The sequence below is a fragment of the Janibacter sp. LM genome, assembly GCF_039631275.1.
GTDB lineage: Bacteria > Actinomycetota > Actinomycetes > Actinomycetales > Dermatophilaceae > Janibacter > Janibacter terrae.
Genome location: NZ_JBDIVG010000014.1, coordinates 1 through 111183, shown reverse-complemented (window position 1 = coordinate 111183; position 111183 = coordinate 1). Strand labels below are relative to the sequence as shown.

Annotated in this window: 108 protein-coding genes, 1 tRNA gene and 2 pseudogenes (1 of these 111 only partly in view); 45 read left to right on the top strand and 66 right to left on the bottom strand. The window is 72.9% G+C overall.

The window, feature by feature from the left end; all coding sequences use genetic code 11:
* A protein-coding gene (locus ABC138_RS08920; RefSeq protein ID WP_068327553.1) for an alpha/beta hydrolase crosses the window boundary here: on the top strand, positions 1-99 show its 3' portion. 732 nt of this gene lie to the left of the window's left edge; only the last 99 of its 831 coding nucleotides appear in the window; its start codon lies off the left edge, out of view; the stop codon is at positions 97-99.
* Between the two features lie 63 nt (positions 100-162).
* Here the strand turns inward: ABC138_RS08920 and ABC138_RS08915 are convergent, their stop codons facing one another.
* The gene (locus tag ABC138_RS08915; RefSeq protein WP_068425338.1) at positions 163-1143 is read right to left on the bottom strand and encodes a hypothetical protein; all 981 of its coding nucleotides are present in this window, start codon (positions 1141-1143) and stop codon (positions 163-165) included.
* 117 nt (positions 1144-1260) lie between these two features.
* Here ABC138_RS08915 and ABC138_RS08910 point away from each other — a divergent pair, with 117 nt between their 5' ends.
* Complete coding sequence (locus ABC138_RS08910) at positions 1261-1782, top strand: peptidylprolyl isomerase (RefSeq protein WP_068329278.1); 522 nt, start codon at positions 1261-1263, stop codon at positions 1780-1782.
* 6 nt (positions 1783-1788) lie between these two features.
* Positions 1789-2691 (top strand): rhomboid family intramembrane serine protease, encoded by a 903-nt coding sequence (locus ABC138_RS08905; protein WP_068327547.1) that lies wholly within the window; start codon positions 1789-1791, stop codon positions 2689-2691.
* Between the two features lie 169 nt (positions 2692-2860).
* On the opposite strand, the gene ABC138_RS08900 is transcribed toward ABC138_RS08905, so the two are convergent.
* Positions 2861-3217, bottom strand: a complete 357-nt coding sequence (locus ABC138_RS08900; RefSeq protein WP_082807681.1) for a cell division protein CrgA — start codon at positions 3215-3217, stop codon at positions 2861-2863.
* Positions 3218-3300: 83 nt separating this feature from the next.
* Between ABC138_RS08900 and ABC138_RS08895 the strand changes: the two genes are divergently transcribed.
* From ABC138_RS08895 to ABC138_RS08885, 3 genes are read left to right on the top strand one after another with little or no spacing between them, the layout of a single operon-like run.
* On the top strand, positions 3301-4050 hold the full coding sequence (locus tag ABC138_RS08895) for a DUF881 domain-containing protein (RefSeq protein WP_338539073.1): 750 nt from the start codon (positions 3301-3303) through the stop codon (positions 4048-4050).
* Between the two features lie 16 nt (positions 4051-4066).
* Entirely contained in the window at positions 4067-4723 is a 657-nt protein-coding gene (locus tag ABC138_RS08890; RefSeq protein ID WP_068329276.1) for an aminodeoxychorismate/anthranilate synthase component II, read from the top strand.
* 14 nt (positions 4724-4737) lie between these two features.
* Positions 4738-5724 carry a YihY/virulence factor BrkB family protein gene (locus ABC138_RS08885; RefSeq protein WP_338539072.1) on the top strand — a complete coding sequence of 329 codons (987 nt, stop codon included), beginning with the start codon at positions 4738-4740 and terminating at the stop codon, positions 5722-5724.
* 11 nt (positions 5725-5735) lie between these two features.
* On the opposite strand, the gene pknB is transcribed toward ABC138_RS08885, so the two are convergent.
* From pknB to ABC138_RS08845, 8 genes are all read right to left on the bottom strand, one after another.
* The gene (gene pknB, locus ABC138_RS08880) at positions 5736-7658 is read right to left on the bottom strand and encodes a Stk1 family PASTA domain-containing Ser/Thr kinase (RefSeq protein ID WP_338539071.1); all 1923 of its coding nucleotides are present in this window, start codon (positions 7656-7658) and stop codon (positions 5736-5738) included.
* Between the two features lie 70 nt (positions 7659-7728).
* Entirely contained in the window at positions 7729-9183 is a 1455-nt protein-coding gene (locus ABC138_RS08875; protein WP_068425332.1) for a penicillin-binding transpeptidase domain-containing protein, read from the bottom strand.
* Positions 9180-10553, bottom strand: coding sequence for an FtsW/RodA/SpoVE family cell cycle protein (locus tag ABC138_RS08870; RefSeq protein ID WP_068329274.1), 1374 nt, complete (start codon positions 10551-10553; stop codon positions 9180-9182). Before ABC138_RS08870 ends, ABC138_RS08875 begins: the two co-directional genes overlap by 4 nt.
* On the bottom strand, positions 10553-11791 hold the full coding sequence (locus ABC138_RS08865; RefSeq protein WP_068327532.1) for a Stp1/IreP family PP2C-type Ser/Thr phosphatase: 1239 nt from the start codon (positions 11789-11791) through the stop codon (positions 10553-10555). Before ABC138_RS08865 ends, ABC138_RS08870 begins: the two co-directional genes overlap by 1 nt.
* Complete coding sequence (locus ABC138_RS08860; protein WP_068327529.1) at positions 11791-12291, bottom strand: FHA domain-containing protein; 501 nt, start codon at positions 12289-12291, stop codon at positions 11791-11793. The genes ABC138_RS08865 and ABC138_RS08860 overlap by 1 nt, the downstream gene beginning before the upstream one ends.
* Positions 12292-12325: 34 nt before the next feature.
* Complete coding sequence (locus ABC138_RS08855) at positions 12326-13240, bottom strand: FhaA domain-containing protein (protein ID WP_345913444.1); 915 nt, start codon at positions 13238-13240, stop codon at positions 12326-12328.
* A 116-nt stretch (positions 13241-13356) separates the two neighbouring features.
* Positions 13357-13905, bottom strand: a complete 549-nt coding sequence (locus ABC138_RS08850; RefSeq protein ID WP_345913443.1) for a DUF3253 domain-containing protein — start codon at positions 13903-13905, stop codon at positions 13357-13359.
* 33 nt (positions 13906-13938) lie between these two features.
* On the bottom strand, positions 13939-14436 hold the full coding sequence (locus tag ABC138_RS08845; RefSeq protein ID WP_068327522.1) for a DUF4188 domain-containing protein: 498 nt from the start codon (positions 14434-14436) through the stop codon (positions 13939-13941).
* Positions 14437-14513: 77 nt separating this feature from the next.
* On the opposite strand from ABC138_RS08845, the gene ABC138_RS08840 reads away from it, so the two are divergent.
* Together ABC138_RS08840 and ABC138_RS08835 are read left to right on the top strand one after the other, a co-directional pair.
* Complete coding sequence (locus tag ABC138_RS08840) at positions 14514-15137, top strand: MerR family transcriptional regulator (RefSeq protein WP_338539069.1); 624 nt, start codon at positions 14514-14516, stop codon at positions 15135-15137.
* Positions 15138-15393: 256 nt separating this feature from the next.
* Positions 15394-15476: transfer RNA gene (locus ABC138_RS08835), tRNA-Leu, on the top strand.
* A gap of 59 nt (positions 15477-15535) precedes the next feature.
* Here ABC138_RS08835 and ABC138_RS08830 read toward each other — a convergent pair.
* Positions 15536-15970 (bottom strand): hypothetical protein, encoded by a 435-nt coding sequence (locus ABC138_RS08830; protein WP_345913442.1) that lies wholly within the window; start codon positions 15968-15970, stop codon positions 15536-15538.
* 236 nt (positions 15971-16206) lie between these two features.
* On the opposite strand from ABC138_RS08830, the gene ABC138_RS08825 reads away from it, so the two are divergent.
* Both ABC138_RS08825 and ABC138_RS08820 read left to right on the top strand, forming a co-directional pair.
* The gene (locus ABC138_RS08825) at positions 16207-17433 is read left to right on the top strand and encodes a globin domain-containing protein (protein WP_345913441.1); all 1227 of its coding nucleotides are present in this window, start codon (positions 16207-16209) and stop codon (positions 17431-17433) included.
* A 74-nt stretch (positions 17434-17507) separates the two neighbouring features.
* Complete coding sequence (locus ABC138_RS08820) at positions 17508-18386, top strand: crotonase/enoyl-CoA hydratase family protein (RefSeq protein WP_345913440.1); 879 nt, start codon at positions 17508-17510, stop codon at positions 18384-18386.
* A gap of 39 nt (positions 18387-18425) precedes the next feature.
* On the opposite strand, the gene ABC138_RS08815 is transcribed toward ABC138_RS08820, so the two are convergent.
* From ABC138_RS08815 to ABC138_RS08805, 3 genes are all read right to left on the bottom strand, one after another.
* Positions 18426-19025 (bottom strand): dihydrofolate reductase family protein, encoded by a 600-nt coding sequence (locus tag ABC138_RS08815; protein ID WP_345913439.1) that lies wholly within the window; start codon positions 19023-19025, stop codon positions 18426-18428.
* Positions 19026-19043: 18 nt separating this feature from the next.
* Positions 19044-19592, bottom strand: a complete 549-nt coding sequence (locus tag ABC138_RS08810; RefSeq protein ID WP_068425319.1) for an NYN domain-containing protein — start codon at positions 19590-19592, stop codon at positions 19044-19046.
* Between the two features lie 206 nt (positions 19593-19798).
* Positions 19799-20362: a TetR/AcrR family transcriptional regulator gene (locus tag ABC138_RS08805; protein ID WP_068425314.1), complete on the bottom strand. Its 564-nt coding sequence runs from the start codon at positions 20360-20362 to the stop codon at positions 19799-19801.
* 112 nt (positions 20363-20474) lie between these two features.
* On the opposite strand from ABC138_RS08805, the gene ABC138_RS08800 reads away from it, so the two are divergent.
* From ABC138_RS08800 to ABC138_RS08775, 6 genes and pseudogenes are all read left to right on the top strand, one after another.
* Complete coding sequence (locus ABC138_RS08800; RefSeq protein WP_345913438.1) at positions 20475-21695, top strand: acetyl-CoA C-acetyltransferase; 1221 nt, start codon at positions 20475-20477, stop codon at positions 21693-21695.
* Between the two features lie 36 nt (positions 21696-21731).
* On the top strand, positions 21732-23906 hold the full coding sequence (locus ABC138_RS08795; RefSeq protein ID WP_345913437.1) for a 3-hydroxyacyl-CoA dehydrogenase NAD-binding domain-containing protein: 2175 nt from the start codon (positions 21732-21734) through the stop codon (positions 23904-23906).
* 2 nt (positions 23907-23908) lie between these two features.
* Positions 23909-24760, top strand: a complete 852-nt coding sequence (locus tag ABC138_RS08790) for a CoA transferase (protein WP_345913436.1) — start codon at positions 23909-23911, stop codon at positions 24758-24760.
* A 29-nt stretch (positions 24761-24789) separates the two neighbouring features.
* Positions 24790-24927 (top strand): annotated as a pseudogene (locus tag ABC138_RS08785) (acyl-CoA dehydrogenase family protein); the annotation flags it as partial.
* Between the two features lie 41 nt (positions 24928-24968).
* Positions 24969-25721 (top strand): histidine phosphatase family protein, encoded by a 753-nt coding sequence (locus ABC138_RS08780; RefSeq protein WP_068327485.1) that lies wholly within the window; start codon positions 24969-24971, stop codon positions 25719-25721.
* Positions 25714-26658, top strand: a complete 945-nt coding sequence (locus ABC138_RS08775) for an ADP/ATP-dependent (S)-NAD(P)H-hydrate dehydratase (protein WP_345913435.1) — start codon at positions 25714-25716, stop codon at positions 26656-26658. Before ABC138_RS08780 ends, ABC138_RS08775 begins: the two co-directional genes overlap by 8 nt.
* A gap of 165 nt (positions 26659-26823) precedes the next feature.
* On the opposite strand, the pseudogene ABC138_RS08770 reads toward ABC138_RS08775, so the two are convergent.
* Together ABC138_RS08770 and ABC138_RS08765 are read right to left on the bottom strand one after the other, a co-directional pair.
* A pseudogene (locus ABC138_RS08770) lies at positions 26824-27912 on the bottom strand (MFS transporter); the annotation flags it as partial.
* Positions 27905-28489: a helix-turn-helix domain-containing protein gene (locus ABC138_RS08765; RefSeq protein WP_345913434.1), complete on the bottom strand. Its 585-nt coding sequence runs from the start codon at positions 28487-28489 to the stop codon at positions 27905-27907. The pseudogene ABC138_RS08770 and the gene ABC138_RS08765, both read right to left, overlap by 8 nt.
* 105 nt (positions 28490-28594) lie before the next feature.
* Between ABC138_RS08765 and ABC138_RS08760 the strand changes: the two genes are divergently transcribed.
* The 9 genes from ABC138_RS08760 (at position 28595) to ABC138_RS08720 (ending at position 39480) form a co-directional block, all read left to right on the top strand.
* Complete coding sequence (locus ABC138_RS08760) at positions 28595-29812, top strand: endonuclease/exonuclease/phosphatase family protein (RefSeq protein WP_345913433.1); 1218 nt, start codon at positions 28595-28597, stop codon at positions 29810-29812.
* 145 nt (positions 29813-29957) lie between these two features.
* The gene (locus tag ABC138_RS08755) at positions 29958-32546 is read left to right on the top strand and encodes a circularly permuted type 2 ATP-grasp protein (protein WP_345913432.1); all 2589 of its coding nucleotides are present in this window, start codon (positions 29958-29960) and stop codon (positions 32544-32546) included.
* Positions 32543-33562, top strand: a complete 1020-nt coding sequence (locus ABC138_RS08750; protein WP_345913431.1) for a transglutaminase family protein — start codon at positions 32543-32545, stop codon at positions 33560-33562. Before ABC138_RS08755 ends, ABC138_RS08750 begins: the two co-directional genes overlap by 4 nt.
* 10 nt (positions 33563-33572) lie before the next feature.
* Positions 33573-34394 carry a patatin-like phospholipase family protein gene (locus tag ABC138_RS08745; protein ID WP_345913430.1) on the top strand — a complete coding sequence of 274 codons (822 nt, stop codon included), beginning with the start codon at positions 33573-33575 and terminating at the stop codon, positions 34392-34394.
* On the top strand, positions 34391-35419 hold the full coding sequence (locus ABC138_RS08740) for a 1-acyl-sn-glycerol-3-phosphate acyltransferase (RefSeq protein WP_345913429.1): 1029 nt from the start codon (positions 34391-34393) through the stop codon (positions 35417-35419). Before ABC138_RS08745 ends, ABC138_RS08740 begins: the two co-directional genes overlap by 4 nt.
* Before the next feature lie 29 nt (positions 35420-35448).
* Positions 35449-36375, top strand: a complete 927-nt coding sequence (locus ABC138_RS08735) for an alpha/beta hydrolase (RefSeq protein WP_345913428.1) — start codon at positions 35449-35451, stop codon at positions 36373-36375.
* A 9-nt stretch (positions 36376-36384) separates the two neighbouring features.
* Positions 36385-37209, top strand: a complete 825-nt coding sequence (locus ABC138_RS08730; RefSeq protein WP_345913427.1) for an N-formylglutamate amidohydrolase — start codon at positions 36385-36387, stop codon at positions 37207-37209.
* Positions 37206-38396, top strand: coding sequence for a tyrosine/phenylalanine carboxypeptidase domain-containing protein (locus ABC138_RS08725; RefSeq protein ID WP_345913426.1), 1191 nt, complete (start codon positions 37206-37208; stop codon positions 38394-38396). The genes ABC138_RS08730 and ABC138_RS08725 overlap by 4 nt, the downstream gene beginning before the upstream one ends.
* A gap of 43 nt (positions 38397-38439) precedes the next feature.
* The gene (locus ABC138_RS08720) at positions 38440-39480 is read left to right on the top strand and encodes a glutathione synthetase (RefSeq protein WP_345913425.1); all 1041 of its coding nucleotides are present in this window, start codon (positions 38440-38442) and stop codon (positions 39478-39480) included.
* A gap of 27 nt (positions 39481-39507) precedes the next feature.
* On the opposite strand, the gene pheA is transcribed toward ABC138_RS08720, so the two are convergent.
* The 3 genes from pheA to ABC138_RS08705 are packed head-to-tail and all read right to left on the bottom strand — an operon-like array spanning position 39508 to position 42118.
* Entirely contained in the window at positions 39508-40440 is a 933-nt protein-coding gene (pheA, locus tag ABC138_RS08715) for a prephenate dehydratase (RefSeq protein ID WP_345913424.1), read from the bottom strand.
* Positions 40441-40460: 20 nt separating this feature from the next.
* Positions 40461-40868 (bottom strand): DUF4446 family protein, encoded by a 408-nt coding sequence (locus ABC138_RS08710; protein ID WP_068425266.1) that lies wholly within the window; start codon positions 40866-40868, stop codon positions 40461-40463.
* Complete coding sequence (locus ABC138_RS08705) at positions 40865-42118, bottom strand: glycosyltransferase 87 family protein (RefSeq protein WP_345913423.1); 1254 nt, start codon at positions 42116-42118, stop codon at positions 40865-40867. Before ABC138_RS08705 ends, ABC138_RS08710 begins: the two co-directional genes overlap by 4 nt.
* Before the next feature lie 54 nt (positions 42119-42172).
* Between ABC138_RS08705 and ABC138_RS08700 the strand changes: the two genes are divergently transcribed.
* The gene (locus tag ABC138_RS08700) at positions 42173-44350 is read left to right on the top strand and encodes a hypothetical protein (protein WP_345913422.1); all 2178 of its coding nucleotides are present in this window, start codon (positions 42173-42175) and stop codon (positions 44348-44350) included.
* Position 44351: 1 nt separating this feature from the next.
* On the opposite strand, the gene ABC138_RS08695 is transcribed toward ABC138_RS08700, so the two are convergent.
* The 3 genes from ABC138_RS08695 to ABC138_RS08685 are packed head-to-tail and all read right to left on the bottom strand — an operon-like array spanning position 44352 to position 47397.
* On the bottom strand, positions 44352-45815 hold the full coding sequence (locus ABC138_RS08695; RefSeq protein WP_345913421.1) for a hypothetical protein: 1464 nt from the start codon (positions 45813-45815) through the stop codon (positions 44352-44354).
* Positions 45812-46501, bottom strand: a complete 690-nt coding sequence (locus tag ABC138_RS08690; protein ID WP_345913420.1) for a glycosyltransferase — start codon at positions 46499-46501, stop codon at positions 45812-45814. Before ABC138_RS08690 ends, ABC138_RS08695 begins: the two co-directional genes overlap by 4 nt.
* A 14-nt stretch (positions 46502-46515) precedes the next feature.
* The gene (locus tag ABC138_RS08685) at positions 46516-47397 is read right to left on the bottom strand and encodes a DUF5926 family protein (protein WP_345913419.1); all 882 of its coding nucleotides are present in this window, start codon (positions 47395-47397) and stop codon (positions 46516-46518) included.
* 101 nt (positions 47398-47498) lie between these two features.
* Between ABC138_RS08685 and ABC138_RS08680 the strand changes: the two genes are divergently transcribed.
* Positions 47499-47978: an ATP-binding protein gene (locus tag ABC138_RS08680; protein WP_068327432.1), complete on the top strand. Its 480-nt coding sequence runs from the start codon at positions 47499-47501 to the stop codon at positions 47976-47978.
* 1 nt (position 47979) lies between these two features.
* On the opposite strand, the gene ABC138_RS08675 is transcribed toward ABC138_RS08680, so the two are convergent.
* On the bottom strand, positions 47980-48657 hold the full coding sequence (locus ABC138_RS08675) for a thermonuclease family protein (RefSeq protein ID WP_068327429.1): 678 nt from the start codon (positions 48655-48657) through the stop codon (positions 47980-47982).
* A 192-nt stretch (positions 48658-48849) separates the two neighbouring features.
* Here ABC138_RS08675 and rsgA point away from each other — a divergent pair, with 192 nt between their 5' ends.
* Positions 48850-49935, top strand: a complete 1086-nt coding sequence (gene rsgA, locus ABC138_RS08670) for a ribosome small subunit-dependent GTPase A (RefSeq protein ID WP_345913418.1) — start codon at positions 48850-48852, stop codon at positions 49933-49935.
* A 7-nt stretch (positions 49936-49942) separates the two neighbouring features.
* On the opposite strand, the gene ABC138_RS08665 is transcribed toward rsgA, so the two are convergent.
* Both ABC138_RS08665 and ABC138_RS08660 read right to left on the bottom strand, forming a co-directional pair.
* Complete coding sequence (locus ABC138_RS08665) at positions 49943-51052, bottom strand: DUF2330 domain-containing protein (RefSeq protein ID WP_345913417.1); 1110 nt, start codon at positions 51050-51052, stop codon at positions 49943-49945.
* Between the two features lie 66 nt (positions 51053-51118).
* Positions 51119-52141 carry a pirin family protein gene (locus tag ABC138_RS08660; RefSeq protein ID WP_345913416.1) on the bottom strand — a complete coding sequence of 341 codons (1023 nt, stop codon included), beginning with the start codon at positions 52139-52141 and terminating at the stop codon, positions 51119-51121.
* A 192-nt stretch (positions 52142-52333) separates the two neighbouring features.
* On the opposite strand from ABC138_RS08660, the gene ABC138_RS08655 reads away from it, so the two are divergent.
* Both ABC138_RS08655 and ABC138_RS08650 read left to right on the top strand, forming a co-directional pair.
* Positions 52334-53257 (top strand): pseudouridine synthase, encoded by a 924-nt coding sequence (locus ABC138_RS08655; RefSeq protein ID WP_345913415.1) that lies wholly within the window; start codon positions 52334-52336, stop codon positions 53255-53257.
* Between the two features lie 171 nt (positions 53258-53428).
* The gene (locus ABC138_RS08650) at positions 53429-54538 is read left to right on the top strand and encodes a hypothetical protein (RefSeq protein WP_345913414.1); all 1110 of its coding nucleotides are present in this window, start codon (positions 53429-53431) and stop codon (positions 54536-54538) included.
* A 72-nt stretch (positions 54539-54610) separates the two neighbouring features.
* On the opposite strand, the gene ABC138_RS08645 is transcribed toward ABC138_RS08650, so the two are convergent.
* The 4 genes from ABC138_RS08645 to ABC138_RS08630 all read right to left on the bottom strand — a co-directional run bounded on the left by ABC138_RS08645 (position 54611) and on the right by ABC138_RS08630 (position 58040).
* Positions 54611-56233, bottom strand: coding sequence for an MDR family MFS transporter (locus ABC138_RS08645; RefSeq protein WP_345913413.1), 1623 nt, complete (start codon positions 56231-56233; stop codon positions 54611-54613).
* Positions 56230-56742, bottom strand: a complete 513-nt coding sequence (locus tag ABC138_RS08640; protein ID WP_068327410.1) for a MarR family winged helix-turn-helix transcriptional regulator — start codon at positions 56740-56742, stop codon at positions 56230-56232. The genes ABC138_RS08645 and ABC138_RS08640 overlap by 4 nt, the downstream gene beginning before the upstream one ends.
* A gap of 70 nt (positions 56743-56812) precedes the next feature.
* Positions 56813-57442, bottom strand: a complete 630-nt coding sequence (locus ABC138_RS08635) for a VOC family protein (RefSeq protein WP_345913412.1) — start codon at positions 57440-57442, stop codon at positions 56813-56815.
* A gap of 7 nt (positions 57443-57449) precedes the next feature.
* Positions 57450-58040 carry a DUF664 domain-containing protein gene (locus ABC138_RS08630; protein ID WP_345913411.1) on the bottom strand — a complete coding sequence of 197 codons (591 nt, stop codon included), beginning with the start codon at positions 58038-58040 and terminating at the stop codon, positions 57450-57452.
* 112 nt (positions 58041-58152) lie between these two features.
* Here ABC138_RS08630 and ABC138_RS08625 point away from each other — a divergent pair, with 112 nt between their 5' ends.
* Positions 58153-59124 (top strand): WYL domain-containing protein, encoded by a 972-nt coding sequence (locus tag ABC138_RS08625; protein WP_345913410.1) that lies wholly within the window; start codon positions 58153-58155, stop codon positions 59122-59124.
* Here ABC138_RS08625 and ABC138_RS08620 read toward each other — a convergent pair.
* The 6 genes from ABC138_RS08620 to ABC138_RS08595 all read right to left on the bottom strand — a co-directional run bounded on the left by ABC138_RS08620 (position 59121) and on the right by ABC138_RS08595 (position 65390).
* Positions 59121-59879 carry an SDR family oxidoreductase gene (locus tag ABC138_RS08620; protein ID WP_338539042.1) on the bottom strand — a complete coding sequence of 253 codons (759 nt, stop codon included), beginning with the start codon at positions 59877-59879 and terminating at the stop codon, positions 59121-59123. The genes ABC138_RS08625 and ABC138_RS08620 overlap by 4 nt on opposite strands.
* 30 nt (positions 59880-59909) lie before the next feature.
* The gene (locus ABC138_RS08615) at positions 59910-60974 is read right to left on the bottom strand and encodes a phosphotransferase family protein (protein ID WP_345913408.1); all 1065 of its coding nucleotides are present in this window, start codon (positions 60972-60974) and stop codon (positions 59910-59912) included.
* Positions 60975-61016: 42 nt separating this feature from the next.
* Entirely contained in the window at positions 61017-61919 is a 903-nt protein-coding gene (locus ABC138_RS08610) for a diacylglycerol kinase family protein (protein ID WP_345913407.1), read from the bottom strand.
* Between the two features lie 209 nt (positions 61920-62128).
* Positions 62129-63718 carry a hypothetical protein gene (locus tag ABC138_RS08605; protein ID WP_345913406.1) on the bottom strand — a complete coding sequence of 530 codons (1590 nt, stop codon included), beginning with the start codon at positions 63716-63718 and terminating at the stop codon, positions 62129-62131.
* Positions 63715-64725 (bottom strand): ABC transporter ATP-binding protein, encoded by a 1011-nt coding sequence (locus ABC138_RS08600; protein ID WP_345913405.1) that lies wholly within the window; start codon positions 64723-64725, stop codon positions 63715-63717. The genes ABC138_RS08605 and ABC138_RS08600 overlap by 4 nt, the downstream gene beginning before the upstream one ends.
* Positions 64722-65390, bottom strand: a complete 669-nt coding sequence (locus ABC138_RS08595; RefSeq protein ID WP_345913404.1) for a helix-turn-helix domain-containing protein — start codon at positions 65388-65390, stop codon at positions 64722-64724. Before ABC138_RS08595 ends, ABC138_RS08600 begins: the two co-directional genes overlap by 4 nt.
* Positions 65391-65452: 62 nt before the next feature.
* On the opposite strand from ABC138_RS08595, the gene ABC138_RS08590 reads away from it, so the two are divergent.
* Together ABC138_RS08590 and ABC138_RS08585 are read left to right on the top strand one after the other, a co-directional pair.
* Positions 65453-66295, top strand: coding sequence for a hypothetical protein (locus ABC138_RS08590; protein WP_068327383.1), 843 nt, complete (start codon positions 65453-65455; stop codon positions 66293-66295).
* Between the two features lie 34 nt (positions 66296-66329).
* Entirely contained in the window at positions 66330-67847 is a 1518-nt protein-coding gene (locus ABC138_RS08585) for a DHA2 family efflux MFS transporter permease subunit (RefSeq protein WP_345913403.1), read from the top strand.
* A 101-nt stretch (positions 67848-67948) separates the two neighbouring features.
* Here ABC138_RS08585 and ABC138_RS08580 read toward each other — a convergent pair whose 3' ends face one another.
* Positions 67949-68284 carry an MGMT family protein gene (locus tag ABC138_RS08580; protein ID WP_068327375.1) on the bottom strand — a complete coding sequence of 112 codons (336 nt, stop codon included), beginning with the start codon at positions 68282-68284 and terminating at the stop codon, positions 67949-67951.
* A gap of 2 nt (positions 68285-68286) precedes the next feature.
* Complete coding sequence (locus ABC138_RS08575) at positions 68287-68952, bottom strand: peptidylprolyl isomerase (protein WP_345913402.1); 666 nt, start codon at positions 68950-68952, stop codon at positions 68287-68289.
* 46 nt (positions 68953-68998) lie between these two features.
* Here ABC138_RS08575 and ABC138_RS08570 point away from each other — a divergent pair, with 46 nt between their 5' ends.
* Together ABC138_RS08570 and ABC138_RS08565 are read left to right on the top strand one after the other, a co-directional pair.
* Positions 68999-69919 (top strand): nitronate monooxygenase, encoded by a 921-nt coding sequence (locus ABC138_RS08570; protein ID WP_345913401.1) that lies wholly within the window; start codon positions 68999-69001, stop codon positions 69917-69919.
* 31 nt (positions 69920-69950) lie between these two features.
* Positions 69951-71432: a hypothetical protein gene (locus tag ABC138_RS08565; protein ID WP_345913400.1), complete on the top strand. Its 1482-nt coding sequence runs from the start codon at positions 69951-69953 to the stop codon at positions 71430-71432.
* A gap of 124 nt (positions 71433-71556) precedes the next feature.
* Here the strand turns inward: ABC138_RS08565 and ABC138_RS08560 are convergent, their stop codons facing one another.
* The 5 genes from ABC138_RS08560 to ABC138_RS08540 form a co-directional block, all read right to left on the bottom strand.
* Positions 71557-72195, bottom strand: coding sequence for an FMN reductase (locus ABC138_RS08560; RefSeq protein WP_345913399.1), 639 nt, complete (start codon positions 72193-72195; stop codon positions 71557-71559).
* Positions 72192-73340, bottom strand: coding sequence for an LLM class flavin-dependent oxidoreductase (locus ABC138_RS08555; RefSeq protein WP_068327360.1), 1149 nt, complete (start codon positions 73338-73340; stop codon positions 72192-72194). Before ABC138_RS08555 ends, ABC138_RS08560 begins: the two co-directional genes overlap by 4 nt.
* A 69-nt stretch (positions 73341-73409) precedes the next feature.
* Positions 73410-74057, bottom strand: coding sequence for a hypothetical protein (locus ABC138_RS08550; protein ID WP_345913396.1), 648 nt, complete (start codon positions 74055-74057; stop codon positions 73410-73412).
* A gap of 9 nt (positions 74058-74066) precedes the next feature.
* Positions 74067-74909 carry an SMP-30/gluconolactonase/LRE family protein gene (locus tag ABC138_RS08545; RefSeq protein ID WP_345913394.1) on the bottom strand — a complete coding sequence of 281 codons (843 nt, stop codon included), beginning with the start codon at positions 74907-74909 and terminating at the stop codon, positions 74067-74069.
* Between the two features lie 33 nt (positions 74910-74942).
* Positions 74943-75899 carry a 5,10-methylenetetrahydrofolate reductase gene (locus tag ABC138_RS08540; protein ID WP_345913393.1) on the bottom strand — a complete coding sequence of 319 codons (957 nt, stop codon included), beginning with the start codon at positions 75897-75899 and terminating at the stop codon, positions 74943-74945.
* 92 nt (positions 75900-75991) lie between these two features.
* Between ABC138_RS08540 and ABC138_RS08535 the strand changes: the two genes are divergently transcribed.
* Positions 75992-76750 (top strand): SDR family NAD(P)-dependent oxidoreductase, encoded by a 759-nt coding sequence (locus ABC138_RS08535; RefSeq protein WP_068327353.1) that lies wholly within the window; start codon positions 75992-75994, stop codon positions 76748-76750.
* An 818-nt stretch (positions 76751-77568) separates the two neighbouring features.
* Here the strand turns inward: ABC138_RS08535 and ABC138_RS08530 are convergent.
* Entirely contained in the window at positions 77569-78033 is a 465-nt protein-coding gene (locus ABC138_RS08530) for a YbaK/EbsC family protein (RefSeq protein WP_068327350.1), read from the bottom strand.
* 87 nt (positions 78034-78120) lie between these two features.
* On the opposite strand from ABC138_RS08530, the gene ABC138_RS08525 reads away from it, so the two are divergent.
* Positions 78121-78618: a DUF4395 domain-containing protein gene (locus tag ABC138_RS08525; RefSeq protein ID WP_345913388.1), complete on the top strand. Its 498-nt coding sequence runs from the start codon at positions 78121-78123 to the stop codon at positions 78616-78618.
* 75 nt (positions 78619-78693) lie between these two features.
* Here the strand turns inward: ABC138_RS08525 and ABC138_RS08520 are convergent, their stop codons facing one another.
* Both ABC138_RS08520 and ABC138_RS08515 read right to left on the bottom strand, forming a co-directional pair.
* On the bottom strand, positions 78694-79440 hold the full coding sequence (locus ABC138_RS08520; protein WP_345913387.1) for an enoyl-CoA hydratase/isomerase family protein: 747 nt from the start codon (positions 79438-79440) through the stop codon (positions 78694-78696).
* Positions 79440-80618 carry a thiolase family protein gene (locus ABC138_RS08515; RefSeq protein ID WP_345913386.1) on the bottom strand — a complete coding sequence of 393 codons (1179 nt, stop codon included), beginning with the start codon at positions 80616-80618 and terminating at the stop codon, positions 79440-79442. The genes ABC138_RS08520 and ABC138_RS08515 overlap by 1 nt, the downstream gene beginning before the upstream one ends.
* Before the next feature lie 74 nt (positions 80619-80692).
* Between ABC138_RS08515 and ABC138_RS08510 the strand changes: the two genes are divergently transcribed.
* Both ABC138_RS08510 and ABC138_RS08505 read left to right on the top strand, forming a co-directional pair.
* Positions 80693-81007 (top strand): hypothetical protein, encoded by a 315-nt coding sequence (locus ABC138_RS08510; RefSeq protein ID WP_068327340.1) that lies wholly within the window; start codon positions 80693-80695, stop codon positions 81005-81007.
* Positions 81004-81837 carry an SDR family oxidoreductase gene (locus ABC138_RS08505; RefSeq protein WP_345913385.1) on the top strand — a complete coding sequence of 278 codons (834 nt, stop codon included), beginning with the start codon at positions 81004-81006 and terminating at the stop codon, positions 81835-81837. The genes ABC138_RS08510 and ABC138_RS08505 overlap by 4 nt, the downstream gene beginning before the upstream one ends.
* Here ABC138_RS08505 and ABC138_RS08500 read toward each other — a convergent pair whose 3' ends face one another.
* From ABC138_RS08500 to ABC138_RS08440, 13 genes are all read right to left on the bottom strand, one after another.
* Positions 81838-82350 carry a GyrI-like domain-containing protein gene (locus tag ABC138_RS08500; protein ID WP_345913384.1) on the bottom strand — a complete coding sequence of 171 codons (513 nt, stop codon included), beginning with the start codon at positions 82348-82350 and terminating at the stop codon, positions 81838-81840.
* Between the two features lie 28 nt (positions 82351-82378).
* Complete coding sequence (locus tag ABC138_RS08495; RefSeq protein ID WP_345913383.1) at positions 82379-83686, bottom strand: hypothetical protein; 1308 nt, start codon at positions 83684-83686, stop codon at positions 82379-82381.
* A 75-nt stretch (positions 83687-83761) separates the two neighbouring features.
* On the bottom strand, positions 83762-86116 hold the full coding sequence (locus ABC138_RS08490) for a GNAT family N-acetyltransferase (protein WP_345913382.1): 2355 nt from the start codon (positions 86114-86116) through the stop codon (positions 83762-83764).
* Positions 86113-87447, bottom strand: a complete 1335-nt coding sequence (locus ABC138_RS08485; RefSeq protein ID WP_068327325.1) for a SidA/IucD/PvdA family monooxygenase — start codon at positions 87445-87447, stop codon at positions 86113-86115. Before ABC138_RS08485 ends, ABC138_RS08490 begins: the two co-directional genes overlap by 4 nt.
* The gene (locus tag ABC138_RS08480) at positions 87444-88910 is read right to left on the bottom strand and encodes an aspartate aminotransferase family protein (RefSeq protein ID WP_345913380.1); all 1467 of its coding nucleotides are present in this window, start codon (positions 88908-88910) and stop codon (positions 87444-87446) included. Before ABC138_RS08480 ends, ABC138_RS08485 begins: the two co-directional genes overlap by 4 nt.
* A 35-nt stretch (positions 88911-88945) precedes the next feature.
* Positions 88946-90112, bottom strand: a complete 1167-nt coding sequence (locus ABC138_RS08475; RefSeq protein ID WP_345913379.1) for a hypothetical protein — start codon at positions 90110-90112, stop codon at positions 88946-88948.
* Between the two features lie 58 nt (positions 90113-90170).
* Positions 90171-91355, bottom strand: coding sequence for a zinc-dependent alcohol dehydrogenase (locus ABC138_RS08470; protein WP_345913378.1), 1185 nt, complete (start codon positions 91353-91355; stop codon positions 90171-90173).
* A 50-nt stretch (positions 91356-91405) separates the two neighbouring features.
* Entirely contained in the window at positions 91406-92197 is a 792-nt protein-coding gene (locus ABC138_RS08465; RefSeq protein ID WP_345913377.1) for a hypothetical protein, read from the bottom strand.
* A 1-nt stretch (position 92198) separates the two neighbouring features.
* A complete protein-coding gene (locus ABC138_RS08460; RefSeq protein ID WP_345913376.1) occupies positions 92199-93428 on the bottom strand; it encodes a divalent metal cation transporter in 1230 nt (409 codons plus the stop codon).
* Positions 93425-93871, bottom strand: a complete 447-nt coding sequence (locus ABC138_RS08455) for a hypothetical protein (protein WP_068327311.1) — start codon at positions 93869-93871, stop codon at positions 93425-93427. Before ABC138_RS08455 ends, ABC138_RS08460 begins: the two co-directional genes overlap by 4 nt.
* 174 nt (positions 93872-94045) lie before the next feature.
* Positions 94046-95032 carry a DNA topoisomerase IB gene (locus ABC138_RS08450; protein WP_338539022.1) on the bottom strand — a complete coding sequence of 329 codons (987 nt, stop codon included), beginning with the start codon at positions 95030-95032 and terminating at the stop codon, positions 94046-94048.
* 36 nt (positions 95033-95068) lie between these two features.
* Positions 95069-95200, bottom strand: a complete 132-nt coding sequence (locus ABC138_RS08445) for a putative transporter small subunit (RefSeq protein ID WP_211596828.1) — start codon at positions 95198-95200, stop codon at positions 95069-95071.
* A gap of 15 nt (positions 95201-95215) precedes the next feature.
* The gene (locus ABC138_RS08440) at positions 95216-96898 is read right to left on the bottom strand and encodes a sodium:solute symporter family protein (RefSeq protein ID WP_068425164.1); all 1683 of its coding nucleotides are present in this window, start codon (positions 96896-96898) and stop codon (positions 95216-95218) included.
* A gap of 254 nt (positions 96899-97152) precedes the next feature.
* Here ABC138_RS08440 and ABC138_RS08435 point away from each other — a divergent pair, with 254 nt between their 5' ends.
* The gene (locus ABC138_RS08435; RefSeq protein ID WP_345913374.1) at positions 97153-97998 is read left to right on the top strand and encodes a hypothetical protein; all 846 of its coding nucleotides are present in this window, start codon (positions 97153-97155) and stop codon (positions 97996-97998) included.
* Between the two features lie 2 nt (positions 97999-98000).
* A complete protein-coding gene (locus ABC138_RS08430; protein ID WP_068327299.1) occupies positions 98001-98615 on the top strand; it encodes a maleylpyruvate isomerase family mycothiol-dependent enzyme in 615 nt (204 codons plus the stop codon).
* On the opposite strand, the gene ABC138_RS08425 is transcribed toward ABC138_RS08430, so the two are convergent.
* The 4 genes from ABC138_RS08425 to ABC138_RS08410 are packed head-to-tail and all read right to left on the bottom strand — an operon-like array spanning position 98599 to position 100958.
* The gene (locus ABC138_RS08425) at positions 98599-99198 is read right to left on the bottom strand and encodes a class I SAM-dependent methyltransferase (protein ID WP_345913503.1); all 600 of its coding nucleotides are present in this window, start codon (positions 99196-99198) and stop codon (positions 98599-98601) included. The genes ABC138_RS08430 and ABC138_RS08425 overlap by 17 nt on opposite strands.
* Before the next feature lie 44 nt (positions 99199-99242).
* Complete coding sequence (gene ric / locus ABC138_RS08420; protein ID WP_345913371.1) at positions 99243-99941, bottom strand: iron-sulfur cluster repair di-iron protein; 699 nt, start codon at positions 99939-99941, stop codon at positions 99243-99245.
* A 43-nt stretch (positions 99942-99984) separates the two neighbouring features.
* On the bottom strand, positions 99985-100383 hold the full coding sequence (locus ABC138_RS08415) for an Rrf2 family transcriptional regulator (protein WP_338539018.1): 399 nt from the start codon (positions 100381-100383) through the stop codon (positions 99985-99987).
* A 17-nt stretch (positions 100384-100400) separates the two neighbouring features.
* Positions 100401-100958, bottom strand: coding sequence for a 2'-5' RNA ligase family protein (locus ABC138_RS08410; protein ID WP_338539017.1), 558 nt, complete (start codon positions 100956-100958; stop codon positions 100401-100403).
* Positions 100959-101384: 426 nt separating this feature from the next.
* On the opposite strand from ABC138_RS08410, the gene ABC138_RS08405 reads away from it, so the two are divergent.
* Together ABC138_RS08405 and ABC138_RS08400 are read left to right on the top strand one after the other, a co-directional pair.
* Positions 101385-102311 carry an oxidoreductase gene (locus ABC138_RS08405; protein ID WP_345913365.1) on the top strand — a complete coding sequence of 309 codons (927 nt, stop codon included), beginning with the start codon at positions 101385-101387 and terminating at the stop codon, positions 102309-102311.
* Between the two features lie 243 nt (positions 102312-102554).
* Positions 102555-103952: a DUF222 domain-containing protein gene (locus tag ABC138_RS08400; RefSeq protein ID WP_345913361.1), complete on the top strand. Its 1398-nt coding sequence runs from the start codon at positions 102555-102557 to the stop codon at positions 103950-103952.
* 48 nt (positions 103953-104000) lie between these two features.
* Here ABC138_RS08400 and bioB read toward each other — a convergent pair whose 3' ends face one another.
* Complete coding sequence (gene bioB / locus ABC138_RS08395; RefSeq protein WP_345913358.1) at positions 104001-105059, bottom strand: biotin synthase BioB; 1059 nt, start codon at positions 105057-105059, stop codon at positions 104001-104003.
* Positions 105060-105145: 86 nt separating this feature from the next.
* The gene (locus ABC138_RS08390) at positions 105146-106183 is read right to left on the bottom strand and encodes an alcohol dehydrogenase catalytic domain-containing protein (RefSeq protein WP_345913356.1); all 1038 of its coding nucleotides are present in this window, start codon (positions 106181-106183) and stop codon (positions 105146-105148) included.
* A 97-nt stretch (positions 106184-106280) separates the two neighbouring features.
* Here ABC138_RS08390 and ABC138_RS08385 point away from each other — a divergent pair, with 97 nt between their 5' ends.
* The gene (locus ABC138_RS08385) at positions 106281-107657 is read left to right on the top strand and encodes an MBL fold metallo-hydrolase (protein WP_345913352.1); all 1377 of its coding nucleotides are present in this window, start codon (positions 106281-106283) and stop codon (positions 107655-107657) included.
* Between the two features lie 19 nt (positions 107658-107676).
* Here the strand turns inward: ABC138_RS08385 and sulP are convergent, their stop codons facing one another.
* Together sulP and ABC138_RS08375 are read right to left on the bottom strand one after the other, a co-directional pair.
* Positions 107677-109428 carry a sulfate permease gene (gene sulP, locus ABC138_RS08380; protein WP_345913350.1) on the bottom strand — a complete coding sequence of 584 codons (1752 nt, stop codon included), beginning with the start codon at positions 109426-109428 and terminating at the stop codon, positions 107677-107679.
* On the bottom strand, positions 109425-110402 hold the full coding sequence (locus ABC138_RS08375) for a magnesium transporter (RefSeq protein ID WP_345913348.1): 978 nt from the start codon (positions 110400-110402) through the stop codon (positions 109425-109427). The genes sulP and ABC138_RS08375 overlap by 4 nt, the downstream gene beginning before the upstream one ends.
* A 124-nt stretch (positions 110403-110526) precedes the next feature.
* Between ABC138_RS08375 and ABC138_RS08370 the strand changes: the two genes are divergently transcribed.
* Entirely contained in the window at positions 110527-110916 is a 390-nt protein-coding gene (locus tag ABC138_RS08370; RefSeq protein ID WP_345913346.1) for a hypothetical protein, read from the top strand.
* The last annotated feature ends 267 nt before the right edge of the window (positions 110917-111183 follow it).

The following is a 111183-nucleotide window of genomic DNA, read 5'->3' as shown; positions in this document are numbered from 1 at the left end:
GAGCAGTCGGAGCTGCACAGCTTCGGCCAGTGCGGCCACTGGGTGCAGATCGAGCACGCCGAGGGGTTCAACCGGCTCGTCGGGGACTTCCTAGCGTAGGTCCGGGCACGACGAAGGGGAGGTCCCACCGCACGGTGGGACCTCCCCTTCGTCGTGCGGGGCTCAGGCCTTGGTGTCACCCTCGGCCGGCAGGTCGCCACCGAGGTGCTCGGTGGACAGGTCGGTGCCCTCGGAGGTCCCCGAGACGGACGGGATGGACGAGTTGTCCGCCCAGTCACGCGCGGAGCTCCAGGCGTCGCTGCCCTCGGCGGCGTCGGCGTCCGCGCTCTGGGCACGGGCCTCCGGGGTGTCGTCGACCGGGGCGGCCGGTGCCGCCAGCGGGTCCTGGTCGAGCGCCGTCGGCGCGGCCAGCGGGTCGCTCGCCGGGGCGGGCGCGCTGTCGGACTTCTCCGCGAGCGGAGCCGCGGCCGGGGCGGCGACGGTCGACTCCCGCCCAGTCGTCGGGGCCTTGTACGGGTCGCCGGCGGGGACCGCCCACGGGTCCTTCTTCGGCGCCTGCTTCTGCTTCGCGACGAAGGCGGCGATGCCACCGGCCACGAGGGCGAGGAGCAGGAACTTCAGGCCACGACGCTTCGTGCGGGGCCGCTCCCCCTTGGCGGCGGCGAGGGCCATGCGGGGGTCCTGCTCGTCACGCAGGGCGGCGACCACCTCGGGCGCGCGGGTGGCGGCCTCGTCGGCGGCCTTGCGGCCGGCGGCGACACCGGCCGCGGCCAGGGTCGTCGCGGTCGCGGTGACCTTGGGCAGCACGTCGTCCACGAGGGTGTCGCGCAGGTCGTGGACCTCCTTGCCGGCCTTCTTGCCCCGCTTGCGCGCGGCCTTCTTGCCCTTCTTGGCGTCCTTGACGGCCTGCTTGCGGGCCTCGTGAGCCTGCGCGCGCAGCTCGGCGGCGTGCGCGGCGGCGCTCTCGCGGGTGGCGGCGGCCTGCTCGGTGGCGGCAGCGCGCAGCACGTGGGCCCGCTCGGCACCCGTCTCACCGTGCTCGGCCATCCTGTCGATGATCTCGTGGACCTTCAGGGATGCGGACTCGGCGGTCTCGTGGGCGCGTACGCGCCCGGTCTCGACCTTGTTGTTCTGCTTGAACACTCTTCCTCCTGCGCAGTCGGGTACCTCCCCCATCCTGCACCGGATCGGCGGACAGGGAAACCGAGGAGGCGTGGGTGGCGCCACATCCCCCCTTCGTCCGTGTCTACGATGGTCGTCATGAAGGCGATCCTGCACACCAACCACGGCGACATCTCCATCGAGCTGTTCCCCAACCACGCTCCCAAGACCGTCGACAACTTCGTCGGCCTCGCCACGGGCGAGAAGGAGTACACCGACGACGCCGGTCGCTCCAACCCCACGAAGTTCTACGACGGCCTGGGCTTCCACCGGATCATCCCCGGCTTCATGATCCAGGGCGGCTGCCCGCTGGGTCAGGGCGTCGGCGGCCCCGGCTACGCGTTCGACGACGAGATCCACCCGGACCTGACCTTCGCCAAGCCGTACCTGCTCGCCATGGCCAACGCCGGCAAGCAGATGGGCCGCGGCACCAACGGCTCCCAGTTCTTCGTCACGGTCGGTGAGACCCCGTGGCTCAACGGCAAGCACACGATCTTCGGCGAGGTGTCCGACGGCCCGAGCCGCGAGGTCGTCGACAAGATCGCCGCCGTCCCGACCGGTGCGATGGACAAGCCGGTCGAGCCGGTCGTCATCGAGTCCGTCGAGATCGTCAAGGACTGATCCACGATGTCGCAGCCGCCGTCCGGCGTGCCGGGCGGCGGCTCCGGCACCGACGTCCCCGTCTGCCCGCGTCATCCCGACCGGGTCACCTACATCCGGTGCCAGCGGTGCCGGCGCCCCGTCTGCTCGGAGTGCCAGCGCAGCGCCGCGGTCGGTGTCCAGTGCGTGGACTGCGTCCGCGAGCAGGCGAGGGCGGACCGCCCCCGGGTCACGGTCTTCGGTGGGCGCGCCGGCGCCTCCGCCGAGAAGCCGTACCTGACGATGGGCATCATCGCCGTCTGCGTCGTGGTCTGGGTCGGTGAGCTGGTCTCCCCGCGGGTCTTCCAGGAGGTGGCCTTCGCTCCGGCGATCGGCGCGAGCGAGCCGTGGCGGCTGCTCACCTCGGCCTTCGCGCACAGCCCCAACCAGCCGATGCACATCATCTTCAACATGCTGGCGCTGTGGCTGGTCGGCGGCTACCTCGAGCGGATGCTCGGCTGGGCCCGCTACCTCGCGATCTACCTCGTCACCGCCCTCGCCGGCTCGGTGACCTGGCTGCTCTTCCAGCCCGTCGACCCCTTCGACCCAGAGGCCTACGTGCCGGTCGTGGGTGCCTCGGGCGCGGTCTTCGGGCTCTTCGCGGCGGTCATCGTGCTCAACAGGCACCTCGGCCGGGACAGCTCGGCGATGGTGGCGACGATCGGCATCAACGCCGTCATCGGTTTCCTCGTGCCCAATGTCGCCTGGCAGGCGCACCTCGGCGGCCTCGTCGCCGGCGGCGTCATCGCCGCGGCCCTGGCGCTCTCGCGCACCCGACGGCAGCCGGTGATCGCCTGGGTGGGGATCATCGGCGTGCTCGTGGTCGTCCTGGCCCTGGGGATCGGCAGGTACGCGTTGTCCCCAGCCCCGGTGCTCGGTCCCTTCGCCTGAGGCCCCCGGTCGACGGACCCTGTGAAACGGGGAGTTACACCGATGTCATTTGTCCCCAGCTGTGAACAAGCCTGTGGATAACCCGGGTTGTCCACAGCACGTGTGGACGACGAGAGGCCGCACCCGCGGTGAGCGGGTGCGGCCTCTCGTCGTGAGCGAGGGCGGGCGGCTACTTCCAGCGCGTCGTCATCGCGAAGCCGGCGAGGATGAAGGCGAAGCCCGCGCCGAGGTTCCAGCGACCCCATGACTCGACGGGGTACTGCTCCTGCGAGATGTAGAAGGTCACGACCCAGACCAGGCCGATGAGCATCAGGCCGAGCATGACCGGGGTGAACCAGCCGGGGTTGCCCACGCGCTGCGCCTTGACCTTGTGCCGCGCCCTGGCCTCGGCGGCGTCGACCTCGCTCTGGGCGGTGGCCCGCTTGCGCGGGTCGCCGGAGCGCTCGGCGGCGCTGCGGGTGGTCTTCCTGGCGGAGGTGACCGCCTGGTCGGTCGTGTCCTTCGCGTCGTCGGCCGACTTCGCCACTGGGTGCTCCTCGAGGTTGTGCGGGTTCGTGGCCTAGCGTAGAGGTCGAGACCGTCGTCACCGATCGAAGGGGGGTCCCCGCCGTGCGGACCTGGCTCACGCACCGCCCGAGCCGGTGGTCGGCCCTGGTGCCGGTCATCGCCGTCGGCGCCGGCCTGCTCTTCGCGACCTCCAGCACGACCGCGCGGGGCACGGACCTGCGCAGCGAGGCGACCGGGCTGCCGGATGTCATCCGGGAGCGCACCATCGACAACGAGCGCTCCGGCCAACGGGTCGAGGCGCTGCGCTCCGACGTCGACCGGTTGACCTCCGACGCCGCCCCCGGCAGCTCCCGCCTGCGGCAGATCGAGCGCACCACCCGCGCCAACGCCGCCCCGGCGGGGCTCACTGCGGTCCAGGGCCCCGCCCTCACGGTGACCCTCGACGACGCTCACCTCAAGGCGAGCGAGGTCCCCGAGGGGTTCACCGTCGACGACGTCGTCGTGCACCAGCAGGACGTGCAGGGCGTGGTCAACGCGCTGTGGCGCGGCGGCGCCGAGGCGATGCAGATCATGGACCAGCGCGTCATCTCCACGAGCGCCGTGCGCTGCGTCGGCAACACCCTCATCCTCCAGGGTCGGGTGTACTCGCCGCCCTTCACCATCACCGCGATCGGCGACCCGGACGAGCTGCAGCAGGCACTGGACGACGATCCGGCCGTGAGCATCTACAAGCAGTACGTCGACGCGGTCGGCCTGGGCTACGAGGTCCAGCGCGATGACGACAAGGAGCTGCCCCCCTTCGCCGGTCGGACGAGCCTGGAGCACGCCCGGCCCGTCGCCGACAACGAGTGAGGGACATACTGTGCCGGTGAGCCAGATCCTCGTCGTCGACAACTACGACAGCTTCGTCTTCACGATCGTGGGCTACCTGCAGCAGCTCGGCGCGCAGACCACGGTCGTGCGCAATGACGCACTGGGCCCCGGTGACGGCGCGGACTTCGACGGGGTGCTCGTCTCTCCGGGCCCCGGCACACCGGAGGGTGCGGGCGTGTCCATGGCGATGATCGAGGCCTGCGCGGAGCGCGCCCAGCCGATGCTCGGTGTCTGCCTCGGCCACCAGGCCCTCGGCGTCGTCCTCGGCGCCACCGTCGGCCGCGCGCCCGAGCTGCTCCACGGCAAGACGAGCCGGGTGCTGCACGACGGGGCGGGGGTCCTCGCGGGCCTGCCGTCCCCCTTCACCGCGACGCGGTACCACTCGCTGACGATCGACCCGGCGACGGTGCCGGACGAGCTGGTGCCGACCGCCCACACGCAGTCCGGCGTCATCATGGCGGCGCGCCACCGGGACCTGCCGCTCCACGGGGTGCAGTTCCACCCCGAGTCGGTGCTCACCGAGGGCGGCCACCGCATTCTCGCCAACTGGCTCGCCCTGACCGGCGACGCCGACGCCGTGGGCCGCAGCGCCGGCATGTCCCCGCTCGTGCGTGACGTCGAGGGCGTCGCGCGCGCCGTCGCCGCCGGCTGAGCGGCAGGGCTGCTGTGGGCGAGCCCCGCGTCGGTCCGCTCGACCGGCTGCAGCGGCGCCACTCCGTGCTCGGGTTCCCGATCGGGGTCGTCTACAAGTTCTTCGACGACTTCGGCGGGTACCTGTGCGCCCTGCTCACGTACTACGGCTTCCTCTCGCTCTTCCCGGCCCTGCTGCTCCTGTCGACGGTCGTCGGATTCGTGCTCCGCGACCAGCCCGACTGGCAGCAGGCGATCCTCGACTCGGCCCTGTCGGAGTTCCCGATCGTCGGCGACGAGCTCGCCTCGACCGGCACTCTCGGGGGAGGGCCGCTCGGCCTGCTCATCGGTGGGTTGGCCGCCCTCTACGGCGGGCTCGGCGTCGGCCAGGCGCTGCAGTACGCCAGCAACACGGCGTGGATGATCCCGCGCAACTCTCGGCCCAACCCCTTCGCCAGCCGGGCGCGCGGGCTGCTCCTGCTCGTCGTGGCCGGCGTGACGATCGTCCTGACCACCGGCCTGACGATCTACCTCAAGCAGGTCGTCGCGGGCGGCTACGCCGGGTGGGCGATCACCATCGCCTCGGTCGTGCTCAACACGCTCGTCTTCGGGGTCGTCTTCGTCATCGCGACGACCAGGCCGCTGGACCTGTGGGACGTGCTCCCCGGCGCGGTCCTCGCGGCGCTCGCGTGGCAGGGGCTGCAGACCGTGGGGGCCTTCTACGTCAGCACGGTCATCGAGGGGGCGAGCAACCTCAACTCGGTCTTCGCCATCGTCCTGGGCCTGCTCGTCTTCCTCTACACGATGGCCGTGGTGACGATGCTCTGCGTCGAGGTCAACGTCGTGCGCAAGGAGCACCTGTGGCCGCGGGCGCTGCTCACGCCCTTCACCGACCAGGTCGTGCTCACCACCGCCGACCAGCGGTCCTACTCACGCCACGCGGAGGCGCAGCGTCTCAAGGGCTTCCAGCGGATCGACGTCTTCTTCGACGAGTCCCGCGGTCACGACGACCCCGCGGAGTGACCTCGTCGGGGTCATGGGCTCCGGTTGGGGCTCGCGGGGGACTGGGTCGTGCTGTTGGTCGGCGGGCCGGTCGGTCGCGGCGTCGTGGACGACGGCGTGAGCGGGTCGGACGTGGGGCTCGTGGACGTCGGGCTCGGCTCAGTCGTCGGTGAGTCGGTCGTCGTCGGCTCCGTGGTCGACGTGGTCGACGAGGGCGTGGTCGACGTGGGCGTGGGCGTCTCGGTGACCGTCGCCGTCGTCGTCTGCCCCGGGGGCCGCGCCACGACGAGCGTGACCGTGCTGCCCTGCTTGACCTTGCCGGGGCCGGGGCGCTGCGAGAGCACCGTGTCGGGCTCCTCGCCCGACTCCTGCGACTCGCGGACGACCTTGAGGTTGAGCCCGAAGATCTCGCGCGTCGCGTCGTCCACCTGCTGCCCGGTGTAGTCCCCGAGCTCGACGTTGCCGCTCGCGACGACGAGGTCGACCTCGCTGCCCGCGGCCACCGACTCGGCCGGCCCCGGCGAGCTGGAGATCACCCGGTTGGTCGTCTGGTCCGGGCTGTCCTCCTTGGTCACCGTCCCGAGCTCGAGCCCGGCGGCCTCGAGGTCGCGGGTCGCCTCGGCGAGGCCCTTGCCGGACAGGCTCGGCACCGGTACCTGGTCCGGGCCGCTCGAGGCCACGAGCGTCACGGTCTCGCCCTCGGGCAGGGTGGTCCCCCCCCGGGGGTCCTGCTCGAGCACCTCGCCCTTCGCGGCCTCGTCGGCACGCTGCTCGACGTCGACCTCGAGCCCGACCTTCTCGATCGCGGCCGTGGCCGCGTCCACGTCGCGGCCGACGACCCCGGGCACGGTGACCTGGACGACGTCGGGTCCCTGCGCGGCGTCCCAGGCGAACCACCCGAGCAGCGCGAGTGGGATGAGCAGGAGGGCCGCGAAGACCCACCCCAGCCGCCCGCTGCGCCGTCGCGGCTGGGTCGCGGGCATGGAGGCGGTGTCCGGGTCGGTGCGCGGCACGGGTACCGCTCGCGGCGCGGTGAGCGGGATCGTCGCGGTGGCCGCCTCGAGGCTGTCGGTCGCGACCGGGCTGATCGGCATGCCGCCGCGGTAGGCCTTGAGGTCCTCGGCCATCGACCGCGCGTCGGTGTAGCGCTCGTCGCGGTCCTTGGTGAGCGCGTGGTGGACGATCGCGTCCAGCTGCGGCGGGACGTCGGGGTTGATCGACGAAGGGAGCGGGATGTCGGCGTTGACGTGCTGGTAGGTCAGCGAGATCGGCTCACCGGTGTACGGGGTCCGTCCCGTGAGCAGCTCGAAGAGGAGGCAGCCGGTCGAGTAGACGTCGCTGCGCTGGTCGACCGTCTCGCCGCGGGCCTGCTCGGGGGAGATGTACTGGGCGGTGCCGATGACGGCCTGGGTCTGGGTCATCGTGGCCTGGGTGTCGGCGAGGGCGCGCGCGATGCCGAAGTCCATGACCTTGACGCTGCCGTCGTCGGTGACCATGACATTGCCCGGCTTGATGTCGCGGTGGACCATGCCCATCTCGTGGCTGTAGGCGAGTGCCTCGAGGACCGCCTGGACGATGCGCGCGGCCTCGTCGGGATCGAGGTAGCCGTGCTCGGAGTCGTTGAGCAGCTCGCGCAGCGTGTAGCCGTCGACGAGCTCCATGACGATGTAGGGGATGTCGAGGGCGGCCCCACCGGCCTCGGTGTGCCGGTCCTCGCCCGAGTCGTACACGGCGACGATCGAGCGGTGGTTGAGCCCGGCGACGGACTGGGCCTCGCGGCGGAACCGGCCGAGGAAGGCGGCATCCCGGGCGTGGTCGGTGCGCAGGATCTTGATCGCGACGGGTCGACCGAGCCGGGTGTCGTGACCGAGGTGGACCTCGGCCATGCCGCCACGGCCGATGAGCTCACCGACCTCGTAGCGCCCGCCGAGCAGGCGGGGTGCTGACGTGCTCATGCGCTCTCCCTCGGCGAGGTGCTCGGTGTGTCCGGGTGACCGGTGTGGTCGGGGTCGTCTGCTGGGCAGGTCACTGGAGGGCCGCCTTCATCACGGCCGCGCTGATCGGCCCGGCGACCGAGCCCCCGTAGCCCTCGTTGCCCGCCCGGCCGCCCTCCTCGACGACGACCGCGACGGCGATCTGCGGGTTGTCGGCCGGGGCGAAGGCGGTGAACCACGCGTGCGGCGCCTCGTCGTCCGCGTGCTCGGCGGTGCCGGTCTTGCCGGCGACGCTGTAGCCGGGCACGGCGCCCTGGGTGCCGGTGCCCTGCTCGACGACGAGCTTCATCATGTCGGTCAGCTGGTCGGAGGTCTCCGGCTCCATGGCCCTGGACAGCTGCTCGGGCTTGGTCTCGTCGATCTTCGACAGGTCCGAGCCGAGCACCGACTGCACGAGGTGCGGCTTCATGACGACGCCGTCGTTGGCCACCGCCGCGGTCACCATCGCGACCTGCATCGGGGTGACCCGCACGTCGTACTGGCCGATGCCGACCTGGGCCTCCTGCGGCGGGCTGAGCTCCTCGGGCACGGTCGACGGCGTGACGCTCATCGGGATGTCGAGGTCCTCGCCGAAGCCGAACTTGCCGGCCTGCTCGCGCACCGCGTCGCCGCCGAGCTCCATGCCGAGCCAGCCGAAGGCGGTGTTGCACGAGTCCTGCATGGCGACGGCCAGGGTCACCTTGTCGTCCGGCCCGCAGGCGCCGGGGTGCGAGTTGGGCAGACCGACGTCGGTCTGGGGCAGGTCGAGCACGGCGGGACCGGGGATCGAGGAGTCCTCGGACCAGCGACCGTCCTCGATGGCCGCGGCGGCGGTGACGATCTTGAAGACCGACCCCGGCGGGTAGAGGTTGCCGCCGATGGCCCGGTTGACGAGCGGGCGTGCCGGGTCGCTGTTCAGCGAGTCCCAGGCCTTCTTCTCCGTGGCGGGGTCATGGCTCACCAGGGGCGTCGGGTCGAAGTCGGGATGGGAGACCATCGCGAGCACCGCGCCGGTGCGCGGGTCGAGGGCCACGACGGCCCCCCGCTGGTCGCCGAGCGCCTCGTCGGCCGCCTGCTGCACCCTGGGGTTGATCGTCAGCTCGAGGCTGGCGCCCTTGGGCTCGCGCCCGGCGATCGTGCCGGTCACACGGTCGTAGAAGAGCTGGTCGTCCCGGCCGGAGAGCAGGCCGTCGGCGGCGCTCTCGATGCCACCACCGGGGCCGTAGGTGAAGGAGTTCCAGCCGGTGACGTGGCTGTACAGCTCGGGCTCGCTGTAGCGGCGCTGCCACTGCAGGTCGTCCTGCGTCGGGGTGGAGCGCGCGATCGGCCGGCCGCCGAGCAGGATCTGCCCGCGCTCGCGGGCATAGCTCTCGAGCTGGGTGCGCCGGTTGCCGGGGCGGTCGTTGATGTCCTGGGAGCCGAGGACCTGGATCCACGTGCTCGACCCGAGCAGCAGGACGAAGAGCATCGCGACGAGCATCGACAGGCGGCGGATGGGCTGGTTCACCGGGCCTTCACCACCTGGGTCGGCTCGTCCATCGACGCCGGGTCGAACTCCGGCTCGGGGCGGCGGGCGTGGTCGCTGATGCGCAGCAGGATGGCGACGAGGGTCCAGTTGGTGAGGAGCGAGGATCCGCCGTAGGCGACGAAGGGGAGGGTGAGGCCGGTCAGCGGGATGACCCGGGTGACGCCGCCGATGACGACGAAGACCTGGATCGCGAGGACGAAGGTCAGCCCGGTGGCCAGCAGCTTGCCGAAGCCGTCCCGCAGGCCGATGGCCGAGCGCAGCCCGCGCTCGACGAGCAGCGCGTAGAGCATGATCAGCGCGAAGACGCCGATGAGGCCGAGCTCCTCACCGAGGCTGGTGAAGATGAAGTCGGACTCCGGCAGCGGGGTGAGCCAGGGTCGGCCGCGGCCCAGGCCGGTGCCCGAGATCCCGCCGGCGGCCATGCCCATGATCCCGGTGGCCAGCTGGCCGCACTGCTGCATGCCCTCCTCGGAGAAGGTGTCGGTCCAGCACAGGACGCGGGTCTGCACGTGCGAGGCGAACTGGTAGACGACGAAGGCGCCGGCCGCGGCCATCGTCAGGCCGAGGACGATCCACGAGACCCGCTCGGTGGCGACGTAGAGCATCGCGACGAAGAGCCCGAAGATCAGCAGCGTGGTGCCGAAGTCGTTCTCCAGCACGAGGACGGCGGCCGCCGCGAGCCAGGCGATGGCGAGCGGCCCGAGGTCGCGTGCCCGCGGGAAGCTGATGCCGAGGAACTTGCGTCCGGCGAGGGCCAGCATGTCGCGGGTCTGCACGAGGTAGCCGGCGAAGAAGATCGCGAGCAGGATCTTGGCGACCTCGGCCGGCTGGAAGGTGAAGGCGCCGAGCTTGATCCAGATCTTCGCGCCGTAGACGGAGTGGCCGAAGGGGGTGAGCGGCAGCGTGATGAAGAGCAGCGCGAAGAACCCGGCGGTGTAGGTGTAGCGCCGCAGCACCCGGTGGTCACGCAGCATGATCAGCACGACGAGGGCGATGGCGACACCCAGTCCCGACCAGATGAGCTGGCGCAGCGCGAGCCCCTCGCTGAAGTCTCGCCCTGCGGCCAGGTCGAGCCGATGGATCATCACCAGCCCGATGCCGTTGAGCAGCGTGACGATCGGCAGGATGATCGGGTCGGCGTAGGAGGCCCGCCAGCGCAGCACGAGGTGCACGACGAGCGCGATGGCCGCGAGCAGGCCGGTGTGGCCGAGCAGGTCCGGCGGGACCTCGCCGGACTCGGCGACCGAGACGTTGACGTAGGCGAGGATCACGACGCCGATGGCGAGCGCGGTGAGCAGCAGCTCGACATTGCGGCCGCGGGCAGGGGTGATCGTCGTGATGGCGCGCATCATCGGCCGCAGGGCTCCCCTGTGGCCCGCAGCTGGCCGCACTTCTCCGCGGCGACGCGCAGGCTCTCGACCCGCTGGTCGGCGGCGGAGCGCGAGTCGACGGAGATCGTCGCCTCGACCTCGTCGCGGTAGAAGGTGGGCAGCTCGGACAGCTGGATGTCGGTCGGGTCGACGGCCGAGCTCAGCGAGATCGGGCCCAGGTCCTCGGCCACGCCCCGGTAGACCGTGACCTTGCCGTCCTGCGCCCCGACGAAGTACTGCTGCTGGGTCCACGCGTACCCGGCGTACAGGCCGGCGCCGAGGAGCAGCACGACGACGAGCAGGCCGCCGAGCCGACGGCCCCAGCGCCCCCGGCGACTGGTGGCGCCCTCCTCGTCGAGCTCCACCCCTTCGTCCTCGTCGTCGGTGCGGGTGAGGGCGGCGGCCTTGCCGGCCGGGGAGGTGTCGACGCGCTTGCGCGGGCGGCGCAGGGCGGCGCTGCCGACCACCTGGGGCTGGGTGGACGGCGCGGACCCGGCCTCGACGACGTCGGCGACGACGACCGTGACGTTGTCGGGCGCCCCGGCGCGGATGGCGAGGGAGACGAGGTCGTCGGCGGTCCGGCCGGGGGCCGCGCCGGCGGCGAGGATCTCCTCGATGGTGTCGCGGGCGACGAAGCCGGAGAGGCCGTCGCTGCACAGCAGGTAACGGTCGCCGAGGCGCGCCTCGCGGGCGCCGAGGTCGGGCTCGTCACCGTCGGCGCCGGTGAGCACGCGGGTGACGACCGAGCGCTGGGGGTGGGTGCTCGCCTCCTCCTCGGTGATGCGGCCCTCGTCGATGAGGGTCTGCACGAAGGAGTGGTCCTTGGTGATCTGCGTGACCCGCCCCTCGCGCAGGAGGTAGGCCCGGGAGTCGCCGATGTGGGCGAGGATCAGCTTGTTCCTCGCCCGCATGATCGCGGTGACCGTCGTGCCCATGCCCTCGAGCTCGCTGTGCTCCGCGGCGGTGCGGGCGATCTCGGTGTTGGCCGAGGTGATCGCACGGCTGAGCCGGGTCGAGGCCTCCGCGGCCGTCAGCGAGTCGTGGTCGATCTCGACGAGCTCGGTGATCGCGGTCGCCGAGGCGATGTCGCCACCGGCGTGCCCGCCCATGCCGTCGGCGACGACGAGCAGGTGCGGCCCGGCGTACCCCGAGTCCTGGTTGTCCTTGCGGACGAGACCGACGTCGGAGCGCGCGGCGAAGTGGAAGGTCAGCGCCATCAGTTCCTCAGCTCGATGACCGTGCGACCGATCCGGATCGCGGTCCCGGTCTCGACGGGCACGGGGTCACCGACGCGGTACTGGCCGAGGAAGGTGCCGTTGGTCGAGCCGAGGTCCTCGACGTACCACCCGTCCTCGGCCCGGATGATGCGCGCGTGGCGGCCCGAGGCGAACTCGTCGTCGAGGACCAGGGCGCACTCGGGGTTGCGGCCGATGAGCACGCCGGAGTCGCGCAGCGGCAGGGAGGTGCCGGTGAGCGGGCCGGTCGTCAGGACGAGGTGGGTGGGCGTGCGCGGGTTGCGCGGCGCCCGGCGCGGCGCCTCGGCGCCGGCCTCGGAGCGGCTGGCGCGGCGCCCCTCCTTCTTGGGTGGGGCGGGGCGGCGGTTGACCACCCGCGTGCCGAAGAGGTCGGTGCGCAGCACGGACGCGACGGACAGCACGAAGACCCACAGGAGCACGAGCAGGCCGAGGCGCAGCACGGTGACCGTCAACTCGCTCAACTCTGGGCTCCTTGTGTGTGGGTGGCGCGACGCGTCAGCGACGGCCGGCGTGGAAGGTGGCGTGGGTGCGACCGACGGTGATCCGGTCACCGTCACCCAGCCGGACGGCGTCCGTGGGCTCGCCGTTGACGAAGGTGCCGTTGGTCGAGCCCAGGTCGCGCAGGTGTGTCACGAGGTGCGGCCCGTCGTGGGTGACGCGCACCTCGCAGTGGCGACGGGAGATGCCGGGGTCGTCGAGGACGACGTCCGCGCTCTCGTCGCGGCCGAGCACGGTCATCGCTGAGACGAGCGGGTAGCGCTCGCCGTCGACCTCGAGCCACGGGCGGTCCTGGACGGAGACCGGTGGCGGGGTCTGGCGCGGTGGCTGGGGGCGCTGCACGGAGGTCGGCGCGTCCTCGGGCACGTGCCGCGGCGAAGGGGGTCGCGGCACCGCCCGCTGGACGGCGGCGGCCGGGGCCGGGGCGAGCTCGTCCGGCTCGTCGTCGAGGTCCCAGCCGCCGGAGTACTCGTCGTATGCGTCGTCGTCGCCGGCCTGCTCGTCGGAGTAGGCCCGCACCTGCTCGGCGCGGTCGACGCGCTGCCGGGCGGTGGCAGGGCGCACGCGGAAGACGCCGGTCTCGAGCTCCTCGTCCTCGTCGAAGAGGACCTGCAGCGGGCCTCCGGGCTGGTAGCGCTGAGACTCGGCGTGCTCCTGGGCGGCGGCGACGAGCTCGTCCTCGAGCTCCTCGTCGAACTCGGTGAGGCGCTCGTAGTCGCTCGGGGCGAGCTCGATGGTGAAGAGGTTGGGGACGATCGTGCGGCCGCGGCCGAGCATCGTGGCCCGGTCGTCCATGGCGCGGCGCAGCGCCGAGGCGAGCTCGAGCGGCTGGACCTCGGCGCGGAAGGCGCGCGCGAAGACACCGTTGACGGTGCGCTCCAGCTTGCGCTCCATGCGCTCGAAGAGGCTCACGGAAGCCCTCCTCCCTTCGCTCGGTCTGACCCTGCCCGCATGGACATGGGTGCGCCGATCCTAACTGCGGACGCTGGAGGATCGCTGGACCCGCGCCGACGGGGGAGCGACGCGGGTCAGGACCCTGACGGCGCACCCAGCCGGGGACCCGCGACGACACGGACGGGGCCGCGTGCCGTGCGGACGTCGACCGGCTGGCCGCCCTGGGTGACGACGAGGGTCCCGTCGGCGGCGAGGGCCGCGGCCACGGCACGGACCTCGTCCATGAGGTCGCGCCACCCCGGCCCGCCCACGGCGCGGGCGATGTCACTGGGGCACGCGCTGCGCGGGTCCCGGTGGCGCAGGAGGACCCTGAACGTGGCTGCGATGCGCTCGCGGCGCGCCTGCTCGTCGGCGTCCTCCCACCACGGGTGCCCGCGCTCACCGAGCGCGACCTTGGCGTCATGGACCCGCGGACGCGCCGTCCCGGGATCGGTGCGCACCGCCCGTCGCGCGGCCATGAGCTCGGAGACGAGCTCGGCGCGCAGCGCGTCGGGGATGGCGGGGTCGCTGGCCCGCCACCGCCGACCGTCGACGAGCACGTAGCGACCGTCGTCGACGTGCTCGACCCCGTCGCTCCCGTCGCCACGGTCCGAGCTCGACCCGTCCCGGGTGTGGTGCGGCATGCAGCCGACCCTAGTGCGGGTGGGCGGTCCGGGTCAGGCGACCGCCGAGCCCAGTCGCTCGCGGGCTCCCCGACCGCGTCGGGTCGCCTCGACGGTGCCCGTGAGCGCTCCGAGGCCGGTGCGGGCGCCGTTGCCGTAGAGCGTCTCGATCCCGCCGGCCGGCACGGCGAAGGTCTCGTGCCAGATGCCCACGGCCTCGGGGTGCCGGCGCGCGACGGCGTTGAACTTCTTCCACGCCGGCAGGTGCTTGGCGTCGGCCATGGAGGCGTAGCGGTAGAGCTGGTCGGTGCTGCGCCAGTACTGGACGACCCACGGGCCGCCGCGACCCATGAGCGTGTAGGCGCCCAGGAAGCCGAGGTCCTCGGCCTCCCCGCGCTCGGCGGCCGCCCGGTTGCGGGAGAGCTCGCCGATCATCTGCGGCATGGCGACGAAGGGGGCCCACCACAGGTCGGGCCGGTGCGGCTTGCGGATCGTCATGCCGATGTGGAAGACGACGACGTCGCCGTCGTGGGCGTGGGTCTCGTGGCGCATGGTCTCTCCCAAGAGGCCGGATAGTGATGGTATCCAGTATTGGGTACCGCTACTATCCAGCGCAAGAGGTGAGGCGCGTGAAGATCTCCGAGCTGGCTGCGGCCACCGACGTGCCGGTGGCGACCCTGAAGTACTACCTGCGTGAGGGGCTGCTCCCTCCCGGGGAGGCCCTGACGCGGACGAGTGCCGCCTACGGGCCGGAGCACGTCGAGCGCGTGCGACTGGTCCGCGCACTCATCGGCGTCGGCGGGCTGTCCGTCGCGACGACGAGGCGGGTGCTCACCGTCATCGACCAGCCCGGCACCGGCCGGGTCGACGTCCTCGGCGCGGCCCAGCGGGCGCTCCTGGGTGAGGAGTTCGTCGGTGAGCCGCCGCCCGCGGACGCGCCGGCGCCGGAGTCGCGGGCCCGCCGCTGGCTCGCGGACATGGGGTGGCAGGTCCACCCGCACGACCCGGTCATCGACGACCTCGACACGGCGTGGGCGGCCTGCGACGCCGCGGGCCTGGGCCTCGACGAGGAGCGGATGGCGGCGTACGCGGAGGGGGTTCTGCGGATCGCCCGGGCCGACGTCGACTCCGTCCCGGCGGACCCGGCCGGCGCCGTGCGCCAGGTCGTCCTCGGCACCGTCCTCGTCGACCCGGTCCTCGCCCCCCTTCGCCGCCTCGCCCAGCAGCACCTCGCGGTGAGCGAAGGGGAGTGACCCGCGGCCCGCGTCCACCGCACCCTGAGGAGCCCTCGTCCACCGCTCCCTGGGGAGCCCTCGTCCACCGCTCCCTGAGGAGCTTGCGCAGCAAGCGTCTCGAAGGGCCCGACTCGCGCCCCCACACCCACCGCTCCCTGAGGAGCTTGCGCAGCAAGCGTCTCGAAGGGACCGATCCCCCGCTTTGGGATTCCGCCAGGTCATGGGGCACAATGAGACGGCTCACGCGCCCATGGCGCGCGGGGCATCACTCATTGCGCGAGTGGCGGAACGGCAGACGCGCTGGCTTCAGGTGCCAGTGTCCGAAAGGGCGTGGGGGTTCAAATCCCCCCTCGCGCACAAGCAGTGGCTGGCCCCGGGTCCTCGGACCCGGGGCCTCGTCCGTTCCCGGGTCGGGATCAGGTCCCGGGGCCGAAGCGCGCGTCCCGGGTCACGGGGGCGTCGTCCTGCTCAGGGTCGACGCGGCGGTCGAGCACCAGGCTCAGCGCCAGCAGGGCGGCACCGAGCACGAGGCCCGCGTGCCACGTGCCGAGGAACCCGAGCATCCCGATGACCAGCAGCGCCAGGCGGTAGTAGCTGCGGTCCACGCGACCGAGAGGTCGCCGTCGTGCGGCCGACCAGGCCAGCCAGAGCAGGGTGGCCACGACCGCGACGCTGATGGCGGGACCGGGCCAGGCCTGCTCACGCCACGAGCCGTCGCGGGCCGCGGCGCCTGCCAGGACGTAGGCCAAGACGCCGAGCGGGATGCCGACCACGGTGACCAGGATCGGCCACGCGATCCACCGCGGAGCGTCTCCGTGCTGCGCACGCGGCCGCCCGGAGTCCCCGCTCACCACAGACGCCCTCCCCGCCGACGCCCCGCGCGTCCTTGACGGCACCCTACGCGGGCGCGTCGGCTCGAGTCCGCCGAGGCGTCCCCGAGGTCGAACGAATAAACACGGCTCGATTTGTGAATTAAATGCTCGGGGGAGAAGACTGACCGCGCCGGTGCAGGTGAGCGTGATCCGGCCGGGTCACGCCCTCCACCGAGGTGGCGCGAGAGCCGTGCCACCGCTCCAGGAGGTCGTCCGTGCTGTCACCCGAGTCCGCCGAGATCGTCCGGTCGACGTTGCCCGTCATCGGCGCCAAGATCGACGAGATCACCCCGATCTTCTACCGTCGGATGTTCGCCGCCCACCCCGAGCTGGAACGCGATCTCTTCAACCGCGGCAACCAGGCCCAGGGTGACCAGCAGCGGGCGCTCGCCGGTGCCATCGCCGCCTACGCGACGCTCCTCGTCAGCTCGCCGGAGAGCGAGGTCGACGGGCTCCTCTCGCGCATCGCGCACAAGCACGCCTCGCTCGGCATCGCCCCCGACCAGTACCCGATCGTCCACCGGCACCTCTTCGAGGCGATCGCCCAGGTGCTCGGCGACGCGGCGACGCCCGAGATCGTCGCGGCCTGGGAGGAGGTGTACTGGCACATGGCCCACGCGCTCATCCGGATCGAGCAGGGCCTCTACTCCCGCTTCGGCGTCGAGCCGCACGAGGTGTGGCAGGAGCTCATCGTCACCGCGCGCCACCACGAGTCGCCCGACACGGTCGCCTTCACCGTCGCCCGGCGCGACGGGACGCCACTGCCGCAGGCCCTGCCCGGCCAGTACGTCTCGGTGCAGGTCCCGCTGGCCGACGGTGCCCGCCAGATCCGCCAGTACAGCCTGACGGGAGCGCCCGACAGCCCGACGTGGGGCTTCACGGTCAAGGCGATCCGCGAGAGCGAGGCCGCCGGTCTCCCGGCCGGCGAGGTCTCGACGTACCTCCACGAGGAGGTCTTCGAGGGCGACACGCTGCGCGTCTCCCTCCCCTTCGGCGACCTCGTCCTCGAGGAGGGCAGCGACCCGGTCCTGCTCGTCTCCGCGGGCATCGGCTGCACACCGATCATCGGCATGCTCCACCACCTCGCCCGGGAGGGCGCCGACCGTCCCGTCACCGTCCTGCACGCCGACCGTTCGCCTGCGCGCCACGCCCACCGCCGCGAGCTCGCCGACCTCGTCGGCCGGATCGACGACGCGCGGCTGCACCACTGGTACGAGGACCTCGGGTCGCGTGCGGCGACCGAGACCGTGCGGCACGGTCGCATCGACCTCGCGTCGGACGACATCGACCCCTCCGCGGAGGTCTACCTCTGCGGTCCGCTGCCCTTCATGGAGTCCGTCCGCGGGCAGCTCGCCGAGCGCGGCGTCCCCGAGGAGCGGATCCACTACGAGGTCTTCGGACCGGACACCTGGATCCCGCACGTGGACACCGCCGGCGTCTGAGGACCACGACGACGAAGGGGGCCGCACCAGCGGGTGCGGCCCCCTTCGCCCTCGTCGTGCGGCAGAGTCGGGGCATGACGTACACGACGATCACGCACGACCTCGACGACGGGGTCCTCACCGTCACCCTCGACCGGCCGGACCAGCTCAACTCCTTCACGCCGCAGATGGCCGAGGAGCTCGAGCAGACCTTCCGGGAGGTCAACGACGACGACGCGGTACGCGCGGTGGTCGTCACCGGCGCCGGGCGCGCCTTCTGCGCCGGGATGGACCTGGGGGCGGAGGGCAATGTCTTCGGGCTCGACGAGACGATGAGCCCGTCGCTGGCGGACATGGACCGGCTCGAGGACCCCGCGCTCATCGCGGGCGTGCGCGACACGGGCGGCCGCGTGACGCTGGCGATCCACGACTGCCGCAAGCCGGTCATCGCGGCGATCAACGGCCCGGCCGTCGGCATCGGCGCCACGATGACCCTGGCGATGGACGCCCGCCTGGTGTCGAGCAAGGCCAGGGTCGGCTTCGTCTTCGGCCGCATCGGGATCGTGCCGGAGGCCGCGTCGAGCTGGTTCCTGCCGCGCATCGTCGGGCTGCCGACCGCCCTCGACCTCGTCCTCTCCGCCGACATCCTCGACGCGGACGCGACGGTCGCCGCGGGGCTGGCGGACGGCCCGCACGCGCCGGACGACCTGCTCACGGCGGCCCGCGCGCTCGCCGACCGGTGGACGAAGGGGAGGTCCCCCGTCGCCGTCGCCCTCGCGCGGCAGATGCTGCGGCGCAATGCAGCCCAGGACCACCCGGCCGAGGCGCACCGGATCGACTCGCTGGCGATGTTCCACACGAGCATCGGTGACGGCAAGGATGGCGTCGCGGCCTTCCTCGAGAAGCGGGACCCGCAGTTCACCGGGTGGGCGTCGCAGATGCCGGACTTCTACGACGAGTGGATCGGCGGGTGAGCCACGCGTGGCCGGGGCCCACCCGCGGGTGGCGACGGCTCAGGCGCGCGCCGGCCGGTAGGTCAGGTGCGTGACGAGCGACGTCGCGCGGACCGACACCCGCTCCATCCGCTGGGCCGGCACGCCCTCGAAGAGCCGCTCGCCCGCCCCGAGGATGCTCGAGGTGACGTGCAGGCGCAGCTCGTCGAGCAGGCCGGCGGCGAGGAACTGGTTGACCGTGCTCGCTCCGCCGGCGACGGAGATGTTGCCGTCGCCGGCCGCCGCACGGGCCCGCTCGAGCGCGACCTCGATGCCCTCGGTGACGAAGTGGAAGGTCGTCCCGCCCGCCATCTCGATCGGCTCGTGGGGGAAGTGCGTCAGGACGAAGACGGGGCCGTGGTACGGCGGCTCGTCACCCCACCAGCCGCGCCAGTCGCGGTCCCACTCACCGCGGACGGGACCGAACATGTTGCGACCCATGATCGTCGCGCCCGCGTCGAGGATCGCGTCGACCTCGGCCCGGTTGCCCTCGTAGTCCTCGAGCATCCACGCGTGGAGCGCGCCGTCCTCGATCTCGCCCATGGGCGCGGCCTCGCTCTGGTGCGGCCCCGCGGCGAAGCCGTCGGCGGAGACCGCGATGTCGGTGCAGACGATGCCCACGGCGCCGCCCCCTTCGTCTCAGATGAACTCGAGCGGGTCGAACTCGTCGATCTCGATGACCCGGACGCGCGGCAGCCGGCTCCTGAAGGCCGAGACGTCGTACTCCAGGTCGAAGAACTCCATGCCGTCGACCTGCCGCAGCCCGTTCGCCATGAACTCGCCGAAGCCGACGACGCCGATGCGGCGCTCCTCGTCCCGCGCGAGCGCCTCCATCTGCGGGGTGAAGTCGTTGTCGTGGCTGACGAGCATGACGTCCGCGTCGCGCTCCAGGAGCGCCTCGGCGGTGCGCTGGATCGCGATGTCGACGACCTTGCCCTCGCCGCGCAGCGGCACGGGCCGGTAGCCCATGGCGAGCAGCGCCTGGACGAAGGAGGCCGGCAGCTCACCGGCGACGGCGAGGAAGAACAGACCCTTGACCGGCTGGTCCCACGCGGTCTCGGTGTACTCCAGCAGCGTGTTCCACCGCGGGCGCTCCTGCGGCTCCGGACGGCGGCCGAGGACGGAGACCCCCAGGGTCGCGTCGATGTTTTCCCCGTCGACGAGGAGGTACGTGGTGCGCTCGGCCATGCTCGGACCTTACTGTGGGTCGGGTCGGCGCGTCTGCCGGCACGACGACGAAGGGGAGTGAGCCGCCCGTGTGCATGCCGGTCCGGTGCCCGAGATGTGGCAAGACGACGTGGAGCGGGTGCGGCGAGCACGTCGCCCAGGTGCGGGCGCAGGTGCCCGCCGACCAGTGGTGCCAGTGCCCGGAGAACGCCGATCCCGACGCCTAGCTAGTCGAGGGTGATGCGGACCTTCGGAGGCTCCCCCTCGGCGCCGGCGAGCTGCCACAGCCGCCCGAGGGTCGGCTGCAGGAGCCAGGCGCCGATCTGCCGCACGAGGACGGTCACGGCCTGCTCGGTCACGGGCACCCGGCTGCGGGTGACGCCGTGGTCGCGCAGGGTCTGGGTCTGGGCGACCGTCTCCTGGACGAGCTTGCGGGCCAGCCCGACGTCGCCCGGCTCGGGGGTGACGACGACGCGTCGCAGGTAGTCGACGACGTCGGGGTTGCCGGCGAACATCCGGGCGATGGCGCGGTCGCGGGCCGCCGCGATCTCGGCGGTGCTCCCTTCGAGCGGGACCGAGGCGAGGGCCTCGCGGAACCGCAGCACGACGAAGTCGTCCACGGCCTCCCGCAGCCCGTCCTTGCCCCCGAAGTGGTGCCCGACGAGACCGGGTGCGACCCCGGCGGAGCGGGCGACCTCACGCAGGCTCGTCGCCCCGACGCCACGCGCCGCGAAGAGCGCGAGGGCCGTCGCGCGGATCCGCTCGCGCGAGTCGGTCGCGGGTGAGGTCACGGGGCTCCCTTTTGCTCGTCGTGTGAACTGTCGGACACACCATTGCACAAGTGTTCAACGCGTGCGTAGGGTGCGCAGCAGATCATCCCCCCGTGACCCGAAGGAGCCGGCCATGCCCGAGCAGCCCCAGGCCGTCATCTACGACGCCGTCCGCACCCCCCGTGGGAAGGGGAAGTCGTCCGGCTCCCTCCACGAGGTCAAGCCGATCGACCTGACCGTCGGTCTCCTGCACGCGCTGCGGGAGCGCAACCCCGGGCTGGACGCCGCGCAGGTCGACGACCTCGTCATGGGCATCGTCTCGCCGGTCGGCGACCAGGGCGCGGTCCTCCCGCGCATCGCCGCGCTCAAGGCCGGCTACCCGGAGCCGGTCGCGGGCGTGCAGCTCAACCGCTTCTGCGGCTCCGGCCTGGAGGCCGTCAACCAGGCGGCCTCGCGCGTGCGCTCCGGCTTCGAGGACCTGCTCATCGCCGGTGGCGTCGAGTCGATGTCGCGCGTGCCCATGGGCAGCGACGGCGGCGCGTGGGCGCTGGACCCGCGGACCTCGCTCGAGACCGACTTCGTCCCGCAGGGCATCAGCGCCGACCTCATCGCGACGATCGAGGGCTACGACCGCGCCGAGGTCGACCGCTTCGCCGCGCAGTCCCACGAGCGCGCCGCGGCGGCGTGGGCGGGCGGGTACTTCGACCGGTCCGTCATCCCCGTCACGGACGCCAACGGCATCACGATCCTCGACCGCGACGAGACGATCCGCCCCGGCACGACCGCCGAGTCGCTCGGCGGGCTGCGCCCCTCCTTCGCCGCGATGGGCGAGCAGGGCGGCTTCGACTTCGTCGCCACGGAGAAGTACCCGCACGTCGACCAGATCAGGCACGTGCACCACGCCGGGAACTCCTCGGGCATCGTCGACGGCGCGGCCCTGCTGCTCGTCGGCAACGAGCGCGTCGGCGAGGAGATGGGCCTCACCCCCCGCGCCCGCATCATCTCGACCGCCGTCATCGGCTCCGAGCCGACGATCATGCTCACCGGTCCCGCGCCCTCGTGCCGCAAGGCGCTCGACCGCGTCGGCATGACCGCCGGGGACATCGACCTCGTCGAGATCAACGAGGCCTTCGCGGCCGTCGCCCTCAAGCTCATGCGCGACATGGGCTGGAGCGAGGAGCAGACCAATGTCAACGGCGGCGCGATCGCCATGGGCCACCCGCTCGGTGCCACGGGCGCGATGATCCTCGGCACGCTCGTCGACGAGCTCGAGCGCCGCGACCTCGAGCGCGGCATCGCCACCCTGTGCATCGGCGGCGGCATGGGTGTCGCGACCGTCGTCGAGCGCGTCTGACCCCCCTTCGTCACGGACAGGAATCGAAGAACAGCCATGAGCGAGAACATGATCCGGTACGAGCGCGACGACGAGGGCATCGTCACCCTGACGATGGACGACCCCGGCGCCGGCGCCAACACCATGAACGACACGTACACCGCGGCGATGGGGGAGACCGTCGACCGCCTCGAGGCCGAGCGCGACGAGATCACCGGCGTGGTCCTGACCTCCGCCAAGAAGACCTTCTTCGCCGGCGGCAACCTCACCGACCTGCAGTCGGTCACCCCCGAGAGGGCCGGCGAGTTCTTCGCCGGCATCGAGCGCATCAAGTCCCAGCTGCGCCGGCTGGAGCAGCTCGGCACGCCGGTCGTCGCCGCGATCAACGGCACCGCCCTCGGTGGCGGTCTCGAGCTCGCGCTCGCGACGCACCACCGCATCGCCGTCGACGACCCCAGGATCAAGCTCGGCCTGCCCGAGGTCACCCTCGGGCTGCTGCCGGGTGGCGGCGGCGTCACGCGCCTCGTAAGGATGCTCGGCATCCAGGAGGCCCTCATGGGCTGGCTGCTGCAGGGTCAGCAGTACGCCCCGGCGCAGGCGCAGGCGAAGGGGGTCGTCGACCAGCTCGTCGCCACCCGCGAGGAGCTCGTCCCGGCCGCCAAGCAGTGGATCCGCGAGCACCGCGACGACGAGAGCGCGGCCGTGAAGCCGTGGGACGTCAAGGGGTACAAGATCCCCGGTGGCACCCCGTCGGTCCCGAAGTTCGCGGCCAACCTGCCGGCCTTCCCCGCGAACCTGCGCAAGACGCTCAAGGGTGCCCCGACCAGGTCGCCCCGCGCGATCCTCGCGGCGGCCGTCGAGGGCGCCCAGGTCGACTTCGACACCGCGAGCCGCATCGAGTCGCGCTACATCACCGAGCTCGCCGCCGGTCGTGAGTCGACGGCGATGATCCAGGCCTTCTTCTTCGACCTGCAGGCGATCAACAGCGGCAAGCTGCGCCCGGCGGGCATCGAGAAGCGGACCGTCGGCAGGGTCGGCATCCTCGGCGCCGGGATGATGGGTGCCGGCATCGCCTACTCCGCCGCGATGGCGGGCATCGACGTGGTCCTCAAGGACGTCTCGGTCGAGGGCGCGGCCAGGGGCAAGGGTTACTCGGAGAAGCTCCTCGCCCGGCGCGTCGAGCGCGGCAAGCTCTCGGACGACGCCGCCAGCACCATCTTGGCGCGCATCACCCCGACGGCCGACGCGGCGGACCTCGCCGGCGTCGACGTCGTCATCGAGGCCGTCTTCGAGGACTACGAGCTGAAGAAGCAGGTCTTCACCGAGGTTGAATCAGTGGTCGAGTCCGATGTGCTGCTGTGCTCCAACACCTCGACGCTGCCGATCACCTCGCTGCAGGAGTTCGCGACCCGGCCCCGGGACTTCATCGGCCTGCACTTCTTCTCCCCGGTGGACAAGATGCAGCTCGTCGAGATCATCCGCGGTGAGCAGACCTCCGACGAGGCGGTCGCCCGCGCGGTCGACCTCGTCCAGCAGATCCGCAAGATCCCCGTGGTCGTCGGCGACGGCCGCGGCTTCTACACGAGCCGGGTCTTCGGCACGCTGATCCTCGAGGGTGCCGTCGCGGTGGCCGAGGGGATCGACCCGATGGTCGTCGAGCGGGCCGCGACGAGCGCCGGCTTCCCGGCGCCGCCGCTGGCGATGCTCGACGAGGTCTCGTTGACCCTCACCCAGCACATCCGCGCGGAGGCCGAGAAGGGCGCTGCCGCGGAGGGCAGGACCCTGACCAAGGGCCCGGGCGAGGAGCTCATCGACAGCCTCGTGGCCGAGGGGCGCAAGGGCCGCGCCGCAGGCGCCGGCATGTACGACTACCCGGCGGACGGCCCCAAGGTGCTGTGGCCCGGCCTGCGCGAGCGGTTCGCGAAGGGGACGCAGGTTCCGATGCGCGACCTGCAGGACCGGTACCTCTTCGTCATGGCGCTGGAGACCGCGGGCTGCTTCGAGGACGGGGTCCTCACGGACGCGGAGTCGGCCAACATCGGCGGCATCTTCGGGATCGGCTTCCCGCCGCACACCGGTGGTCCGGCGACCTTCATGACCAACTACGAAGGGGGCCTGGCCGGCTTCGTCGCCCGGGCCGACGAGCTCGCCGACACCTACGGCGAGCGGTTCCGCCCGTCGGCGTGGCTGCGCGGTCGCGTCGCCACCGGCACCCTGGTCGACCAGGCCTGACCGTGGACGCACCCCTGACCGGCGTCCGTGTCGTGTCCGTCGCGGTCAACCTGCCGGGGCCGGCCGCCGTCGCGCGGCTCACCCGGCAGGGGGCGGACGTCGTCACCGTCGTCCCGCCGGGCGGTGACCCGATGGAGCAGTTCGCGAGGGCCTACTTCGACGAGCTGCACGTCGGTCAGGAGGTGCGCCGGGTCGACCTGAAGTCCGACGCCGGCCGGGCCGAGCTCGACGAGCTGCTCGCTGCCGCAGACGTCCTCGTCACGAGCTCGCGGCCGTCGGCGCTGCGTCGGCTCGGGCTCGACTTCGCGTCCGTGCACGCGCGGCACCCGCAGGTCTGCCAGGTCGACATCGTCGGCTACCCCGGCGACGACGCGGAGACCCCCGGGCACGACCTCACGTACCAGGCCGCCACCGGCCTGCTGGGCGAAGGGGGGATGCCCGCCACCCTCGTCGTCGACCTCGCCGGGTCGGAGCGGGCAGCGGCCGAGGCCGCGGCGGCGCTCGTCGCCCGGGCCCGGGTCGGCGAAGGGGTGCGCCGCGAGGTCGCCCTCTCCGACCTGTCGGAGACGATGTCGCGCCCGCTCGCCCACCGCCTCACCGCGCCGGGCGCCCTGCTCGGGGGCGGTTTCCCGGCCTACGGCATCTACGACGGGGCCGACGGCCGCATCGCGCTCGCGGCCCTCGAGCCGCACTTCACCGCCCGCCTGCTCGAGGTCCTCGGCATCCCGGCCGAGGAGCTCTCCCGCGAGCGACTCCAGGCCGTCTTCGCGGAGCGCTCCGTCGACGAGTGGGAGGAGTGGGCGCAGGCCCACGACATCCCGCTCACCCCCCTTCGCGCCGCCACCGCTCCCTGACCCGCCCACCGCACGCCCGCCACCGCTCCCGCTGCCTGCAGCAATTCGGCGGCTACGGCTACATGCTCGAGTACCCGATCGCGCGCCTGTACGCCGGCGCTCGCGTGCACAAGATCTACGGCGGGACCAACGAGATCACGGAGGAGCTGATCTCCCGCACCCTGTGAGTCCCTTCCCGCTCCGTCCGTGCGTTGTCTAAGGTCGCACCATGGGTCTGACTGATGTGATTCTCGTGCGGCACGGCCAGTCCGAGGGGAATGTCGCTGCGGAACGAGCGCAGGCGGAGCGCAGGGACCGGATCGAGGTGCCGGCGCGGGACCCCGACGTCGTGCTGTCGCAGGTCGGGCAACGACAGGCCGACGCCGTGGGGCGCTGGTTGACCGCGCTCCCACCTGATGAGCAGCCCCAGGTGATCTGGACGAGTCCCTATCGTCGCGCTCGCGAGACGGCGGAGCGCGCCCTGGCCGTCGCCGAGGTGGACCTCGACTACCGCGTCGACGAGCGGCTGCGGGACCGCGACATGGGGATCACCGACCAGCTCACCGCGCAGGGGATCACGGCCCGCTTCCCCGAGGAGGCGGAGCGACGCCAGTGGCTGGGCAAGTTCTACTACCGCCCGCCGGGCGGCGAGTCGTGGGCCGATGTCGCCCAACGCGTGCGCGGCGTGCTGACCGATCTCGCCAACACCGAGACGCACGAGCGGGTCCTCGTCACCGGGCACGACGTCGTCCTGCTGCTCTTCTGCTACGTCGCCGAGGGCCTCGGCGAGGAGGAGGTGCTCGAGCGGGCGCGCACCAACGGGTTGCGCAACGCCGCCATCTGCCGGATCCGCCGCGACGAGGAGTCCGTGACCGGATGGGTCGTGACGGAGTACAACCTGGACTCCCACCTGCGCGAGGAGGGCGTCGAGGTGACGGATCAGCCCGGCGCCTCGGACGAGGTCGGGGCCGAGCGTGCCTGAGGAGAGCGCTCCTCGAGGGCCCGACAGCGGCGTGGTCGCGGGGGTGGAGGGCGGCTCGCCGAGGTTGCCGCGCCTGGTCACCCCGGCGCTGCTGCGGTCCTGGCCGCTGCCCGAGCCGGACGGGACCAAGTACAGCCGTGGCCTGGCCCTCGTGGTGGGCGGCTCCTGCTCGACCCCCGGCGGAGCGATCCTGGCCGGGGTCTCCGCGCTGCGGATGGGTGCCGGTCGGCTGCACCTGGCCACGGCGGAGGGGGTCGCCACGCAGGTGGCCGTCGCGGTGCCCGAGTGCGGCACGACAGGGCTGCCGCAGGACGGCCGTGGTGCCGTCACGGGGGAGGACTGCGGGGTCCTGCTCGAGTGGGAGCTGTCGCGAGCGGATGCGGTGCTCGTCGGACCCGGTCTCTCCGACGCCGAGGGCTCGGCCCGGCTCCTCCACGAGGTCGTCGGGGTGCTGCCGGAGGGCACCCCCATCGTCCTCGACGCGTTCGCGGCGACGATACTGCCGGACGTCCCGGACCAGGTCGCCCGCGCACTCGCCGGCAGGCTCCTGCTCACCCCCAACTCCAGCGAGCTGGCCCGGCTCGTCGACCGGGACACGCTGGCCGAGGACGACGTCGTGGATGCTGCCCTGGCCGTGGCGCGGCGGTTCGGCGCGGTGGTGAGCTGCGACAGCTGGATCGTCGCCGGCGGCGATGTCTGGCAGGTCACGACCGGTGACACCGGGCTCGGCACGTCGGGCAGTGGTGATGTCGTGGCCGGGGCCGCCCTGGGTCTGCTCTCACGGGGCGCCGGGCTGGTGCAGTCGCTGGTCTGGGCGAAGTACGTCCACGCGGCTGCCGGCGACGCCCTCGCAGCCCGCTTCGGTCGGGTCGGCTACCTCGCGAGCGAGATCCCACCGGAGCTGCCCCTCGTCCTCGGGACGCTGCGGGGCGACTGAGTCCCCGAGCGAACGCTCGGCCCGCAGCGCCGGCAGGAGGCACCACACGCCGCCCAGGCCGAAGACGCCGGCGGCCGCCATCGCGAGCTGGGTCGACGTCGCGGAGGCGAGCAGACCGGCCAGGGGCATGGTGATCGCGGTGAAGCCGAAGGCCGACATCGAGGCGAGCGACAGCACGGTCGAGCGGTTGGCCGAGCTCGCCTCGCGGTGCAGCAGCGCGTTGTAGGCCGGGCCCTGCATGCCGTGGCCGGTGTAGGCGAGCAGGTGGGCGATGACGAGGCCGATGGGGCCGACCGCCAGCGCCATGCCGATCGTCAGGACGCTGTGCACGAGCCGGCCGAGGATCGCCGCGCGGGCCACGCCCCAGCGAGCAGAGGCCCTGCCGCACGCCCACGCCCCGACCGCGAAGACGAGCCACGCGACGGCCGCGATCGGACCCATGACGACGCCGGCGCGCTCCTCGCCGCCGAGGAGCTCGGCCATCCGCACCGGGGTGAGCGACTCCGAGGCGATGAGCGCCGTGCTCCAGAAGCACTCGAGCAGCACCAGCCCGCGCAGCACCGGGTTGTCGCGCACGAGCCGCAGACCGGACCCGATGATGCGCGGCGTGGCCCTGGCCGACGTCGCCGCGCGGGCCCAGCCCGTCGAGTCGAGGTGGGTGACCGGTTCGCGCATGAGCGCGACGACCGCGACCAGGTGGACCACCGACAGCGCCAGGCAGACGACGACCGGCAGCCACAGCGCCGAGTGCGACCCGATCGGGTGCCACGCGACGAGCCCACCGGACAGCAGCGCCCCACCGGCGATCGCCAGGCCGAGGATCGAGGTCGAGCGGGAGAGGTCCTGGTCGACGTCCGCGCCCGGACGGCTCACGTGGACCGTGTCGACGTACCAGGCCTCCAGCGGCCCCGAGTCGAGCGCGCGGAAGACACCGGTGAGCAAGGACGCGAGGATGAAGGCGAGGAAGGACTGGGCCACGAGCAGCGCCACCATCGACGCGACGTTGGCGACCGCGGCCGCGACCAGCACCGGGCGGCGGCCGAGCGCGTCGGCGAAGCCGGACGTCGGCAGCTCCAGTGCCACGACCGCGACGCCCATGACCGCGGAGGCGGTGAGGGCCTGCGGGAGGGTCAGACCCCGCTCGAGCTGCCAGAGCGTGAAGAGCCCGACGACGAAGCCGATCGGCAGCCAGCGGGTCGTCGTCAGGGTGAGGAAGACGCGGCGGGCGGCATCGGGGGAGAGCGGCTCACGCATCCCAGGGGTCCTCGTCCTCGGTGGGGAAGCTCGAGACGATGACGGCGTAGCGGCGCTGGCCCTCCTCGAGGGGGCCGGGGGTCGGGGGATGCTCCTCGAGGACCTCCCAGACGAGGGCCTCGAAGCGCTCCTGGATCCTCGCCGCCTGCTCCGCCGTCACGGGCACCTGCAGATCGCTGATCGAGGTGAGCGGACGCCAGGCGCCGGATTCGCCCCCACGGCGGGTCGCGGCCGCCTGCATCCGGCTCGCCGAGTGTGTCACCGCCAGCTGGTGGAAGGCGTCGGTGGCGTCCCTCCCTTCGTCCGTGGTCACGTCCTCGTCGCGCACCGAGGTCGACAGCGCGCTCGCCCGCCACCAGCGGTCCCGCCTGGTGCCGAGCTCGGGCGCCTCCTCGATGAACCCGTGCTCCGCGAGCTGGCGCAGGTGGTAGCTCGTCGCGCCAGAGTTGAGCCCGAGGCGGCGCGCGACCTGGCTCGCCGTGGCGGGGCCGAGCGTGCGCAGCATGCCGAGCAGGCGCAGGCGCACCGGGTGCGAGAGGGCCTTGAGCTGGGTGATGTCGGGGACGACGGACTCCATGGGACGAGGCTAGACCGCAAAGGTGTGTTTGCAAAGAGGCGTATGCGATGCACTGTTCGCGCGGACGTCAGGCGGTGTTCTCCCTTCGCGCCTAGCGTCGGGCGCATGACTCGACTCAAGGGGTACGCCGCCCTCCTCGGTGTCGCCGCACTGGCCGCGACCGCCGCTCCCGCCACCGCCACCCCTCAGGCGAAGGGGGGTCCCGGCACCCAGACCGTGCGCTTCGCGACCTTCAACGCCTCGCTCAACCGCGCCACCGAGGGCCAGCTCGTCAACGACCTCTCGACACCCGACGACGTCCAGGCCCGCAACGTCGCCGAGACGATCCAGCGCGCGGACCCGGACGTGGTGCTCGTCAACGAGTTCGACTACTCGCCGGAGGCCGCCGAGCTCTTCCGCGACAACTACCTCGCGGTCGGCCAGCGCGGTGCGGACCCCATCGCGTACCCGTACCACTACATCGCCCCGAGCAACACGGGCGTGCCGAGCGGCCACGACCTCAACGACGACGGCCGGGTCGGCGGGGGCGACGACGCGTTCGGCTTCGGGCTCTTCCCGGGGCAGTACGGCATGGTCGTCTACAGCAAGTACCCGATCGACCTCGACCGCGTGCGGACCTTCCAGGAGTTCCGCTGCGCCGACATGCCGGGCAACCGCATCCCCACGGACTACTACTCGCCGGCCGAGCAGGCCGACCTGCGGCTGAGCTCCAAGAGCCACTGGGACCTGCCGATCGAGATCGGCCGCAAGGACGTGCACTTCCTCGTGAGCCACCCGACGCCGCCCACCTTCGACGGTCCCGAGGACCGCAACGGTCGGCGCAACGCGGACGAGATCCGCTTCTGGGGCGACTACGTCACGGGTGGGCGGACCGCCTCGTACATCCACGACGACGAAGGGGGCCGGGGCGGGCTGGCGCGCGACGCGCGCTTCGTCATCGCCGGCGACCAGAACGCCGACCCGAACGACGGCGACAGCACGGACGGCGCCATCCACCAGGTCCTCGACAACCCGCGCGTCAACACCTCGCACACCCCGACGAGCGCGGGTGGCGTCGAGGCCAGCGAGACCCAGGGCGGGATCAACGCCGAGCACGTCGGCGACCCGGCCCAGGACACGGCCGACTTCGCCGAGCCGCCGGGCAACCTCCGGGTGGACTACGTGCTGCCGAGCCGCAACCTGCCGATCCGCGACTCCGGGGTCTTCTGGCCCACGAGCGACAGCCCGCTGCACCGCCTGACCGGCACCTACCCCTTCCCGACGAGCGACCACCGGCTCGTCTGGGCGGACGTGAAGGTCGCGGGGAGCGGGACGCGACGCTGACCCCCTTCGTCCGCAGCTGAGCAAGACTTTCCTCGCCTTCGCAAGAGTTTGAAACTCTTGCGAAGGCGAGGTTTATCGGGTGACCCGATAAACCTGGGGCGCATGGGGTTCGGGGGCGGACAGGCGGGCGCGTTAGTGTCGCAACATGTCAGCTGCGGCCGTCGGTGACGATCCCTCCACGCTGCTCGACGACTACCGCGAGGTCGTCACGAGCAGCGAAGGGGTGGACGAGCTCGTCACCCTCGACGGGGTCCGCGAGGCCGCGCAGCCGCTCGCGGACCAGCTCGCCGGGGCCGGGCTGCCCGCGCTGCTCGCCGCCCGCGCGGCCGCCCGCCGCTTCGTCGCCGACGACGGCATCACCTACGGCGCCGGGGTCCCCGCGGAGGGCAGCGACGCCGCCGAGGGGCCGCAGGTCCCGACCGAGCCGCGCGAGTGGGAGCTCGACCCGCTCCCGCTGACCTTCGGCCCGGCCGAGTGGGCGCGGCTGGAGCAGGGCGTCAGGCAGCGCTCCGCCCTCCTCGACGAGGTGCTCACCGACCTCAGCGGCGAGCAGCGGCTCGTGCGCCACGGCATCCTGCCGGGCGCCGCGGTCTTCGGCCACGACGGGTGGTTGCCGCAGGCCGACGGGATCCGCGTCCCCGGACCGCGCCAGCTCGTCATGCCGGCGATGGACCTGGCCCGCGACCGCAACGGCACCTGGCGGGTCTTCGCCGACCGGACGCAGGCACCGAGCGGCGCGGGCTTCGCCATGGCCAACCGGCGGATCACCGCCCGGGTCCTGCCCGACCTGCACCGCGAGGTCGATCTCGCCAGGCTGCGCGGCTTCTTCTTCCAGGTGCACAAGGCGCTCGTCGCGGCGGCCCCCGAGACCGACGACGTGCCCCGGATCGTCATCCTCACGCCGGGCGCGCTCAGCGACGCCGCCTTCGACGAGGCCCTCCAGTCCACGGTCCTCGGCGTGCCCGTCGTCGAGTCCGAGGACCTCGTGAGCCGGGACGGCCGGATCTGGATGCGCACGACCTCCGGGCTCACCCCGGTCGACGTCATCATGCGCCGGGTCGAGGGCGACGCAGTCGACCAGCTCGACCTGCGCGGCGACTCCCGGCTCGGGCTGCCGGGCATGGTCGAGGCCGCCCGCCTCGGCAACGTCTCGATCGTCAACCCCGTCTCCTCCGGCGTCCTGGAGAACCCTGCCCTCATCCCGTACCTGCCGCAGATCTGCCGGCACGTCCTCGGCGAGGACCTCTCGCTCGCCTCGACGCAGACGTGGTGGGCCGGCGAGCCGACGCACCTCAGCCACATCGTCACCCAGCTCTCCAGCCTCGTCGTCAAGCCCGCCTCGCGCCAGGGCAACACCAACTCGATCTTCGGCTGGGAGCTGAGCGCGCAGGAGCGCGACGACCTCGCGATGCGCATCCAGGCGGAGCCGTGGCGGTGGACGGCGCAGGACCCGCTGACGATGTCGACCGCCCCCGTGGTCACGGCCGGCGGGCTCGAGCCGCGCAGTGTCGTGCTGCGCACCTTCGCCGTCGCCGACGAGGACGACTACGCGGTCATGCCCGGTGGTCTCGCCCGGGTCGCCGTGCGCCCCGACTCCGGGGCGATCTCGAGCATCAGCGGGGCGATGAGCAAGGACGTGTGGGTCCGCGCGGACCCCGACGCGCCGCGCGAAGGGGAGGTCCTCACCTTCCCCAGCGTCCATGGCGGGACGGCGAGCGGCTACGCCGCCCCGGCACCGCGCGTCGCCGCCGACCTGTACTGGATGGGCCGCTACGCCGAGCGGGCCGAGGCCGCTGCCCGGCTGCTGCGCGTCGCCGACAACCTCGTCGACGACCACGCGGCCCGGCCGGGGACGACCGGCCACACCGCGATGCTCGCGATCCTCGACGCCGTCACCGAGGTCATGTCGGTCTCGCCCGGGTTCCAGGGCGAGGGCGCCGCGGCTCGCCGCGAGGACCCGCTGCCGTACCTGCGCGAGCTCACGCTCGAGCCGCGGGTCGTCGGGTCGGTCGCCTACAGCACCCACCGCGCCGTCATCGCCGCCCAGGCCGTGCGCGAGAGCCTCTCGCTCGACACCTGGCTGGTCATGTCGCGCCTCGAGCGCACCCTCCAGCACGCCGTCCCGCAGGACGACCTGCAGGAACTGCTCATGGAGACCATCGAGGGCCTGCTCGCGCTCGCGGGCATCGGGATCGAGTCGCTCATCCGCGACCCCGCCTGGGCCTTCACCGACGCCGGCAAGCGGGTCGAGCGCGCCCAGCAGACGATCCGGCTGCTCTCCAGCGTGCTCGCCGTCGAGCGCGCGCCCGTCGTCGAGGGCACGACGACCGAGGCCGCGCTCATGGCCGCAGAGTCCGTCATCACCTACCGGCGCCGGCTCACCGGTGGCCTCGGGAGCCTGTCCTCGCTCCAGGCCGCCGTCGACCTGCTCCTGCGGGACGTCACCAACCCGCGCTCGGTCGCCTTCCAGGTCGAGCGGCTCGTCGAGGCCCTCGACCTCATCGACGACGAGGACGCGCTGCCGCTGGCGCGCGAGCTGACGGAGCGGATCGCGGCCCTCGACCTCGACGAGCTCTTCGCCGACGCCCGCGCGCCCCTCGGTGAGGCACTCACCCGGCTCGGCAACGACCTGCGCACGATCCACCGCACGATCGACGCCTCGTACTTCAGCCGCAAGACCCCCGGACGCAATGTCCAGTGGGTCCAGTGGAACGGTGGGGAGGAGTCCTGGTGAGCATCGACAACACCTCTGTCCCCCCGCACCCGCCGGCCCCCGAGCCGGTCGCCACCGGCAACCCGCTGGTCCCCGTCATCAAGCCGGAGCACCACACCCTTCGTCGGTACGAGGTGCGCCACCGCACGACGTACACGTACGAGGAGTACGTCACCGACTCCTTCGGCCGGGCGCTGCTGCGGCCGCGGGAGACCGCGCAGCAGCGGGTCGTCGAGCACTCCGTCGAGATCGTGCCCGAGCCGCACATCCACACCGAGCACGTCGACCACTTCGGCAACCACTCGAGCTTCTACGAGGTGCGCACGCCGCACACCGTGCTCGACGTGTACAAGCGCAGCCTCATGGAGATCGAGTGGCCGCCGCCGGACATGGACCGGCTGGACGCGTGGACGGTCGCGGAGGTCGCCGAGCTCGTCGACGCCGGCGAGGGGATCGACCGGGCCGAGGCGGCGCAGTACCTGCTGCCGTCGGCGCTCGTCGAGATCGCACCCGAGGTCATCGCCTACTCGGCCGGCATCCTGCCCCCGGACCGGCCCTTCGGCGAGGCCCTCGTCGCGCTGTACTCCGACATCTACCGCGACTTCACGTACGCCAAGGGCACGACGAGCGTGAAGACCACGCTGCCGGAGCTGCTCGCCCAGCGCGAGGGCGTCTGCCAGGACTTCGCCCACCTCGCCGCCGGCTGCCTGCGCGCCGTCGGCATCCCCGGCCGCTACGTCTCGGGCTACATCGAGACCCGGCCGGCGCCGGGCAAGGTCAAGCTGCAGGGCTCGGACGCCTCGCACGCGTGGGTCGCGGCGATGACCCCCGACGGCGACTGGGTCGACCTCGACCCGACCAACAACCACTTCGCCGACTCGCGCTACATCGTCACCGGCTGGGGACGGGACTTCCGCGACGTCTCGCCGCTCAAGGGCGTGATCTTCGGCGAAGGGGGTGGGTCCAGCCTCAAGGTCGGCGTCGACGTCATCCCCCAGGACGGGTCGGACCCGCGCGCCGGGACGACCCCGCAGTAACCTGACGACCATGCCCGTGACTGCCTTCGTCCTCGGTGGCGGTGGCGTCCTCGGAGCGACCCAGGTGGGCATGCTGCGCGCGCTGCTCGCCGCGGACATCACGCCCGACCTCGTCGTCGGCACGAGCATCGGCTCCGTCAACGGTGCCTTCATCGCCGCCGACCCGACCGCCGAGGGCGTCGAGCGGCTCGAGGGCCTGTGGCGCGATGTCGTCAGCTCGGGGGAGATGAGCGAGAACCCCGTGCGGCAGGCCGCGCGCTTCGCGAGGCACCGCACGCACGTCATGCGGCGCGGGCTCATCGCGGACCTCGTGGAGCGGCACCTGGGGGTCGACCTCATCGAGGACCTACCGGTGCCCTTCCAGTGCGTCGCCGCGGAGATCGAGAGCTCGGCGTCGCGGTGGTTCACGTCCGGCCGGATCGGGCCGGCCGTGGCCGCGAGCTGCGCGGTGCCCGGTCTCTTCCCGCCCGTCCAGATCGACGGCGCGCACTACTACGACGGCGGGCTCGTGCACTCGATCCCCGTGGGGCGGGCGATGGCCCTGGGCGCCACCGACATCCACGTGCTCCAGGTCGGACGGGTCGAGCAGCCGCTCCTCGCGCCGACCAACCCGCTCGACGTCGGGCTCGTGGCCTTCGAGATCGCGCGTCGGCACCGCTTCGTCGAGGAGATCGCGGAGGTGCCCGACTCGGTGCGCCTGCACGTGCTGCCGAGCGGCGTGGACCGGACGCCGACCGCCTCCCTGCTCGGGCAGGGGTCGGTGGCCAAGGTCGAGGACCGCATGGCCCGGGCCTTCGAGGCGACGACCGGCTACCTCGAGGGCCTGGCGTGAGGATCTCGGCGCTGCCCTCGCTGCCCGCTCCGCCGATGTGGCTGCGGCTGGTCCTGCAGGCGCTCTACCCGTTCGTCGGCATCGTCGTGTCCCTGCTCTTCGTCGTCATCACCCCCTTCCTGCTCCTGCTGTGGCCGTGGGACCGGCGGCTGGCGCTCCTGCGCTGCCTCTTCCTCGCGCTCTACGTCATGTGGGAGGACATCGGGCTGGTCGTCGAGTGCTGGTACCTGCGCCTGCGCTCCCCGCGGGGGACGAGCCCCACGTGGGACGCGGACCACCTCGAGCTCATCCAGCGGGCGCTCGACCACGTGCTCTTCACGGCCCGGCGGGTCGTCGGGTTCCACGTCGAGATCGAGGGGGAGCTGACCGTCGGCCGTCCCGGCCACCCGCTCGTCGTCATCTCCCGGCACGCCGGCCCGGCCGACTCGCTCGCCATCGCCTGGCTGCTCGCCTCGACCGCCGGGCGCATCCCCCGGGTCGTCCTCGCCGACGCGATGCTGTGGGACCCGGGCATCGCGATGGTGCTGCAGCGGCTCGACTCCTACTTCGTGCCCTCGCGCTCCGGTGCCGGTGACGACCGGGCGCGTGGCGTCGCCGAGCTCGCCGCGACGCTCACCGCCAAGGACGCGATGCTGATCTTCCCGGAGGGTCGCAACTGGACCCGGGAGCGGCACGAGGTGCAGGTGCGTCAGCTCAAGGCCCGCGGCGAGGCCGAGCGGCTCGCCACCGCCGTCGCCCGCCCCTGGGTCCTCGAGGCCCGCTCCCGCGGCGTCGCCGCCATCCGCGAGCGCGCCCCCGAGGCCGACGTCATGGTCATCGCCCACACCGGGCTCGACATGATCTCCGGGCCGGCCGCGGTCGTGCGGGCCGTGCCCTTCCGCAACCGGCTGCTCCTCCGCGGCCGCACCTTCGGCAGCGAGGACGTGCCGACGGACCCGGACGAGGTCGCGGTCTGGCTCGAGCGGCAGTGGGGCCAGGTCAACCACTGGGTCGACACGCACGTGAGCGGGCGGGAGCACCTGTGAGGGCGTGGTTCCCGCCCACGGTGAGTGCCGTGGCGGTCGCGGCCGCGGCCGAGGCGGACAACCGGGTCCACCGGTGGCCGCTCACGCCGCGGACCACCCGGTGGCTGCGGGCGAAGGGGGCGAAGCAGCGCCTCGCCGGGTTCGAGGTGGACCGGGCCGGGCTGGGTGTCGGGACGCGACGTGATGCGCGGGGGCACCTCGTCATGGCGACGCCGGGTGCGAGCGACGACACGTGGGTGCTGTGGGTCCACGGCGGCGGGTTCTGCTGGGGCTCGGCGCGTGACGGGACCGGGCTGCGGCTGGCCGCCGGGCTCGGCCGACCGGTCGTCTCGGTCGAGTACCCGCTCGCTCCCGAGGCGCGCTTCCCCGTCGCCATCGACGTCTGCCTCGAGGCCTACGTGGCCGGGGTGGAGGAGCGCGGCCCGAGGGTCGTGCTCGGCGGCGTCTCGGCCGGCGCCAACCTCGCGCTCGGTGTGCTGCAACGCATCCGGGAGCTGCGTGCGGCCGGTGACGGACCGCCGTTGCCGCTCGGGATGGTGGCGCTGACCCCCTTCGGGGACCTGGCGGGAGAGGGCGACAGCCACCGGGTCAACGAGGGCCGCGACGCCTACATCCGGTGGCGGGGGCAGCAGGAGCGGTTCGCCCGGGCCTACGCCGGCGACGCGGACCTGCGCGACCCGCTCGTCTCACCCGTGCACGCCGACTGGTCGGGTGGGGCGCTGCCGCCGGCGATCTTCACGACCGGCACGCGCGACCTCTTCCTGTCCGACACCGCCCGGATCCACACGGCCTGGCGGGCCGCCGGCGGGGAGGCGGACCTCGTGCTCGCCGAGGGGCTGTGGCACTCCTACCTCTCCGACCCCCGGCTGCCCGAGTCGGCGGCGCTCATGGCGCGGCTGCTCGACTGGTGCGAGGGCGCGTGCGACGGTTCTTCCCCGCGGGCTCCCATGCTGTAGACAACAAGCATGTCCGAAACCCGCGCTCCGCAGGCCACCCACGATCTCCCCGTGCTCTCCGTCGACGGCGACTGGAGCGGCCAGCTCGTCGCCACCGCCGTCCACGCCGGCCACGACCTGCGACCCGAGGTCCACGAGCAGATGGTCCTCGACGAGGAGGTCCGGCTCCGCGAGGAGGACCCCTTCACCGACCGCTTCATCGAGCGGCTGCCGGCTCGTCTCGTCGTGCACCGGTCGCGCTTCGAGACCGACCTCAACCGGGTCCGCGAGGAGGCGGTCTACCGCGAGCCCGAGGACGCCTGGGGGCTCGACATGTGGCGCGGCGGCCGGCTCCCCGACGACATCGCCGAGCGCTCGCTGGAGGTCTTCGACGAGGTGTACGACGAGCTGGGGCGTCGCTTCGACGAGATCGCGGCCCGCGGCCCCTTCGTCGTCTACGACGTCCACTCCTACAACCACCGTCGTGACGGTGCCGACGCCGCACCGGGCACGCAGGAGGACAACCCCGACGTCAACGTCGGCACCGGCAGCCTCGACCGGGAGCGGTGGGGCAGCGTCGTCGACACCTTCATGGAGCACGTCGAGCTGTCCGGCGGACGGCTCGACGTGCGCGAGAACGTCAAGTTCCGCGGGCGCGGTATCGCGCAGTGGGCGCACGCGCGCTACCCCGACCAGGCCGTCGTGCTGGCCATCGAGTTCAAGAAGACCTACATGGACGAGTGGACCGGCGAGCCCGACGACGAGCGCATCGCGGCGATCGCCGCGGCCCTCGCCGCCACCCGGGGCCCGGTCCTGGCGGCGCTGGAGCGGCTGACCGAGGGGGCCACGGCATGAGCGAGGACGCTGCGGCGCTGCGCAGGGTCAGCGTCAACGACCTCGCGATCGACCACGCCCTCGCCCAGATGTCGGGGTCGATGCGCTTCCTGCTCGACGTCACCCCCGTCAACGCCGACGACATCAAGGCCGAGTTCGTCGCCGGGAGGGTGAGCGAGCCGCGCTTCGTCTACCGCGAGCTCGAGGCCGACCAGGAGGTCCTCAAGCAGGTCGTCACCAACATCGACGTCAGCCAGGTCGAGGACACCACGCTCGCGTCCCTCCTGCGGGCCAAGCACCGTGAGCTGCTGCTGCAGATCGACATGCTCATGGCACGGGACAGCGACGTCTTCCGCCAGCTGAGCACCGAGCTCTACGGCGGGACCTCCCCCCGCCTGCGGGAGCAGGCGGAGAACATCCTCGCCGCCGTCCCCACCCCCGAGACGAAGGGGGAGGGGGTCACCGCCGAGGAGTTCCACGGGCTGGCCCAGGCGGAGATCGACCACTACACGGGGATCGACCCCGGCATCGACATCCACGCAGAGGTCCGTGACGACGTCAACGGCGTGGTCGTCTCCGGCAACACCCTGCTCATCGACCCCGACGCGACCGTCCAGCGGGCGCGGGCCGACGCCCTCCTCCAGCACGAGGTCGGCACCCACCTCGTCACGCAGGTCAACGGCTCGGCCCAGCCCATCCAGGTGCTCGGCACCGGCCTCGCCGGCTACGACGAGACCCAGGAGGGGCTGGCGGTGCTTGCCGAGATCGGGTGCGGCGGCCTGACCCCCTTCCGGCTGCGGCAGCTCGCGGCCCGGGTCGTCACCGTCCACCGGATGACGGGGGGCTCCTCCTTCGTCGAGGCGTGGGAGGGACTCGTCGACGCCGGGTTCCCCGAGGCCAGCGCCTTCACCACGACGATGCGCGCCTACCGCTCCGGGGGGCTGACCAAGGACGCCATCTACCTGCGCGGCCTCGTCGACCTGCTGGACCACCTGAGGGGCGGCGGCACCCTCGATCGCCTGTGGCTCGGCAAGTTCTCGCTCGACGACCTGCCGCTCATCGACTCGCTCGACGAGGCCGGGATCCTCAACCCCCCGCGGATCCTGCCGCGGTGGCTCGACGACCCCGCGACGGCGGACCGGCTCGCGGCCGCCGCCGAGTGCTCCGACGACGTCACCCGGCTGCTGCCCCCGAGCGCCCGCGCCTGAGCCGCCCCCCTTCGTCCCCCATCTGATCCAAGGAGAAGCCCGCATGAAGATCGGATTCGTCGTCAACGACGTCCTCACCGAGGAGCCGTACTACACCACCACCCGCCTGGCGATGACCGCCCACGCGATGGGCCACGAGGCCTACCTCATGGGGCTCGGTGACTTCGCCTACGAGCCCGACGGCTCCCTCTCGGCGCGCGCCCGCACCGGGGCGGCGAAGACCTACAAGTCGCTCGAGCGCTTCCTCGCGGACGTGCAGAAGCCCAAGATCGAGGAGCAGATGCGCATCGACGAGTTCGACGTCGTCATGTTGCGCTTCGACCCGGCCGACGACGCCGAGGACAAGCCGTGGGCGGGCAACGCGGGCGTGGCCTTCGGCCAGCTCTTCGCGGCCGCCGGCGTCCTCGTCGTCAACGACCCCACCTCCCTGGCCAACGCGCTCTCCAAGGCCTACTTCCAGCACTTCCCGGAGATCGTGCGGCCCAAGACCCTGATCTCCCGCGACGAGGCGCTCATCGAGAAGTTCGTCGGCGACCTCGGCGGCCGGGCCGTGCTCAAGCCCCTGCAGGGCTCCGGGGGCAGCGGCGTCTTCCTCGTCGACCGCAAGGAGTCGCCCAACCTCAGCCAGATCATCGAGGCGATCGCCCGTGACGGCTACGTCGTCGCCCAGGAGTACCTGCCCGAGGCCAAGGACGGCGACGTGCGCATGTTCGTCATGAACGGCCGCCCGCTCGAGGTCGACGGGCAGGTCGCCGCCTTCCGCCGCAGGAGCACGAGCAAGGACCTGCGCTCGAACATGTCGGCGGGCGGCAAGGCCGTGAAGGTGACGATCACCCCCGCCATGCGCGACCTCGTGGAGGCGGTGCGGCCCAAGCTCATCGCCGACGGCATGTTCCTCGTCGGGCTCGACATCGTCGGCGACAAGCTCATGGAGGTCAACGTCTTCAGCCCCGGCGGGTTCGGCTCGTGCGAGCAGCTGTACGGCATCGACTTCGTGCCGGCGGTCATCGCCGACCTCGAGCGCAAGGTCGCCGTCGGCAAGTACTACGCGGACATCGCCAACACCCGCCTGGCGACGCTCTGAGCGTCGCCCTCCGGGCGGCCGCCGGCCTCAGTCGCCGAGCCGCCGCAACCGGTCGAGCCAGTCACGGGCGGCGACGAAGGCGGCGTCGCTCGTGATCGGGTCGACCGTGATCGGGGTATCCGCGGCCGCCGGGTAGGAGCCGAGGAAGCGCACGTCCGCGCAGACCCGGTGCAGGCTCATCAGCGCGGCACCGACCCGCTCGTCCTGCACGTGCCCCTCGAGGTCGATCGAGAAGCAGTAGGAGCCCATCGACTTCTTCGTCGGGCGGGACTCCAGCCGCGTCATGTTGATGCCCCGCACCGCGAACTGCTCGAGCAGCTCGAGCAGGCCCCCGGCCCGGTCGGCGCGCTGGTAGAGCACGACAGTCGTCTTGTCGCGGCCGGTCGGGGCGGGCAGCCAGTCCGGCCGCGCCACGACGACGAACCGGGTGACGGCGTTGGTCATGTCACCGATGTCGTGCGCCAGCACCTCGAGCCCGAAGTGCTCCGCAGCGATCAGGGCGCACACCGCGACGTCGTAGCCGAGGTCGTCCGGGTGCTCGGCGAGGTCCTTGGCCGCGGAGGCGGTCGAGAGCGTCGGCACGTAGATCGCCTGCGGTGCCTCCTTGCCGGCCCACCCGCGCACCTGCGCCCACGCGTGGCTGTGCGTGCCGATCGCCCGGACCCGGCCCAGGTCCGTGCCCGGTCGCGCGCACGCGACGAAGGTGATCGGCACGAGCACCTCGCCGACGACGACGAGCGGGTCGCCCGAGGCGAGGGCGTCGAGGGTGGCCGAGACACCCCCTTCGACGCTGTTCTCGATGGGCACGACCGCCGCGTCGACGTCGCCGGCGCGCAGCGCGTCGAGCGCCGCGTCGACCGACCCGAGCGGCACCTGCTCGTGGGCGGCGTCGGCCACCCACGACAGCAGCGCCTGCTGCGTGAAGGTGCCCTCGGGTCCGAGGTAGGCGTAGCGGGTCATGACTCCTCCAGTGGTCGGGGTCAGGCGTCCGGAGACCCGGTGCGGGCCGCCGCGAGCGCCTGACGCTCCTCGGGGGTGAGGGTGGCGTCGGCGTCGCCGCCGACGACGCCCTTGGCGTAGGTGCGGGACTCCCCGCGGCCGTGGATGCTGCTGAGGACGAAGCCGTCGCCGGTGTCGTCGACGACCGCGGCGGAGAAGCTCAGCCGCCCGCCCATGTCGCCGAAGGCGTCGTAGCGCACGACGGCCACGTGCCGCAGCGCCTGGGCGAGCTCGTGACGAAGGGCGACGAGGTCACCCTCGCCGACGGGCGCGCGCTGCTCGAGCATCACGACCCGTTCGGTGAGGCGGCGCACCCCGGCGAGGAGCACGACGACGCACAGCAGGGCGAGCGCGAGCCCGCCCAGCAGCGCGATCTCGACGGCACTCATGCGGTCACCCTAGGGGCTGGGTCGGGCCCGTCGACCGGCGTCTCGTGGGCGCGCTCGCGGTCGGTGCGCAGCACCGCCCAGCCGAGGAGGGCGAGGACGACGACGCTGCCGATGACATTGCCCTCGACGAGGAGGTCGCCGACCCAGGCGGGGGAGCGCCCTTCGCGCTTCCAGAGCACCCCCCAGAACGGCATCGTGCAGACGAACCACGCGACGACGACGGCCGCGGCCGCGACCCGTCGCACGTCCGGGCGGGCCCGCAGCACCGAGACGCCGAGGATCGCCGGGACGATGACCATGATCCAGTGCAGGTGGTGCACCCAGGAGACGGGCGAGAGGAGGAACCCGGCGAGCCCGATCGCCGCGGCCTCGGCCACCCAGTCACCCTGCCGGTACGCGCGGTGGCCGACCCAGAAGACGAGCGCGCCCATGACGAGCAGCCACGGTGCCCACGCGAGGGTGAGCTCGGTGCCCTCGAGGCCGCGCCGCAGGAGCGTCGCGCGGAAGGCCTGGTTGGCCGAGCCGTCGTTGGGTCCCAGACGGGTCGGGTCGGAGAGCGCGCCGCCCCAGAAGGCGAAGGAGGCCTGCGGCAGCACGAGCCACGCCGCGACCGAGACGAAGGTCGCCGTCCCGATCGCCCACCCGGCCTCGCGCCACCGCTTGTTGAGGAGGTAGTGGATGACGAAGACGCCCGGCGTGAGCTTGATGGCCATGGCCATCCCGACGAGCATCCCCGGCGGGACCTGCATCAGCCAGCGGTGCCGCGGCCGCTGCAGGTCGAGCAGGATCATCAGCACGAGGAAGGCGTTGACCTGCGCGAAGCGGATCCCGTCGCCGACCGGCTGCGTCCACAGGAACCCGGCGGCGACGACGCCGACGAGCACGGGCGCCCACCGGCCCACGCGCTCGCGGAGCCGGTACCAGGCGATCCACGTGATCGCGACGTTCGCGAGGAGCTGGGTGATCGTCCACCCCCACGCCGCGACGGGGAAGGGGACGAGCGCGAGGGGCACCGACAGGAAGGCCGCGATCGGCGGGTAGGTGAAGGGGAGCAGCTGCGGTGGCTGCGTCATCTGCGCGTAGATCGGGCGCCCCTGGAGCACCGACAGGCCGCCCTCGCGGTAGACCTGCACGTCGACCTGCCACTGGTCCTGCGGGAAGAGGAAGAGGAACTTCGCGACCGGCCAGGCCGCGACCAGCACGAAGAGCACCACCCCGAGCAGCAGGTGCGGGCGGCTCACTCGGGTCATGGCCTCCATTGTGTCCGACGCGGATCCGCGTCGGCCCATCACTACGGTGGGTCCATGCTCCGCCTCGCCCTGCTCGTCCTCGCCGGCCTCGTGCTGCTCGGCGCTGCGACGCCGGCGCAGGCCGCGGACGCTCCCCGCGACGTCGTCGTCATCGGCGCGCCCGGCCTCTCGTGGAGCGACATCACGACGAAGGGGGCCCCAGCCATCCACTCCTTCGCCGGCGACGCGGCGGTCACCAACGTCAACGTCCGCTCGACGTACTTCACCTCGTGCCCGAGCGACGGCTGGCTCGGTCTGTCGGCGGGCACCCGCGCCGCCGAGCCGCGTGATGTGACGCGGGGACAGCTGCGCGCTCACCCGCGTGCGCTGCCCCGCTGCTCGCCGCTGCCGAGCCTGCCCGGCCCAGGGTCCGGCCCCGAGCTGGTCGCGGTCGACATGGACCGCGAATTCTGGCGCGGCCTGTCGCAGGGCGTCGCGGCACAGGGCTTCGACGCCCGGATCGGGGTCCTCGGCCAGGCCGTGGCCGACGCCGGCGGGTGCATCGCCGGCTCGGGCGACGGCGCGGTCCTCGCGATGCCGGACCTCGAGGGCGTCATCCCGCACGGTGAACCCGGCGTCCACGAGACCTGCGCGATCACGCTCGTCGGCGCGCCGGCGGTCACCGTCCCCGCCGCCCCCCGTGACCTGAGGAGCGACGAAGGAGCCTCGAAGGTGCGCGCCGACCAGGTGACGGCGGTCGACGAGACCGTCCGCGACGTCCTGACGACCGCGCACTCGGACACCGTGGTGCTGCTCGCCGGCCTCTCCGACGACGGCGGCCAGCCCGGCCTGCGGGTCCTCGCGATGGGTGGCGGCGGCACCGAGCCCGGGTGGCTGCACTCCGACTCGACGACCCGGGACGAGATGGCGCAGGTGGCCGACGTGACGCACACGGCGCTCGCGATCGCCGGGATCACACCCCCCGACGGCATCGCCGGTCGCGAGCTCGTGCCGGTCGGCGACACGGGGTCCTTCGCCGAGCGCCGCGCCCGGCTCGTCGACGACGACACCCAGCTGCGCGAGGCGGACCGGGTGATCCCGCCCTTCTTCCGGGGCTTCGGGGTCGGGCTGGCGCTCCTGCTCGTCGCGGCCGCGGTGGCGTGGCGGTTCGCACCGCGCACCCGGCCGGTCGTCACCGCGGTCACCGGGGTCGTGGGGCTGGCAGCGATGGCCCTGCCCGTCTCGACCTACCTCGTGACACGGACCCGGTGGTTCGCCACGGACGAGCCCTTCGCGGGGTTCGTCGCGCGGGTGGTGGTCATCGACCTCGTGGTCGTCGCGCTCACCCTGCTCGGGATGCTCGTCCTCGGGCGGCGGAGAGCGCCGGACTCTCCCTTCGCCCCAGCGCTCGTGCCGGTCGGGGTCGTCGCCGGCCTCACCTGGCTGGTCCTCGCCGGCGACCTGCTGCTCGGCAGCGGTCGGATGACGATGCTCTCCGTCCTGGGGCTGCTGCCGCTCGACGGCGGGCGGTTCCACGGGTTCGGCAACGTCCCCTTCGCCATCTTCGTCGCCTCCGCCTTCCTGCTGGTCACGGCGCTCGTCAGCCCGCTGCTCGCGGCGGGGCGGCGCCGGGCCGCGGTCGGGGTCGTCCTCGTGCTGGGCGGCGCGACCTTCCTCGTCGATGCCTGGCTCGGGGCCGACGGGGGTGGGGCGCTCGCGCTCATCCCCTCCGTGGTCTACCTGGTGCTCGCGGTGGCGGGCGTGCGCGTCACGTGGGCCCGGGTGCTCGGGATCGGCGTGGTGACCGCGGTCGGGTTCCTCGCGATGGCCGGCGCCGACTGGTTGCGGCCGGAGGAGCAGCGCACGCACCTCGGCCGGTTCTTCGGCACGCTCCTCGACGGCGACGCGTGGGCGATCATCGTGCGCAAGCTCGAGACCAACGTCGACCTGCTGCTCGGCCCGGAGCGCGCCGCCCTGCTCGTGCCGGTCGTGCTCGTCGCGGTGATCTGGGTGCTCGCGCGCCCGGACAGCGCCCTGGGCCGCCGCGTGTCACCCCTGCTCGATGCCCACGCCGGCCTGCGCATCGGCCTCACGGCCCTCGTCGTGGCGCTGACCGTCGGCTTCCTGCTCAACGACTCCGGCACCGCGATCCCGGCGGCTGCCGCGCTCGTCCTCGCGCCCGCGCTCGTCGTGCTCGTCGTCGGGACGCAGCCGGCGAGCACAAGAGGTCGTGCTGCTGCATCTCGTGGCTGAATCAACCACGAGGTGCAGTAGCACGACCCTGAGTGCTCGCGGACCGGCGCCACATCACGGCGATGACGACCCAGACCGTGAGCGTCGCGAGCGGTGAGGCGACGAAGCGGAAGCCCAGCGTCACCGTCTCGATGTCCTCGGGCAGGCGCACCCGGCCGGGGACGTAGGCGAGCGCGAGGACGCTCGAGCGGGCGAGGAGCACCAGCAGCAGGGGCCGGAACCGCTCCCAGCCCTCCCGCCCGAGCAGCCCGACGAGCACGGCCGTCGCGAGCCACTGCGGCAGCTCGTACCAGGGCAGCACGTACCCGGCGCCGAGCGCGTAGGCCGTCGACAGCACGAAGAGCACCCGCACCGCGACCACGTCGGTGAGCCCGGCAGTGATGTGCCACAGCGCGACCGCGAGCAGGACGCACCCGATCGCGGCCAGCCAGGTCGTCACCGAGCGGGCGCTCCCCTCGCCGAGCACGACGTCGAGCGCCGTGTAGACCGCGCGCCAGGGCATCGCGTACGAGATCCCGCCGCCGGCGCCGACGACCCGGGAGATCGCGTGGGTGCCGACGGCCAGGTGCGTGGGGACGAGCACGAGGAGCGCGCCGCCGACGAGCGCGAGGGCCGGGCGGAGCCGCGCGGGGCCGGTGTCCCGGGCGAGGATCGCCCACAGCAGGGCGATGCCGACGACGCCGGCGGTCAGCTTGGTGCTCGCGGCGAGCCCGACGGCCAGCCCCGCGAGGAGGGGCCTGCGGGCCAGGCCGAGGCCCAGCGCGGCGGCCATCGCGGCGACCGCGAGGACGTCGACGTGCGCGCCGAGCACGCCCGCGCCGAGGACGAGGACGTTGGTCGTCCACCAGCGGTCGACGGTCGGGCGGTCGGTGCCCAGGCGCACGAGCAGCTCGCGGGTGCCGAGCCACGCGGCCACGACGAGGACCTGCCAGACCTGGACGACCTGCCGGGCGGTGTCGCCGCCGAGCCGGCCCGCGAGACCCATGAGCCACACCGCGACCGGCCCGTAGACGCTCGGGGCCTCCCGCCACGGGGCCTGGACCAGGCTCACGACCGGGTCGAGGCCGTCCTGCCAGCTCGCCGGGACGACCGACCAGGGGTCGCCGCCCTCGACGAGGATCCGCCCGTAGGCGGCGTAGTTCGTGTGGTCCGCCGTGCCGAAGGGGGCCGTGAGCAGGACGAGCGCAGCGAGCAGCGCCAGGTGCCACCACCGCAGGCGAAGGGGGCTCGGCCGCCGCACGTACCGCCACAGCGACGCGGCACCGAGCAGGTAGCCGGTCGTCTGCAGGGCGACGACGGTCCAACCACCGAGCTGCCACGGCAGGGCCGGCGAGGCCCAGCCGGGTGGGCCCAGCGGTGGCAGCGCGAGCGACTCCCCGCTCGCGCCGACGAGCAGGAGCAGCCCGATGCCGGCGACCAGCAGACCCACGCCGAGCGGGTCGCGGTCGGTGCGGGCCCGCGTCACGACAGGAAGCGCCGGGCGAGCAGCGCGCCCGAGACATCGCGCAGCTGCATGGCCCGGTGTACGCGCCCCTTGATGTCGTTGGCCGTGCGGCGGTGGGTCAGCTCGACGGGCACCTCGACGACCCGGCGCCCGGCGCGCAGCACGTCGACGAGCATCGCCGCCTCCACGCCCCAGCCCGTGGCGAGCGGCGTCGCGTCCGCGAAGGTCTCCCGGGTCAGCGCCCGCATGCCGTTGAGCGGCTGCTCGATCGTGCGCCCCGTCATCGCCTCGATCTGCGCGCGGGCGAGCCGCACGACCCGCCCGGCACCGAGCGAGGAGGCGCTGCGCGGGATGTTGGCGACGGCGAGGTCGGCCGTCCCCGCGAGGACCGGCACGAGCAGCGGCTCGAGGTTGGCCGCGGACGGGCCCAGGTCGGCGTCGGCGAAGAGCAGCACGTGCGGACCGGTGCCGGTGCGCTCCTCCTCGGCGGCGAGCCTCGCCACGCCCGTCTCGAGCGCGGCGGCCTTGCCCTGGTTGGCGGGGTGCCGCGCGACGAGCGCACCGGCATCGGCGGCGTTGGCGGCCGTCGCGTCGGTGGAGCCGTCGTCGACGACGACGACGAGGGCGACGTCGTCGAGGCCGAGGAGTGCCGTGACCGTCGACGCGACGAGGTCCGCCTCGTCCTTGGCCGGCACGATCGCGGCCACCCGCGCACCCATGGTCAGCGCAGCGTCACCTGGCGCGAGATCAGGCCGGACCGGGCCCGACGCTCCTCGGCGGTGAGCTCGTCGGTGGATGCGGCAGCCGTCGCGTAGCGCGCGGCGAAGTCGGCCACGGCACCCTCGTGCTCGGCCGGCTCGGAGTCGGGGGCGACCTCCCAGACGGGGACGATGAGGCCACCGGCGCGGAAGGCACCGAGGAGGCGACGCTCCTCGTCGAGGTGGGCCTCCCCCTTCGCGTGGAGGCGGGCGAGGGCGGTCGTCGCGGTCTCCTCGTCGTCGGCGAGCACGTGACGGATGTACGTGCGCTCGCCGATGCGGCACCAGTACGTGCTCGGGGTACCTGCGACGGGGGTGCTCGGGACGACCGACTCGTTGGCGCGCTCGAGGGAGGCCGCCGCCTCGCCGGAGACCTCCTGGCCCTCGACCCAGAAGTCGAAGCCCTCGTGGACGGTCAGCTCGAAGGGCGCGGAGGTGTCGACGAGGTCCTGCAGGCGCGGGGTCTCGGCTGTGGTGCGCGGCAGCTGCGCGACCGGGGCGCCCGGCTCGGTGGCGAGGGCGGTGAGCAGGGCCTGGGCCATGTCGCGGCTCGGGTCGCCGCTCGCGGACCCGGCCTGGGTCGCGACGAGGATCTCGCCGGTGTCGCGGCGCAGGGCCGGCCACGCCATCGGCAGCACCGTCGCGAGCGTCACCGTCTCGGGCGAGCCCTCCGGCACCGCCGCCGGGTCGAGGTGGAGCGTCGCCGTGGCGGCGGGCAGGATCTCGTACGCCGCCACCCAGTCCGGCTCGCCCGGCAGCCCCGCGAAGGGGCGTGCGACATACGGCGCGGGGGCGACCTTGGTCTTGCCCTGCGCGTCCTTCTTGCGTCGTGAAGCCTTACCCATGGCGGTCAGCGTAGGCCGTGACGGGGTGGGAGTTGGGCCGCACCGCCGGGGCGGGGACAATGACGGGGGCCAGCGACCGCAACCGAGGGAATCCGCACACCATGTCCGAGGCACACGACCGACGCACCGACGCGCCGAAGCTCGACTCCTTCGGCGGCGAGATCGGTCGCGGCCAGGCCCGCACCATCCGCGCCCGCTGGGAGCTGCAGACCGTCACCAAGGTGCGCGAGGCGATCGCCCTCGACCTCGTCGCCCGCGGGGTCGGCGAGCACGTCGTCGGCGAGGCGGAGCTCGTCGTCACCGAGCTCGTGACCAACTCGCTGCGTCACGCGACGCCCCTGTCCGACCGGACCGTGCGGGTGCACTGGAAGGCCCGCGGGGACAACGTCGAGGTCGAGGTGAGCGACGGTGGCTCCGACACCGAGCCGGTCCCCGCCGCCCGGGCGGTCTGGGCTACCTCCGGGCGCGGCCTGCGGATCGTGCGCAGCATCGCCCACGAGTGGGGCGTGCAGCGCGACGACAAGCAGACGACCGTCTGGGCCGCGCTCGGCGGCCCGTCGCGCCGCAGGGTCGGCCCCTGACCTAGACCTTGGACTTGCGCCAGCCGGCGTTGCGGGCAGAGGTCTCGGTGCAGAACCAGCGCTCGCCCTTGCCGAGGTCGATCTTGGTCACGCTGTAGTAGCGACCGCCGGGCACGTGGTAGATCTTCTCGCCGCTGCTGGAGATGTTGCCCTTGATCTTGCCGACGCAGGTGGAGGTCGGGGTGGGCTTCGGCCTGGCGCACGCACCCCACAGACCGCGCGCGGCGGCCTTGGCGGAGGACTGTGCCCGGCGGTGCGAGTACTGGCCCTTGTAGGCGCGGCTGTACGTGTACTCGCGGGCGTAGCCACCCTTGATCATCGTGAGCGCGAGCGAGGTGCCGCCCGGGGTGTAGACGTGCCGCAGCAGCCGGCCGTACCTGTCCTTGTTGCCCTGGGTGCCGTCGGTCCTGATGTAGACGGTGCCGCCCTTGGTCAGCTGCGCCATCCGGGACGTGGCCTGGCTGCCGTAGCACTCGCGGGGGGAGATCTCCGGGGCGTCGAGGCCGATGAGGCGCACCGGGGTCGAGCGGCCCTGGTAGCGGATGCGGATGGTGTCCCCGTCGGTGACGCTCACGACCTTGGCGGCGTAGCTGCCCTTGGGTACGGCTGGGGCGGCCGTGGCGGCGGGGGCGGACAGGACGAGGGCAGCGGCAGCGAGGGCAGCGGTACGGCGGATCACGGCAGGGCTCCGGGGGTGAGGGTGTGGCGATGGAGTGGCGAAGGGAGGAGATCTGGACCGGCGGGAGGGGTCACCGTCGGTCGTGAGCGCATCCTCGCGGCAGGAAGTTGATCTGTCAATGGTCCTTCGCCGAGGCGTCCCGGGGCGGTAAATCGCTGGCGCCCGCCGCGGCCCGGTGCCACCTTGGACGGGATGACGGACTCCACCGCACTCACCTCCCTCGGCTGGGACGAAGGGAGCGCCGCCGCCCTCGACGAGATGGCGACGGGCGCCCCCTTCGTCCTCGTGCCGGGACGCGTCGGCCGCGTCGACCGCGGCCGGGTCACCGTGCACACCGCCGACGGCGCCGTGCCGGCGCTCGTCCGCCTGCCCGCCGGCAGCGCCCTCGAGGACCAGCCGACGACCGGCGACTGGGTCGGGCTCGAGCGCCGTCCCGACGGTGACGTCGTCCGCGCCGTGCTGCCGCGGCGGAGCGCGATCGTGCGCAAGACCGCCGGCGAGCGGTCCGACGCGCAGGTCATGGCCGCCAACCTCGACCACGTGCTCGTGGCGGTGCCCTTCGAGACCCGGGTCAACCTCTCGACGATCGAGCGCTACCTCGTCGTCGCGTGGGAGTCCGGGGCGCATCCGCTCGTCGTGCTCACCAAGGCCGACCTCGCCTTCGACCCCGACGCCACGGTCGCCGAAGTGCGGGCCGCGGCGCCCGGGGTGGGCGTGCTCGTCGTCTCCGCCGAGACCGGCGAGGGTGTCCCCGAGCTCGCGGCGGCGCTCGCCGGTGGCACGACCGCCCTCATCGGGCAGTCCGGCGCGGGCAAGTCGACGCTCGTCAACGTCCTCGCGGGGCAGCCGGTCCAGGCCGTCTGCGACACCCGGCAGGACGGCAAGGGGCGCCACACGACGACCGCGCGCGAGCTCGTCCTGCTCCCCGACGGGGGCGTGCTCATCGACACCCCCGGGCTGCGCTCGATCGGGCTGCACGAGGACGGCGAAGGAGTCTCCCTCACCTTCCCCGACGTCGAGGAGCTCATCGCCGCCTGCCGCTTCGCCGACTGCGCGCACGAGACCGAGCCGGGCTGCGCGGTGCGTGCCGCGCTCGAGGGCGGCGAGCTCGACGCGCGGCGCTGGCACAGCTGGCAGAAGCTGCAGCGCGAGGCCGAGTGGATCGCCATGCGCACCGACCCCGTCGCCCGGGCGGCCGCCCGCAAGCGGTGGGTCGCGCTCGGTCGCGGGGGCAAGGCGCAGGCGGCGCTGAAGCGGGGGCAGGACCCCTTCGGCTGAGCCGGTCTCAGCGCCGCGCGGACCGCGGTCCCCGGACCAGGCGCACGGCCAGTGCCGGCACCCCGACGAGCAGGGCCAGGACGGGCAGGACCACCACCCAGAAGAAAAAGGTCCCCCACGAGGGCACGAACACCCTGAGGTACCAGGGGTAGTCGACCTCGACGAGGGTCTGCCGGCGGTAGGTCCGGTCGGTCGCGGAGCGGGTGAAGGTCATGTCGCTCGTGACGTCGTCCGGCCGGACGTACGCGTCGAACCGCGTGACGAAGGGGGCGCCCTGCGTGAGCTCGGCCAGGGTCGAGCCCCGCGGGACATCGGCCGCACGCAGCGGTCCGGCGAAGGCGACCTCGGGCTCGATCGCCCCGAAGTCGACCTCCGTGCGGTGCTCGGTGAGGGTGTAGACCCGCAGCGTGCTGACCGATATGGCCTGCGCCTGCATCCGCATCGGGTAGACGATCTCGCGAGAGGGGAAGGTCGCCCGGATCGGCTGGAGCTCGCCGTCGAGGGCGTGGGGCGCGTCCGGGCCCGCCGTGAGGCGGATGGCGGCGATGACCCAGCCCTTGCGCAGGTACGGGCGGGTCGACTCGACGACCTCGTCACGCACGCGGTAGCCGTTGTCCTGCAACCACTGCGTCAGCGTGCCCGTGGACGTCGACGTCAGCTGGGTGGCCGTGAAGGGTCCGAGCTCCCGCTGCTCCAGGACGCGCACGCTCGGCGGCGCTCCGGCCGTGGTGCCTTCGCCGGCCGGAGCGCCGCCGATCACCGGGAGCTGCAGGCCGCGCAGCACCTTGCGCTCGACGACCTCCGGGCGGGTGGCCCGGGCCAGCTGGCCCAGGGTGTCGACGTCGGCGAGGTCGAGCTCGGCCCTCGCCGGCAAGGGCAGGATGAGCGCGACGTCCTGGGCCGAGGTGAACATGTCGAAGCTGAGGAGGATGTCCTCCGTCTCGCCGTCGTGCCGCACGACCGCCGACTCCTCGTTGACGGACACGCTCTCGCCCTCCGGTGCCTCGACGCCTCCGCACGCGCAGGCCACGGCGGGCGCGGCCACGCCGACGGCCTGCACGAGCGTCACGAGCAGCGCGATCGCCAGGGCCCGCAGGCCCGTCCTCGAGATGGTCACGTCATCCCCCTTCGTCCCCGCCAGTGTGGTGCACGGGCGCGGCGGGACGAAGGGGGAGGGCTCCCCTCAGAGGACGTCGTGACCGGGGCGGTCGCCCCGGGACATGGCCTCGGCGATCTCGAGCGCCGAGCGGACCCTGGGCGTCTTGGGGATGACCCCGAGGCGCCCGGCCTGGAAGTCCTCGAAGGCCGTGACGAGCTCCTCGCGGGTGTTCATGACGAAGGGGCCGTACGCGGCGACGGGCTCGCGGATCGGGCGGCCGCCGAGCAGCACGACCTCGAGCGAGGGGCTGCGCGAGTCCTGGTTGTCGTCGGCGGCGATCTCGAGCGCACCGCCGGCCCCGAAGACGGCGAGCTGGCCCTCGCGGATCGGTCGGCGCTCCGGGCCGACGACGCCCCGTCCGGACAGGACGTAGGCGAGGCCGTTGAAGTCCTCGCGCCACGGGATGTGCATCCGGGCCCCGGGCGCGATCGTCGTGTGGATCATCGAGATCGGGGTCGTCGTGATGCCCGGCCCCTCGTGGCCGTCGAGCTCGCCGGCGATGACGCGCAGCAGCGTGCCGCCGTCGTGGCTGGAGAGCAGGCCGACCTGGCCGGAGCGGATGTCCTGGTAGCGGGGGTCGGCCATCTTCTGGTGGCTCGGCAGGTTGACCCACAGCTGCAGGCCGTGGAAGACGCCGCCGCTCACGACGAGCTCCTCCGGCGGGGCCTCGATGTGCAGCAGGCCGGACCCGGCGGTCATCCACTGGGTGTCGCCGTCGGTGATCAGTCCGCCACCGCCGTGGGTGTCCTCGTGGGCGAAGGTGCCGTCGATGATGTACGTGACGGTCTCGAAGCCGCGGTGCGGGTGCCAGCTCGTGCCGCGGGCCTCGCCGGGGGCGTACTCGACCTCACCCATCTGGTCCATGTGGATGAAGGGGTCGAGGCGGGCCATGTCGACGCCGGCGAAGGCACGGCGGACGGGGAAGCCCTCGCCCTCGTGGCTCCGGGGCGCCGTGCTCACCGACAGCACGGGGCGCGAGACGGTGTCCGGCAGCGGCTGGGTCACGCGGGGGAGGGTGAGGATGTTGTCGACGGTCACGGCGGGCATCGGGTGCTCCTTCGGGGTTGCGGTCCCTTGGTCCAACAGTAGTTGAAAATCAAACATTCCGTGGTCCCTGAGGAGGTTGCGCAGCAACCGTCCCCCCGTGGTCCCTGAGGAGGTTGCGCAGCAACCGCCCCCCCGGTCCCTGAGGAGGTTGCGCAGCAACCGTCTCGAAGGGCCGGGTCTAGTCTCGCGTGCGTGCCCCCACGTTCACCCCTGCCTGCGCGCCACGGTCTCGCTGCCGCGTGGGTGCGCACGCTCGACCTCGACCACGGTCGTCCGCGGCCGTGGTCCACGATGTCGGCCTGGCTGCGGGACACCTCCCCCGAGGGTGTCGACGTGGACGGGATGCTCGCCGCGGGGAGGTTCGTCTACGAGGACGCCACCCCGGTCCTGCCCGGGGACGTCTACCGCCCGCACACCTTCGTGTGGTTCCACCGCGACCTGCGCGACGAGGTCGAGGTGCCCGGCGAGCTGACGGTCCTCCACCGCGACGAGCGGCTGCTCGTCGTGGACAAGCCGCCCTTCCTCTCCACCATCCCGCGCGGCCGGCACGTGCGGCAGAGCGTGGTGGTCCGGCTGCGCGACGAGCTCGGCCTGCCCGAGCTCTCCCCGCTGCACCGTCTGGACCGGGTGACCTCGGGCGTCCTCATGCTGGCGACGGAGCGACGGTGGCGGGGGCCGTACCAGTCGCTCTTCGAGCAGCGACGGGTGCGCAAGACCTATCTCGCGCTCGCCCCGTGGCGCGAGGACCTGGCCCTGCCCGTCACGGTCAGCAACCACATCCGCAAGGAGCGCGGGGTGTGGCAGGCGCAGGTCGTCCCCGACGCACCGGTCAACGCGGAGACCCTCGTCGAGGTCGAGTCCCGCACCGGCGACCTCGCGCTCTACCGGCTGACGCCGCGGACCGGACGCACCCACCAGCTGCGGCTCCACCTGCACGACCTCGGCATCCCGATCGTGGGGGACCCGCTCTACCCCGACGTGCTCGACGTGTCCGTCGACGACTTCACCCGACCGCTCCAGCTCCTCGCCAGCACCGTGGAGCTCGTGGACCCGGTCGACGGGCGCGAGCGGAGGTTCGTCAGCGCCCGGCAGCTGCCGCTCTCCGCGCAGGCCTGAGTCGCGATCGCTGACGACGGCGACCCACCCGCCGACCGCTTGCCGAACGCCGGCATCCGTGCCACTCTCGATCTCCATGTAGCGAGTGCTACATGGAGTCTGCAAGGACGCAGGCCGACGGTGCGCGTCGTCCGTGGCGTCCCTGCACCGATGTGACCAGGAGCGCCACACATGACAGCACGCCCCAGACTCGCCCTCCTCGCCACCGCGGTCGTCGCGGTCGGCGGGCTGGGCGCCGCCGCCACGGCCACCGCGGCCCCGGCGGGACCCCCTTCGCCCGCCGTGTCCTTCTTCGACGGTCCGGCGAGCCCCGAGGACCTCGTCACCCTCCCGGGCACCGACACCGTGCTCGCGAGCGGGCTCGCCGCCGACCCGCTGTCCGACTCCTCGGTCGGCCACCTGTACGCCATCGACAGCCGCACCCGTGTGGCCACCGAGATCTGGCCCGACAGCACGTGGGGCGTCGACCACGACCGCGCGCTCTACGGCGACTGCCCCGGCCCGCCCGACCCGAGCCTCGCGTCACCGCACGGCATCGCCGCCGAGCGGGGCGAGGGTGGGACCTTCGACGTCTACGTCGTCAACCACGGCGGGCGCGAGGCCATCGAGGTCTTCACCCTCGACCCGCGCGCGGACAGCCTCACGTGGCGCGGCTGCGTCGAGATGCCCGCGGGCACCTTCGCCAACGGCGTCGCGCCGCTGCCGCAGGGCGACGGGCTGGTGGCCACCGACTTCTTCGACCCGACGCTCTCCGACCCCTTCAGCCAGATCTTCAGCGACACCGCGACCGGCAGCCTCCAGCGCTGGGAGCCCGGCACGGGCTGGTCGACGGTCCCGGGCTCGAGCACCTTCGGGCCCAACGGCGTCGTCGTGAGCCAGGACGGGTCGAGCGCCTACGTCGCCGAGTGGGGGCGCAACCGGATCCACCGCATCCCGCTCGAGGGGTCGCGGCCCGGGACGACCCGCGCGGTCGCCGACGTCGACCTCATGCCCGACAACCTGCGGTGGTCGCGCTCGGGCGAGCTGCTCGTCACGGGCCAGGACTTCACCGTCGCGGACGTGCAGGCCTGCCAGCGCGACGACCTGGCCAACTGCCCCACCGGTCTGGACGTCTACGCGATGGACCCGCGCACGATGGACGTGCGCACGGTCTGGTCCGGGGACCCCGCGGGCTTCCGCGCGCCCACCGTCGCGACCCAGGTCGGCGGGGAGCTGTGGGTCGGCGCCGTGAAGGGTTCGCGCATCGGCGTGGTCGCCCCCTTCGCCGGCCGCTCCCGCTGACCACCTGACGACGCCTTCGCCCCCACGCCACCTGGTCGGGTGGGTGGGGGCGAAGGGCGTGGCCCGGGGGCGTCAGGGGCGGCGCGCGGTCGCCAGCTGCGACTCGTCGTCGACGGCCCCCGCGTCGGAGGCGTAGGCGTCCAGCGTGTGCTGGGCGGCGTCCTCCACCGGGTGGTCCTCGTTGGTCTCGCGCAGCGGCGTGTTGGGGATGAAGAGCGTGGCGAGGAAGACGACCGCGAGGATCGGCAGGCCGAGCATGAAGGCGTCGTTGAGCTTCTCCGCCAGGCCCCAGCGCACGGCCTCGGCGACGGTCGGGGGCAGCGTGGCCAGGGCGCTCGGGTCGAGCACCGCGCCGGCGTCCATGTGGGCGCCTGCGCCCGCCGGCAGGCCGTCGGGCAGGTGCGACGCGATCCTCTCCTGCAGGCCGCTCGACATCACCGTCCCGAAGACCGCGATGCCGACGGTCGAGCCGACGTTGCGGAAGAACTGCGTCGAGGACGTGGCGACACCCATGTCGGCGCGGGAGACGGAGTTCTGCACGACGAGGGTGAACTGCTGCATCGCCATGCCGAGCCCGATACCGAGGACGACCATCGAGCCGGTGAGCTCCAGGCTCGTCGCGGTGTGGTCCAGGCGGGTCAGCATGAGGACGCCGGCGGCCATGACCACGATGCCGGTGAGCATGAAGGGCAGGTAGCGCCCCGTGCGGGTGATGAGCATCCCGGTGACGATGCCGCAGACGATGAAGCCGAGCATGAGCGGCATGAGGATCAGCCCGGAGTTGGTCGCGTTGACGCCGATGACGCCCTGGGCGAAGACCGGGATGTAGATGATCGCGCCGAACATGACCATCGCGATGCCGAAGGCCGCGACGAGGCTCAGGCTGATCGTGCGGTCGGCGAAGAGGCGCAGCGGCAGCACCGGCTCGACGGCCTTGCGCTCCACGACGACGAAGGCGACGAGGGCGACGGCGCTCAGCGCGAACAGGCCGAGCGACTCGCTCGAGCCCCAGGCCCAGCTCGACCCGCCGAAGGAGACGGCGAGCAGCAGCGCGACGAGTCCCGTCGAGAGCGTCGCGATGCCGAGGTAGTCGATCGGCGCCCGGCGCGGGGTGTGCGGGACGTGGAGGAACTTGGCGATGAAGACCAGCGCGATCAGGCCGATGGGCAGGGACGCGAAGAAGAGCCAGCGCCAGCCGAGGTGGTCGGTGATGACGCCGCCGAGCAGCGGGCCGGCGACGGAGGTGACGCCGAAGACCGCGCCCATGAGGCCCTGGTACTTCCCGCGCTGACGCGGCGGGATGATGTCGCCGATGATCGTCTGCGACAGCGGCATGAGCGTGCCCATGCCGAGGCCCTGCACGGCGCGACCGGCGACGAGCATCCAGAAGCTCTGGGAGAACCCGGCGATGACCGAGCCGACCATGAAGACGACGATGCCGGCGAGGTAGAACTCGCGGCGGCCGTAGAGGTCGGAGAACTTGCCGACGATGGGCACGGTGACGGCGGAGACGAGCATGGCCGCGGTGGCGACCCAGCTGTAGTGCTCCATGCCGCCGAGCTCGGAGACGATGCGCGGCAGCGCGGGCCCGACGATGGTCTGGCTCACGGAGGCGACGAGCATGCCGAGCATGAGCCCGATGAAGACGCGCTGGTCCTGCGGGCTCAGCTTGTAGGGGGCGGGGGAGGTGCTCAAGAGGCGGTCCTTCCGGTGCTCTGGAGGGGCGAAGGGGGGTGCGTCGCCGACTGCGCGTCGGCGGCAAGATCGGTGGCCAGCCGGGTGAGGAGACGGTCGAGGTCCTCGAGGTCCTCCTGCGGCCAGTCCGCGAGGATCTGGCCCAGGAGGCCGGCGCGGTTGCCGCGCTCGTCGCTGAGCGTCTGCTGGCCGCTGGGGCTCAGGCGGATGGTCGAGGCGCGCCCGTCGGTCGGGTCCGGCAGTCGCTCGACGAAGCCGTGGGACTCGAGGTGGGTGACCCGGCGACTGATCGTCGACAGGTCGTGACCGAGTGCCTCCGCCACCTTGGAGATGCGGATGCCCGGCTCGCTGCGGCAGTGTTCGAGCGCGCCGAGGAGGGCGTAGTCGGTGCGGCTCATGGCCTGCGGGTCGAGCGCCTGGCGGCGCAGGACCATCTTCGAGAAGAGCCCGAAGACCCGGCCCAGCGTCTCCTGCAGGTGGACTGCGACGGCAGGAGTGGTTGCGTGCATTCCGCAACTATATACCTGCGTGAGGCAAGCAATCAAGTGAGAGTTTGCATTCCCCTAGGGCAATGCGGGATCAGGTGCCGTGCTCGATGAGCAGGGTCGGCGTGCCGAGTGCCCGGTCGCGGATCGTCGCGACCCGCGTACCGGGCTTGCGGCCGGCCCTGGCCTCCGAGACCTCGACCCCTGAGGCCATGAGCCGCTCGCGCGTCGCGTCGAGGTCGGTGGTGCGCCAGGCGAGCCCGCCGAAGCGGTCCGGGCCGTCGACCCCCTTCGTCGGGGCCACCACCTCGACCACCGCGTCGCCGCAGCGGAAGAAGAGCCCGCGGAAGCCGTGCTCCTCGAGGCGCCGGTCGAGCCGCAGCTCCAGGCCCAGCCGCGCGCCGTAGTGCGCCGCGGCCCGCTCCGCGTCGCCCGTCTGCACGACGACGTGGTCGAGCACCACCTCGCCCGTGCTGCCGGGGACGAAGGGCGCGAGCCGCCACTCCAGCCCGCCCACGTCGAAGCCCTTGGCGTCCCGGACGAGCCCGCGCCGCTCGAGCAGTCGCTCGGTCCCGGGGACGTCGTCGACGCCGAGGACGACGGCGGCCAGGCCGCTCTCGCCCACCTCGTAGCTGATCTCGCTGCCGCTCGCGCCGAGGCGCCGCCACGCGTCCTGCGCGGCGGCGACGTCGGGGGTGCTGATGACGAAGCCGGTGATCCTCACCTGACCATCATGGCGTGGCGGGCTCCGTGGGTGTCCACGGCTGGGCGAAGGGGGTCGCCGGCCGGCCCGTGTCGGCGAGCGTCAGCTCGAGGGTGGTCGCCCCGTCGATCTGCTCGCGGATGATGTCGGCGTGGCCGGCGTGGCGGGCCAGCTCCTCGACGAAGTGCGCGAAGGAGTACCGCAGGGTCGTCCGCGACGGGCTCATCAGGCCGTACCACGGGGCCGGTGGGACGGTGATCTCCTGCGCGGGGTCGCTCGCCCGGATCCACTCGACGACCGCCACGCGCCGCCGGTCGAAGACCTCGATCGTCGCGGCGAGCGTCTCGTCCTCCCGCAGTGCGAAGCCTGCCATGAAGGCCGCGTAGGCGGCCTCGGTGACCTCGCCGTCGTCCTCGACGCGCGGCCCCTTCTCCTCCGGCGGGGCGATGACATGGCTCGTGTGCTTGACCAGGCCACCGATGGACAGCGCCGAGCGGGTCGGGGTGAGGCGGGCCTGCTCCTCGGTCAGGCCGTGGGCGCTCGCCCGGATCGCCTCGAGCTGCTGGTCGACGTACTCGGCGTAGCCGGTGACCTCGTCGTGGACGGCGGGTGCGTACATGGCGTGCTCCTGGGCTGGGTGGTCGAAGGGGGCGGTCCCTCCCTTCGTCTGCCTCCCACGGTCCCGCCGATCGCGGACACCTCCTGTCACCGATCGGAGGAGACTCGTGGACATGGCCGAGACGACCGAACGCGCGCTGCGCCTGCTGGGGCTCTTCGAGACCCGGTCCGTGTGGACCGGGCCCGAGCTCGTCGAGCTCCTGGGGGTGACGACGCGGACGCTGCGTCGTGACGTCGGGCGGCTGCGCGACCTCGGCTACCCCGTCGAGGCGACGTCGGGGGTCGGCGGCGGGTACCGGCTCGGGACGGGTGGCCGCCTGCCCCCGCTGCTCCTCGAGGAGGACGAGGTCGTCGCGGTGACCGTCGCCCTGCGCGTCGGCGCGCAGGGGATCTCGGCGATCGGCGAGCCCGCCGTGCGCGCCCTCACCAAGCTCGACCAGGTCATGCCGCCGCGGCTGCGCGGCGAGGTCGCGGCGCTCGCCGACGCCACGGTGCTCCTGCCCGGCGCGACGGACGACGTCGACACCGGCGTGCTCGTGGTCCTCGCCCACGCGATCCGCGACCGGGTCCGGGCCCGCTTCGGCTACACCGGCCGCGGCGGCGAGCCCACGGAGCGGGACGTGGAGCCCTACCGCCTCGTCGCGACCGGCCGACGGTGGTACCTGCTCGCCTGGGACGGGCGAAGGGAGGACTGGCGCACCTTCCGCCTCGACCGGATGGCCGGGGTGCGCGCCTCGACCTTCCGCTTCACGCCGCGGGAGGCGCCCGACGCCGTCGAGCACGTGCGCCGCGCCGTGACGCGGGCCGGGTACGCGCACCGGGTCCGGGTGCGCCTGACCGCCGACGTCGAGGCGGTGCGCCGCCGGGTGCCCGCGGCGTACGGGGAGGCGAGCGAGGTCTCGCCCGGGGTGACCGACCTCGAGTCGCACGCCGACGACCTGGCCGACCTCGCCAGGCACCTGACCATGGCGGCGCACGACCTCGGGGCGCGCCTGGTCGTCCTCGACCCGCCGGAGCTGGCGGACGCGATCGACGAGTTCGTGGGCGCGCTGGCCGGCACGCGGGTCCCGAGGCTGGAGCCCTAGAGCAGCCTGCGCACCACGGACAGCGGCAGCACCCGCATCGCGGAGCCGACGGCGACCCACGGCTTGGCCGGCACGAGTGCCTTGGCCTTGCGGGCCTCGATGGCCGCGACCATCGCGCGCACGCCGGTCTCGGTGTCGACCATGAACTTCGTCTTCTGCTCGACCTTCTCGTTCATCTCCGAGCGGATGTAGCCGGGGAAGAGGACGGTGACGTCGATGTCGAGGTCGGGCTTGCCCATCATCTCGCTGCGGATGCCCTCGCCGAGCGCGGCGAGGAAGGCCTTGGACGCGCCGTACGTCGTCATCGACTTCGGCATGCCGCGCAGGGCGGTGACCGAGGAGATGAGCACGAGGTGGCCGGCCCGCTGCTCGCGGAAGATCGCCATCGCGGCCTCGGTCTGCATCGCGGCGCCGAGGACATTGGTCTCGATCGTCTCGCGGTTGGCGTAGTGGCTGCCCTTGCCGTACGGGGCGCCCTTGCCGAGGCCGGCGTTGACGACGACCCGGTCGAGGCGGCCGAGGTCCCCCTTCGCCTGCTCGAAGACCCGCGTGACGGCTGCGTCGTCGGTGACGTCGAGGGCGTAGGTCTCGACGCGACGGTCGGGGTGCGCCACGGCGATCTCCGCCCGGAGGGCGTCGAGCCGGTCGGTGCGCCGCGCGGTGAGCGCGAGGTCGTGGCCGAGGGCGGCGAACTGGCGGGCCATCTCGGCGCCCAGCCCCGAGCTGGCACCGGTGATGAGGGTCGTGAAGGTCATGAGTACTCCTGGCGTGCGACGAAGGGAAGGTCAGCCGATGAGGGATCGGCAGCGGGCCCCGAGGTAGGTGACCATCGGGCCGAAGACGGCGAAGCGTGGGTTGGTCGTGGCACCGGCGCGGTAGCGCTGGTAGATCTGCTGGGCGATGCCCGCGAGGCGGAAGAGCCCGAAGACCTCGTAGAAGGCCCACTCGCGCTCGCTCACCTGCAGCCCCCGCGCGGCGCAGTAGCGCTCGACGACCTCGGCCCGGGTGAGCATGCCGGGCAGGTGCGTGGGTTGCAGGCGAAGGGAGCGCATCGTCTCGTCGTCGTCCGCCTGGGCCCAGTAGGCCAGCGCCCCGCCGAGGTCCATGAGGGGGTCGCCGACCGTCGCGAGCTCCCAGTCGAGGACGCCGACGACGCGCGTCGGGTCGTCGGCGTCGAGGACGAGGTTGTCGAGGCGGAAGTCGTTGTGGATCAACGCGTGCGGGCGATCGGCCGGCTCGTGCTCGGCGAGCCAGGCCATGACGTCCTCGAAGTCCGGGACGTCGTCGGTCGCCGCTGCGCGGAAGCGGCGGGTCCACCCTTCGACCTGGCGGTGGACGTAGCCGTCGCCGCGGTCGAGGGCCGCGAGCTCGGGGACCGCGGTCACGTCCACCTCGTGCAGCTCGACGAGGACGGCGAGGGCGTTGTGGCACAGGGCGGTCGCCTGCTCGGGGGAGAGGGTGACGCCCTCGGGCAGGTCCTTGCCGAGGATCGTGCCCTCGAGCTTGTCCATGACGTAGAAGTCGCTGCCGAGCACCGACGCGTCCGTGCACAGCGCGACCATGCCGGGCGCGTGCGGGAAGACCGGGCCGAGCGCGGCCTGGATGTCGTGCTCCCGGCGCATGTTGTGCGCGCTGCCGCCGAGCGCCCCGTGCGGGGGCCGCCGCAGGACGAGCGCCCTCGCGGGCCAACGCAGCTCGTAGGTGAGGTTGGAGGCGCCCGAGTCGAACTGGCGGACCTGGGGGTCGCCCTCGAGCTGGGCCGCCAGGTCTGGCGTGACCTGGGCTCGCAGCCACTGCGCCACCCTCGTCGCGTCGAAGGCGTCCTCCGGCCGCACCGCTCCGGCACCCATCGCCACTCCCTGTGCTGAATCCGAGTTCATGTCGGTCCGACCCTACCCGGGATCGGCCGACGGCCCCCGGACGAGGAGGGCATGCCGCTCGCACCTCACCCGCAGACGGGTCGCGGGGTCGAGCACGTCACCGTCGAGCTGCACGTGCAGCGGCACCTCGCTGACCACCTCGACCTCGCGGGAGGCGCGGGTGGTCAGGCCGGCGACGTCCCCCTGGAGGCGGAAGACCCCCTTCGCCGCGACGCCGAGCCAGTGGGTCGGGCGCTGCACGACCACCTCGAGCACGTCGAGGAGCCCGTCGTCGACGAGCCCGCCCGGCGCGATGTGGACGCCCGCGCGCACCCGGCCGCAGTTGGCCGCGAGCACGCTCCACACCCGCAGGTGCTCGGGGTCGCCGCCGTCGTGGCGCACCGTGACCGGCACCGGACGACGCAGCGCGCTCACCGCCGCCGGGGCGAGGTAGGCGGGCCAGCCGATGCGGTCCTTCAGCCCCGGTCGGGTCGCCGCCACGGTCGCCGCGTCGTGGCCCATCCCCGCCAGCACGACGAAGGGGAGGTCCCCCGAGTCGTCGACGCGCGCCAGGCCCAGGTCCACCGGTCGGGCGCGGCCGATGAGCGCGACCCGCACGGCGGCGTCGACCACGCGGGGCAGACCGAGGTTGTGGGCGAGCAGGTTGGCCGTGCCGGTCGGCACGATGCCGAGCTCGACCCCGGACCCGGCGACGCCGTGGGCGACCGCGCGCACCGTGCCGTCCCCGCCGGCGACGACGACGAGCTCGGCGCCCGCGGCGACCGCGGCCGCGGCCTGGGCGCGCCCGGTCTCCGCGCGGGTCGTCAGGTGCACCGCGGGATCGGGCCAGCCGGCCTGCGCCGCCGCGGCGGTGACCCCGTCGAGCACGCGCTCCCAGCCCCCCTTCGCGGGGTTGAGGACGAGTGCGGTCCTCACGATGTCCTGGAGTCGTCGGAGACGACGATCGAGCGGGCCGGCTCGTCGCAGGGCACGCCCGTCGCGACGCGCCGACGGCGGACGTGGACCGGGTCGTTGTTGATCTTCACGAGGCACCTCGGAGTCGGTTCCTGCGAACCTACGGCCGGGCGGCGAGCCTGCGGTGGAGGCGCACCGCGCACGGGCTGCGGGCCACCCGCGCGTCAGGATCAGCGGTGCGGCACATCCCGCCGGCTGAACCCGACGAGACCGAGGGCGACGAGCAACACCCCGCCCACCCCGGCGACGAGCGCGCCGGTGACATGGAGGTCCTCGGCCGGGACGTTGCCGACGAGGCCGAAGGGCGCCCACTCCACGAGCGTCGTCGGCAGGTCGAGGCCCGGTCCCATGTAGCCGATGACCGCCGCGACGGCGAAGACCGCCCAGGCGGCCGGCTGCAGGCGCGGCAGCCAGCCGAAGAGGGTCAGGCTCAGCCCGGCGAGCAGCAGCGCGACGGGGAGGTGGGCCGCCGCGGCGCCGGTGAGCCGCGCGACCCAGGACGCGTCGTCGAGGACGACCGCGGTCGAGACGGCGAGCGCCAGGGCCCCGACGATCCCGACGACGAGGGTGCCGATGGCGATGACGAGCAGGTGCGGGGTCAGCCAGGCGGTGCGGCTGCGTGACTCGCTCAGCTGCAGCTCGAGGCGCCCGGAGACCTCCTCCTTGCGCAGGGAGCCGAGGGACTGCAGGACGTAGCCGACGACGACCATGGCGAGCAGGAGGACGAACATCGCCGCCATCGGCTCGATGATGCCCTGCGCGCCGCCCCCGGAGAGGAAGACTTCGAGGTCCGGGTTGCCCTCGAAGGCGTCGATGACCGTCTGCGACAGCGACCCGTACGTGCCCATGAGGATGCCGGCGACGACGGCCCACCCGAGGGTGACGGTCCGGTGCTCGCGCAGGGCCAGGCCGAGCGGGGTGAGCAGCCCGCTGCTCGCCCGGTGGGGGCCGGGGCGCGCGGCGACGAGCGAGCCGCCGACGTCCCGCCCCGCGGACAGGCGGAGGGAGAGCACGACGAGGGCCGCGGTCACGACCGAGGCGAGGACGAAGGGGGTGACCCGCGGCTCCCCGAAGGGTGCCACCTCGTCGTACCACCCGTGCGGCGAGAGCCAGACGAGCCAGGTCCCGTCGACGGCACCGATGCCCCGCACGAGGTAGGAGACGACGACGACCGCCAGAGCGGCGCCCCACACGGAGCGCTGGTGGCCGAGGGCCTGCGCCAGCACGGCGGTCACGCCGACGAAGACGGCGCCGAGCATGACGACCGCCGCGCCGTAGACGAACGACCCCGTGGTCTGCGCGCCGGCCACGAGGAAGGCGGCGGTGACGAGCCCACCGAGCGCGACGAGGGTCGCCAGGGCGAGGACGACGGAGGCGACGAGCGGGGCCTGCCGGCCCACGCGGCTGGCGAGGAGGAGCTCGAGACAGCCGGCCTCCTCATCCCTTCGCGTCCCGCGGACGGTCATCGCGACCGCCATCAGCGGCACGGCGAAGGCGACCGCGAAGCCGAGCTCGTTGACGAGCACGCCGCCGAGGGTGTCGACGCCGGCGACGTCGCCGTTGAGCATCCGCAGCGCGGGCGTCGCGATCGACGCGGAGTAGCTGCGCAGCTTGTCCGGGGTGTCGTAGAGACCGGTGATCGAGGTGGTCGTCGTGAGGACGACGGCGGTGAGGCCGAGGACCCAGGCGAGCGAGGCCCGCCAACCGGTGCGCCACTGCACCCGCAGGCTCGTCCCGACGCCGCCGACGTGGACGCTCATCGCTCGACCCCGGCCGTCCCGCTCCTTCTCCCGCTCCCGGTCCCGCTCCCGGTCCCGCTCCCGCTCCCGCTCCCGGTCCCTGAGGAGGTCGCGAAGCGACCGTCTCGAAGGGACTCCCCACCCCGGTACTGCTCGAGGAACAGGTCGTCCAGGCTCGGTGGCGTGATCGTCAGCGTGTGCACGCCGGCGGCGTGGACGCGCCCGACGAGCTCGGCGACGGCGGTCGCGTCGACGTGGCAGCGCAGGTCGTGCCGCCCCTCGACGTCCCCGGCGACGAGGCCGGTGACCCCGGGGACGTCGGCGAGGTCGAGCGGTCGGTCGGTGACGGCGTGCAGGACGCTGCTTGTGCTGCGGCGCAGGTCCGCGAGCGTCCCGGTCGTCACCGTGCGGCCGCCGCGGATGATGCTCACCCGGTCGGCGAGCGCCTCGACCTCGCCGAGGATGTGGCTCGACAGGAGCACGGTCGTGCCGTCGGCGACGCGCTCGCGGACGACGTCCTGGAAGACCTGCTCCATGAGCGGGTCGAGGCCGGAGGTCGGCTCGTCGAGGAGGAGCAGCTCGACGTCGGCGGCGAGGGCGGCGATCAGCGAGACCTTCTGCTTGTTGCCGGTCGAGTAGTCGCGCGTCTTCTTGCTCGTGTCGAGGTCGAAGCGCTCGACGAGGTCACGTCGTCTCCCTTCGTCCAGCCCACCGTGCGCCCGTCCGAGGACGTCGATGCACTGGCCGCCGGTCAGTCCCGGCCAGAGCGTGACGTCGGCGGGGACGTACGCGAGCCTCCGGTGCAGCTCGACGGCGTCGTGCCACGGGTCGCCACCGAGGAGGCGCGCCTCTCCGGAGTCGACCCGGGTGAGACCGAGGAGGACGCGGATCGTCGTCGACTTGCCGGCGCCGTTGGGGCCGAGGAAGCCGTGGACCTCACCTGCGGCGACCGTCAGGTCGAGGCCGTCGAGGGCGTGGGTGCGGCCGTAGGCCTTGCGCAGGTCGCGGGTGCGGATGACGTCGCTCATGAGGTCTCCTCCGACGAAGGGGGCGGGGTCGCGATGTGGCTGTCTGCGGCTGTATCGGGCGGAGGCAAGATCGCGGCATAGAACCGCATCGCCTCGTCGGCCCAGCGGGCGAGGCCCGCGCCGTGGAGCGGGTCGTAGCCGAGGACCTGACGCCAGTGGTCGGCGAGGAAGAGGGTGCCGAGGTCCGAGGTCATGGCCAGGGCGGCCCGGGTCTCGGGGTCGGGGCCGGCGACGAGCCGGCCGGCGGCGTCCCAGGCCGTGAAGATCTCGACGTTGCGGCGGTGCCAGACGGTGAGCAGCTCGGTCCCGAGCGGGTCGCCGGACATCATCAGGCGCCGCAGGTAGGGGACGATCGGCGACCCCTCGGGCAGGGCCTGCTGGAGCACCTCGCCGATCGAGGACCACTCCCCGGCCCGCATGTCGCGCGCCATGTCGGCGTCGGCGCCCAGGTCGAAGAGCTCGTCCATCCACGCGCGCACGTGGTCGACGACCGCCTCGCGCAGGCCGGCCTTGGAGCCGAAGTGGTGGACGACGAGAGCGGGGGAGACCTCGGCGAGCTCGGCCACCTGGCGCATCGTCACCCGGTCCTCGCCGTGGGCGGCGAAGAGCTCGAGCGCGGCGTCACGCACCCTCGCCCGTCCCGTGCGGTCCTCGGCTGAACCCATGTTCAGCATACTGAACTTGTGTTCAGTGAGAGGTCAAGGGCCGCTGACGGTAGACAGGGGACATGGACCCCCGTGCCGCTGGCTCCGTCGCCCGCTCCCTCGAGACCCTGCATGCCTTCGGGTACTTCGCCCCGGAGGTCGGCGCGGAGCTCACCGAGCTCGGGCTGCGCCCAGGTCGCATGTGCTACTTCGCCTCGCGCTCGGCGCCGATGGGGGCCGTCTCGCCGGGGACGGTGGCGGCGACCTTCTTCGTGTTCAACCCCGAGCTCGTGGAGCGCCACCTGAGCGACGCGTGGACCCTGGCGTCCCCGCACGAGGTCACGGCAGCCCGCTACCGGGGCGTCGCGAGCGCGTGGAGCCGGCTCCTCGGCGGTCTGGACCCGGACGAGGTCGCCGAGGCGGCGGAGCTGGCGCGCACCGCTGCGGTCGCCTGCTCGGTGGCCGGCCGCCCGCTCTCTGCCGCCCACGCCGGGCTGTCGTGGCCGAGCGAGCCACGCCTCGTGCTCTTCCACGCCCTGACGATCGTGCGCGAGCACCGCGGGGACGGGCACGTCGCGGCTCTCCTCGGCGAGGGCCTGTCCGGTCTCGAGGCCCTCATCACCCACACCGCCACAGGCCGTGGATTCACGGTGACCGCTGCCCAGACCACCCGTGGCTGGAGCGAGGACGAGTGGGGTGCGACGGCAGCCGACCTCGTCGAGCGTGGCGTGCTGACGACGCAGGGCGGTCTGACCGAGCAAGGGCAGGCCCTGCGACGGCGGGTCGAGGAGGCCACCGACCGGATGGCCGTGGGGCCGTGGGACGCACTGGGGGAGGACGGCGCCACCCGGCTCGCGGAGCTGGGACGCCCGTGGGTCCGACAGGCGCTGGCGAACGGTGCCTTCCCGGAAGGCGTCTTCGCCTGACAGGCTGTCCGTCCGCAGGCGTAGCGTCCTCCGTATGACTGTCGAGAGGGCGCCCGTAGGTACCGCCCGGGATGACCAGCCCGACAACCCGTGGCCGGCGCTGTGGGCCCTCGTCGTCGGGTTCTTCATGATCCTCGTCGACGTCTCGATCGTCTCGATCGCGACACCTGCGCTCATGGAGGACCTCGACGCCGGCATCGAGCCCGTGCTCTGGGTGACCAGTGCCTACCTGCTCGCCTACGCGGTGCCGCTGCTCATCACCGGGCGCTTCGGCGACCGGTACGGCCCCAAGAGGCTCTACCTCGTGGGGCTGGCGATCTTCACCCTCGCCTCGCTCGCCTGCGGCCTGTCCCCGACGATCGGCTGGCTCGTCGGGGCCCGGGTCGTCCAGGGACTCGGCGCGTCGATGATGACCCCGCAGACGATGGCGGTCATCACCCGCACCTTCCCGCCGGAGCGAAGAGGGTCGGCCATGGCGCTGTGGGGCGCGACCGCCGGTGTGGCCTTCCTCGTCGGGCCGCTGCTCGGCGGGGTCCTGCTCGACGCGCTCGGCTGGGAGTGGATCTTCTTCATCAACGTGCCGGTCGGCATCGTCGGCTTCGTCGCCGCGCTGCGGCTCGTCCCGCGGCTGGAGGTGCACGCCCACGCGATGGACTGGGTCGGCGTGGCGCTGTCGGCCGTCGGGCTCTTCCTCGTGATCTTCGGTCTGCAGGAGGGCGAGAGCCACGACTGGGGCCAGTACGCCGGACCGGTCACCATCCCGACGCTCATCGGCGCCGGCCTGCTCGTCCTGATCGGGTTCATCGCCTGGCAGGCGCGGGGTCCGCGCGAGCCGCTCGTGCCCCTCGGCCTGTTCCGGGACCGCAACTTCTCGCTGTCCAACCTGGCGATCACGATGATGGGCCTGGCCGTCACGGCGATGATGTTCCCGATGCTCATCTGGTTGCAGACCGTGCGCGGGTACTCGCCGACCGGCGCCGCGCTGTGCATCGCGCCGCAGGCAGTGGCCTCGATCCTGCTCGCCCGACCCGTCGGCCGGCTCGTCGACCGCATCCACCCGCGCCTGCTCCCGACCTTCGGCCTCGGGGGCTTCGCCATCACCCTCTTCGTGCTCTCGCGGCTGATGACCCCCGATGCCCCGATGTGGGCGGTCCTCGTGACGATCACCTTCATCGGCGTGACCGGCGCGTGCATCTGGGGCCCGCTCGCGACGACCGCCAACCGCAACCTGCCGGTCGAGCTCGCCGGCGCCGGTGCGGGCATCTACAACACGACCCGTCAGGTCGGCTCGGTCGTCGGCTCGGCGGCCATCGCAGCGCTGATGTCGGCGCGGATCAGCTCGCACCTCGGCCCGCAGGCGGCCACCTCGTTCGGGGGCGGCGGGCCCGAGGCCTCGTCGGCCGGCCCGGTCGAGCTCCCACCCCACGTCGCCGACGCGCTCTCGGCGGCCCTGTCGGACTCGATGCTCCTGCCCGCCGCGGTCCTCGTCGTCGGCGCCCTCGCCGCCCTGACCCTGGAGCGCATGAAGCACGTCGGCCGCCCCGGGGCCTGACCGCTGAGCAAGACTTTCGTCGCCTTCGCAGGAGTTTCAAACCCTTGCGAAGGCGAGGTTTATCGGGTGACCCGATAAACCTGGGACTCCTGGGACCAGCCTCAGGCCAGGTCGTCGGTGGCCGCGGCGTGAGCACGGCCGAGCTCGCCGAGGTCGACCCGGTACTCGGTGATGCGGCAGCCCAGCCCGTTGGGCTTGACCCCGATGCCCTCCTGCCGCCAGTGCTCGAAGACGGCGGACCGCTTGTGCTGCGGCGCGTCCCCAGAGGCGTTGACGACACGCCACCACGCGACCCCGCTGCCGTACTCGCGCAGGACCCAGCCGACCTGCCGGGGCCCGGTGCCGACGAGCGCCGCGATGTCCCCGTAGGAGATGACCCGTCCACGGGGGACGAGCTCCACCGCACGCAGCACCCTCTCCACGAGGACGTCGTCCATGCTCACTCCTCGCTGACCGTCACGCTCTCGATGCGGTGGACCTTCGCCGGGGCGCCGTCGCCGCTCGACCCGTCGGCCTCGATCGCCTCGACGGCGTCCATCCCCTCGGTGACCTTGCCGAAGAGGCTGTAGCTCGGCGGCAGTCCCACGCCCGCGTCGCCGGTGACGATGAAGAACTGCGAGCCGTTGGTGTCCGGCCCTGCGTTGGCCATCGCGACCGAGCCGATCTCGTAGTCCCCGGCCTGCGGCAGCTCGTCCTCGAACTCGTAGCCGGGGCCGCCGCTGCCGTCGCCCGACGGGTCACCGCCCTGGACCATGAAGTCCTTGATGACGCGGTGGAAGGTCAGCCCGTCGTAGTACCCGTAGCGCGCGAGGACGACGAAGTTGTTGACCGTCGTCGGCGCCCCCTCGGCGTCCAGCTCGATCGTCACGTCACCGGCGTCGGTGGCGAGCGTCGCCGTGTAGGTCTTCGCCTCGTCGATGCACATCGGCGGCGCCTCCTCGAAGGAGGTGGCGCGCACCTTGGCCCCGCCCTCGGGCGGGCACTCGGTCGCGCCGCTGACCGCCGTGGTCTTCGCGTCGGTGCCGCCGTCGCCGGAGCCGGAGCCGCACCCGGTGAGGGCGAGCAGGACGGCGGCGGCGAGGGCGGGCAGGGCGCGTCGGGTCATGGCCGGAGTCTACGAACCTGCGTGCTCGCGGGCGCATGATGAGGGCATGGCCTCGCTCACCCGGACCCTCGCCATCACCCACCCGATCGTCTGCGCGCCGATGGCCGGCGTCGCCGGCGGCCGTCTGGCGCATGCGGTCTCGACCGCCGGTGGCCTCGGCATGATCGGCGCTCGGGGTGCCTCCTCGCCCGAGTGGATCACGGAGCAGGCGGCGATCGCGGGGGCGGGAGGGACCCCCTTCGGCATCGGCCTCATGGCGTGGGTGGACGAGGTCGACGACCAGATCGACGCCGTCCTCGCGCTCGAGGGGGAGCGCCGTCCGGCGCTCGTGTCGGTGTCCTTCGGCGCACTCGCCGCGCCCGTCGCCCGGCTGCGGGAGGCCGGCCTGCGCACCGCCTGCCAGGTGGGCAACGCGGCCGACCTGGCGGAGGCGATCGACGCGGGCGCGGACGTCGTCGTGGCCCGCGGGGGCGAAGGGGGCGGACACGGGCGTGACGAGGTGGCCACCGCCGACATGCTCGCCCGTGCGCTCGCCGAGACCGACCGCCCGGTCCTCGCCGCCGGCGGCATCGCCACCGGGGGCGACGTGGCCCGGGCCCTCGCCGCGGGAGCCGCCGGGGTCTGGTGCGGCACCCCCTTCCTCACCTGCGTCGAGGCCGACAACACCCCGGCCGCGCGCGCCGCGATCGTCGTGGCGAGCTCGACGACGTACTCCCGGGTGCACGACGTGGCCCAGGACCTCGCGTGGCCGCGCGAGTTCGGCGGGAGGGCCGTGTCGACCCCCTTCGTCCGGCAGTGGGCGGGGGGCGAGGACGCGATGACCGCGGACGCCCGCGCCGAGCACGCCGCGGGGCGGGCGGCCGGCGACCCCGGCTACGCGCCGCTCTACGCGGGCACCGGTGTCGACCGGCTCAGCGCGGAGACCGACGCGGCCGCCGTCGTGCGGGCTCTGGCGGACGGCATTTGATGTCGTGTGACTCGTCCCACAGGATGAGGGCATGAGCGACGAGACCTCCGCGGGCGTGCACTTCCCGAGCGACGACCAGGGCCGACGGACGACGACCCCGACGACGAAGGGGGTCCTCGCGGACTCCGTCCGTGCCGTCGACCCGGCCCTGGCCGAGCGCGTCGACGGCGCACGCGACTGGCGCAAGGACTACGCCGACCTCGTCCACGCGGTGACGCTCGCCAGCGCCGCCTCGCCCGACGCCGCGACCCGCATCGCGGCCGACGGGCTGGCCTCGATGCGCCGCCGGATGGTGCTCGTCGACGCGGGCGGTGCCGAGGTGCCGCTCGAGGAGGCGGAGCCGGGCGGGGCGAGCGAGGCGACCTTCGGGACCGAGTCCGTGCGGGGCACCGCGCGGCCGGTCACCGAGCTGCGGGTGCCCTACGAGGGGCGTGAGCTCGCCGGCGATCAGCTGCGCGGTCAGCTCGCCGCGTGGGTGGACCGCGGGATCGTCGAACCCTCCTTCGCGGCGGCGGTCGAGGAGGTCGTCGACCACCCGGAGTGGCTCGCGCTGCCGGGCCACCGCGCGCTGCTCATCGGGGCCGGCGCCGAGATGGGGCCGCTCGAGACCCTGCTGTCCTGGGGCGCCGACGTGCTCGCGATCGACCTGCCGCGCAGCCGCGCCTGGCGGTACAAGAAGGGCCTGGCCTCCCGCGGCGCGGGCACGCTGACCTTCCCCGTCGACCCGGCCGGTGAGGAGGGCGGCGACGTCGTCCACCAGCTGCCGCAGGTCCTCGAGTGGGTCCGGCGGCAGCAGGGCGACCTGCCCCTGGCCGTCGGGATGCACGCGTACGCGGACTCCGGGGTGCACGTGCGCCTCACGGCGGCGGTCGACCTGCTGATGGACGAGCTGACCGCTGCCGACCCCGGCACCGCGCTCGCGTGGCTGGCGACCCCGACCGACGCCTTCGTCGTGCCGCCGGACGTGGTCGCCGATGCCCGGCGGCGCTGGGACGCGCGGGGGCTCGGGCTCAGAGGTGTCCAGGCGCCGGCGCGCGCGGTCGGGCGCGGGCGGCTCTTCGAGCCCGCCTATCGCGATGCGCCGGAGGGGCGCTCCGGGATCGCCGACGTCATCGTGCCCCAGCAGGGCCCCAACTACTCGCTCGCCAAGCGGCTGCAGCGCTGGCGCGGCGTCGCGGCCGAAGGGAGCGGGCAGACCGTCTCCTTCAACGTCGCCCCCGCCACGTGGACGCGCTCGGTGACGAAGAACCCGGTGCTCGGGGCCGCGTACGGCGGTGCGCACCACTTCGGCGTCGAGGTTTTCCGGCCGGAGACGGTGCGCCCGCTCATGGCGGCGCTGCTCGTGCGCGACCTCGTCCGCGGGGTGCCGCAGCGGGCGCACCCGGAGGAGCTCTTCAGCGATGCCGCGGCCCACGGCGGCCTGTGGCGCGTGGCCTACGAGCCCAAGACCGCCCTGGGCGTCGCCGCCGTGGCCGGCCTGCCCGGCTCGGTGAGGCGGCGCCTGCGGGGCTGACGGTGGTGGGCACACCCGCCTCATGATTATCGGGTCACCCGATAAACCTCGGGTTCGCAAGAGTTTTAAACTCATGGGAACCCGATGAATATCGGGTGACCCGATAATCCTGGGACGAGCCCCCTCAGCCCCCGTCATGCCCCCGCAACAACTGGCTGAAGTCCGTCACCGGCCCGAGGGGCCCCGGCTCGTCGGCGCCCTGGGCGAAGCCGGCGACCCCGGTGCGCTCGGCCACCACGAGGGCGGCGAGCTCCTCGGCGGCGCGCTGCACGCGACGGTCGAGGTCGACCTCGCCACCGAAGTCCTCGGTCGCCGCGAACACCGCGGTCGGCACGACGACGGCCCGTAGGTAGGCGAAGAGCGGGCGCAGGGCGTGCTCGAGCACCAACGAGTGCCGGGGCGTGCCGGCGGTCGCCGCGACGAGCACGGGCGTGCCGGTGAGCGCGTCCTTGTCGAGCAGGTCGACGAAGGTCTTGAACAGACCGGAGTAGCTGGCCGTGAAGACGGGCGTGACGGCGATGATGCCGTCGGCCGCCGCAACCTGGCGCTGGGCGGCGCCCAAGGCCGGAGTGGGGCGTCCTCCGGAGACCATCGACTCGGCCATCTCGACGGCCAGCTCGCGCAGCTCGACGAACTCGACGTCGAGGGACTCGCCCCGCCCGCCGACCGCGGAGCGCGTGGCGTCCGCGAGCTGGTTGGCGAGCAGTCGGGTGCTCGAGGGCTGCGAGAGCCCGGCGCTGATGACGACGACGCGGCGGCTCACCGGGCTGCCATCTCCTGCTCCTGCTGGGCGATCGCGACCGGGCTGGTCACGACCTTGCGGTGCGGGCTGTCGGGGCCCTCGGCGACGAGCGACGCGTGCGTGGGCGGCTCGCTCGGGACACCCTCGGGGCGGCGCGCCTCGAACTCCCGGCGCAGCACCGGCACGACCTCGCGGCCGAGCAGCTCGACCTGCTCCAGGGCCATCTCGAGCGGCAACCCGGCGTGGTCCATGAGGAAGAGCTGGCGCTGGTAGTCCCCGACGTGGTCGGCGAAGGACAGCGTGCGCTCGATGACCATCTCGGGCGTGCCGACGGTGAGCGGCGTCTGCCGGGTGAAGTCCTCCATCGAGGGACCGTGCCCGTAGACCGGCGCGTTGTCGAAGTACGGACGGAAGACCCGCTTGGCCTCCGCCTCGGTGCCGGCCATGAAGGCCTGCCCGCCGAGCCCGACGATCGCCTGGCTGGCGTCACCGTGGCCGTAGTGCTCGAAGCGGCGGCGGTACAGCTCGACCATCTGGGCGGTGTGCTCGAGGTTCCAGAAGATGTTGTTGTGGAAGAACCCGTCGCCGTAGAAGGCGGCCTGCTCGGCGATCTCGGTGGAGCGGATCGACCCGTGCCAGACGAAGGGGGCGACGCCGTCCAGCGGTCGGGGGGTCGAGGTGAAGCCCTGCAGGGGCGTGCGGAACTGGCCCTTCCAGCTCACCGACTCCTCGCGCCACAGGCGGCGCAGCAGGTGGTAGTTCTCGACCGCCAGCGGGATGCCCTGGCGGATGTCCTTGCCGAACCACGGGTAGACGGGGCCGGTGTTGCCGCGGCCCATCATCAGGTCCAGACGGCCGCCGGACAGGTGCTGGAGGAAGGCGTAGTCCTCGGCGATGCGCACGGGGTCGGTCGTCGTGATGAGGGTCGTGGACGTGGAGAGCTTGAGCCGCTCGGTCTTCGCCGCGATCCAGGCGAGGTGGGTCGTCGGTGCCGACGGGACGAAGGGAGGGTTGTGGTGCTCGCCCGTCGCGAAGACGTCGAGCCCGACCTCCTCGGCCTTGAGCGCGATCTGCGTGATCGCGTCGATGCGCTCGCCCTCGCTCGGCGTGCGGCCGGTCGTGGGGTCCATCGTGACGTCACCGACGGTGAAGATGCCGAACTGCATGACCGCTGCCTCCGGGGTTGTTGATGATTCAACTATACCAACAGGGGGCCCCGCGGTTCCATTCCATGGTCAACGGGTGGATCTCTGCCGGGCGGCCTGGACGTACGAGGGCCGGCGCAGCAGGGCCATGGTCCGGTACTGGCTCAGCCCTCGGGGCAGCTCGTCCACAGGGTCGAAGGGGTCCGCGGGTGCGGCGTCGCCATCGAGGGTCAGGCTGCCGAAGGTGTGCCACCGTCCTCCTGGTCTCGACCACGACAGCTCCCAGGCCATGGCGGCCGTGCCCCGCGGCGTCAGGCGCAGGAGCAGGGGTCCGGTGCCCGTGGCCATCGGCACGAGGGTCGAGCACGTGCCGGCGGACACGCGCGGCAGCAGCAGGTGGCGGCTGACGCGCCCGCTGCCGGTGCCGGCGAGCAGGAGGTCTCCTCCGGACGGCCCGTCGAGGTGTACCGCGATGCCCTCGATGTCAGGGGTCCCAGCGGGCAGCCCGATGGCGCGACTGCGTCGCACCACGCAGGTCCACGTGCCCTGCTGGTCGCACACGGCGACACCGACGGGTACCGCCGCGTCCTCGGTCACGGACCACGTCCCCCGGAAGACCTCCCCCTCGGGATGCAGCGGCCTGGCTCCGCCACGGCCGTAGATCCTGTTGATCAGCACCGACAGCGCGTGGCCGCCCAGCTCGGCACCGCCGTCACGGATGACACCCAGAGTCCTCATCGATCCAGACTAGGACCGCGCGAAGGGGGTGACCCCCTTCCCGCGCACCCCCGGGGACGCGACGAAGACCGACCCGGCGGCGGGGTCCTCGCCCTCGTCGAGGCCCTCCCGCGAGGTCGTGATGTACAGCTCGTCGAGGTCCGCGCCGCCGAAGGTGCACGCGGTCACCTGCCGCGCGCCGACCTCGACCACCGCGTCGAGCGTCCCGTCGGGGGAGCGGCGTTCCACCCGGCCGGCGCCGAAGAGAGCGGTCCAGACACCCCCTTCGGCATCGACGGTCAGGCCGTCGGGGTTGCCGTCGACGTCCGCGAAGGTTCGCCCGTCGACCAGCCCGCCCTCCGGCGTCCAGTCGAAGACCGTGATCCGGCCGGTCGCCGTGTCGTCGTAGTAGGCGAGCGTCCCGTCCGGTGACCAGTCGATGCCGTTGGAGACCGTCACGGCGGGCAGCGCGGTCTCGACGGACAGGTCGGCGCCGACGCGGTAGAGGCGCGCGGCCCCCTTCGCCTGGTCGTAGGCCATCGACCCGACGTAGAGGGTGCCGTCGGGCGCGACCCCGCCCTCGTTCATCCGGACCGCGTCCGTGGTCCACAGCGGGCGAAGGGGATCCACCCGCCAGTCCTCGTCGGCGAGCGCCAGCCCCCGCTCGACCGCGATGACCGCACCCCCGCCCACGCGGGGCCGGATCATCGCGGCGACGTCGCCGACGTGGGTGCGGGAGATCGCGCCGCTGTCGTCGAGGGCGAGGACGTCGCCGGCGAGCATGTCGACCCAGCGCAGGCCGCCCCACCCGGGCCACCAGCAGGGGCCTTCGGCGTGGTGGGCGACGGCATCGGTGAGGCGGGTGGCGCGCATGCCCTCGAGGCTAGCCGGGGGCCGTGGTCCGGCTCAGTCCCGCTCGAGCAGCTCCGCGATCTGGTGCGTCAGCTCCACGGCCGCCTCGATCTCGACCTTGCGGCTGGAGACGGACTCGATGTTGAAGCCGAAGGGGATGCCGAGGTAGCGGCAGAAGCTGGACAGCTCGCGTGCGGCGTTGAGCGCGTGGAGCTTGGACCAGGCGAGCGGGTCGTCGGCGTGGAGGATCTCGTTGCGCACCCAGCTCGGCACGTCGACCCCGAGCCACTCGAGGAACTGCAGCGTCTTGGGCGACCCGCACAGCGAGAGCGTGAAGATCAGCGGCGCCGGGTCGAGCCGGTCCTCCACGACCGCGTAGCGGTAGTCGGACGCGAGGTTCTTGGCGGCACCGATGTCGTAGACGATCTGGCTGATGAAGAAGCTCGACCCGGCGTGCTGCTTGCGCAGGATCCGCTCGTGCTCGTCGCCGCGCCCGGCGTGGCGCTCGGGGATCGTCACGCCACCGAGCGGCAGGAGGGGGCGCACCGTGCGGTGCAGCTCCACCGCCTCCGCGAGGCTGGTGCGCATCTCGGCGTCGCGCGTCGAGGACCCGACGAAGACCGTCAGCACGTTGTCCGGCGCGGACTCCAGCCACGTGCGCAGCTCGTCCTGGGCGTACTTGCCGACCGCGCGGTAGACGATCGCCGGCCGGTCCCACGCCTGCAGCTGGCGGCACAGGTACTCGCCCGGGTCGAGCATCGCGGCGAAGGGGAAGGGCCGCGGCGCGTCGTTGCGGTCGGCCTCGTCGGTGATGTCGTAGAGCACGAGGGCGTCGACGGGCAGCGCCTCGACGCGCTCGAGCGTCCGGGCGGCGATCTCGGCGACGCGCTCGGGGGCGGTCTCGGCGCGCGGGGGCGTCAGGCCGAAGAGCAGGACCTCGCGGGGGTTGCGTGCCGGCGCAGGGAAGGCCCCGGGGGAAGGCGTGTGCGACTCCGACTCGGGCTGCTCCATGGCTGCACGTTATCCGCCGGGGAGGGGCGCTCGCCGGGGCGTCCGCTGGCTAGGCTCGGCCCGAGCCATCCCGGCCTCGTCGAAGGAGAAGCATGCAGATCACGGACACCGCAGCCATCGTCACCGGCGGGGCCTCCGGCCTCGGCGCCGCCACGGCCTCCGCGCTCGCCGCGGCCGGGGCGAAGGTCTACGCCTTCGACCTGCCGACCGCCGTCGAGACCGCGCCGCAGGTCGAGGGCGTCGAGTACGTCGCGGTCGACGTCACCGACCCGGAGCAGGTCCAGACCGCCGTCGACACCGCCGCCGGTGCGGGCGTGCCGCTGCGCACCGTCGTCAGCTGTGCCGGCATCGGCCCCTCGATGCGCATCCTCGGCAAGAAGGGCCCCCACGACCTCGCCTTCTACGCCAAGGTCGTCCAGGTCAACCTCATCGGCTCCTTCAACGTCATGACGCTCGCCGCGGAGAGGATCGCGGCCACCGAGCCCCTCGAGGACGGCGCCCGCGGCATCGTCATCAACACCGCCTCGATCGCCGCCTACGACGGCCAGGTCGGTCAGGCCGCGTACGCCTCGAGCAAGGGCGGCATCGTCGGCCTCACCCTGCCCGCCGCGCGCGACCTCGCCCAGCACGGCATCCGCGTCATGACGATCGCGCCCGGCATCGTCGAGACCCCGATGCTCGCGACGGTCTCCGAGGAGTTCCGCGCGGGCCTCGCCGCCGGCGTCCCCTTCCCGCAGCGCCTCGCCCGTCCCGACGAGTACGCCCAGCTCGCGCTCGCGATCATCGACCACGACTACCTCAACGGCGAGGTCATCCGCATGGACGGCTCGCTGCGCATGGCCCCCCGCTGACTCCCGCTCCCTGAGGAGCTTGCGCAGCGCCGTCCCGCTCCCTGAGGAGCTTGCGCAGCGCCGTCCCGCTCCCTGAGGAGCTTGCGCAGCGCCGTCCCGCTCCCTGAGGAGCTTGCGCAGCGCCGTCCCGCTCCCTGAGGAGCTTGCGCAGCGCCGTCCCGCTCCCTGAGGAGCTTGCGCAGCGCCGTCCCGCTCCCTGAGGAGCTTGCGCAGCGCCGTCCCGCTCCCTGAGGAGCTTGCGCAGCGCCGTCCCGCTCCCTGAGGAGCTTGCGCAGCGCCGTCCCGCTCCCTGAGGAGCTTGCGCAGCGCCGTCCCGCTCCCTGAGGAGCTTGCGCAGCGCCGTCCCGCTCCCTGAGGAGCTTGCGCAGCGCCGTCCCGCTCCCTGAGGAGCTTGCGCAGCGCCGTCCCGCTCCCTGAGGAGCTTGCGCAGCGCCGTCCCGCTCCCTGAGGAGCTTGCGCAGCGCCGTCCCGCTCCCTGAGGAGCTTGCGCAGCGCCGTCCCGCTCCCTGAGGAGCTTGCGCAGCGCCGTCCCGCTCCCTGAGGAGCTTGCGCAGCGCCGTCCCGCTCCCTGAGGAGCTTGCGCAGCGCCGTCCCGCTCCCTGAGGAGCTTGCGCAGCGCCGTCCCGCTCCCTGAGGAGCTTGCGCAGCGCCGTCCCGCTCCCTGAGGAGCTTGCGCAGCGCCGTCCCGCTCCCTGAGGAGCTTGCGCAGCGCCGTCCCGCTCCCTGAGGAGCTTGCGTAGCGCCGTCCCGCTCCCTGAGGAGCTTGCGCAGCGCCGTCCCGCTCCCTGAGGAGCTTGCGCAGCAAGCGTCTCGAAGGGTCAGGCCGGCTCGGTGACGTCGGCGACCTGCGCGCCGAGGTGGGCGATCATCGCGTCCGCGTCGAGGGTGGCGGCGAGGCCGTGCTCGCCGGCGCCGATCGAGACGGTGCGACCGGCGACGGTCGTGTCGGCGATCACCGGCAGCGCGGTCAGGGAGCCGAAGGGGGTGATCGTGCCCCTCTCGTAGCCGGTCACCTCCTGCGCGACCTCCTTGTCCGGCAACGAGATCCGGTTGACGGAGAGGAGGGTGCGCAGCTTCGGCCAGGAGATCTGGCGGTCGCCGGGGACGAGGACGAAGAGGTGGTCGCCCTCCCCCCTTCGCACCACGAGGGTCTTGATGATGTCGCGCGGCTCGACCCCGCGGGCGGCGGCTGCCTCCTCGAGGGAGCGCACCTTGCCGTGCCGCGTGATCGTGTGCTCGATGCCGCTGTCGCTCAGGGCCTGCGTCGCCCGGGTGCCGTCCATGATCCGACCCTACGACTGGGGGACCCGGGCCGTCTCGTGCATCACAGGATGTTATGTCTGGCCAAACATGATCTTATGCTTGACGGCATGGGCTTCTTCGACTTCCCCGACCCGGTCAACGAGAAGGCGGCGCGCACGGTCGCGACCGGCGTCGTGCTGCTGAGCGTGCTGACGCTCGTGACCGGCTGGTGGTGGCTCACCGTGCCGCTCGCGCTCGGGTTCCTCGGCCGGGTGCTGGCGGGTCCGCGCCTCAGCCCCCTCGGCTGGCTCGCGATGAAGGTCGTCGGGCCCCGTCTGGGTGCGCCCAGGTTCTCGCCCGGCCCGCCCAAGCGCTTCGCCCAGGGCATCGGTGTCGCCTTCTCGACGACGGCGGCCGTGCTCGCTCTCGGGTTCGGTCAGACGATGGCTGCCGGCATCGTCCTCGGCGTCCTCACCCTCTTCGCCACCCTGGAGGCGGCGCTCGGCTTCTGCGCCGGCTGCTTCGCCTTCGGCCACCTCATGCGCTGGGGCGTCGTCCCCGAGGACACCTGCGAGGCCTGCGCGGACATCTCCCTTCGCCGGCCCCAGCCCTCTGCATTGCCCTAGGGCAATGCAGCCTCTCGCGACCGTTCGTCTGCATTGCCCTAGGGGAATGCAGACGAACGGGCGAGCGGGAGCGGGTCAGCGGCCGAGGAACTGCGCGAAGAGCGCCCGGGCCTCCTCGCCCTGCCCACGGCTGCTCAGGGTCGCGGCCTCGTCGACGGCGGACGCGGCCCGGTCCCGGGTCCACGAGGCGCGCAGCAGACGGCGGCTGTCACCGAAGGCGCCGGCCGCCCCCTTCGCCAGGCCGATCGCCAGCTCGAGCGCACGGGCCTGCGCGTCCTCGACGACCTCGGCCACCAGACCCTGGGCCAGCGCGTCCTGGGCCGACATCGGCCGACCCGAGAGGGCGAAGGCGAGCGCCCGCTGCTGGCCGATCGCGCGCGGCAGCAGGTACGAGGCACCGCAGTCCGGCGTCAGGCCGATCGCCGGGTAGGCGAAGACGAACTTCGTGCCCTCCTGGGCGACGACCACGTCCCCACCCAGCATGATCCCGAGGCCCCCGCCGGCGACGGCGCCCTGCACGGCCGTCACGACCGGCTTGGCGAGGTCCTCGAGCGCGATGACCGCGGCGCCGGCCTCCTCGGCGAGCCGCTGCAGGTAGGCAGGGTCCTCCTCGTCGACGAAGCTGCGGATGTCGCCGCCGCTGCAGAAGCGCTTCCCGGCCCCGGTGAGCAGGACCGCGCGCACGGCGTCGTCCTCCGCGGCCGCGGCCACCGCTCCACGCAGGCCGGTGGCCAGCGCCATGTCGATGGTGTTGGACGCCTCCGGCCGGTTGAGCAGGATGCGTGCGACCCCGTCGGCGACGGAGTACTCGACGGCCGCCATCAGATCCGCCGGAAGAGCGCCGCGAGGGCCTGGCCGCCACCGATGCACATCGTGACGATGCCGTACTCGAGGTCCGCGCGGACCATGTGCTTGGCGGCGCGGACCGTGAGGATGCCACCGGTCGCGCCGACGGGGTGGCCGAGCGCGATGGCCCCGCCGTAGGGGTTGACCTGCGCGGGGTCGAGGCCGGCGTCGCGGATGACGGCGACGGCCTGCGAGGCGAAGGCCTCGTTGAGCTCGATGACCCCGATGTCGGACGGCTGCAGCCCGGTCTTGTCGAAGAGGGCCTTGAGCGCGAGCGTCGGCGCGTAGCCCATGAGCTCCGGCTCCATCGCGGCGGTCGTCACGGCCTCCAGGCTGACGAGCCCGCTCAGCCCGCGCTCCTGCACGGCCGACTCGCGGCCGAGGACGACGACACCGGCGCCGTCGTTGATCCCCGAGGCGTTGCCGGCCGTGACGGTGCCGTCCTTGGTGAAGGCCGGGCGGAGCCGGGCGAGGGTCTCGAGGGTGGTGTCCGGCTTGGGGTGCTCGTCCGTGTCGGCGGTGAAGGGCTTGCGGCCACCGACCTCGACCGGGGTGATCTCCTCGGCGAAGGCGGCCCGCGCCTCCGGGGTCGCCGCGCGGCGCTGCGACTCCAGCGCGAACTCGTCCTGCTCCTCGCGGGAGACGCCGTACTTCTTCGCGACGTTCTCCGCGGTGACGCCCATGTGGATGTCGTGGAAGGGGTCGGTGAGCATGAGGACGGTGCCGTCCTGCAGCTGGCGGTTGCCGAGCCGGTACCCGTTGCGGGCGCCGAAGTCGTAGAACGGCATCCGGGTCATCGACTCGTCACCGCCGGCGAGGGTGAAGTCGAGGTCGTTCCAGCGCATCTCCATGGCCGCGGACCAGATGGCCTGCAGGCCGGAGCCGCAGAGCCGGTTGACCGTGTAGGCCGGGACATTCGCGGGCAGGCCGGCGGTCACGGCGACACGCCGCGCGTTGTAGGCGTCGGGGCCGACCTGGCCGATGCAGCCCATGACGACCTCGGAGATGTCCTCGCCCGTGACGCCGGCGCGGCGCAGCGCCTCGCGGCTCGCGGTCGCGCCGAGCTCGTGGCCCGGGACGTCCTTGAACATGCCACCGAAGCTGCCGGTGGGGGTGCGGGCGCCGTCGACGACGACGATCTTCTCGTTGCTCATGGTGGCTCCAGGGTCGGGTGCAGTGCTCACGGCAGCATCCCATCCCCCTTCGCCCCGGTCGTAGCCTTGTCCGCATGGCACTTCGTGACGCTCACCTCGTCCAGACCGCCCCCGTGACCGCCCTCGGGCTGGTCGGCGGTTACCTCACCGCGCGCGAGAGCGGCATCCGCCCGCTCGGCGGCCTCGTCCTCGGCGGGGCCGGCCTGCTCGCCGGCCGGAGCTGGCTGGCCAAGACCGACCCCGCGACCACCGCGGCGCTGTCGGCGATCTACCTCGGCGGCTTCGGCGCCTCGCACCCGCTCGCCAAGAAGGTCGGCGCCTGGCCGGCCGTCCTCGGCGTCGCCGCCCTGTCTGCCGCCGCCTCGTACGTGCTCTCCGACCGGCGATGACCCCCGTCGCCCTCACCGGCGCGACCGGTCGCATCGGTGGTCGGGTGGCGCAGCGCCTCGCGACGAAGGGGGTCCCCCTGCGCCTCCTCGTCCGCGACCCCGACCGGGCACCCGACCTGCCGAGGTCGAGTGCCGTGGTGGCCCCCTTCGCCGATGGTCCGGCGGTGCGCGCGGCGCTCGAGGGCGTCGAGACCGCCTTCATGGTCTCCGCCTCGGAGGCGGCGGACCGGGCCGAGCAGCACCGCACCTTCGTCGACGCTGCGGCTGCCGCCGGGGTGCGGCACCTCGTCTACCTGTCCTTCCAGGGGGCGAGCCCGGGGTCGACCTTCACCTTCGCCCGCGACCACGCGGTGACCGAGGACGAGATCCGGGCGTCCGGCATGACGTGGACCTTCCTGCGGGACGGCTTCTACGCCGACTTCATGCCCGGCCTCGTCGGCGAGGACGGTGCCATCCGCGGTCCCGGCGGTGACGGTCGGGTCGCCGTCGTCGCGCAGGACGACATCGCCGATGCCGCCGCAGCGGTCATCGCCGACCCGGCTGCGCACGCCGGTGCCACGTACACGCTCACGGGGCCGGCAGCCCTGTCCTTCACGGAGATCGCGACGATCCTCGGTGAGGTCGAGGGGCGTGACATCAGGTACGTCGACGAGACCCTCGCCGAGGCCCGCGCCTCCCGGGCGGCCTACGGCGCCCCCGAGTGGGAGGTCGCCGGGTGGATCTCGACGTACACCGCGATCGCCGCGGGCGAGCACGCCGAGGTGACCGGTGACGTCGAGGCGCTGACCGGGCACCCGGCCACGCCGCTGCGCGAGGTGCTGCGCGGCTGATCAGCCCTCGTACGGCAGGAACAGGTCGGTCCGCAGCGTGCTCGGGTCCATGTCGGGCCGCGGCTCGGTGACGTAGACCTCCCAGAAGGGCAGCGCCGGCTGCTGGCCGTCGGCGGCGGTCTGCCGCATGAGGCGGGACCACGCCTGTCCCAGCCCGTCGTAGCCGCCGAGGTAGGACATCGTCGCCACCTGGGTCGCCGGCAGGACCGAGGGATGGAAGGCGATGCCGCCCGCCTCGAGCTCGCCGTCGAGGGGCGCGGCGAGCGGGAAGCCCAGCTCGAAGGTCATCGTCGCCCCCGGCATGCGGCGGTGCATGGAGAAGGCGGGTCCGGCGACCTGGATCCCCTTCTCCTGCAGGGCGGGCACGAGCGCGCCGAAGCTCTCGTCGAAGATCCCTGCCAGGTCACCGGGCAGGACGTCCTCGGCCAGCCGGACGACGGTCGGGACCGCCTGGGTGCTCAGGTAGGTGACCTGCTCGTGGGGCGCGGCCGGGTGGGTGGGGGTGTCGCTCACGAGGTCCTCCTCGGGGTGGTGGGGTCCTTCACCCTCCCACGCTGGCCCCCGCCGTGAGGGTGACAGCGGCCGTCCAGGCGAGCGGTGACGGCCCGGCGGGGGACCCGTCGTCGCGCACCTTCTCCGGGAGCGACCCGGCGGAGGTGCGGTGACGGGCGAGCCAGACGAGCGTCTCGCGGGCCCGGTCCCGGGTCGCCTCCGAGGTCGCCCACGCCGCGGCGAGCACCGCGGTCTCCGGGGTCCAGGCGACCCCGTCCTCTCGCCAGCCGCCCCCGGGCGCGTAGCCCCCGTTGGGTCGGCGCATCTGCTCGGCGGCCCGGTCGAGCGCGGCCCGCAGGTCTGCGCGGTCGGTCAGGCGGTAGGGCGGCAGCATGAAGGCGACCGCATTGTCGCTGCTCCCGCCGGCGATCTCGCGGGGCCATCCCCGCGCGCCGAAGGTCTCGTCGATGCGCGTCGCCATCCGCTCGGCCGCGGCGGCGCAGCGCTCGCGCAGCCGGCTCGGCCCGAGCAGCTGCACCGCGCGCTCGAGCCCGACGAGCAGGGGTGCGGCCGTGCCGAGCGTGAGGTGGTCGGCCTCCAGCTCCCAGTAGTCGGGCGAAGGGAGCGGCAGCCCGTCGTCGTCGAGGCGCGTGAGCAGGGTCGCGGCGCAGTGCCGCACGAGCGCCTCGACCCGCGGTCCGTGCGCATCGCCCCGCCACGAGCCGGCGGTCGTGTGCGCGGCCCACAGCACCCAGCCGAAGCCGTCGTCCTGCGGTGGCCGGTCGTCCGGTGTGCCCCCGTCGAGCGCGTAGCGCGCCTCCATCCGTGCGGCCCGGCCGACGCGGGAGGCGAGGGCGGAGAGCTGGCGGGTCGCCCCCTTCGCGTCCCCGAGGTGGTGGAGGGCGACGGCGACGTGCGCGGTGTCGCGGGGCCAGGCGTGCCGCCACATCGGCGACCACCCGGCGACGGCCATCGGCAGGCCGGCGGAGAGCACCCACACGTCGAGGGCGGCCTGGCGGAAGAGGTCGCGCGGGGTCCCCGGCACGTGGTCCGGGAGCGCGACGCTGCCGAGCCACTCCTCCTGCGCGTCGAGCAGGCGCTCCTGCTCGGGGCCGGCGAGCACGCGGGTGCCCGGGAGGAGCAGCTCGAGGCCGTCGGCGGGGACGATCTCGCGGGTCTGCCGCCACGGGCCGCTGGTCGAGCGCATGGCCACGGTGAGCCCGTAGGACGCGGGCACCTCGTGACGGTCGCGGTACAGGGCCAGGCCGCCCGTGCCGGTCGCGGCGAGGGCGACCGCGCCGAGCGAGCCGGTCACGAGGGTGCGCCGGCTCGGCAGCTGCGGCGTGTCCCCCATCACCCCGTCACGGTACCGGTGCCAGGGGCGAAGGGGGCGAGCGCCAGCACGGGCCGCGCAGCCCGCGCCGGTGTCGGCTCATCCGGCCACGTCCCCTTCGTCGGACCCCGAACCCTGCATCGCCCTGGGGGGGTGCAGCGGGTTGGCCAGGTCGCCGACGCGGATGAGGGAGCCCTCCGGGTCGGTCAGGTCGACCATCTGCAGGGTGTTGCGCAGCTGCAACCGGTTGAGGCACGAGTGCTCGAAGCTCGCGCGCAGCAGGTCCAGGCGCGCGGCCCGGGGGTGCTCCTCCGCGTGCTCGGCGATGCACTCCGCGACGAGCGACCAGAACTGGTTGCCCGGGAGCACACCGTCGTCGGTGAGGATCTCGGCGATGAAGCGCAGCACCCCGTCCAGGACGTCCGTGAGCACCGACAGCGACTGCACCTGCGGGTCGAGGACGTGCCGGATCCGCTCGACGTCTGCGGGCAGCGGTCGGTCGGACATGACGACGACCTCCTCACCGATGTCCTTCATGAAGATGCCGGTGGGCACATGGTCCTCGAGCACGAGGATGACGTTCTCGCCGTGCGGCATGAAGGCCAGGTCGTGCACCCCCAGGCAGTGCACGACGGGCCGCAGGTAGGCCCGGAGCATCCGGCGGACCCACTCGGTGGCGCCGATCGGGCTGGCCGAGATCAGCTCGGTGATGAGCGCGCCGCCGTCGGAGTCGCGGTGCAGCAGACCCGTGAAGGACTGGAGACGTTGTCCCACGCCGAGCTTCGGCACGGGCGACTCGCGCCACAGCGCGGCAACCATCTTGGTGTGCGGGTTGGGGACCCCGAGCTGGTGGTACGCGTCGCCCGTGTAGCCGATCGCCGCGACCTCGCGCAGCACGCGGAATCCGCAGTCGGCGAGGTCTGGGTCACCCGCGACGATCCGCGCCACCCAGTCGTTGATCGCGGGCGTCGCGGCCATGTAGTGCGACGACAGCCCGCGTAGGAAGCCCATGTTCTGGATGGCCAGCGCGGTCTTGACGTAGTGCCGCTCCGGTCGGTCGGTGTTGAAGAACGTCCGGATCGACTGCTGCGCCCGGTACCGGTCGGTGCTCGGGCCGAGGTGGACGACGTCGCGCCGCGCGAGGTCCGCTGCGAAGGTCACCGCGAGCTTGTGGTCCCACTGCCAGGGGTGGACGGGCAGGTAGAGGTAGTCCGCCGGCTCCAGACCCAGCGTCTCGAGGTGGAGGGAGAAGCGCGCCCGGTCCGCCTCGTCCAGCTCACCGTCGTAGAGGTCTGCCTCGGTCACGCCGTCGGCGAGGGCGAGATGGGCGACGCTGCGGCGGACCGCGACCCACACGAGACGTACCTCGGATCCGGCCTCGGGGGAGTAGGCCGCGTGGTCGGTCGCGGAGAACCCGATCCGGCCGTTGTTGGCGACGAAGGCAGGGTGCCCCTCGGTCATCGCGCCCTCGATCGTCTGGAAGTCGGCGCCGACCAGCTCGCGGCTGGTGTGCTGCTCGTGGTGCCACTTGTGGGCCAGGCTCGCGAGGGTCCCGCTGAGCTCCTCGAGGTAGGTCGAGCGCAGGTGGTCGGGGGTACCGAGGTCCTCGTGCAGGTCGGAGACGGCCGTCAGGGCGTCGACCTCGGCCGGCTCGCCGTCGAGGCTCCGCTCCAGGCTCGTCGGATCGACCCGCCAGTGCTCGAGCGCGTGCCGGGTCGCGGCGAAGGTGTAGCGGGCGTCTCCCGCCGCGATCGTCCAGCGCCCGTCACCGGTCGACTCGGGAGCGAGCAGCCGCTCGTGGGCGAACTCACCGATCGCCTTGGCCGCGACGTGGCGGTGGGCACGCGCCATCACCTCTGGCTGCAAGTGGGCGACGTCGGGCGAAGGGAGGCCCCCGCCGCCTTCGAGCCGGCTCGTCGCGAAGTCCACGGCCGTGCAGAAGCTCAGCAGGGCCTCCTTGTCCGGCAGCGAGATCCGCCGGTCGACGACGAACCCGGCGGCGGCGTTCTTCGAGTGGATCGGATGGTTGCGCGCGTCCGGCTCGACGACGACGCGCGTGGTCGCGGGGTGGCGGAAGCAGAAGTGCATGACCGCGCGGAAGACCTGCGAGGTCAGCCCACGCACCGGGGTGCCGGTCGGTGCGACGAGCACGTGCATGCCGAGGTCGCCCGCGGCGACGGGGTAGTGCGCGGCGAGTGCGCTGTGCGCGGGGTCGTAGGTCTCGGTGAGGAAAACGGGCTCGTCGTCGACCCGACCGAGCCAGGCGTCGTGGTGGGCGTCGGCGTCGATCTCGTCGAAGGCTGCCCGTGACTCCGCGCGCGTCGATCCCTGCATGCCCCAGAAGGCGGACCGCGGGTGCGTGACCCACGTGTGCAGCAGCGCGCCGTGCTCGGCCGGGACGACCGGCTCGATGGTGATCCGTCCGATCGGGGAGAGATGGTGCCAGGTCGTCATCGGCCCACCTCGACGAGCCGCGCACGCTCGACCACTGGTGACTCGATCTCGTGGACCCCGAAGTGCTGGAAGGCGATCCGCTCCTCCACCGGGTACACCTCGCGTCTCGCGACCGCGTTGACGATCACCGAGTTGCGGTGAGCGCCCATGCCGAGGTCGGGGGCGAGGACGGAATGGGTGTGCTCCTCCGCGTTCTGCACGAAGATCCTCCTGTCGACGTCGACGCTGTAGTCGTCGCCGGTGTCGTAGCGGTCCCGGGCGTCGCGCCGGATGCGGTCCTCGACGGGCGCGAGGAAGTGCGGTGTCCGCGGGCGGTAGCCGGTCGCGAGGACCAGGCCTGCGCTCGTGACGTGCACCGCCGCCTCCTGCTCCTCGTGGTGCACGACCAGGCGGTACCTCCCTTGGTCCTCGTCCCAGCTGGCCTCTTGCAGCTCGCTGCTGGACAGCAGGGTGGTGGGCACGGGACCTCCGGTCTCGACGCGCAGCCGGTAGAGCGTGTCGTAGATGACGTCGACGAGGTCACCGCTGATGCCCTTGTGGAGGTTGCGCTGCTCACGCGTGAGGACGTCGCGGCGCGCCATGGGCAGACCGCGGAAGTACCGGGCGTACTCGGGCGAGGTCATCTCGAGCGTGAGCTTGGTGTACTCCATGGGGAAGAACCGCGGGGAGCGCGTGATCCACGTCAGGTGGTAGCCGTGGGCCATGCAGCCCTCGAGCAGGTCGAGGTAGATCTCGGCGGCGGACTGCCCGCTGCCGATGACCGTGATGCTCTCCTTGTCCTGCAACGCTGCTCGCGCGTCGAGATAGCCCCCGGAGTGGGTCACGGGTCCGCCGAGGCCTTCGGTGACGGGCGGGACGGCGGGCTCCGTGCCGATACCCAGGACGATGTGCCGGGCGCGTAGCGGGATGAGCGTCCCGTCCCCGCGCCGGGCGGTGACGGTGTAGACCCCGTCGGTGTCGCGCTCGACCGCGGTCACCTCGTGGCCCCAGCGGATCGTCTCGAGCTGGTCGGCGACCCACCGGCAGTACTGGTCGTACTCGGCGCGCAAGGGGTTGAAGTCCTCGCGGATGTAGAAGGGGTAGAGCCGTCCGACCGCCTTGAGGTGGTTGAGGAAGCTGAATCGCGAGGTCGGATCGGCCATCGTCACCAGGTCGGCCATGAAGGGCACCTGGATCGTGGCGCCCTCGAGCAACATCCCGGGGTGCCACGAGAACTCGCCGCGGGACTCGAGGAAGACGCCGTCGACGTCCGGCAGGTCGTGGATCAGCGCGGCGAGTCCGAGGTTGAAGGGCCCGAGGCCGATGCCGACGAGGTCGTGCACCCGGCTCATCGCGCCACCTCCAGCGCCGGGAGCCGGCCCTCGTCCAGCGCGTCCTCTGCCACCAGCAGCTCACCGGTGGCGGCGATCGCCTCGAGGATTCCGCGCAGGTGGGCCAGGGTGGTCTGCGGGTTGAGCAGGGTGAGCTTCAACCACGCCCGGGCGTCGATCGTCGTGCCCGCGACCATGACGTCGCCCCGGTCGAGCAGGGCGTGCCGGATGCGGGGGTTGAGCGAGTCGGCGTCCTGCGGGTCCAGCCGCGGCGGGCGGTACCGCAGCACGACGGTGCTGAGCATCGGCTCGGCGGCGACCTCGAAGCGGTCGTCGGCGACGAGCACCGACCACACCTCGTGCGCGCGGTCGATGACCTCGTCGAACATCTCCCCGACGGCGTCGGCGCCGGTGACGCGCAGGGTCATCCACAGCTTGAGCGCGTCGAAGCGGCGCGTCGTCTGCAGCGACTTGTCGACCTGGTTGGGCGTCACGGCGGTGGCTGGGTTGAGGTAGTCCGCGTGGTGGGTGACGTGGGCGAGCGTCGCCTTGTCACGGACGATGATCGCGCTGGAGCTCACGGGCTGGAAGAAGGTCTTGTGGAAGTCCACGGTCACCGAGTCCGCGCGCTCGATGCCCGTGAGCAGGTCCCGACGGCGGTGGGAGGCGAGCAGCCCGCCCCCGTAGGCGGCGTCGACGTGCAGCCAGGCGTCGTGCTCGGCGGCGAGCTCGGCGATGCCCGGGATCGGGTCGATGGCGCCGAGGTCGGTCGTGCCGGCGGTCGCGACGATCGCCATCGCGCGCTCGCCGCGCATGCCCATGCGCTCGAGCTCGCTGCGCAGGGCCGTGAGGGACATGCGGCCGCTCGCGCCGGTCGGTACGGCGATGACGTCGTCCGGGTGCATCCCCATGACCCGGGCCGCCTTGATGACGCTGAAGTGGCTGTGACCGGTGGCGAGGACGCGCAGGCGGGGGGTCGCGCCCTGCGCCTCGGCTCGACGCTGCGCCTCGCCCCGCGCCAGGAGCAGGCCCTGGAGGTTGGACTGCGTGCCGCCACTCGTGAAGACGCCGTCGGCCTCGTCCCCGAAGCCGATCCGCTCCGCCGTCCACCGCACGAGTCGCTGCTCGATGAGGGTGCCGCCGGCGCTCTGGTCCCAGGTGTCGACCGAGGTGTTGACCGCCGCGATGATCCCCTCCGCGAGCACCGCCGGCAGTGCGACCGGGCAGTTGAGGTGCGCGACGTAGGAGGGGTGGTGGAACCAGATCGCGTCGCGCAGGTACAGGTCGGTGACCTCTTGGAGGGCAGCGTCCAGGTCAGCTGCAGGCCGGTCGAGGTCGATGGCGTCCACAGCGGGGGAGAGGTCGGCGACGGTTGCGCCGCTCGAGGGGGCGTTCGTGGCCAGGTGCCGGGCCACGAGGTCGGTGACCCGGGACATCCCGGCGCGGTAGTCGTCAGCGGTGTCGTGCGTCAGCAGGGACTTCACGGAGCTCCTCGAAGTTAGGTAATCCTTAGTTAGGCTTACCTAACATAGACGCTGGCTCCGTCGCTGTCCTCCTGTGCCCACGCTCGGGGCGAAGGGGGCGAGCGCCAGCCCCTGCTCCCCGCCCCCTCGTCGGTGGTCGCCACGACCACCCGCCCGTCGGGTTGCGCGGCCAGGCCGACCAGCCGACCGGGCAGGTCCGCGGCAGCGGCGTCCTCGTGGAGCTGCGCGACGTGGGTCGTGCCCCCGTCGCTGTGCGCCACGGTGTCCACCGACCCGGCGACGGCGGCGATGGTCGGGGACTGGGAGGTCAGCACGTCGGCCGCCACCAGCTCGGCCGACGCGACGCGCGTCGGCAGGCCCTCGCCGAGCGGCACCCGCCACACGACGACGTCGTCGTCGCGGCGACCGGCCACGGCGCAGTGGTCCACGGCGCACGAGACCGCAGTCGGCCGCTCGACGCCTGCGTCGTCCGCGGGGAAGCGCACCTCCCGCCACGGTCCGGCGGGCGCGCTCGCCGTCCACAGGACCGCGACGTCGCGGATCGCCGGCTCGAGCTCGGTGACCCACCCGACCGCCAGGTAGCCACCGGGCACGGCCGTCACCGCGCCGGGTGAGGGCTGCCGGGCGTCCGAGGCCCGCAGGTCCGCCCCGGCGTCGCGCGGCTGCGACCACCGGTCACCCGACCGCGTCCACACCGCCACGTCGCTGCCGTGCTTGCTCGCGCTGACCCAGCTGCCGAGCACCACGGGTCCGCGCGGGCCGACCGCGGCCCCGACGAGCCCGCCCGCGTCCCACCCGCCGAAGGTCTCGAACCGCTGCGGCTGCTCGACCACCCGCCGGGTGTCGCCGCTCCAGATGGTCCACCGCACGTTGCCGTGCGCGCCGGCGCGATGGCCGCCGACGGCGACGGTGCCCCCTTCGCCGGAGGCCACGGTGAGCAGCTCGGCCTCACGACCGGCCCACTCCCAGCGCGTCTGCATCCCGACGGCCCGGGTCGTGCCGTCGGGCCGCAGCAGGTGGATCGAGGTGCGCTCGGTGGGGTCCTCGTCGTAGCGCCCGACGAGCACGCCCTCGGGCGTACCGGTGAGGGTGACGACCCGACCGGGGCCGGGGAGCGCGACCGGCTCCCAGGTGGGTGCGGGCGAGCCGCAGCCGGCGAGGAGGGCGACGGCGGCGGCGCCGAGCGCGGTGACCCGCCGCACGGGTCACCGCTCCTGCGCGGGGCGCGTCGGCGCGGTCATCTCCCCAGTGTGGTGCGCGTCAGGGGGAGAGCACCACCTTGATGCAGCCGTCCTCCTTGTCGCGGAAGGTGCGGTAGGCCTCCGGGGCGTGCGAGAGCGGCACGCGGTGCGTCGCCAGGCCCTCGACGTCGAAGACGTCCTCCTCACGGGTCACCATCTCGAGCAGCTCGTCGCTCCAGCGCCGGACATTGGCCTGGCCCATGCGCACCGTGACCTGCTTGTCGAACATCCGCATGAGCGGCATCGGGTCGGCCATGCCGCCGTAGACGCCGCTCAGCGAGACCGTGCCGCCGCGCCGGACGATGTCGAAGCACTGGTGCAGCACCTTGAGGCGGTCGATGCCGATCGTCTCGATGGCCTTGCGGGCCAACGGCTTCGGCATCCGGCTCGTGGCACCGATGACCCGCTCGGCGATCGGGTTGCCGTGCGCCTCCATCCCGACGGCGTCGATGACACGGTCGGCACCCCGGCCGTCCGTGACCTCCCGGACGGCCGAAGGGAGGTCGTCGACGGTGCGGATGTCGATCGTCTCCATGTCATGGGCCGCGGCCATCGCGAGGCGCTCGTCGACGAGGTCGACGCCGATGACGCGCTCGGCGCCCTGCAGCCGCGCGGCCCGTGCGGTCATCTGCCCGATCGGGCCGAGCCCCATGACGACGACGGTGTCCCCCTCGCCGACGTCGGCGTACCGCGCCGCCTGCCACGAGGTGGGCAGCACGTCGGAGAGGTAGAGGTAGCGCTCGTCGGACCCGCTCTCCGGCAGCCGCACCGGTCCGTACTGCGCCTGGGGGACGCGGAGGAGCTCGGCCTGGCCGCCCGGGACGGAGCCGTAGAGGCTCGAGTAGCCGAAGAGCGCCGCCCCCTTGCCCTGGTCGCGCACCTGCGTCGTCTCGCACTGCGACTGCAGCCCGCGGCGGCACATCCAGCAGTCCCCGCAGGAGATGTTGAAGGGGACGACGACGCGGTCGCCGACCCGGAGGTCGCCGGCGTCGGGGCCGACCTCCTCGACGATGCCCATCGCCTCGTGGCCGAGGACGTCCCCCGGCTGGAGGTAGGGGGCGAGCACGCCGTACAGGTGCAGGTCGGAGCCGCAGATCGCCGTGGACGTGACGCGCACGATCGCGTCGGTCGGCTCCTCGATCCGCGGGTCGGGGACGTCGATGACCTCGAGGGTCTCGGGGGACTGCCAGGTCACGGCCTTCATGGGTGCCTCCTCGGCATCGGGTCCGCTACCGCTACCCGCCCGGGCGACCCTCAACCGTGCCCGTGCCCACCGGCCTCCCCGCGCAGCCGCACCTGCCCCTGCGACCACGAGATCTCGGCCAGGTCGGCGACGTCGTGCCAGTGCGCCTCCCGGTGCACGGCGTCGATGATCCAGCGGATCACCCGCGGCCCGTCCTGCTCCTCCGAGGAGTAGCCCAGGCTCGAGCCCACGACGCGCGGCCCCACGAGCACCCGCGTGAGGCGCGGGCCGGACCCGACGAAGGCGGTCCGCGCCTCCAGGTCCGTGATGTGCCGGCCCGCTTCGTGGCCCTCGTCGATGACCGCCATGGCGAAGAGCTCGGTCATGCGGTGCACGTCGCCGTCGCTGCCCCGCTGCGGGATCGGGCCGTGGCGGCCCCCTGACCGGGGCGAGTCGTCGTCGAACTGGTCACCGTCCCCCTTCGCCCCCGGAATGCGCCCGATGAGGTGGCGGCGCAACCACCGCTCGAGGCCGAAGGAGGCGAGCAGCTCGGCGCCGGCCCGGTCCACCACCTGGATCGCCGAGCCGAGGTCGGTGATCTCGCGCCAGGGGACGAGGACGACGCCGGGGTCGTCGGGGTGGTTGAGCCGTCGCCAGATCGCCCAGCCCCAGCGACCGAGCACGCCGGGGTAGCGCGGTGCGAGCGCCCCGGGGCCGATGAGCAGGCCCTCGACGACGAGCCCGTCGCCGTCCTCGCGCAGGGCGAGGTCGTCGACCTTGCCGAGGAGGCGGCCCTCGCGGTCGACGACCTGGTGGTCGAGCAGGCGCTTGACGAGGCTGTCGTGGAAGGCGTGGATGGTCATGTCACTGCCCCACCCGGGTGATGAGCATCAGCGGCACGGCGGCCGCGGACGCGACGAGCACGGGGACGAGCACGGCGGTGCCGCACACGTTGGCCAGCCACCCGTTGACCCCGTCGCCCATGTACGTGCGGTCGTTGGCGACGATGAGGATGGGGATGTACGTGAGCGGCAGGGCGACGGCGCTGAAGACGACCGAGTACTCCGTGACCATGATCGGGTCGACGGTCGTGAGCAGCACGCCCGGGCCGAGGATGCACAGCAGGAGCAGGATCGTGTGGAACCGGGTGGCGTGCAGCGGCTCGGCGTACTTGCCCCACTGCCAGCCGAAGTACTGGCAGACGCTGTAGCCCACCGACAGACCCGTCTCGCAGGCCGCGCCGAAGGTGGCGGCGAAGAGGCCGAGCAGGGCGATGGCGATACCGATCTTGCCCAGCGCCATGCCGACGGGCAGCACCGTCTGGCTCAGCTCGCCGACCTCGATCGACAGGGGGAGGAAGACGATGGCCGCCGACGCGGTGATCGCGACCGAGAGCACCGCGCCCAGGGGGAAGCCGAGGAAGACGTTGGCGCGCATCGTGGGGATGTCCTTGCGCGTCCACCCCTCCTCGACGCCGCCGGAGGAGAAGAAGAAGACCTCGTAGGGCGTCATGGTCGCGCCGAAGATCGCCACCGCGTAGTACCAGTAGGTCGGGATCCCCTCCGGCTGCGGCATCGTCGCCGTCGACGCCTCGTGCCACATCTGCGACCAGTCCGGCGAGAGCTGCCAGACGGCGACGGCGAAGACGACGAGGGCCAGGCCGCCGAGCCCGAAGGTGTCCTCGAGCGCGGAGAACTTCACCCGCCAGAACACCAACCAGAGCGCGGCGGCGACGACGGGGATCCACAGGTAGGGGTTGACGCTCGTCGCGAGCTGCAGTGCGAGCGCGACGCCACCGATCTCGGCGATGAAGGTCAGCAGGGTGACGGCGATGGAGCCGACGAGGTTGAGCAGCCCGACCCGTGGCCCGAGGCGCTCGCGGATGAGGTCGAAGGTCGGCCGTCCACTCACGGCCGCGACCCGGCCGCTCATCTCGGCGAAGACGCAGATGCTGAAGGTGCCGACCACGAGGACCCAGGCGAGCGACAGGCCGAAGCGCGAGCCGACGACGCCGGCGGTCACGATGTCACCGATGTCGACGAAGCCGCCGATCGCGGTCAGCAGGCCGAGGAAAAGGGCGAGGGCCTTCTTCATCCGAGGTCCTGCTCGAGCTTCTCGAACTTCCGTACCGTCGCCTCGAGGTCGTGCAGCGCCTGCCGCAGACCGCTCGTGTCGTGCCGGCGGGCGGCGATGCGGGCGTCGGCGATCGCCTCGTCCGCGTCACCGAGGGCGCTCAGCACGTCGGAGCGAAGGGGGTCGTCCCGCCTGTGCGGGGGTTGCACCTTGCCGAAGCTGTCCTCGATGGGCCCGATGGCGTCCTCGCAGCCGCTCAGGCTCGTGTCCGCGACGGCGTCGGTCACGCGGTCCTGGAGGACCTGCCGGACGACGAGCTCGGCGGTCGCGGTCTCGGAGAGCCCCGAGCCGACGGCGCCACGGGCGTTCTGCCGGAAGGCCCCCGAGTCGAACGCCGGGGTGACGCAGCCGGTGAGCGCGAGCACCACCCCGATCGTCGTCGCCACGACCGTCCGTCGCGTCATCGTCGCTCCCGGAGCACGACATACGCGAGCAGGCAGACGAGGCCGATGAGCATCAGCCAGCCCAGACCCAGGGGCCAGCCCTCGATCATGGCGCACCGGTCGCAGCGCGGGACATGCCCCCTGCCTACCCCGTCCTGCACCGATCATGCGCCACCGCAGGGGTGCCCGCGCGTGTCAGGTCGCCCTGAGCAGCGCCACGAGCTCGCGCTCGACCCGTCGCCGCACGGTGTCGCTGTGCTCGAGCGGCTGGCCCCGCGTGGGCCGGACGTGGCGCCCCGCGCGGTGCGCCGCCAGGACGCGTGGGTCGACGTAGCTGTCGCGGGCGACCGTGAGGGTGTCACCGAGCGAGTCCGCGGCGGCCTGCAACGCCGCGCGCTCGATGTCGTCGGGGTCGCCACCGCCGCGGGCGGCGCGCGCCAGGGCCTCTGCGGCGGTGACGGTCGCCGCCCACGTGCGCAGGTCCTTCACCGTGTGCTCCTCGCCGACGAGCTCGACGAACCGGTCGGTGACGTGGCGTGGGGCGAGGTCGTGGCGCTCGCCCCCTTCGCGGTAGCGCATGAGGTGCTCGCCGCGACGACCGGCGCGGCGCAGGCCGCGCAGGGTCCGGGTCACGTCCTCGTCCTGCACCGCGACCGAGGCGGCCTGGCCCCCCTTCGCCGGGAACTCGAGGAGGACGCCGTCGCCGCGGTCGTGGAGGTGCTCGGTGAGCAGTGTGGTGGCCCCGTGCGACCCGTGCTCCGCCTCGTACGCGGTCGACCCGACCCGCAGCCGGCCGGTGTCGAGCAACCACAGGGCCAGGCCGGTGACGCGGGCGCGGGTCAGCCCCGGTGACCGCAGGTCGGCGCGCACGGCACGACGCAGGGTGGGCAGGGCCGGCGCGAGGGTGAGGACCCGGTCGAACTTGTCCCGGTCCTGCTGCTCGCGCCACCGCGGGTGGTACAGGTACTGAGTCCGGCCGGCGGCGTCGACGCCGGTGGCCAGGAGGTGGGCGTCGGGGTCGGTGCAGATCCACACGTCCTGCCAGGCAGGAGGGATGACGAGGTCCTCGATGCGGGCGCGTACCTCGGCGCCGACCCGGCGCCCGTCGGGGTGGACGTACGTGAACCCCCGTCCGGCGCGTCGCCGGCGGATGCCGGGCTCGTCGGGGCTGCTGCGTCGCATGGTCCTGTCATACCCGACGCGGGGGCCGGTGACCCGTCAGATGATGTCGCGTCCCTCGTCCCTGGCCGCCCGCCACGCCCTGTAGAAGGCGACGCAGATGACGGTGAGGACGACGGCCACGACGACGGGCCAGACGAGGATGTAGGCGGTGAGTGCGGTGATGGACATGCGGGCTCCCAGAGGTCAGGCGCGGGCGGGCTGGAGGTCGGGGTCGTCGTGCTCGGTCGCGACCTCGTCGTCGGTGAAGTCGCTCGTGCGACCCGCGATGAGCGCGAAGTCGAAGGGCGCCTGCCGCGACCGCAGCGACATGACGACGCAGACGATCGTCGAGACGGCATAGGCGCTGAGCGACCCGGACAGGGCCGGGTGCTGCGAGATGACCCCGATGGCGAAGGGGGCGACCCCCACCGCGAAGACCGTCCCGATCGTGATCCCGGCCCGGGCCCCGAAGAAGCCGAAGGCCATGAGCCCGATGACGATCCCGGCGCCGATGACGCCGATGACGTCGATCGCGAGGTCGAGCGCCCCGGACTGCGGCAGCCAGGAGAAGCGGACCGGGAGGAAGACGACGAAGGCGACGAGCACGGAGACGGTGAAGGCCGAGTTGGTGACCCGGGTCCAGTAGAAGGAGGCGATGACGGGGAAGACGAGGCAGCCCCACATCGCACCGACGAAGACGAGCAGGTCGAGGATGTTGAGCTCGAGCGCGGCGAAGAGCACCGCGGCGACCGTCGCGACCACCATCGTCAGGCGCCCGATGAGCAGCATCGTCGCCGGGTTGACGGTACCGCCGCGGCGGGCCCGCTCCCCGTAGATGTCGGTCATGACGATCGACGACAGGGCGGCGAGGTCGGAGTCGGCGGTCGAGGAGAGCGAGCCGATGATCATGACGAAGAAGATGACGATGAGCGGCGTCGCGAGGTGCGAGGCGGCCATCTGCGGCAGCAGGTTGTTGGGGTCGCCGCCGGCCGGGGTGATGCCGGCGTAGAGGGCGAGCACTCCCATCATGCCGATGCCGATGATCGTCGCGCCGTACCCGATGGTCGCCGTGATGAAGGTCGGCTTGATGAGGTCCTCGCGCACCGCGAAGAGGCGCTGGGCGATCGTCTGGTTGCCGATGGCGTAGGCGAGGACGGCCGCGATGTACGGGGCGCCCTGGCCGAGGAAGGCCTCGGAGGAGAAGAAGCTCGACTGCTGCTGGGTGAGGTTGCCGGCGCCCTCGCGCAGCAGGTCGGGGCCGCCGAGGACGAAGAAGAAGGCCGGCACGAGGACGACGACCGAGAGCAGCATCGCGACGACCTGCGCGAAGTCCGTGAGGACGGACGCGCGGAACCCGGACCAGACGGTGTACAGCAGCACGCCGGCGGCGATCATCAGCACGCCCTGGATGAAGCTCATCGGAGAGAGCATCGAGATGAGGGCGCCGCCCGCGATGAAGTTGGACATCAGCGAGATGACGCTGCCGAGCACGTTGGAGATCGCGAGCATCAGCTGGCTGGAGCGGCCGTGCCGGGCGCGCATGACCTCGGCGAGGGTGTGCGCGTGGGGCGCGACCCGGCGGATCCGTCGGCCGAAGGGGTAGATGAAGAGGATCATCAGCGCCCCCCACAGCCCGTAGTGGATGGGCCCGGAGATGCCGTACGTGTAGCCGGAGGTCACGGACGCGTACATCGACGACGCCCAGATCCAGGTCGCGGTCATCGAGGCCGCCGAGATGCCGAAGCCGATGTTGTGCCCGGCTGTCATGTACTCGTCGGCGTTCTCCTTGCCTCGGCTGATCCTCATCGACATGACCATGGTCAGTCCGTAGAAGAGGAGGAGCAGCAGGATGATGGTCGCGATGCCCAGGGGCGGCTGCGTCGGCATGCCTTCCTTCCGGTGTGGTGTTGTGGGTGTGGCTGGGCGCAAGGTAACCCGGGGGCGCGGCGAAGGCTAATGGCGCCAAACATGTGAAAACCGCCGCAAAGCCCATGACCACGGGTCCGTCCGCGGTTTCGGCCGGGGTCCGCGGTGTGAGCGATCTCACCGGTTCGCACGGGTGTGGCGACGTGCGGACGAAGGGGGAGACCTCCCCCGTCGATGTGCTTGCCGTGGCCCGGAAATGTCGGTTGGGTGTGCCCATGAGCTATCAGCCGCCCCCGCCGCCCCACCAGCCGCCGCCGCCCGGGCAACCGCCCTACGGCGGTCAGCCCCCCTACGGCGGGCAGCCCCCTTACGGTGGTCAGCCCCCTTACGGCGGGCAGCCGCCCTACGGTGGTGGCGCGATGCCGCCGCCGGGCGGGTCGGCGCCGCGCCAGTACAGCCCGATCGAGGCCGTGAAGTACGCATGGACCAAGTTCACGCAGAACCTCGGCCCCTTCCTCGGGGTGACGGCGATCGTCCTCGCCGTCGGCATCGGCCTGAACATGCTGATCAACCTCGCGCTCACCGGCAGCGTCCTCAGCAGTGCGGAGGCCGTCGACCCGCAGACGGGGCTGCCCGACAACTTCGTGCAGATGCAGCTGGCCAACGTGGTCGGCAGCTTCCTCACCGGCTTCGTCTCCTGGGCGCTCGGTCTGGCGCTGCTGCGCGGCGCGCTCGACGTCGTCGACACGGGCCGGACCTCGTTCGGCGAGATGTTCAGCCGGATCCCGTGGGGGCAGGCGCTCCTGGCCGGTCTGCTGGTGTGGCTCGCCACGACGATCGGTGTGGTGCTGTGCATCCTCCCCGGCCTCGTCGCGATGTTCCTGCTCTACTACACCAATGTCGCTGTGCTGGAGGGGCGCTCGGCCACCGACGCCATCGGGGCCAGCTTCACCTTCGTCAAGGACCACCTGGCGGAGAACCTGCTGCTGCTCCTCGTCGCCCTCGGCCTCGTCATCCTGGCGATCTGCACCTGCGGCCTCGGCATGCTCGTCGTGACCCCGCTGCTCACGATCGCGCAGGTCTACACCTGGCGCGTCCTGCAGGGACGGCCGGTCGCCTGACCATGACCGATGTCTGGGAACTGGTCCACGCCGAGCGGGCCGCCCTCGCCGACGACCTCGAGCGACTCACCGAGGAGCAGTGGCTCCAGCCCTCGCTCTGCGAGGGCTGGAGCGTCCACGACGTCGCGGCCCACCTCGTCGACAACGCGCGGGCGACCCCCTTCGGGGTGGTGTGGGCGATGGTGCGGGCGCGCGGCGACTTCGACCGGCAGAACCAGCGGGGCATGGAGCGTCACCGGGGCGTCACCCCCCGCGAGACGCTCAGCGGGCTGCGTGAGGTCGCGGCGCGGCGGACCGGCCCGCCGGCCCCCGTCGACAGCCGGCTGGTCGAGGAGGTGCTCCACGGGGAGGACATCCGGCGGCCGCTCGGGATCTGGCACGACTACTCCGCCGAGGCCGTCGAGCGGGCGCTGCGCTACCAGGCGCGGGTCTCGCAGGGGCTGGGCGGTGGCCGGCAGCGCGCCGAGCGGGTCACCCTGCACGCCACCGACCTGGACTTGTCCATCGGCGACGGGCCCGAGGTGCGCGGCCCCGCGCTCGCGCTGCTCATGGTCATCTCGGGCCGGTCCGCCGCGCTGCCCGACCTTGAGGGACCGGGCGTCAGCCTCCTGGGCTGAGCGGCTGCAGGACGCTCACGACGAACCCGGCGGTGGGCGTCCACGGCTCGAGCGCCCAGCCGCCGAGCCGCACCTGCTCGTGCAGGCCCGCTGCTGACGCGTCCGCGACGAAGTCGTCGAGGTCGTAGCCCCGGTCGGTCCCGAAGCCGACGACCGCGCGTCCGCCCTCGGCGAGGTGGTCGGCGAAGCCGGCGAGCACCGACCGCCGGGTGCTCGGTGCGAGGAAGGTCATGACGTTGCCCGCGCACACGACGAGGTCGAAGGGGATCCTGCGCCCCTCGTCGTCGCGCAGGTCGAGGGTGGCCAGGTCGCTGACGACCCACCTCGGGCCGGGGTGGTCCTCCTGCGCCGCGGCGATGAGGGCGGGGTCGACATCGGCCCCGGTGACGTCGTGGCCCAGCTCGTGGAGGCGGCCGCCGACCCGGCCGGGCCCGCACCCGGCGTCGAGGATGCGGGCGCCGCGGGTGGCCATCGCGTCGACGAGCCGGGCCTCGCCGTCGAGGTCGTCGCCCCGGGCGGCCATCGCGCGGAAGCGGTCGATGTACCACTGCGAGTGGTTCGGGTCCTCCGCGACGATGCGCATCCACTCGCTCGTCTCGGGTGCGGCCGACCGGCCGGCGTCGGGCGTCACGCCGCGGAGACCTGGTCGTGGAGCGCGCGCACCCGGGGGAAGAGGATGTTGTTCTCCTTGTGCACGTGCGCGTGCAGGTCCTGCTCCAGCTCCTCGAGGCCGGCGAGCATGGCGCGGTAGGAGTTGCAGCCGTCCGGCGGCGGCGTGAACCCGCCGGTGAGGTCGCGCAGCTCCGCGAGCAGGTCCCCGACGACGTCGTGCTCGTCGACGAGCTGCTGCACGAGCTCACCGAGGTCGCCGGAGGCGACGGTGACCGGAGCCCGCGTCTTCTCCAGGCGGCTGATCGCCGGGAAGACCACCCGCTCCTCGCGGGTCAGGTGCGGCTCGATCTCGGTGACCACGCGGGTGTAGGTCTCCTGCACGCGGGCGAGCTCGGGGTGGCGCTCGCCGTGGACGCCGACCACCTTGTCGACGAGCGCGGTGAGGCGCGGCATCTCCTCCCACAGGTACGCGTGGTGGGTGTCGACGATGTCGTGCGCGAGCGCCGACAGCGCGAGGTCCTTGGCGACCATCACGGGGGGCTCGCCGGGCAGGTCGAGGCGCACGCTGACGTCCGCCGGGTCCAGGCCGGCCGCGCGGGCCGCCTCGTCGAGGGGGCGGTCTCCGTTGCAGCAGTAGTCGAGGCCGAGCTGCTCGAGCACGCGGCTGCGGCGCGGGTCCTCGGTGACGAGGTCACCCAGGGTGGTGGTGGTCATGACGGCCATGGCGAGATCCCTTCGTGGTGGTGGTGCCGGGTGGTCAGGGGTGGGGTGCGGTCGCCGGGGTGCCGGCGAGGATGTCGGTCAGCGTGGTCCGGGCGCGGCTCCACGCCTCGTGGAGGACGCAGGTGCGGCCGAGCGTGCACGCGCGGTCCTCGGCCACGCACCGCCCGGTGGTCGTCGGGCCGTCGATGGCCTCGATGACCTCGAGCACGCTCACCCCGCTCGCGTCGTCGGTGAGCGAGTAGCCGCCGGTCGGGCCGGGGGTGGAGCGCACCCACCCGGCCTTGACGAGCGGGCCGACCACCTGGGCGACGAACCCCGGGGTCGCGCCGAGGGCCTCGGCGAGCTCGGGTGCCTTGAGGCGGGTGCCGGCCGGGGCGAGCAGCCCGACGGCCTGGACGGCCAGCTCCGCTCTTCGGGTGACCTCTAGTCTCATAGTCATAGACTACAAGATCAGGACGAAGGGGGGAAGCCCTCCAGGTCCCAGCGCTCCATGACGTGGCAGCGGTCGCTCTCCCACCAGGCCAGCTGCAGCACGGTGAGGGTGCAGTCGACCGGCAGCAGGTGGCCGAGCGAACGTCGGGTGGACGCGATCGAGACTCCGTCGCGGGCCGCGTCGAGGGTGAGGTGCGGGACGGGGACGCGACCGAACCTCCCTTCGTAGGGAGGGAACGCGGGGAAGGCAGTGGCGAGGGCCGCCGTGAGGGCGCGCAGCGGGGCGTCCGGCTCGGGGCGCAGGTGGATGATGCCGTCGGGGAACTGGTCGATCTCGTCGAGCCGCACCGTGATCGGCGCCGTCCGGGCCGCGATCGCGGCGACCGTGGCGAGCTGGTGCGGGGTCGGCGCCGGGGCGAAGGGGGCCAGCGCCGTGATGTGCGCGTGGCCGAACGCCGGGTCCGTGGAGACGAACCCGGCGTCGTGGTGGGCGGTGCGCTCGACGACCCAGGCCTCCAGCGGTGGGACCGGGAGCTGCAGGACGGTGTGCCCCGACGCCCCCTGCGGGTTCGTCATGGCGTCACCGTAGACCTGCCCGTCAGTCCTCCGGCAGCTCGGCGAAGGTCTGCTTCGTCGCGATGTACCAGCCGAGCGCCTTGCGGGGGCGCAGCCACCGCTTCTTCATCGTCGGTCCTCTCGTGGTGGGGTCTCTCGTGGTGGTGACGACCGGGGGAGCGCGGATGTGACCGGCCGGCGGCGCAGGTCCTCCCGCCGGGTGACGCGACCGAGCACCTCGAGGTCGGCGCGGAAGGTGATGCCCCGCACCACGCCCCCTTCGATCGAGCACGGCGATCTCCCTTCGCCCGTCGATCCGCTCCGGGGTGCCGGTGGCGATCGCGGCCGCGTCCGCCGTGACCCTCGCCTGCGGCGCGAGCCCCTCGTCGCCGTGCCTCAGCCCACTGACGCACGGGGCGGGTCCAGTGTGACTGGCAGGCTGGCCCCATGACACGCACCCGCGACGCCTGGTCCCTCGACCGCATGCCCGACCAGACCGGCCGGACCGTGGTGGTCACCGGGGCCAGCTCGGGGCTGGGCGCCGTCACCGCCCGTGAGCTCGCCGCGCGGGGCGCGCACGTCGTCCTCGCCTGCCGGGACACGGCGAAGGGGGAGGCCGTCGCCGCCGATCTCGAGCGCGCGCAGGTCGTGCGCCTGGACCTGTCGTCGCTGGACTCGGTGCGCTCGGCCGCGCGGGAGGTCCGCGACCGGCACGAGCGGATCGACCTGCTCGTCAACAACGCGGGGGTGATGATGACCCCGCGGGGAGTGACGGCGGACGGTTTCGAGCTGCAGGTCGGCACGAACCACCTGGGCCACTTCGCGCTCACCGCGCTCCTGCTCGAGCGGCTGCTGGTGACGCCGGGGTCGCGCGTGGTGACGGTGTCGAGCCTCGCGCACCGGTTCGGGGGCGGTCGTCTGGACGTCGACGACCTGCAGTCCGAGCGGGGCTACGACCCGATGGGCGCCTACGGGCGCTCGAAGCTGGCCAACCTGCTCTTCACCCATGAGCTGCAGCGGCGGTTGTCCGAGGCTGGGGCGGGGACGATCGCGCTCGCCGCGCACCCCGGGCTCTCCCGGACCGCCCTGGCCCGGTACCTGCCCGCCCCGGCCCGTCCCCTGGTCGCGGCAGGCAACGTGCTCGTCGGGCAGAGCGCGGCGAAGGGGGCCCTGCCGATCCTGCGCGCCGCGACCGACCCGGCCGCGGTCGGCGGCGAGTACTACGGCCCGAGCGGGTTTCGCGAGTTCCGTGGCCGTCCGGTGGCGGTCGGCTCCTCCCGCGGGTCGCGGGACCCGGAGGTGATGCGCCGGCTGTGGGAGGTCTCGGAGGAGCTCACCGGGGTGCCTTTCGCTGAACTCGCCCCCGCTCCCTGAGGGCCACCCGGGGGCACGCTCCCTGAGGAGGTTGCGCACCCCGACCCACGCTCCCTGAGGAGGTTGCGCACCCCGACCCACGCTCCCTGAGGAGGTTGCGCACCCCGACCCACGCTCCCTGAGGAGGTTGCGCAGCAACCGTCTCGAAGGGCCACCATCCCCAGACCCCCACCCGACCCAGCGCCCGTCCACAGCACCCCAACGCTCCCGACCGCTGTCGGTGGTCGAACATACGATCGATGCATGTCAGAGGCGACGGTGCGTGACGCGGACCCGGGACCGGACCCGGTCCTGCGGGACGCGCTGCGCCCGTTGCTCGACACCGACGTCGACAGGGTGTGGCAGCTGCCCGACGCCGAGGTCACCGACGGGCTGGCGGCGCTGGGCCGGGCGAGGCAGCTGCTGGCCGTGGCCGAGGTCGCGCTGGTGCGCGAGGGCATCTCCCGGGGGCTGCCGACGCAGACCTCGTGGTCGGTCCACGACTGGGTGGGCGTCAGCGAGGGGCGGCACGCCCCGCGCCCCGAGTCCCGGCACGTGTCGTCGGTGGTGCGCGTGGCGACGGCCGGCCTGCGGGCTGGCAGCGGGGTGAGCGACCCGAGCGCGGGCATGGCCCCGGAGCCCACCGGTGACGCCGGGATCGCAGGCGTCGTGGCGGCCTTCGAGGCGGGAGACCTGCCGCTGGGCAAGGCCGACCAGCTGGTGCGGTTCGAGGAGGGTGTGCGGCGAGTGGCCGACCGCGACCTCCTCGACGCGGACCTGGGGCTCCTCCTGGGCGAGGCCCGCGACGGGCTCGTCGCCACGGGCCCGGACGGACGCACCCCGCAGCGGGTCTCGGGCCTCGACGAGAAGAAGCTGGCCGCGGCCATCACGATGACCACCCGGATGCTGCGTCCCGACAAGGACCTGGGTGAGGACGACGAGCGGCACAAGGCGTCGCGCTCCCTCACCTCGCACACGGATGCGTGCGGCATGACCCGGTACAAGCTCGTCCTGGACCCGGAGGGCGCCGCGATCATCGACGCGGCAGTCGCCGCGCTGTCCGCCCCCGTCAAGGGCCCCGAGGGCGGGCCGGACGACCGCTCCCCGGCCCGGCGTCGCGCCGACGCGTTGCTCGCGGTCGTCGAGCGGGGTGTCTCGGCCCCGGTGGGAACGCCCCCCGGCGACAAGGCCAGGGTCGTCGTCACGATCAGCCTGGCCGCCCTGACGGCCCACCTCGCGCAGGGCCGCTGCGGTGCCTGTGGTCAGGACCTGCCGACCACGGCCTTCGGGGGTCATGCCGGCGGGTCCACCGCCACGGGGCAGGTCCTGCCCCCGTCCGCGGTGCGCCGGCTGGCCTGTGAGGGCGGGATCATCCCGGCCCTGCTGGGCACCGACAGCGAACCCTTGGAGCTGGGCCGCGCGGCACGCTTCTTCACCCCGGGCCAGAAGCGCGCCCTGTACCTCCGTGACGGCGGGTGCACCTTCCCCGGGTGCACCATGCCCGCCCACTGGTCCGACGCCCACCACGTGCAGTACTGGTCCCTGGGAGGGGGCACCGACATCGGCAACGCGGCCCTGCTGTGCGAGCGCCACCACACGCGGGTCCATGCCCGCGACCTGGCCTGCACCATCACGGCGACCGGCGTGACCTGGCACGTCTAGCTGCCGCGCCCCGGACCCGGCCCGCCACGGGCCGGGCCACAGTCGTGCTCACGCGTTCGCCGGGGCCTCGGTGCCCGCGCCACGGCGGCGGATGGTCGGGTCGGCGCCGGCGCCGGACGTGCCGTGCTCGGCGCCGAGGACGACGAAGCCGTTGTCGGCGAGCATCTCGAGGTCGGCCTGCGCGGCCTGGCCCTCGGAGGTCAGGTAGTCGCCGAGGAAGATCGAGTTGGCCACCTGCAGCGCGACCGCCTGCAACGACCGCAGGTGCATCTCGCGGCCGCCGGCGATCCGCACCTCCCTGTCGGGGGCCACGAAGCGGGCCATCGTGAGGATTCGCAGGCAGCGAAGGGGGGTGAGCTCCCAGGTGTCCGCCAAGGGAGTGCCGTCGAAGGGCATGAGGAAGTTCACCGGGATCGAGTCCACATCGAGGTCCCGCAGCGCGAAGAGCGCCTCGACGAGCTGTTCGTCGCTCTCGCCGAGACCGGCGATGAGCCCGGAGCAGGGGGAGAGGCCGGCGGACGTCGCCCTGCCGATCGTGTCGACCCGGTCCTCGTAGGTGTGCGTCTGGACGACGGCGTCGTGGTGGGACTCGGCGGTGTTGATGTTGTGGTTGTAGGCGTCGACTCCCGCAGTGCGCAGCCGCTCGGCCTGTCCGTCCTTGAGCAGTCCGAGGCAGGCGCACACCTCGACGCCCTCGTTGGCCTCCTTGAGGGCCTCGGTCATCGCGACGACCCGGTCGACGTCCCGGTCCGAGGGGCCGCGCCCGGAGGCGACCAGGCAGACGCGGGTCGCGCCGCCGCGCAGCCCGGCGGCGGCCTGGTCGATGGCCTCGTCGGTCGACAGCCACGAGTACGTGAGGATCGGCGCCTGCGAGCCGAGGGCCTGGGAGCAGTAGCTGCAGTTCTCCGGGCACAGCCCCGACTTGAGGTTGACGAGGTAGTTGACCTTGACGGTGTTGCCGAAGTGCTCGCGGCGCAGCCGGGCCGCGGCCACGACCGCGGCCATGACCTCGGTGTCGTCCGTGCGCAGCACGGCGAGCGCGTCGGCCTCGGTGGCCCGGCCTCCCTCGAGGATCCGGTCGGCGAGCTGGTCGAACGTGGTGGTCATGGCGCCCCTTCGGTGAACGTCGTTCAGTGAACGACGTTCAGGTTACCCGGCCGGGCTCCGGCCGGGCGTCAGGCAGCGAAGGGAGTTCAGCGCCCAGGGTCGACGATCGTCATGCCCGCGACTGGTGCGGTGTCGAAGCCGGGCAGCAGCGCCGCGGCCTCCTCGAGACCGATGGTCCGCTCGACGAGCCGCTGGGGCTGGAGCGATCCCGACTCGATGAGCGCGAGCATGCCCGGGTAGTCGACAGCGGCCATGCCGTGGCTCCCGAGCAGGTCGAGCTCCCACCCGATGACGCGCGCCATCGGCACCCGGGGGTGCCCGTCGACCGGTGGCAGCAAGCCGACCTGCACGTGCCGGCCGCGCCGCCGCAGGCTGTGGATCGCGGCGGCGCAGGTCTGCTCGCTGCCCACCGCGTCGACCGCGACGTGGCTCCCACCGCCGGTGAGGGCCGTGACCGCTGCGCCGACGTCCCGGCCGTCGGCGAGGACGACGTGCTCTGCACCGAGATCCGTTGCGAGAGCGAGCGCTCCGGGATTGCGGTCGACCGCGACGACCCGGGCCCCGAGGGCGCGGGCGATCATCACGGCACTCAGCCCGACGCCGCCGGCCCCGACGACGGTGACCCACTCTCCCTTCGCCACTGCGGCGCGGGCGACGAGGGCGCGGTAGGCGGTGGCGAAGCGGCACCCGAGGCTGGCTGCCGTCGCGAAGTCGATGCCCTGCGGGATCGCGACGAGGTTGGTGTCGGCGGCGTGCAGCGCGACCCGCTCGGCGAACGAGCCCCAGTGCGTGAAGCCGGGCTGCTCCTGGTCGGGGCACACCTGCGCCTCGCCAGCGGCGCACCACTCGCACCGGCCGCACCCGCAGACGAAGGGCACCGTCACCCGGTCGCCGACCCGCCACCGCTCCACGCCCGCGCCGACCTCGCTGACGACACCCGCCAGCTCGTGGCCGGGCACGTGCGGCCAGGCGATGTCGTCGTGCCCGGCCCAGGCGTGCCAGTCGCTGCGGCAGACCCCGGTCGCCTCGACCTGCACGACCACCCCACCGTCGGGGGCGAAGGGGGCCTCCACCTCCCTGACCTCTGGCTGGGCTCGGACGCTGTCGATGACCACCGCTCGCATGCGCCCATCCTGACGCACAGGGCACTTGGTCCCTTCACGATCGGTCGTCTCGCGCACACCATGGCAGTGAGGCAGTCGGACGCACATCGGAGGACCCGTGACCACGACCCTGACCTTCCTCGGTGCTGCAGGGACCGTCACCGGTAGTGCCTTCCTGATCCAGGACGGGCGCGCCGGGACCCTGGTCGACTGCGGGCTCTACCAGGGTGAGCGGCGGTGGCGCCGCCTCAACTGGGACCGGCGGGACCTGTCGGTCCGGGGGCTCGACGACGTCGTGGTGACCCACGCGCACCTGGATCACTGCGGTTACCTCCCGGCGTTGGTGCGACAGGGGTACAGGGGGCCGATCTGGGCGACCGACTCCACCGCCGCCCTGGCCGAGATCGTGCTGCTCGACAGCGCCCACCTGCAGGAGGAAGACGCTCGGCAGGCCGCCGAGGGCAGGTCGCGGCACAACCCGCCCCTGCCCCTGTACACCGTCGGCGACGCGGCGAGGGCCGTTCGCCTCTTCAGGTCCCAGGCGTACGAGGAGCCCTTCACGCTCACCTCGGGGGGCACGGTCACGCTGAGCCGGGCCGGCCACATCCTCGGCTCGGCCTGCGCGCTGGTCGACGTCGGTGGTGCCACCACCTTGTTCTCGGGGGATCTCGGTCGCCGAGCGCACCCGCTGCTCAAGCCGCGCGCAGCCCCACCCCAGGCGCAATACGTGGTGATGGAGTCGACCTACGGCGACCGCACCCATCCCCACGCGGCCGACGACGCGCACGAGATCCTCGCCGACGCCGTCCGACGCACGATCAACCGCGGCGGCTCCGTGGTCATCCCGGCCTTCGCCGTCGACCGCACCGAGCTCGTCCTCCTGGCCTTGGCCCGGCTGCGCGAGCAGGGGGCCATCCCCGACGTCCCGGTCTACGTCGACAGCCCCATGGCTCTGCGCGCCCTGGAGGTGTACTCGCGCCCCGAGTCCGCCGATGAGCTCGTCGGCGACGGACTCGGTGAGCTGGCCGCCCTTCGCGACCTCCGCACGGCACGCACGGCCGACGAGTCCAAGGCCCTGAACAACCCGGGCAGGCCGTGCATCATCGTGTCCGCCTCGGGGATGGCCACCGGCGGACGGGTGATCCACCACCTGCGCGAGCTGCTGCCCCACCCGCGCAACTGCGTGGTCCTGACGGGTTACCAGGCCGTCGGGACCCGGGGCCGGGCCCTGGTGGAGGGCGCCAGGGAGGTCAAACTCCTGGGCGAGTACGTCCGCGTCCGCGCCGAGGTCGTGGACGACGGCGGGTTCTCCGTCCACGCCGACAGCGAGGATCTCCTGGGCTGGTTGCAGGCCATGCCCGCCGAACCCGAGTGCGTCTACCTCGTCCACGGTGAACCCGACTCGAGTGCCGCCCTGGCCGCCCGGATCCGCGATGCCTTCGACTGCTCCGTCGTCGTCCCGCGCCTCGGCGAGAAGGTCGTCCTCGGCCCCTGAGCCAGGGTCTGCGCCCGGCTCAGGGCCCACCGGGCCCGATGCCGTCACGAAGCCCCGGAGGCAGCGTCCCGTGTCGCTCCCGGTACCAGGCGGCGTAGGCCTCGACGGCGGTCGGCAGGGTCATGAAGACACGGTCGGCGCCGATCCGCTCGACGAACCCGTCGCGCACCAGGTCGATGCGCAGCTCCTGCTTGACCCGGGCCAGGCCCAGCACGATGTCCCGGCGCTGCAGCTCGTGGTGGAGGTCGTTCAGGGCGTCCAGGGCGGTGATGTCGATGGTCACGTTCGCCTCGGCATTGAGGACCAGCCACTCCACGGGTGTCGGGGAGGTGTCGACGGCGCGAAGGGCGCGCCGCACGAAGTCCTGGGCGTTGGCGAAGAACAGGGGCGAGTCGTACCGGTAGACGACCAAGCCGGTCACGGGCTGCGCCACGGGGTAGTCGGCGACGTCGTGCATGCCGGCCACCCCCGGGACGAACGCGAGGACCCCGTCGTGCGGCCGGGCCACCCGGTGCAGGAGATCCAGGACCGAGAGCCCGACAGCGACCAGGACACCCGTCAGCGGGCCGAGCAGCACGACGCCGAGGAAGGTCGCGAGGGACAGCCACAGCTCGGTGCGCCGGAAGCGGGCCAGACGCCGCACGTCGGCGACGTCGACGAGCCGAGTGGCGGCGTACACCACGACGGCACCCAGGGCAGCGGCCGGCACGGCGGCGAGCACCGGTCCGGCGAGGGTCACCGCCAGGAGGACGGTGATCGTCGTCGCGACGGAGTGGAGCTGGGTCCGGCTCCCGGCCGCCGCACCGATGGCCGTGCGGCTGCCGCTGCTGCTCACCGGGAACCCGTGCACCGCGCCGACTGCAAGGTTGGCGGCACCCAGCGCCAGCAGCTCCTGGTTGTTGTCGACGACGTCACCGCGGCGCGTCGCGAACGCCCGGGCGGTGAGGACGTTGTCGGTGAACCCGACCAGGGCCACGCCCAGGGCCGCGGGGAGCAGCAGGGTGACGTCGTCCACCCCCAGGTGCGGCACCTCGAGCTCGGGAAGCGTTGACGCGACCGGGCCCACGACGGCGACCCCGCGCCCGGTGAGGTCGAGGAGGGCGACGGCTCCGGCGGCGAGCACGATGAGCAGCAGCGGCCCGGGCAGTCGCGGGACCTGCCAGCCCGCGAGGAACACCAGGCCGAGCAGGGTCAGGGCCAGGATCCCGGTGGGTGCGTGGATGTCGCCCACGTGCCGCAGGGCGAAGGCGACCTGGTCCAGGACGCTGCCCTCGGGGACGTCCAACCGGGTGAGGTTGCCGATCTGGCTCACCATCATGAGAGCGGCGATCCCGCCCATGTACCCGTCGAGCACGGGTCGGGAGAGGGCCTCCGCGACGAAGCCCAGACGCAGCACCCAGCCCATCACGCAGATGGCCCCGACCAGCACGGCCAGCGTGGCTGCGCGAGCGGCGTACTCCTGCGCGTCCTGCAGGCCCAGGGTGCCGAGGGCGACGGCCGTCATCAGTGCGGTGGTGGACTCGGGACCCACGGACAGCTGGGGGGAGGAGCCGAGGACGGCATACACCGACAACGCGGCCATGGCCGCCCACAGGCCGGCCACAGGTGGGAGACCCGCCACCGCGGCATACGCCATCACCTGCGGGACCAGGTAGGCCGCGACCGTCACGCCCGCCACCAGGTCCCCTCGCAGCAGGTCTCGGCGGTAGCCCCGCATCGCAGCGACTCCGGGCGCGAGGCCACGGACGTCGAGGCGGGGTCGTTGTCTCACACCGCGACCTGCGCGGCGATCGCGAAGTAGATCGTCACCGACAGGACGTCCTGGACCACGGTCGCCAGCGGACCGGAGCCGAAGGCGGGGTCCGAGCCGAAGTGGTGGAAGACCCAGGGCAGCGCCAGCGCGACCACGGTGGCGATGCTCGAGGCCGCCACGATGGCCAGGCCGACGGCCAGGCCGACGCCTGCGTCACCCCAGATGGTGGCGACCATGCACAGGGCCACCGCGCCGAGCACCAGCCCCAGGGCCACCCCGGACTCCAGCTCGCGTCGGGCGAAGCGGCGGATGCCGACACCCAGCGACAGGCCGCGGATGGCCAGTGCCTCGGTCTGCGTTCCCACGGCGTCGGCGAGGTAGACGACTCCCGGGAGGAAGTAGGCGATGAGGACCTGCTGACGCAGCGTGTCCTCGAACCCGCCGACGACTCCCGCGGCGAGCAGGGCACCGGCCAGGCCCACGACGAGCCATGGGAGGCGATGGCGCAGCCGGCGCGCAACCGGCTCCAAGGTGGCGGCCATCGCGGTCGCGGTCGAGTGGGCGAAGCCACCCAGCCGAGCCAGGTCCTCGTCGTGCTCGGCGTGCAGGACCGCGACGAAGGCGGCCGACGTCACGATTCCCTGGAAGCGGGCGCCGCGGTCGACCACGGCGAGGACGGTTCCTCCACGCTGCACGGCTCGCCACACCGCGGGCTCCTGGCGGGTGTCGAGCTCCACGGTGGGCGGGTCGGGGTCCATCAGCTCGCTCATCACGGCCTCGGCCGGTGCAGCCAGGAGTGACTCGATCGACACCAGACCCGCCAGGTGGTCGCCGTCGAGGACGGCCAGCACGTGGACCGTCGCGAAGGGGTGCCCCAGCAGGCGCGACACCACCAGGTCTGCCCGGTCGTGGGGCGAGACCCTCGGGACGTCCGCGGTGAGGTGCTGGGCCACCGTCCCCCCAGTGCCGGCGACCCCTGCTGTCCACCCCATGTCTCCTCCTCGGGGCGGCACGGCCGGGCGCGCCACCACGTGGTCCACACTTCCACCGCTCCGGCGGGGCGGGCAGGGACCAATGGCCCTGACGCCATGACGTCACCGGCACCAGGATGGGCCCATGTCCGGACCATCAGCCCGACGGGCCCTGCGCATGCTGATGGCTCTCGTGGTGGTCGCGGTCCTGCTGTCGTCCTGCGCTGCCGGCCCCAACACCCTCGTGGACACGCAGCCGCAGAGCGGCTTCCTCATGGGTCTGTGGCACGGGTCCATCTCACCGATCACGTTCCTGGTCTCGCTCTTCGACGAGGACGTGACGATCTACGAGGTCCACAACACGGGCCACTGGTACGACCTCGGATTCGTCCTGGGGTGCTCGGTGGCGTTCTCGGCGGCCGCCCGTTCCGGTGGGGCGGGGTCCTCCCGGTCACGACGTCGAGGCCCCGGCTCCCCCAGCTGTCCGGGTTCGAAGGAATTTGATCACTGGAGGAGAGCCTCACGGGGATTCTGATCACTTCGTGATCGAGCATTCTGACCATCGGCGTGCTTGTTGGAGTTGACCGGAGGGCGACGCCGACCTCTGCTGCGAGGGTCTCCACCATTCTGATGAGTCGCCGGGTGCGCTCCGCCATTCAGTGTCGGTAGCTCGCAATCGTCCGGGTCCCTGGCCCAACAAGCGCCCATGCCCGGGCGCGCGACCACGTGGCCTCGTCGGCGCTCGATTCCACGCGGAAGTTGAGTCCCCGATAGTGGTGTAGCGCAGTGACCGTCATCGTCC

Coding starts and splice junctions, on each gene's coding strand:
- ABC138_RS08730 (WP_345913427.1), top strand. CDS start 36,385: ATGTCCGAAACCCGCGCTCCGCAGGCCACCCACGATCTCCCCGTGCTC.
- ABC138_RS08865 (WP_068327532.1), bottom strand. CDS start 11,791: ATGGCGCTGACCTTCCACTTCGCCGCGCGCTCCGACGTCGGTCTCGTC.
- ABC138_RS08680 (WP_068327432.1), top strand. CDS start 47,499: ATGTCCGAGGCACACGACCGACGCACCGACGCGCCGAAGCTCGACTCC.
- ABC138_RS08565 (WP_345913400.1), top strand. CDS start 69,951: ATGAGCGACGAGACCTCCGCGGGCGTGCACTTCCCGAGCGACGACCAG.
- ABC138_RS08850 (WP_345913443.1), bottom strand. CDS start 13,905: ATGCCGCACCACACCCGGGACGGGTCGAGCTCGGACCGTGGCGACGGG.
- ABC138_RS08390 (WP_345913356.1), bottom strand. CDS start 106,183: ATGCGAGCGGTGGTCATCGACAGCGTCCGAGCCCAGCCAGAGGTCAGG.
- ABC138_RS08705 (WP_345913423.1), bottom strand. CDS start 42,118: ATGACCCGAGTGAGCCGCCCGCACCTGCTGCTCGGGGTGGTGCTCTTC.
- ABC138_RS08845 (WP_068327522.1), bottom strand. CDS start 14,436: ATGCGCCACGAGACCCACGCCCACGACGGCGACGTCGTCGTCTTCCAC.
- ABC138_RS08505 (WP_345913385.1), top strand. CDS start 81,004: ATGACCCCCGTCGCCCTCACCGGCGCGACCGGTCGCATCGGTGGTCGG.
- ABC138_RS08570 (WP_345913401.1), top strand. CDS start 68,999: ATGGCCTCGCTCACCCGGACCCTCGCCATCACCCACCCGATCGTCTGC.
- ABC138_RS08430 (WP_068327299.1), top strand. CDS start 98,001: ATGACCGATGTCTGGGAACTGGTCCACGCCGAGCGGGCCGCCCTCGCC.
- ABC138_RS08370 (WP_345913346.1), top strand. CDS start 110,527: ATGTCCGGACCATCAGCCCGACGGGCCCTGCGCATGCTGATGGCTCTC.
- ABC138_RS08765 (WP_345913434.1), bottom strand. CDS start 28,489: ATGGAGTCCGTCGTCCCCGACATCACCCAGCTCAAGGCCCTCTCGCAC.
- ABC138_RS08685 (WP_345913419.1), bottom strand. CDS start 47,397: ATGGGTAAGGCTTCACGACGCAAGAAGGACGCGCAGGGCAAGACCAAG.
- ABC138_RS08600 (WP_345913405.1), bottom strand. CDS start 64,725: ATGAGCGACGTCATCCGCACCCGCGACCTGCGCAAGGCCTACGGCCGC.
- ABC138_RS08745 (WP_345913430.1), top strand. CDS start 33,573: ATGCCCGTGACTGCCTTCGTCCTCGGTGGCGGTGGCGTCCTCGGAGCG.
- ABC138_RS08810 (WP_068425319.1), bottom strand. CDS start 19,592: ATGGCCGAGCGCACCACGTACCTCCTCGTCGACGGGGAAAACATCGAC.
- ABC138_RS08460 (WP_345913376.1), bottom strand. CDS start 93,428: ATGAAGAAGGCCCTCGCCCTTTTCCTCGGCCTGCTGACCGCGATCGGC.
- ABC138_RS08660 (WP_345913416.1), bottom strand. CDS start 52,141: ATGCCCGCCGTGACCGTCGACAACATCCTCACCCTCCCCCGCGTGACC.
- ABC138_RS08520 (WP_345913387.1), bottom strand. CDS start 79,440: ATGGCGGCCGTCGAGTACTCCGTCGCCGACGGGGTCGCACGCATCCTG.
- ABC138_RS08400 (WP_345913361.1), top strand. CDS start 102,555: ATGTCAGAGGCGACGGTGCGTGACGCGGACCCGGGACCGGACCCGGTC.
- ABC138_RS08625 (WP_345913410.1), top strand. CDS start 58,153: ATGGCCGAGACGACCGAACGCGCGCTGCGCCTGCTGGGGCTCTTCGAG.
- ABC138_RS08410 (WP_338539017.1), bottom strand. CDS start 100,958: ATGACGAACCCGCAGGGGGCGTCGGGGCACACCGTCCTGCAGCTCCCG.
- ABC138_RS08490 (WP_345913382.1), bottom strand. CDS start 86,116: ATGACGACCTGGCACCATCTCTCCCCGATCGGACGGATCACCATCGAG.
- ABC138_RS08510 (WP_068327340.1), top strand. CDS start 80,693: ATGGCACTTCGTGACGCTCACCTCGTCCAGACCGCCCCCGTGACCGCC.
- ABC138_RS08910 (WP_068329278.1), top strand. CDS start 1,261: ATGAAGGCGATCCTGCACACCAACCACGGCGACATCTCCATCGAGCTG.
- ABC138_RS08545 (WP_345913394.1), bottom strand. CDS start 74,909: ATGCGCGCCACCCGCCTCACCGATGCCGTCGCCCACCACGCCGAAGGC.
- ABC138_RS08795 (WP_345913437.1), top strand. CDS start 21,732: ATGAGCGAGAACATGATCCGGTACGAGCGCGACGACGAGGGCATCGTC.
- ABC138_RS08780 (WP_068327485.1), top strand. CDS start 24,969: ATGGGTCTGACTGATGTGATTCTCGTGCGGCACGGCCAGTCCGAGGGG.
- ABC138_RS08550 (WP_345913396.1), bottom strand. CDS start 74,057: ATGAGGACTCTGGGTGTCATCCGTGACGGCGGTGCCGAGCTGGGCGGC.
- ABC138_RS08435 (WP_345913374.1), top strand. CDS start 97,153: ATGAGCTATCAGCCGCCCCCGCCGCCCCACCAGCCGCCGCCGCCCGGG.
- ABC138_RS08535 (WP_068327353.1), top strand. CDS start 75,992: ATGCAGATCACGGACACCGCAGCCATCGTCACCGGCGGGGCCTCCGGC.
- ABC138_RS08485 (WP_068327325.1), bottom strand. CDS start 87,447: ATGAGCCGGGTGCACGACCTCGTCGGCATCGGCCTCGGGCCCTTCAAC.
- pknB (WP_338539071.1), bottom strand. CDS start 7,658: ATGAGCACGTCAGCACCCCGCCTGCTCGGCGGGCGCTACGAGGTCGGT.
- ABC138_RS08540 (WP_345913393.1), bottom strand. CDS start 75,899: ATGGAGCAGCCCGAGTCGGAGTCGCACACGCCTTCCCCCGGGGCCTTC.
- ABC138_RS08470 (WP_345913378.1), bottom strand. CDS start 91,355: ATGAAGGCCGTGACCTGGCAGTCCCCCGAGACCCTCGAGGTCATCGAC.
- ABC138_RS08605 (WP_345913406.1), bottom strand. CDS start 63,718: ATGAGCGTCCACGTCGGCGGCGTCGGGACGAGCCTGCGGGTGCAGTGG.
- ABC138_RS08615 (WP_345913408.1), bottom strand. CDS start 60,974: ATGGGTGCCGGAGCGGTGCGGCCGGAGGACGCCTTCGACGCGACGAGG.
- bioB (WP_345913358.1), bottom strand. CDS start 105,059: ATGACCACCACGTTCGACCAGCTCGCCGACCGGATCCTCGAGGGAGGC.
- ABC138_RS08515 (WP_345913386.1), bottom strand. CDS start 80,618: ATGAGCAACGAGAAGATCGTCGTCGTCGACGGCGCCCGCACCCCCACC.
- ABC138_RS08415 (WP_338539018.1), bottom strand. CDS start 100,383: ATGAGACTAGAGGTCACCCGAAGAGCGGAGCTGGCCGTCCAGGCCGTC.
- ABC138_RS08595 (WP_345913404.1), bottom strand. CDS start 65,390: ATGGGTTCAGCCGAGGACCGCACGGGACGGGCGAGGGTGCGTGACGCC.
- ABC138_RS08725 (WP_345913426.1), top strand. CDS start 37,206: ATGAGCGAGGACGCTGCGGCGCTGCGCAGGGTCAGCGTCAACGACCTC.
- ABC138_RS08590 (WP_068327383.1), top strand. CDS start 65,453: ATGGACCCCCGTGCCGCTGGCTCCGTCGCCCGCTCCCTCGAGACCCTG.
- ABC138_RS08760 (WP_345913433.1), top strand. CDS start 28,595: ATGACTCGACTCAAGGGGTACGCCGCCCTCCTCGGTGTCGCCGCACTG.
- ABC138_RS08630 (WP_345913411.1), bottom strand. CDS start 58,040: ATGTACGCACCCGCCGTCCACGACGAGGTCACCGGCTACGCCGAGTAC.
- rsgA (WP_345913418.1), top strand. CDS start 48,850: ATGACGGACTCCACCGCACTCACCTCCCTCGGCTGGGACGAAGGGAGC.
- ABC138_RS08820 (WP_345913440.1), top strand. CDS start 17,508: ATGACGTACACGACGATCACGCACGACCTCGACGACGGGGTCCTCACC.
- ABC138_RS08870 (WP_068329274.1), bottom strand. CDS start 10,553: ATGCGCGCCATCACGACGATCACCCCTGCCCGCGGCCGCAATGTCGAG.
- ABC138_RS08445 (WP_211596828.1), bottom strand. CDS start 95,200: ATGTCCATCACCGCACTCACCGCCTACATCCTCGTCTGGCCCGTCGTC.
- ABC138_RS08905 (WP_068327547.1), top strand. CDS start 1,789: ATGTCGCAGCCGCCGTCCGGCGTGCCGGGCGGCGGCTCCGGCACCGAC.
- ABC138_RS08700 (WP_345913422.1), top strand. CDS start 42,173: ATGCTCCGCCTCGCCCTGCTCGTCCTCGCCGGCCTCGTGCTGCTCGGC.
- ABC138_RS08375 (WP_345913348.1), bottom strand. CDS start 110,402: ATGGGGTGGACAGCAGGGGTCGCCGGCACTGGGGGGACGGTGGCCCAG.
- ABC138_RS08425 (WP_345913503.1), bottom strand. CDS start 99,198: ATGCGCATCGTCGCGGAGGACCCGAACCACTCGCAGTGGTACATCGAC.
- pheA (WP_345913424.1), bottom strand. CDS start 40,440: ATGACCCGCTACGCCTACCTCGGACCCGAGGGCACCTTCACGCAGCAG.
- ABC138_RS08555 (WP_068327360.1), bottom strand. CDS start 73,340: ATGCAGTTCGGCATCTTCACCGTCGGTGACGTCACGATGGACCCCACG.
- ABC138_RS08530 (WP_068327350.1), bottom strand. CDS start 78,033: ATGGACGGCACCCGGGCGACGCAGGCCCTGAGCGACAGCGGCATCGAG.
- ABC138_RS08450 (WP_338539022.1), bottom strand. CDS start 95,032: ATGCGACGCAGCAGCCCCGACGAGCCCGGCATCCGCCGGCGACGCGCC.
- ABC138_RS08440 (WP_068425164.1), bottom strand. CDS start 96,898: ATGCCGACGCAGCCGCCCCTGGGCATCGCGACCATCATCCTGCTGCTC.
- ABC138_RS08575 (WP_345913402.1), bottom strand. CDS start 68,952: ATGACCCGACGCGCCCTGCCCGCCCTCGCCGCCGCCGTCCTGCTCGCC.
- ABC138_RS08525 (WP_345913388.1), top strand. CDS start 78,121: ATGGGCTTCTTCGACTTCCCCGACCCGGTCAACGAGAAGGCGGCGCGC.
- ABC138_RS08755 (WP_345913432.1), top strand. CDS start 29,958: ATGTCAGCTGCGGCCGTCGGTGACGATCCCTCCACGCTGCTCGACGAC.
- ABC138_RS08800 (WP_345913438.1), top strand. CDS start 20,475: ATGCCCGAGCAGCCCCAGGCCGTCATCTACGACGCCGTCCGCACCCCC.
- ABC138_RS08455 (WP_068327311.1), bottom strand. CDS start 93,871: ATGACGCGACGGACGGTCGTGGCGACGACGATCGGGGTGGTGCTCGCG.
- ABC138_RS08465 (WP_345913377.1), bottom strand. CDS start 92,197: ATGACCATCCACGCCTTCCACGACAGCCTCGTCAAGCGCCTGCTCGAC.
- ABC138_RS08720 (WP_345913425.1), top strand. CDS start 38,440: ATGAAGATCGGATTCGTCGTCAACGACGTCCTCACCGAGGAGCCGTAC.
- ABC138_RS08710 (WP_068425266.1), bottom strand. CDS start 40,868: ATGAGTGCCGTCGAGATCGCGCTGCTGGGCGGGCTCGCGCTCGCCCTG.
- ABC138_RS08620 (WP_338539042.1), bottom strand. CDS start 59,879: ATGACCTTCACGACCCTCATCACCGGTGCCAGCTCGGGGCTGGGCGCC.
- ABC138_RS08585 (WP_345913403.1), top strand. CDS start 66,330: ATGACTGTCGAGAGGGCGCCCGTAGGTACCGCCCGGGATGACCAGCCC.
- ABC138_RS08405 (WP_345913365.1), top strand. CDS start 101,385: ATGACACGCACCCGCGACGCCTGGTCCCTCGACCGCATGCCCGACCAG.
- ABC138_RS08650 (WP_345913414.1), top strand. CDS start 53,429: ATGACAGCACGCCCCAGACTCGCCCTCCTCGCCACCGCGGTCGTCGCG.
- ABC138_RS08640 (WP_068327410.1), bottom strand. CDS start 56,742: ATGCACGCAACCACTCCTGCCGTCGCAGTCCACCTGCAGGAGACGCTG.
- ric (WP_345913371.1), bottom strand. CDS start 99,941: ATGACCACCACCACCCTGGGTGACCTCGTCACCGAGGACCCGCGCCGC.
- ABC138_RS08580 (WP_068327375.1), bottom strand. CDS start 68,284: ATGGACGACGTCCTCGTGGAGAGGGTGCTGCGTGCGGTGGAGCTCGTC.